This window comes from Salipiger abyssi (assembly GCF_001975705.1).
Classification (GTDB): Bacteria; Pseudomonadota; Alphaproteobacteria; order Rhodobacterales; family Rhodobacteraceae; genus Salipiger; species Salipiger abyssi.
The window spans coordinates 57,672-172,190 of sequence record NZ_CP015091.1 but is presented as its reverse complement, the minus strand read 5'-3'; the positions used below and the strand labels follow the sequence as shown (position 1 = coordinate 172,190).

Genomic DNA, 114,519 nt, shown 5'->3' with positions numbered 1-114,519 from the left:
GCCGTAGGCAAAGCCCTGCGGGTCGAAGAACACGACCTCGCCAGCCGCGAAATGCGCCACATAAAGGTTGCCGTCGGCATCCACAGTCAGCCCGTCCGGGCCGATCCCGCCCTCCATGCGCGCGAAGATAAAGGGCGTGTCGAAGGGGTTTTGCGTGGTCTTCGACGGCAGCGAAATCACCCGGTTCTCGGCGAACTCGGCCACATAGACCCGCTGGCCGTCCGCCGAGACGGCGATCCCGTTGGGATAGGCCACGCCCTCGTGAAAGAGCTCGGGCTGCGCTCCCTCCTCCGGCCCGACGAAATAGACCCGCCCGACCTTGTTCAGCGCGTCCGAGCCGTAGGGTTCGGTGAAATAGATCCCGCCATCCCCGGCAATCGTCAGGTCGTTGAGCCCGCGGAACTGCGCCACCCCGAAGGACGGGTGCAGGCTGCTGCGCGCGCCCGTCGCCAGATCGACGCTTTGCAGCCCGGCCATGCGGTCCGCCACGATCATCCGTCCATCCGCTGCGATCTTGGCGCCGTTCGGTGCCCCGGCCGCATCGCCAACGGTCACACAAGCGCCGTCCTCGACCTTCAGAACCTCGCCCTTGAAATAGGCCAGCATCCACAGCGTGCCGTCCGCGTCGAAGTTGATGCCTTCGATGAAACCGTCGCATTGCGCGTAGCGCTCCCACTGGCAGCTATCGCCGGCGCAGATCTCGCTCAGATCGTGGCGCACCTCGGGCGCCGGCTGCTGCGCCAGAGCGCCGATCGGTGCAAGGCAGGCGGCCAGCGCCGCCGCCAGTATGTTGAAAGTCCGCATGTGATCTCCTCCCATCGCCGGTGGCTAGCCGCCCCCGGCTGTTATGTCCCCGGCCCCTCCTCCGGGGCCTCAGCCGGCGTGCAGGCGCAGCGGCAGAACGTGGAACCCGTTGGCCTGATTGTTGATGTTGCGCTTGATCTCGCCGGTGATCTCGATCCGCTTCACCCGTTTCGCCAGGGCGGTGAACAGCGAGGCGAACTCGATCCGTGCCAGCCCCTGCCCCAGGCAGGAATGCACCCCGTGACCAAAGGACATATGGCCCAGCACCTTCTTGCGGCGGATGTCGAAGCGGTCGGGATCCTGCCACTGGCGCGGGTCGCGCCCGACGCCGCCGAGGAAGGTGGCGAACTTGTCGCCCGGCTTTAGCGGCACCCCGGCCAGCTCGGTCTCTGCCGCCACCCCGCGCCCGAGGAAGCGCGAGGGTGGCTCCATGCGGATGACCTCTTCAAAGGCATTGCGGGCGAGCTTCGGTTCTTCGCGCAGCAGATCCCACTGATCGGGATTTTCCGCAAAGAGCTTCAGCCCGCTGGTGATCGACAGCACCGTCGTGTCGAACCCGCCCGAGAACACCGCCCGGACCAGAAGTTGCGCCGATTGCTCCGACACCTCGCCGCTGTCGCCCAGCCGGTAGATCTCTTCGGCCAGACCGTCGCGGGTGACGGACTCGCGCTGGCACTGGCGGTTGAACCACTCCAGAACGTCGCCGCTGCGCGCCTTGCAGGCCTTGTAGAGATCGTTCACCGGCACCGTCGAGTTGAAGGCCAGATCGCCAAAGAGCAGCAGCTGCTTGCGATCCATCTCCTTCATCCCGAGAATGTCGGGAAAGACCTGGAGGATATAGCCCGAGGCGACATCGTCGAACCCGTCCACCGCGCCGGTCTCGACCAGCCGGTCGGCATGGTCGGCGGCGCTCTGTTCAAAGAACGCCCGGTAGTTGTTGAGCGCGACCGGGGTGAAGAACTTCATCACCGGGTTGCGATGCGCGGAATGGTCCGGCGGATCTTCCTGCACCATGATATTGGGGATGTGCTCGCGCTCGCCGAAAGCCTTGACCGTGGAGGTAAAGCTCTGCCAGTCGCGCAGCGCCTTCTGCGCGAACTCGTGGCGGCAGGTGGCGTAGACCCCGTAGGGCTTCAGCCAGACCAGCGGCGCCATTTCGCGGATCTCGGCGAAGACAGTGGGGCCAGCGGCAATGCTCTCGACCGAGAACGGGTCGAAATCCAGTGCGGGTATGTCGGTTGTCGTCATATCGGTCTCTCCTCTCCCTGTGCTTCTCGGGCGGGCGTCATGCCGCCGCGGCTTTTGCGTCTTCCAGGATCATCGCGCTGGCCTTCTCGCCGATCATGATCGTGGGGGCGTTGGTGTTGCCCGAAGTGATCACCGGCATGATCGAGGCATCCACCACGCGCAGCCCCGCGACGCCGTGCACGCGCAACCGCTCGTCGACCACGGCCATGGCGTCCCGGCCCATCCGGCAGCTGCCGACCCAGTGCAGCATCGAGCTGCCACCCTGCGCCCGCACATAGGCCAGTAGTTCTTCGTCGCTGGCCCGCTCCGGTCCCGGCTCGGTCTCGGCAAGGACGTAGCCCTTCAGCGCTGGCGCCGCCGCGATCTCGCGGATGCGGCGCAGGATGGCGATGACAGTGCGCCGGTCGATCTCGGCATCGAGGTAGTTCGGGTAGATCTTCGGCGCCGCCCGGCTATCGGCGGAGGCAAGCTCCAGATGGCCGCGCGATTGCGGCACGAGCTGGCAGCTTGAAATCGTCACCGCGTGGTCGCGGCCGATCTCGACCGCGCCGTCCTTGTTGAAGGCCCAGCTCATCGGGCGGAAGTTGATCTGCGCGTCCGGGCGTGCGGCATCCGGCAGCACGCGGGTCAGCGCCACCGCCTGCGAGGCGCCCATGGTGGGAAAGCCCTGGCGCAGCGTCAGGTATTTGACCCCTTCCCAGAGCGCGCTGATCCCGCGCAGCCGTGTGTTGATCGAGCCGGCACGCGTGGCCCTGTAGGTGCTGTGGAGATAGACATGATCCTGAAGGTTCTGCCCGACGCCGGGCAGATCGCAGAGCACCTCGATCCCCATCTCCGCCAGATGCGCACCGGGTCCGATGCCTGAGCGCATGAGAATCTGCGGCGAATTGATCGCCCCCGCCGAGAGGATCACCTCACCGGCCTGCGCCGTCCGGCTCTCGCCCCCGACGCTGTAGCGCACGCCGGTGGCGCGGCCCTCCTCGACAATCACAGCCTCCACATGCGCGCGGGTCGCCACGGAAAGGTTCGCACGCCGTTTTACCGGGTCGAGAAACGCGGTGGCGGTGGAGTGCCGCCGCCCGTCGCGGATCGAGAATTGCAGGAAGGAGGCGCCTTCGCCCTCCGGGTTGTTGATGTCCTCGGCGCGCGGGATGCCGAGACCGACACAGGCCTCGACGAAGGCGGCGGAGGATTTGTATTTCACCCTCGGGTCGGTGACATATTGCTCGCCGCCCTGTCCGCGATAGGCCGGGTCGCCGCCGGGGCGCGTCTCGACCGACATGAAATGCGGCAGCACGTCGTCCCAGCCCCAGCCGGTATTGCCGAGCTGGCGCCAGTGGTCGTAATCGTGCCGGTTGCCGCGCAGATAGGCCATGCCGTTGATCGCGCTCGACCCGCCAAGCGCCTTGCCGCGCGGCACAAACACCGCCCGCCCGTCGAGATTGGGTTCCGGCTCGGAATAGTAATTCCAGTTGAGCCGGTGCGGACGGGCGAGCTTGGAAATCCCCGCCGGCATCCGCGCCCAGAGCCCGCGCGGCTTTTCCCCCGCTTCCAACAGCAGCACCTTGTGCCTTGGGTCGCGGGACAGGCGGTTGGCCAGCACACAGCCCGCCGAGCCCGCACCGATGATGATGAAGTCGAACATCCGCCCGGCCCGGCTCACAGACGCACGATGGTGGTCTTGGTCTGGGTGTAATGGTGCAGCGCCTCCAGACCCTTTTCCCGGCCATAGCCGCTTTTCTTGAACCCGCCGAACGGGGTCTCGACGCCACCCGCCGGGTATTCGTTGACATAGATCTGCCCCGCCTCGATCCGTGCCGAGACCCGGTGCGCCCGCGACAGATCGCCGGTCCAGAGCCCGGCGGCGAGCCCGTATTCGGTGTCGTTGGCAATCGCGACGGCCTCGTCCTCGTCGCGAAACGGGATCAGCACGAGTACGGGGCCGAAGATCTCTTCGCGGGCGATGCGCATGTCGCTGCGCACATCCTTGTAGATCGTCGGCGCCACATACCAGCCGCCTTCGGTCTCGGGCATCTCGCCGCCGATCAGCGCGGTGGCGCCCTCTTCGCGCGCCACATCGTAATAGCGCCCGACCTGCTCGTATTGCGCTCTGGTCGTCATCGGCCCGAGGCCGAATTCCACACCGTCGCTCACGGGCACCTTCTGCACGGCGGCGGTGAGCCGCTCGGCAAACTCGTCAAAGATCGACTCATGTACCAGCGCCCGCGTCCCGGCAAGGCAGACCTGCCCGCTATTGATGGTGAAAGCCATGATCGCGCCCATCACCGCCTTGTCGAGATCCGCGTCCTCAAAGACGATATTGGGCGATTTTCCCCCAAGTTCGAGCGTCAGCGGCAGGATGCGGTCGCCCGCCAGCTTGCCGATCTCGCGCCCGGCACGGACCGAGCCGGTAAAGGCCACCTTGCGCACCAGCGGGTGCAGCACCAGCGGCTCGCCCGTCTCCTTGCCGGTGCCCGTCACCACGTTGAACACGCCTGCCGGAAGCCCCGAGGTCTCTACCGCCATCTCGGCCAGCCGCAGCAGCGAGACGGAGGTGAATTCCGACGGCTTGACCACCACCGTGTTGCCCGCCGCGATCGCCGGGGCGATGGCGCGCCCGGCCTGGTTTATCGGCGCGTTCCACGGCAGGATCACCCCGATCACGCCGAACGGATCGCGCGTCGTGTAGCAGTGGTAATTCGGCCCGAGGTCGATCTGCTCGCCATGAATGGCGGTGCTCAGCCCGCCGTAATATTCGAAATACTGGGCGCAAAGCTCGACCTCGATAGCCGCCACCTTGAGCGGTTTGCCGGTCTCGTCGGCCTCCTGCGCGGCGAAATCGGCGGCATTGGCGCGAATGTCGCGCGCGATGGCCAGCAGCAGGCGGCCGCGCTCGATCTGCTTCAGCGCATTCCAGGGCGCAATGGCAGCGTGGGCGGAGTTTACCGCCACGTCGACATCCGCCGCCGTGCCGCGCGCGATCTCATCGCCGGGCGCGCCGGTCATGGGTTTGTATTCCTGCAAATAGCCGCCCGCCTCCGGTGCTGCGAAACGGCCTTGAATGAAGTGGTCCCATTGCTTGGTCATGTCATCTCTCTTGGTAAAACAGTGTTTGCGCGCCCGGTCAGCCGATCAGGATCTTGCCGCCTCGGGTAAGCTCGGTGCCGTCGACCGAGATGCAGGGCTGCCTGATCACGCCCTCGATCCGCAGCTTCGATTTGCAGGTGCCGCCAAGCGCGATGGTGTCGCCGAGGCCGATATGCGAGGTGGCGTACATCTTCTTGTCGGTGCGCATGGAGCCCATGGGCGTCACCTTCGGATTCAGCCCGATGGAGATCTCGGCGGGGCAGTTAAAGCTGTTGGCATCGCCGTGCTCGCGCAACAGCTTGCGCCAGATCTCGGCCTCCTCGCCGCCCTCGATGGCGGTGGCCATGCCGTTCTCGACCGTGACCCGGATCGGGGTCTTGATCGCGCCGACATTGTGGGCGGTCAGATCGAAGACGATGACGCCCTGCCCCGTGCCCTCCACCGGGCAGACATGGCACTCGCCGTCGGGGAAGGCACAGCCGCCGCCGCCGCTTTCATGCATCACCAGCGGAATCCCCGAGATCGAGCGCCCCGGCCGCCCGTCGATCCGCGCGAGAAGGTCGGTGCCATTGGGGCAGGTCACCCGAACCTCGGAGCCTTCGGTAAAGATCTTGGCGAGCTTCTGCCCCAGCTTGTCGATCTCGAAGTAGTCGGCGCCCGCCGGCCCGTCCGGGTCGAGCATCCGCGCCGTCAGCTCTTCCATCAGGATGAACCGGCGGCCCTCTTCGAGCAGCGCATCGGTGATCGGCGCATGGGCCATGGCGGTACTGGTGAGGTAGACCACCAGGTCGTTCGACGCATCCATCGCCCCACTGCGCACCGCACTTTCGGGATCGGTGGAATGCGTGGCGCGCGGCTGCATCAGCGCCACGGTCGGCTGCATCTCCAGCGCCAGCGCCGCGTCGTGCAGGCCGCGCCAGACCGGCTCCTCCATCGCCGTATCGGTGATGATGTAGATGCGGTCGCCCGCCTTGGCGTTCAGGCGCAAAGGCGTCTTCAGCACCTCCACAAGATCACTGCGCTCGGCCATAATCTGTCCCCCATATTATTCCGTTTATCGGAATCATATTTCGTTAAATGGAAGTTATTGAGTCGATTTTCCGATTGCAAGCCTGCGCGGCGGCGGGAGCTCAAATTTCATAAATCCATTTAAAATCATTGGATTGCCTCTATTTTAGTCAGCGAACAAACCGCCCTCCGTCGCTCTGGAGCGTTTTCAGCACGGCGGCTGCAAAGGGCCGGTTTCCGGCACGTATCGGTCGTAAGAACAGCGCGGGCTGAAGGCGCCTGTCCAACCGCCCGCGCGAACCCTCAGAACCCTGTCTGGTCGTAGATTTCGGTCTTGATCATCGCGGCCAGCGTCTCGGCATCCACGTCTTCGGGGATCATCTCCGCCCATTTCGCGAGGTTTTCGCGATAGGTTTCGATCATCGGGCCGATATCGGTCAGACCGAACTCTTCAAAGCTGCGCTGAATGTCTTCCGGCTCCTCCGCGACGAAGGCGTCGAAAAGCGCTTCGAATTCCGGGCCGGGATCGACCTCGGACACCCCGTGCTCCACCGCGTATTGCCGCGCCTGCACGGCGGCGTCCCGGTGATAGACCGCAAGACCCGCCGACAGCTCGATGGCGTTGTCGACAAACACCGCCTGCGTCTCGGCGTCCATCTCGTCCCAGACCTCGCGGCTCATGGTCAGGAAATTCGGGATCGGCGCGCCGCCGAAGCTGTGCGTCGCGATGACCGACGACACCATGTCCTGCAACTGAAATGCCGGGAACCAGCTGTCCATGACCATGATGCAGTCGATGGCCCCCCGTTGCAGCGACGGCATCATCTCGTTGAACGACAGGCTGACCGGCGTCATGCCGAAATGCCGGGCGGCGGATTGCTGGGAGCGCAGCACCGTCATCAGGCGCAGCCCCTTGAGATCCTCCGTGGTCTCGACCTCGGGCGCGCAGACCATGTAAAGCGGCTGCGTGACGATGCCCGCCAGCGACATCACGCCGTTCTCCGCCAGCTCTTCGGTGCATTGCGGACAGTCGGCGAGATAGGTCTCGGCCATCGCGGCGGTCGCCACCACCGGGTCCGGCGAAAAGATCTGCATCTCGGACATCACCGCCGCATAGGGCATATCGCCCAGCACCGCGGTTGCCTGCACATGGCCCGCGTCAATCGCGCCGTCCTTGATGCCCGACAGAACCTCGGCGGGGCCGAACATCTGCCCGGCATAGAACATGCGGCCGGAATAGGCGCCGCCGGTGTCCTGCTCGATCCGTTCCCAGAAGGGCACCAGGCCCTCACTGTTGACCGGCTCCCCCGCCGGAAGGAAGGAATTATAGGTCAGCTCGCGCGCCTGCGCCGGGGCGGCGAGGCTCCCGACCGCAAACGCGACGGCCATGGACGTCATCATTGTCTTCATCTCTCTCTCCCTGTTTTACGTCTTTGTTTGTCGAAAATTGCCTGTCACCGGACGAGAAAGGTCACGATGCCGGGAAAGGCGATCAGCAGGCCCACGACGATCAGCTCGCAGACCAGGAACCAGAGCGTGCCCCGGAAGACGGTGGTAATGGCGACATCCGGCACCATGGCGCGGACGGAAAACACGTTGAGGCCGATGGGCGGGGTGATCAGCCCGATCTCGATGAACTTCACCACGAGGATACCGAACCAGATGAGGTCGATCCCCACCGCCTTGAACATCGGCAGAAGCACCGGCAGCGTCAGCAGCACCATGCCGAGCGGGTCGATCAGACAGCCGAGCACCAGATAAAGCGCCGCCGTCATCAGCACGAGCCCGACCGGCCCCAGCGCCATGCCCGACATCAGATCGGCGAGAAACAGCGGCACGCCGGAATAGGTCATCAGCCGGGTCATCAGAACCGCGCCGATGGCGATAAAGAACACCGAGGCCGTCGCATGCACCGACTGGCGCAGGCTCTCGCGCAGCACCAGCCAGGTCAGACGCCGGTTCACCGCCGCGATGCCCATCGAGGCGACGACGCCGATGGCGCCGGCCTCGGTCGCGGTGGCAAGGCCCGTGTAGATCGACCCGACCACTGCCAGCACCAGCATCATCAGCGGCCATGTGGCAAGAAGCACCCGGAAGCGGTCGCCCGAGACGTCCTCTTTCGGCGGGCGCGGCGCCAGTGCCGGGTTCAGCGTGCAGCGCAGCACGATCATCGCCGCATAGATCACCGCTGTCAGCAGCGCCGGCACGATCCCCGCGATGAAGAGTTTCGGGATGCTCTGCTCGGCGAAGATACCGAAGATCACCAGCAGGATCGACGGCGGCAGCAGCGCCCCCAGCGTGCCCGAGGCGGCCACCACACCGGTCGTCAGACTGATGTCATACTTGTACTTGCGCATCTCCGGGATCGCGATCCGCCCCATGGCGATGGTCGTCGCAAGGCTGTTGCCCGAGGCCGCCGAAAACCCGGCGCAGGCGAAATTCGTCGCCACCGCCAGCCCGCCCGGCAGTCGCGCCAGCCAGATCCGCGCCGCCTCGAACAGCGCCTGGGTCATCCCCGCCGAATAGGCAATCGCCCCCATGAAGAGGAAGAGCGGGATTGCCGAGAGCTCCCAGCTCGCGACGAATTCGAAAGGCGCGGTTTTCAGGATCGACACCATCGGGCGCAGGCCCACGGTGAGATAGATCCCGATCAACGAGGTGCCGCCGATGGCCAGACCGATGGGAAAGCGCAGCACGATGAGGACAAGCGACATCCCGAGCGCGCCGAAACCGATCATCAGATCGCTCATGCCGCCTCTCCGTCATGGCCCGGCCGGGCGGTATCCGCACCGGTCCCTAGGAGGAGGCCGAGACAGGCCAGCAGGTAATGCACGGCGGTCAGCGCGGCGGCGGCGGCCAGAGCCCAGCGGCCCGGCCAGACCGGCATGAACCCGTTCGCCGAGCGCGCCACCTCCGCAGAGATCGTGCGGTCATAGGCGACCTCGGTGCCGTAGACGGCAAGCCCGGTGAAGAATGCGCACATGGCAAGGCAAGCCAGCGTCTCAAGCACGCGGTCGGCGCGCGCCGTCAGCCGGGCAGAGATCAGATCCGCGCGGATGTGCCCCCCCAGCGCATCGAGATGCGGCAGCGCCGCAAAGGCGAGGACGGGCATGTAGTAATAAGCGGTGGTTTCCAGCGTGCCGGACAGATCGCGGCCCAGAACGCTGCGTGCGGCCACGGAGAGGAACACATGCACCGACATGGCGAGCAGCGCCAGCATCGCAAGCCAGTAGAGCCCGGCGGACAGCCGGTCGAACCCGGCTTTCACGGTCGACAACACGGCCATCTCAGCCCCATCCGGGGCAGTCACGCCCCGCCTGCGTAATGGAACCGCCCCATGCGGTCGACAGTGCGGGCGCAAAGCGCTGCCCCGCATGTCCCAGACATCTCTGAAACATGTTCCTCCTCCCTGTAGTGTTCTAACGGCGCCGCCCTCCTTCGCGGCGCCGTCTGCCCTGCGCCTATGTGGCGGCGGAGAGCACCATGTCGGACAAGCGCTGGAAGCGCTCGATATTGCGGCTTTCCTCGATCACCTTTGCGGTCAGGCAGACGAAGGTGATCTGGCGTTCCGGGTCGATCCAGAAGAGCGTCGAACCCGCGCCGAAGTTTCCGTAGGTCCTGGGCGAGGACAGCGTGCCGAACTGCGTGACCCGCAGCCCCGCGCCGCCAAGCGCAAAGCCAAGCCCCATATTGCCCGGTGGGGTCTCCCACCCGCGCGCATGCGCGAGATGGTGATACAGGTCGTTGATCGCGTCGCCGGTCTGCAATGTCACAGCCTTGTCGATCACGGCGGGCGACAGGATGCGCTGGCCCTCCCGCGTCCCGCCGAGGCGCAGCATTTCGGCAAAGCGGAACACGTCGCCTGTGGTGGTCAGCGCGCCGACCCAAGGCAGCTCCGCGTCGGGATGCTCCATCGTGTCTGCCAGGTCCAGCGTGTCCTTGTCGGTGATCCAGCTCGCTTCGGGCATGGCCGAGACAACCGGCACGATCCGCCCCTGATGCGCGGGGATGACGCCCAGCCCGGAAGAGCCCATACCGAGCGGTTCGAAGATCTCTTTTGCCATGATCTCGCGCAGCGACAGGCCCTCGCCATGCACCCGGCGCACGATCTCGGCCATCAGCACATGGTTCAGCGTCGGCGAATAGGCAAAGGCCTCGCCCGGCGTGCCGACAACATCCATCTGGCAGACAGCATCGACCACGGCGGCGAAATCGTGCAGCTTGTCATAACCCAGCGGCGAGGGGGTCGAGGGCAGCCCGGCGCGATGCGTCAGCAGATGCCCGACATTGATGATGTCCTTTTTCGCGGCGCGGAACTTGTCGCGCCCGTAGAATTCCGGGATCACATCGACCACCCTGGTTGTCAGCGCGATCTGGCCCCGGTCGATGGCCTGCAAGACCAGCGCGTTGGTAAAGGCCTTGGTCAGCGAATAGACCTTGAACACGTCGCCCGCATCCGCCGCGCGCCCCGCCGCGCGGTCGGCGAAACCAATGGCCTTGTCGAAGGCCAGCTCGCCATGGCGCGCGATCCGGACCACCGCGCCGTCATAAAGCTCCGCGTCGATATCCTGCCGGATGGCGTCCTCGAACCGGCGCAGAGCCGCCGCGTCAAACCCTTCGGTCATCGTCCCCTCCCTCGTCTGTCTTTTCCAGCCGCCCCAGGCGGTCACATGTGAAGCCCGCCATTGGGCGAAATCGTCTGCCCGGTGTAAAAGCCCGAGCGGTCCTCGTCGGAGAGGAACAGCACCGTCTGGGCCAGCTCCTCTGGCTGCGCCAGCCTGCGGATGGGCTGCATGCTGACGAGGAAATCCACGAATTCCGGCGGCTGCTGATGCATCAGCGGCGTATCGACACCGCCGGGCGCGATGGCGTTGACACGGATGTCGAAAGCGGCCAGCTCCGCCGCCGCCGCGCGGGTCATGCCCAGCACCCCGGCCTTGGAGGCAGGGTAGTAGAGCGGCATCACCACACCCGATAGCGCCGCCGCGCTGGAGATGTTCACGATGGCCCCGCCGCCGCTCGCCTTCATATGCGGCACGGCGGCACGAATGCAGTAGAACTGGCTGAACAGGTTGACCTCCAGCACCCGCTGAAAATCGGCGTCCGTGGTGGTCTCGATGAATTCATGGTTGAGCCGCCTGCCGTCTTTCACCGCCGCGAGCGTTGCAAGATTGGCGTCGATCAGTGCCTGATTGGCCTCTGCCGTGGGCGCATTGATCCCCGCGCCGTTGACCAGAATGTCCAAGCGCCCCTCGGCCCCGGCGATCTCGTCGATGGCGGCGGTCACAGCCGTGCTGTCGGCGATGTCGAGCGCGGTTCCGGCAACGGCATCGCCCGCCGCCGCAACCTCGCCCAGACGTGCATCGTCGCGGTCGAACAGATAGACGCGCGCGCCCTGCTCGGTGAACAGGTTCGCCGATGCGCGACCGATTCCGGATGCGCCGCCAGTGATGACGACGACACGGCCCTTGAGTGACATATCCCCTCCCTCGAAGCGTGCCTGACGCCTTTGCATCGTCCCGGCACGAAATTTCTGAGGATGAAAATAATCACATCAGTAGACACATGTCTAGTGACTAAGTAAGTGTATTTTGAAATGCGGCGGATTTCGTCAGAAACCCTCTGCCGCATTGCGATACCCAAGGGAGGATTCATGACCGTTCGACTCAACACAGGCCCCGACGCCCCGCTGTCCCTGACCGTGACCGACAAACGCATCGTCGCGCGGGACATCGTGGAGCTGACATTGCGCAATGCCGATCACAGCGCCCTGCCCGACTGGCGACCCGGCGCACATATCGACCTGCTGCTCGGCGACGCGCTCGTCCGGCAGTATTCGCTGCTCGGCGATTGCACCGACCCGACGACCTGGCGCGTCGCCATTCTGCGCGAGCCCGAAAGCCGGGGCGGCTCTGTCGCGGCGCATAAGCTGGAGGTGGGCCAGCCCGTCGACGTGCGCGGCCCGCGCAATCACTTCGCGTTGTCGCCCTCCTCGCGCTATCTCTTTGTCGCCGGCGGGATCGGGATCACGCCGCTGCTCCCCATGCTGGCGGCGGCGGAAAAGGCCGGCGCGGACTGGACGCTGAGCTATGGCGGGCGCAGCGCCGAGACCATGGCCTATGGCGCCGAGCTCAAGGCGCTCTATGGCGACAGGGTCACGCTTTATCCTCAGGACGAGGCAGGGCTGCTACCGCTCGCCACGCTGCTCGGCACGCCGGACGAGGAGACGCGGATCTATTGCTGCGGCCCTGAGGCGCTGCTGAGCGCGGTCGAGGCGCAGACCGCCGCCTGGCCGAAAGGCAGCCTGCATGTGGAGCATTTCACCCCCAAACCGGTCGAGGACGATATCCCCGACCAGCCCATCGAGGTGGTGCTGGCCGCATCGGGCCTCACGCTGCATGTGCCCGCCGACCGCTCGATTCTCGACGTGGTGACCGAGGCCGGTATCGACGTGCTGACCTCCTGTCAGGAAGGCACCTGCGGCACCTGCGAAACGGTTGTGCTGGAGGGCGAGCCGCTGCACCGCGATTCGGTGCTGACCGAGAGCGAACGCGAGGCAGGAGAAACGATGATGATCTGCGTCTCCCGCGCCTGCGGCAAGAAACTGGTGCTTGATCTGTGACATCAAGGGCGCGGCCCATGCCGCCCCGCTGTCAGAACTCGTTGCGCCAGGTCACCGTCAGCGCCTCGACCAGTGCGGCACGCTCGAACGCTGCCGCGCCGGTCAGCCAGTGGAACACGATCCGGTCGAGCTGCGAGCAGAGCAGAAGGAAGCGCAATTCGGATTGCTCCGGACCGCAGCGCATCCGCGACACAAAGCGCGGCGCCGCCTCGTAAAACGATTTGATCCCGTCCAACCAGACCGCCGCCAGCTCAGGATCGTCCGAAAGCGCCTGGTTGGAGGCAATCGCAAAGTTCCGCTCGCTTTCCCAGTTCGACAGCATGTCGTCGATCCAGGCGGCCATTTCGCGATCCGACTCCGGGTCGAGCGCGTCCAGCGCGCGGAAGCGCGGCAGCACCTTGGTGGCCATAAGCTCCTGCCAGGCGGCGGCGATCACCTCGGCCTTGCTGCTGAAATGCAGATAGAAGGTCGCGCGGCTGGCCCCCGCCTCGCGCGTGATCGCCTGAATGGTGGCGTCGCGGTAGCCCTCTTTCGAAAACACCTCAAAGGCCGCATCCACCAGCTTGCGCCGGGTTTCCTGCTGCTGCTGGGCCCGGAGCGTGGGCTTCTTTCCGGTCGATGCGGTCATCTGCATCCTCTTTGGCACCTGTCGCGCGCATACTGGCGCGGGAGGCGCCCCGACCGCAAACCCAAAACCGCCCGGGCTGGGCATCGGGCAGTTTAATAGACTATTGTATAGTGACTATACTTACGTATAATTTTCTTCGGACCTGTCGTTGACAGGCCGTGCAACAGCACGAAACAGGTCAGGAGGAGGACCCAACGTGACCACCGAACAGACACTCGATCTGCCGGAGTTCAACCCGACCAGCGAGGCCGGATTCCGCGATCCCGCAGCCATCTGCATCCATGCCCGCGAAGCGCGCCCGGTGTTCTTCTACGAACCCCTTGGCGTCTGGGTCGTGACCCGGCGCGAGGACATCCTCAAGGTCGTGACCGAATGGCAGACCTTTTCGTCGGAGGCGAACAACCCGGAGGTGCCCGAAGCCTTCCGGGAACGATTCCCGCAGGATCTGATGGACAAGATGGTCACCGCCATGGACCCGCCGGAGCATACGCATGCCCGCCGCGTGCTTCAGGCGAGCTTCACCAAGCCCAAACTCGAACCACTCGCCCCGATCATCGAGGCACGGGCACATGGGATCATAGACGAGATCCTCGCCGACCCGGCGACCGACCGCACCGGCTGCGACATCATGAATTCCTACTGCCTCAACCTCACGACCAAGACGCTGATGGCGCTGATGGGGCTGCCGGATTCCGACCGTCCTCTGTTCGAGGCCATGCGCCTCCATGGCGGCATGATCCTCGCGCAGACGCGCGAGACCTTCCCCGAACCGCAGCGCAGCGAGCTGTGGGAGGCCTACGTTTCCGAGAACGAGTATTTCCGCAATATGGTGGAGGAGCGCCGCGACTCCGATGCGATCGACGTGATCTCCACCTGCGCCTCGGCCCGCCGGCCGGACGGCACCCCTGCCCTGTCGGCGGAGCGCATCGCCCAACACATGGCCGAGATTGCCTTTGCCGGCACGGATTCGACGGCGCAGGCGATGGCGAACGCGGTCATGTTCCTCTCGTCCAAGCCCGATTACGTCAAGGAGGCGCTGGCCGATCCGTCGTTCTGGAGCAGGGTCTTCGAAGAGACCGTCCGCCGCCGCCCCTCGGCCCCCTTCACCGGTCGGATCACCACCAAGGAAGTGACACTGAGCGGTGTGACCATTCCCGAAGGCGCGCCGATCTGGGTCGCGCTCGCCAGCGCCAATACCGATCCGTCCTACCATAGCTGCCCGATGGAGTTCGACATCCACCGCGAGAACCCGACCGACCATCTGGCTTTCACCACCGGCCGCCACACCTGTCTGGGCTCACCGCTCGCGCGCGTTCAGGGGCCCATCGGCATCAAGGCACTCTACGAGCGTCTGCCCGAACTGAAAATGGTTGCGGATCAGCCGCTGGCTTTCGCCGATATCGCGCTACTGCCCATCCGGCAGAAATTCTTCGTGCAATGGTCGCAGCCGGAATAATTCCACGTATCGTAGAGGCCTCCTTCGCCAAATTCGGGGCAAGGAGGCCATGATACACAGAGCCGGTCACGAAAGCCGACGCGGGGGCGTCTGACCCGTGACATGATCCCCGAAAACGCCTTGGTTTCTGGAGATCAGGGGATCCGCAACTATGTCGGGTCGGCAGAAGACGCTCTCTTCTTCATCCGTCCGGAGAGGAAGCCGCCGAGACCGTCCGGGAGGAAGATCACGGACCCGATGACGATCAGCCCCAGCGCGACCAGCCGGTAGCTGTCGAAACTGCGAAGCACTTCATTGCCGATGACGACGACACAGACACCGAGCAACGCGCCGGGAAACCGTCCCATGCCCCCGATGGCGAGCATCACCATGGCCATCAGGAAGAACTCCGTCCCGAGGATGCGCGGCGTCACCACGGCGGTGTAATGCGCATAGAACGCGCCGGCAAAGGCGGTGATGGCAGCCGAGATCGCAAAGGCGGCGATCTGATACCGGCGCCCGTTCACGCCGAGCGCCTCGGAAAAGGCCGGCGCGTCGCGCATCGCCAGAAGCGCCAGGCCGAACCTGCTGCGCAGTACGACGAAATAGATCAGGTAGATGCAGATCACGGCGACGATCAGGGCCATGAGGAACCAGGCCTGTTTGTCGATCGCATAGAACGTCTGCCCGAACAGCGAGATCGGCGGCAGGCCCAGAATACCCGTGCTGCCCCCCGTCCCGAGACCCCGTGTCTGTTGCAGGATCGACGGCAGCGCGAGATGCACCGCAAAGGTGAAGAGGGCCACGTATTCGCCCTTGAGGCGGGCGCTCGGAATGGCGATCAGTGCGCCGAAAAGCCCGCCGATCCCCGCGGCGAGCGGGATTGCGGCGAGTGCGGGCAGCCCGCCCGACACCGACAGCATCGCGCTGCCATAGGCACCGACGGCGAAAAACACGAGCTGAGCGTAGTTGAAGACACCGGCATAGCCGATCAGAAGATCCCACCCCGCGATGACCGCGCTCCATATGCAGATCAGGATCAGGATATGGAACACGTAGTTTTCGCCGATCACGAGCCCTGCAGCGAGAAACGCCATCGCGCAGCCGAGAAACGCCAGGCTGTCGCGGAGATAGTGGGCGCCCGTGAACCGCGAGCTCAGGCCGGCGGGTCTGGACCGGCTGTCTTGTATCGGTTTTGTCATCTCAGTTCTCCCATACCCCCAAGAGGCCCTTCGGCCGTGTCATCAGGACGATCATCAGCACGATGAGCCAGGCCGGCATCGCCCAGCCCGGCCCCACGGAGGCAACGACGATGGCCTCCAGAAACGCCAGGATGAACGCCGCGAGCATGGCGCCCCGCGTGCTTCCCAGCCCGCCGAAGACGACGATCACGAAGGCTTTCAGAAAAGGCGACCAGCCGCCGGTCGGCGAAATCTGAAAGACCGGCGCCAGCAGAATGCCCGCCGCCCCGGTCAGCACGACCGACAGGCCGAGGGCCAGACCGAAGACACGGTTCACATTGATCCCGACCTGCGCCGCCGCCTGAAGATCCTGCGACACCGCCTGAACGGATTTCCCCGCCCGCGTGCGCGCCAGGAACAGCTCCAGCAGCACCACGAGCAGGACCGAGATGCCGACAAGGGCAATCTTGTAGAGCGAGACCGTCGTCCCGCCGATGGAGACGCCGCCCTCGATAAAGGCGGGAATGGTCTTGGTTTTCGGCCCGAAGAGGAGCTGCAACCCGTTCTCGATCACGAAGGCCAGCCCGAGCGTGACCATGATTGCGTTGACCTGCCAGTTCGTATGGCGCCGGAGCGGGCGGATGATGCCCGCCTCAAGGGCCACGCCGATACAGAAGAGCAGCGGCAGGGACGCGGCGAATGCGAGGCCAAAGGACAGGCCCGGGCCGCCATACATCAGGAACCACGCGATATAGCCGCCAAGGGTGTAAAGCGCACCATGGGCGAAATTGAGAATGCGGGACGTGCCATAGACGAGCGACAGCCCCATCGCGATCACGCAGTAGACAGCACCCTGTGTCGTACCGCTGATCAGGATTTCGACGATGTTCATCACTGCAACTCCCCGAATGCCGAAAGATCGCCCTGGGCAATCACACCCTCTTCGATCACGTAGCTCCGGCTTATATGTCCGGTCAGCAGCGCCGCGTTCTGCTCGACCAGCAGGATGGTCATCCCGGCCCTGTTCAGGTCGTGGATCGTTTCCATCATCTGCGCCGTCAGGTTCGGCGCGAGCCCGAGAGACGGCTCGTCGATGACCAGAAGATGCGGCTTCGACATGAGCCCGCGCCCCAGCGCAACCATCTGCGCCTCGCCGCCGCTGAGATGGCGGCAAAGCTGATGCCGGCGCTCCTCCAGACGCGGATAAAGCGCAAAGACCTGATCCAGCGTCTTTTCGCGGCATTTCCAAGCGCGGGTGTTGAACGCGCCGAGCATGAGGTTGTCGAGCACCGTCATGTCGCGGAAAAGCCGCCGGTCTTCGGCGACGTAGACAAGACCGCGCTGCACCAGCTCCGTCGATGCAAGCCGGGTGATGTCGGACCCCTCATAGCGGACAGTCCCGCTCTGGATTGGCAGCAGGCCGCACAGGGCTTTCAGCAGGGTGCTCTTGCCATGGCCATTGGCGCCGAGGACGGCGACCATTTCGCCCTTTTCGACCTTCAGCGAAACGTCGTGCAGCACATGAAAGTCGCCATAGCTGACATTGATCCTGTCAACTTCAAGCATCGTGTTTCTTCCCGAGGTAGATTTCGACAACATGGTCGTCGTTGAGCACGACGGAGGGCCGGTCGAGGCAGACGAACTTGCCGAAATTGATGATCAGAATACGGTCGGCGATCTCGGCAAGCGCGCGGGTCTTGTGTTCGACCATGACGACGGTGACACCGAATGCCTGCCGGCAGCGGTCGATCATCCGCACGAAGCGCTTGATCTCGTCCGCGTTCAGACCGCCAAGCGGCTCATCCATGAAAACGATCCGCGGACCCGTCGCGAGGGCGGCGCCAAGCATGATCGCCTTGCGCGTCAGCAGATCCACCGTCCCGGCATCGGCGCCGAGCACATCGCCCAGCCCGGCGATCTCGACAATGGCGTCGAAATCATGCCTGTGGCTGCCGCCGAAACTCCGGCCCACCAGCAGGTTCTCGGCCACGGTCAGCGACGAAATGACCGTCGGAATCTGAAAGGTCATCGCGATGCCCCTGGAGCATCTCGAATGGCGCGGCAGGGCGGTGATGTCCTGCCCGTCGAGCAGCACGCTCCCGGATGTCGGGCAGAGCCCGCCGGTACAGACATTGAGCAGCGTGCTCTTGCCCGCGCCGTTCGGTCCCGCGACGCCGAGCACTTCGCCCGCGTCGATATCGAAAGACAGATCGGACAGGGCCTGGAAGGACCCGAACCGCATTCCGACCGCTTTCAGCGACATGATATGATTTGACGTCATTTGATCCCCTCCGGCAGACATCGACGCGCGGGCGCCGGCCCGTCAGATGCGGGCCGGCGCCACGAAACACGTCACTCCGCGGCGGTTACCGGCGCAACGACCTCGTCGCCGATGACAACCGGTACGCGTTTGCCATCCTGGATCTGGAACAGCTGGGCCGGCTGGGTCTCGGCGCTGGAGTCGATGAAGTTGCGGTCGTTGAAGGCATAGGTGCCGGCGATCCCGTCGAAATCGAGCGCTCCGATCTGCTCTGCAACAGCCGCGAAATCGCGGTCGTCGCCAACGGCTTCGACAGCGGCGGCCCAAAGATGGACCATATCGTAAACCGCAGCGGCGAGGCTGACCGGAGGTTCCGCATTATAGGCGTCCATCCACTCCTGTTCGAAAGCCGCGCCCGCCTCGTCGGTGCCGTGTGCGTTCAGGGTGAAGGTAAAGACCCCCTCCGCCTGCCCCTGGGCAATCGCGTCATCGACACCGGGGGTCGCACCGATATAGCCGATATTGAGCGCCGCGCCCGGAACCGGATCCAGCGCGAGCTGCGACATGAAGGTCGTGGCAACCGACGGGTCGAGCGCCTCGAAATGGATCAGGCCGGGCTTGGCGTCGTTCAGCTTGCCGATGACATTGGTCCACTCGACCGTATCGTAGGGCACTTCCTGTTCATAAACGACGGTCCATCCCGCCGCTTCCGCCGCCTCTGCCATGCCCTTGGCGACATTGATGTCCCATTCGTAATCGCCATGCACGAGCGCGAGGGTTTCGGAGGGGAAGTCGTAGCCGCTCGCAAGCATCTGCTCGAAGACGATGCGCCCGTAATTCACGTCGATATCCGAGGCGTTGAAAATGGCGCCGCAATTCATCCGCTCGGCAAGATCGACCACGCTGCTGACGGCATCGTTGTGGATGTAGGGGATGCCATAGGGGCAGAATGCCGGGATATCCGGCCCCATGCCGCCATAGCCGTTGATGAGCACGCTCACCTCGTCGCGTTCGATCAGATTGGCGGCAGCGGCGGTGAGCTTGTCGGGCGTCAGGTCGCCGATATCGAAGGTGACGACCTCGACCTGCCTGCCCAGCACACCGCCCTCGGCATTCAGATCAGCGGCGGCCAGATCGACCGCCTCTTGCATGGTCTGACCATCGGCGGCGAAATATCCCGTCAAGGGGATGGGGGCGCCGATCTTGATCGTCTCCTGCGCGGCGGCCATCTGAGACATCGCACCGGCGGCGAGCATCGCGCCTGCAAAATAAGTGAGTTTCATGTCGTTTTCCCTGTTGTTTGTGTTTCTGTAAGGCGGACCGGAACCTGCCCGGTCCGCCGGTCCGGGCCTCAGCCCCAGCGCACGCCGTCGCAGGCCGAGGTCAGGATTTCCGCGCCTTCATCGGTCACCAGCACGTCTTCTTCATAGTTGGCAGCGCCAACCCCGAGCTTCGACACCAGCGCCTCGACCGCGATCGTCATGTTCGGCTGAATCACGGTCTGCTCGTCCTCGACGATCCACGGCCCGTCGATCCCGAGGCCGATGGCATGGCCGAAACACGGGAATTGCTGGCTGAAATTGTTGGTCTCGTCCGCCGTGCTTTTGTGGTTGGCAAAGCCGTTGGCATCGAGCCACGCGGTGCCGCGCGTGTAGAGATCGCAGAACCGGGTTTTGCCCGGTTCGATCCCGGCGATGATGTGATGGATCAGCGCGCAGCTGCCTTCGAGCAGCTCTTTCTGCCCGCCATCGGGCTTGCCACCGACAACGGTGGAGCGGGCGAAATCGGTATAATAGCCGAAGACCGGCCCCCAGAGGTCGACATGGACGAGATCACCGGGCTCCAGCGCGCGCTGCACGTTCCAGTGCGGCACGCCTGAGCTGCCCATGTAGTGGATCGCGTTCGGCCCGCTGGCAATGGCGATGTCCTGTTGCGTACCGCCATTGGCCGCCAGCACCGCAAGCCCCGCGCCCACCGCGTCGCCTTCAGTATTGCCCTCGACCAGCGCCGCCATGGTGGCATCCATCCATTTTTTCCCAACGCTGGCGGAGTGCCGCAGCATGGCGATCTCGGACGGGCTCTTGATCAGCCGCAGATGTTCGAGAATATGATCGGCGCTTTCGAACGCGACGGGGCGTCCGGCGGCGGCTTCCAGGCGCTGATGCGCGCTGACCAGATAGGACATCATGCCCACCATCCCGATCCGGCGGTCCAGCAGCCCCATATCGGCCAGAGCCTTGCCGGTGCCCGCAGCCAGATCGAGAGCAAAGCGGACATCGGTCACCTTGATGCGGTCTTCCGGATCGTCGAGATAATCGGTCAGAAGCACCGGCGCGCCGTCCACCGGCAGGATCAGGGCCGCATGGCCCCGGCTGCTCCAGGTTTTCCGGTCGGGCACGCAGGGGAACAGCGACACGAAATTCGTCAGGTAGAAAAGATCGCCATAGGCCTCGACCGAATTGCCGCTGCGCGACCAGATCACCAGCGCGTCGAGACCCGCCTCCTTCGCCATCTGACGGGCGCGCTCGCGCCGGGTTTCGAACTCGGCATCGGGAATATTGGGCAGAGTCACATCTGTCTCCTTTCAGAACATGGGAAGGGGAAGCGGGGGAAAGATCCGTTCGACGGCGCCGGCCAGGGCCAGGGTGCGCTCGTCCTCATAGGCCGGACCGACGATCTGGAGACCGACCGGCAGATCTCCGGACTGCCGCACCGGCATGGATATGGCGGGATGTGCCGACAACATGTTGAAGGGGTGCGTCATGTCGAAGGCATGAAAGCGACCATCTGGCAGATCGTCTTCGAAATCCGCATCGGTCTTGTCTGCGTCGGGGGCGAGGCGCGCCAGCGTGGGACAGAGGAAGGCATCGCAGTGTTCGAAGATACCGGCCATGTCCGCTGCCATGGCCTTCCGCAGACGGTCCGCCTGCATCAGATCCCGCGCCCTGACCGCCTGCCCCTGCGCGAGACAGCGCCGAAGCGGCGCGCCCATCCGGGAGGTGTCTTCGAACTCTTCGGCCATCGCGCAGAGCAGCGCGTTCCAATGCGTGGCCCAGAGATCGTAGACCGCGCGCGTCCAGGGCAGGCGCACTTCGCGGATATCGGCGCCATGCGCGCGCAGGCGGTCCAGAACGGTGTGAAACGTCTCCGAGACCTCCGGAGAGACATCGCAATAGCCAAGATCGACCGACGCGGCGATCCGCAGCCCGCGCAGAGATCCCGGCGCGGCCTCGGTGATACGGAACGGTCGCTTCTGGCTCAGCAGATCCGCCGGAGCGTGCCCGGCGGTCACCGCCATAAAGCTGACGGCATCCTGCACGGAGCCCGCGAGCGGACCGAAATGCGAGATCGTATCGCAAGGCGTGGGAAGAATATCCATCGGGATCCGCCCGAGGCTCGGCTTGAAACCCGCCACCCCACAGGCGGCGGCGGGAATGCGCACGGAGCCCCCCATGTCGGAGCCTTCGGCCAGTGGCACCACACCCGCGGCCACCGCAACGGCGCTGCCACCGGACGACCCGCCGGAGGTCCGCCGACCGTCCCAGGGGTTTCGCGTGACGCCGTAACGCTCTGTCGCGGTAAAGCTGGAAAACGCCAGCTCGGCGGTCGTGGTCCGGGCCAGAACGATGGCGCCGGCCCGCTTCAGGCGAGACACGATCACCGCCTCGCCCGGCGCACCATTTCGCGCCCGCGCCCATGTGCCATATGTCGGGGGATGCCCGGCGATGGGCGTCATATCCTTGATGCAGACTGGGACGCCTTCCAGCGCGCGCATGGGCTTTCCGCCGGCCAGAGCCTCGTCCGCCCGCCGCGCACTTTGCAGCGCCTCCTCCGCAAAGATGCGCGTGAAGGCATTGCAGTGCTTTTGGACCTCTTCAGCCCGCGCCAGCGCATCCTCTACAATCTCCGCAACAGAGCGCTCCCGTTTCAGGAGGGTTTGCTGAATCGTGTGAACGGTATGACGGTGCATTCGGTCCCCGGTTGCGATGCGCTTTGACGCAATCAAGCAAACCCCAGGACGGCGCACATGTGTATGGTGACAACCGTCACCATCGCCGCGGACGGATGATCGGGCATATGCCGGAGGGAGAGAACAGGGCAAGCATGCAAGAGGATGACGACACCGGCATGAAAGACAAACTGGCGATCGACTTTCTCGTGTCGCTCGGCACGGTAATCGCGCGCAGCGGCCAGGATATGTTCTACCCCTCTCTGGCCCGGGAACTGGCCAGTTTCTTCAATACTGACAGATACCTGGTCATTCGCTACGCGATGCACGCAAAGCCGGAATTCCTGTCCAACCATGCCATGGAAGAGGCTGCCGTCTCGCAATATCTGGACCAGTATTACCGGATCGACCCGCTGCTCCGGCGGGTGCGGGAAGGCCGCGTGAACCCCGTCCTGACCTTCGATGAGCTGCGCCGGGGCAGCGCTGATACGTTCTTTTACGACGCCATGTTCCGCACCGCGAACATACGCGACGAGCTGATTTTCATGCTGCCGATCGTCAACGGAGTCTTTGTCGCGATCTGCATTGATCTTTCCTCGCGCACCTTTTCCGAACAGGACATCTTTCGCGCCAAGCTCATCTTCGACACGATCAACATGGTGCATCAGCAACATGTCCGTCTCAGCTTCGTCAATTATGGCGCAACGGATCTGAAGAACTCCGAGATCTCCATGCTGGTGCAGGACCGCAGGGGCCGGGAGATCTTCAGGAACGATTCCTGGAACAGCGCGATCTCTCCGGACATCCGTCATGAGATCGACGCCCTTCTGGGCACGGGCAAATCCGGCGAAGCCGGGATCGGCACGGAATTCATCCTGAAATGGTCGGAACTTTCGGAGACCAACCCGGTCGCGCCGGAAGGAAAGGTTCTGACGGTCGAGCAGAAATCGCCGGGCTATACAGCGCTCGAAGCCGCCGATCTGGTGGACCAGCTTCAGGTGAAATATCAGCTCACCTCGCGGGAACGGCAGATCGTCTCCATGATGGTTCAGGGAGAGCCGAATTCACGCATCGCCGACGCGCTGGAGATCAGTGCCGGAACCGTGCGAAACCACAAGCATCGCCTGTATTACAAGCTCGATATCACCACAGAGCGTGAACTCTTCATCCTGCTCCTGGAGCTTGCCCAGACCTGACCGGCCGGCATGCGCCCGTGTTCAGAAGGTCGGCGGGGTGCAGGCGCTGACCAGCACGCATTTCTCGGGCCCCACCTGGCGAAAGCGATGCGGCGCGCGGCTGTCGAAGTAATAGGCATCTCCCGGCCCGAGGATCTTGCGGTCTTCGCCCACGGTGATCTCGACCCGGCCGGACAGCACAATGCCGCCCTCCTCGCCCTCGTGGCCATACATCACCCGACCGGTATCGGCGCCAAGCTCGTAGGTCTCGTAAAGGATCATCAGCTGACGCCCGAAGAGGCTCGCCCCGACCTGTTTCAGCGACACCTTGCCCTTGCCGATTTCGGTCAGCTCCCCGGCGGCGTAAAAGCTGGTTTTCTCGCGCTCCGGCTCGAAGGCAAAGAACTCCGACAGGCTGATCGGCACGCCATCTAGAATACGCCGCAACGCGCCGACGGACGGGTTCATCTTTCCCGCCTCGATCAGCGAAATCGTCGAGTTGGGCACGCCGGTCTTTTTGGCAAGTGCCCGCTGCGACAGTCCGGCCCGGTCACGCACCGCCCGCAGGCGCAGACCCAACTCGCGTTCCTCGGGCGCGTTGTTAGTATCGTTCATGATAGATCAACATTTCTGTTTCACCATATATAATTCAGTGACTTACATGATTAAAGAAACAGACTTTCGCCAAAAATTCAACGCCATATCCTGCCGCCCACCACAATCGACGGGGCCCTGCCCCCGCTCCAGCCAGGATACGGAACAATGCTGAATGCCGAAATCTCCGCCCGCCGCGACGCCGCCATCTCTCGGGGTGTCGGCATGCAGACGCAGGTCTATGTCGAACGTGCCTCCGGGTCGGAAGTCTGGGACGTCGAGGGCAAGCGCTATATCGACTTTGCCGCCGGGATCGCCGTGGTGAACACCGGCCATTGCCACCCTAAGGCGATGGAGGCGGTGCGCCGCCAATCCGAGGCCTTCACCCATACCTGCCATCAGGTCCTGCCTTACGAGAACTACATCCGGCTGGCCGAACGGCTGAACGACAAGGTGCCCGGCGATTTCGAGAAAAAGACCGTCTTTGTCACCACCGGGGCCGAGGCGGTAGAAAACGCCATCAAGGTCGCCCGCGCCGCCACCGGTCGCAACGCCATCATCGCCTTTGGCGGCGGCTTCCATGGCCGGACCTTCATGGGGATGAGCCTGACGGGCAAGGTCGCCCCCTATAAGAAGGGCTTCGGCGCGATGATGCCCGATGTCTTCCATGTGCCCTTCCCGGTCGAGCTGCATGGCACCTCCACGGTCGATGCGCTGGCGGGGATCGAAAAGCTGTTCAAGGCCGATCTCGACCCCGACCGCGTGGCCGCGATCATCCTTGAGCCGGTGCAGGGCGAGGGTGGCTTCTATCCCGCGCCCGCCGAATTGATGCGCGCCCTGCGCGACTTGTGCGACACCCATGGCATCCTGTTGATCGCGGATGAGGTGCAGACGGGTTTCGCGCGCACCGGTCACCTGTTCGCGATGGAGGGCTATGACGTCGCCGCCGACATCACGACCATGGCCAAAGGTCTGGCCGGGGGCCTGCCGCTTGCCGCGCTCACCGGCCGGGCCGAGATCATGGACGCCGCGGCCCCCGGCGGGCTGGGGGGCACCTATGGCGGCAACCCCCTGGGCATCGCCGCCGCCCATGCGGTGCTGGACGTGATCGAGGAAGAAAACCTCTGCAATCGCGCCAATATCCTTGGATCGCGTCTGAAACAGCGGCTCAACGAAATCCGGTCGCGAGTGCCGGAAATTGTCGATGTGCGCGGCCCCGGTTTCATGGTCGCGGCAGAGTTCAACACCGCCGATGGCAGCGCGCCGAACCCCGAAATGACCAATGCCATTCGCGCTGAAGCGCTCAGACGCGGGCTCGTTCTGCTGACCTGCGGGGTCCACGGCAACGTGATCCGTTTCCTCGCGCCGCTGACCATCCCCGAGGACGTCTTTGCCGAAGCGCTCGACATTCTGGAGGCGTCGATCGACGCTGTGAAAGGGGCCTGAGATGAAAGACCTGATGAATCTGACCCTGAAAGACCCCAGCCTTCTGGAAACCCGCGCCTATGTGAACGGCGCATGGATCGAGGGCGAGGCGCGCTTTGACGTGTTTGATCCCGCGACCGGGAAGCTTGTTGCCTCGGTTGCAGATCTGGATGTGGCTGCAACGGCGCGGGCGGTGGAGGCGGCGCATGCCGCCGGCCCCGGCTGGGCTGCGATGACCGGCAAGGAGCGCGCGGCGATCCTGCGTCGCTGGCACGATCTGATGTTTGAGAACGCGGACGATCTGGCCACGATCCTGACCGCCGAGATGGGCAAGCCCTGGGCGGAGGCGCGTGGAGAGATCCTATATGGCGCCTCCTTTATCGAATGGTTCGCGGAAGAGGCCAAGCGCATCTATGGCGACGTGATCCCCGGCCATCAGCGCGACACCCGGATCATGGTTCTGAAACAGCCCGTGGGTGTCGTCGGCTCCATCACCCCGTGGAATTTCCCCAACGCGATGATCGCGCGCAAGGTCGGCCCTGCTTTGGCCGCCGGCTGCACCTTTGTCGCCCGCCCGGCGGAACTGACGCCGCTATCGGCGCTGTCCATGGCGGTTCTTGCCGAGCGCGCAGGCCTGCCCGCGGGTGTGTTCAACGTCATCCCGTCGACCGATGCCTCGGGCGTCGGCAAAGAGCTTTGCGCAAACACCAAAGTGCGGAAGATCACCTTCACCGGCTCCACCCGCGTGGGCAAAATCCTGATGGAGCAGGCGGCGGGCACGATCAAGAAGATGTCGCTCGAACTCGGCGGCAATGCGCCCTTCATCGTCTTCGACGACGCCGATGTCGATGCAGCGGTCGAGGGCGCCATGATCGCCAAGTTCCGCAATAATGGTCAAACCTGCGTCTGCGCCAACCGGATCTACGTGCAATCCGGCATCTACGACGCCTTTGCCGAAAAGCTGAAGGATGCTGTCCGGCAATTGCATGTCGGCAATGGCTTTGAAGAGGGTGTGACCACCGGCCCGCTGATCAACGAGGCCGCCGTCGCCAAGGTCGAGGCGCATATCGCCGACGCGGTCGGCAAGGGGGCCACGGTCAGCACCGGGGGCGCCCGATCGAACGCCGGCGGTGCCTTCTTTGCGCCGACCGTGCTGACGGGCGTGACCCGCGATATGCTGGTCTGCCGTGAGGAAACCTTTGGCCCGCTGGCGGCCCTCGTCCGGTTCGAAACAGAGGCCGAGGTGATCGACATGGCCAATGACAGCGAATTCGGCCTGGCCGCGTATTTCTACGCCAACGATCTCTCCCGCGTCTGGCGGGTCGCCGAGGCGTTGGAAAGTGGCATGGTCGGCGTGAACACCGGCCTGATCTCGACCGAGGTCGCGCCGTTCGGCGGGATCAAGCAATCGGGCCTCGGGCGCGAGGGATCGAAATACGGCATCGAGGATTTCCTCGAACTGAAGAACGTCTGCTTCGGCGGGATCACATGATCCCGCCACGCATACCGGGAACAGTCCTGACCGGCCTCGGCCAGTATCCGAGCCCGGCATGACCGGGCGGTCTGCCGCACCCTACACCGGGACGCGCATGTCCTTCATGTTCCAGGAACTCATCGGCAGGGACCGGATCTGAGACCGCATCCAGCTATGGCCCTTGTCCAGCTGCTGGCGGCGATGCCAGATCAGCAGAATATCCAGAGGCGCCGTCTCGAACGGCAGCCTGGCCCGCACCAGGCGGGCTTTGGAGCGGACCGGGGCGACGGCCGGCTCCGGCACAGTGGCCAGAAGTGTGGTGCCGGGAAGGATCTCTGACAGCACCGATGTATGCGGCAGTGTCAGGACGATCCGGCGTTGGCCGTCGCAATCCCGCAGAGCCAGATCCACCGGATGCTGATTCAACGGCGTGGCGCGGGGCAGGACATTCACATGCCGCTGCGCGAGATAGAGGTCGAACGGAATGACTTCGCCTTCGGCTACGCCAATCGCTTCGGCATAATCGGCACAAAGCAGCACGGAATAGCTGCAACTGGCGATATGTTCCCGCATGTGCCGATCGGAGATCTCAAGCCGCCCGATGGCGAAATCCGCATAGCCGTATTCGAGCAGGCTCTCGCACTCGTCGAGCGGCGCTTCCAATACCTTGATATCAATATACGGCGCCGACGTCTCGAGCACTTTCATCATCGCGGCGACATAGGTCTCCTCGCCCACATCGGTACACAGCATGGTGAAGGTCCGCTCGGTCTCCAACGGATCGAAGGGCATCCCCTGCCGGATCGAGGTCGAGATTTCCTTGAGCCCCTGTTGAACGGAGCCGGCAATCGACTGGGCCAGCAGGGTGGGCTCCATACCCTGGCGCGTACGGACGAAAAGCTGATCGCCAAGCGCCTGCCGCAGCCGGCTCAATGCGTTGGACACGGTCGGTTGCGTCATGCCGAGCCTGTCCGCAGCTGCGGAAACGCTCTGCTCCTGATATATCGCATCGAATATTTTCAGTAGGTTAAGGTCCAGATTGTTCCAGCTGGTCACGCCGCCCTCCCTGTATTCATGAAGAGCATAAAACCACCCCTGTATATCAATTTGCAAACGATATGTTTTTCGTCAAAATCAAAATCAGGAGGAACAGCCAGACCGGCTGAATGGAGGAAAAGGGAGGATCCCACCCGCTTGTTCGGGAGGCTCTTTCGCAGCGCATCGCAGTGCTGAACACACAACGTGCCGTGTTCAGACGATGAGGTTTATTTCATCGACGTTTCCGGAATCCACTATTCGGAGCGCCAGTATTACTATGCGCCGAGCGAAACATATGCAAGTGGACGAGATGTCTCTTGCCGCAAAACAGCCGATACGATTTCCGGAAAAGCGTGGCGTCGATCCTTCCTCAGCCCTCCCAGGAGGATGAAATAAATGACCCACGGATTCGCATGCGCAATTTTGCGCAGCGCTATTGCTGACTCTGCCTGTCTTCGGGTGATGCCGCTGGCGGAATGCGCATGATGATCGTCACCGAAAGCCAAACCGTGTCGCCCGTCGTCGGCCAGCCCTATGTGCGCGTCTGCGTGGCGGAGAACGGCGATTCCATTTTCGTCGATGAAGAATTCGCGCTCACCACCGTGCAGATGTGGGAGGGCCGCGTCGACGGTAAATCCGAGCCCCTCGGCGATGTCGAAGTGACCCTGCGCCGGGTCTTCGAGGACAGCTCCACCGGCTATCTGCACCCGGCGCCGGCGCGGCAGTTCATCGTCGTGCTCGCCAGCGTGGTCGAGGTCGAGGTCAGCGACGGGACAAAGCGCCGCTTCGGGGCGGGCTCGATCATCCTGATGGACGATGCCGGCGGCAACGGGCACATCTCCCGCTGGGTGGGCGATGCCGAGCCGCTCGCCCTCGTCCTCAGGTTCGCGCAGCAATGACAGGAGATCTGAGACCGATGACAGAAATCGAGAACGTCCTTATCGTCGGCTCCGGCGGCAACGCAATCGCCGTCGCGGCGCGGCTCGCCGAGGCGGGCATCACCGATTACCGGGTCATCACCGCGCATGGCGATTACGGCGGCGCGTGGTGGGTCAACCGCTACCCCGGATGCGGCGTGGACACGCCGGCGCTGGACTATCAGCTCGAATGCGCGCTCGGCACGCCCTGGACCCGGGAATTCCCGATGCAACCGGAAATCCTCGCTTATTTCCAGAAGGTTGCCCGTGATCTCGGGATGTATGAGCGGACCGAATTCGAGGTCGAAATGACGTCGTGCCGCTGGGACGAGGCGCGCGCGGCCTGGGAGGTCGAGACGACGCGCGGGCCCCGCCGGGCGCGGCATCTGATCCTGGCGACCGGCTTTCTCGACGATGCGGTCAGCAATGTCATTCCCGGCTATGACAGCTTTCGCGGGCGCTATTTCCACTCGCAGCACTGGCCCTCGGGCTATACCGGCGAGGGCGACCGGATCGCTGTCATCGGCAGCGGATCGTCCGGCCTTCAGATCGTGCCGGCGATGCAGAGGGCCGGCGCCGAGGTCGTGGTCTTTCAGCGCACGCCGAACTGGATCCTGCCGCAGAACCAGAAAGTCTTCACCGAGGAAGAGCGCGCGTTCATCGCGACGAATATCGACCATATCCGCAAGAAGCGGAGGGAGAACGAGGAGTGGCGCCGGGCCGGCTATCGCGCGGATCTCGAACTCGACCCCGATGCCGATCGGGAGGCCATGTTTGCAGAGATCGAGGCGCAGGCCCTCGCCTTTCTGGAGCAGGAGGTCCCCGACCCCGAGCTGCGCAAGCTGCTGACTCCGGATTACAATTTCGGCTGCAAGCGACCGGGCATGAGCGACGACTGGTTCCGCGCCCTGCAACAGCCCAATGTGGAGCTGGTGCCCGAGGCCGCCAGCGCGATCACCGAGGACGGCGTGGTCTCGCGCAGCGGGCGGGCCTTCGAGGTGGACACGATCGTGATGGCCACGGGCTTCCGCTGGGGGACCAGCATTCTCGACCGTGTGCAGCGCCGCGACGGGCTCAGCGTGGCCGAGGCGCAGGGCGGGCATCCGCGGGCCTACAAGGGCATTCAGGTCAGCATGTGCCCCAACCTGTTCCTGGTCGGCGGCGGCCCCAACGGGCGTGCCAAATCGCTGGGCGGCCTGCGCACCGGCGAGATCGCCAGCCACTACATCGTCACCGCCATCGCGCATATGGAGCACGCGGGTGTTGCCGCGCTGGAGGTGCTGGAGGAGGCGGAAACCGAGTGGAAGCAGCGCGCCGATACGATCAATGCGCGCGGGGCCTACAGCTCGGGCCAATGCACGAACTATCTCACGGACGATTTCGGCAACAACATGGCCGACTGGCCGGGCGACGATCTCGACCAGATCGCGCAGCACACGGTCTTTGTCGCCGAACATTATCGCGAGCCGTCATCGGCGCCGGTTTCGAAGACACGCGGCGAGGAGGAGACGCCGCAGCTTTCGGCTGCCATGCGGTGAGGGGGGTCGTGCAATCTGCACGGAATCAAGGAGGAGGAGAACAACATGTCATCAGAGAAGAACCAGGATATTTTCTATAAAATATCCATAAATTTGCTGCCATTCTTTTTCATGGGGCAGCTGATCATGAATATCGACAGATCCGGTATTTCCTATGCCGCTCTTCCGATGCGCGATTCCATCGGCCTGACTCCGGAAGCATTCGGTCTGGCGGCTGGCATTTTCTTTGTCGGATATGCGCTCATCGAAATACCGAGCAATCTTCTTCTGGAAAAAATCGGTGCGACGCGATGGGTGTCCGGGTTGATCGTCTGCTGGGGTCTCACCACCGGCTGCCTGGCTTTTGTTACCGATTCAACCAGCCTTATATTATTGCGTTTCCTTATGGGTGTTTTCGAAGGCGGATATACGCCGGCGATGCTTTATCTCATTACACTGTGGGTGCCGCAGGCGCGTCGGGGCCGGGCCTATTCGCTTTTCCTGCTTTCGGTGCCTCTCGCCGGTCTTGTCGGCGGGCCGATTTCCGGGTTCCTGCTCGGGATCGAATATGGCGGCTTCGAGGGATGGCAATGGCTGTTCATCGTCGAGGGCGTTGTCACCGTGTGCTTCGGTGTCTACTGGGCGATGGGCGTTCCCAATGCTCCGCAACAGGCGAAATGGCTGACAGAGCACCAGAAGACGGCGCTGTTGGAGGAGCTGGAGCTCGAACGCCGCGCGCAGAACTCGCGTGAACACGGCACGAGCAGCCTGCTCCAGGCGCTCAAAACGCCGCCGGTCTGGATCTACAGCCTTGGCCTCTTCGCCATGGGCATGGGGATGCTCGGCATCCTGATGTGGCTGCCGCAGCTCATTCAGCACGGGTTCCCGTCGCTGACCTCGCTCGAAAACGGCATCCTGGCCGGTGTGCCCTTCGCCTTTGCGATGTGTACGCTCTACATTCTGGGCTGGACCCAGGACAAGACGGGCGACCGGCGCTGGCACCTCGCCACGCTCGGCCTGACCTCGGGCGCCGCCCTGCTGCTGAGCCTGCTGAGCCCGTCTTCGGTCGTGGCCTATGCCGCTCTGTGTATCGCCGTCTCCTGTTCGTTCACCTTCGCGGCGCTCTGGTGGCCGTCGCCTACCAGCGTGCTGAGCGCGACAGCTGCCGCCGGTGGTCTCGCGCTGATCAACGGCGTGGGCAACCTGGGCGGTTTCGTCGGGCCCTATGTCGCCGGGCTCTTCTTCGAAGGCGGGGAAGACGGCTTCATGCGGACGACAGCTTTTTTCGGGATCGTGATGATGATCGCGGGGATGTGGCCGATCATCTTCAGCAAGCTGTTTCCCAGTGCGCGGGAGCTTGAGGCCAGAAAGGCAAATCTCGAGGGCGATACGGTTCTTGAGGACGATGTCGACATGGGGCTGCAAGTGCCTGGCCGAAACTAGCTGGCCGAAGCTCGATTGGCCTGTGTGTGTCAGTAAGAGGCACGACAGGCCAGTTGCGTGGATCAGCCCGAGAGCCGGACGGACCCTCTCCTGTTCGGCTCGGGCGATGCGCCGGTCTCGGCCCCTTTGGGGGCCGAGACACGTTTTTTGCTATAGCGGTTGCCAGATGTTGAAACACCGAGCCGCAGCGGCGTTCCCACAGACCGCGTGTCAGCCGCGCAGAGCCGCGACATGCGTGTCGAAAGACGGCGTATTCATCAACGCCTTGCAGCGGGCAAAGCGCGTGGTTGCGTAGTCCCAGAAATCCTCGGCGGTGTTGCCGTCGGCGAACTGGATCAGGCCCCAGAGCGTCCAGAGCAGATCGCACATCGCCTTGTAGACAACGACCCGGCCCATCTCGGCGGCTGTCGGACTGCGCCCGAAATAGGCCTCCAGCATCTCCCGGTCCATCGCGTCGGTGAAGTGGCCCTCGACGCTGAGATCGCCCAGATCCCAGAGCGGATCGTTCATGCCGCCATATTCGAAATCGACGATCCACATCTTTTCACCGTCATCGAGAAAATTCTCGCAGAGCGGATCGCAATGGCAGGGCGCAAGCTCGGCCGGGTTGGCATCCAGCGCCTCGCGGATCGGCCCGGCAGAGGCGACCACGTCGTGATAGCCCTCGGGCAGTTGCACGTTGCCCTTTTTGCCCAGCACCGCGAGATATTCCTCGATCATCGCGAACAGCTCGAACCGGCCGGCAAAGACCTCGCCCGAGCCGTGGAGCTGGCGCAGCGCGGCACCGGCGCGGGCGGGGCTGCCGGCGATGCTGGCGAAATTCTCCGGCGTCATCGTGACGATGTTCTCGACGCAATCCATCACCAGCAGCCCCTCTTCGGGCGCACTGTAAAGGATCTGCGGCGACACGCCCGCACGCGCCGCCGCCTGGGCATTGGCGAGCTCGGCGGCACGGTCGATATATTCCTCGGTCCCGGCGCCCGGCACGCGCACGACGACCGGCGTCATCCCTTCGGCATCGACGCGAAAGACCAGATTGGTCAGCCCGCCCTGACGGGTGATGGTCAGCGCGCTCTCGGGCAGATCGGCATAGCCCGGCGTCTGCGCCAGGGCTTTGAGGATGATGGTTTTGTGGTTTTCCGGCATTGTTCGCCTCCCTGTGGCGTTCTTTTTTGTGTGGCCGAACCGGGCAGGCCGGTTCGGCAGGCCTTGCGATCGCGTTTACGCCTTGAGGCGTTTGTTTTCCGGATCGTAAAGCGGGCCGTCGACGCGGGTGACGGCATGTGTGTCGCCGAAAACGACGCATTCGAAGGCGGTCTCCTTGGCAAGCGCCTTGGGAAGGTACCCCATCAGGATGGTTTTCCCGACCGAATAACCGCGCCCGGCGGAGGTGGCGAGCGACACCGTCTCGCCGTTCAGCAGGATCGGCTCGCCGCCCGACACCGGCAGCTGCGCATCTGTTACGAAGGTGCAGAGCATCTGTTCAGGGCCTTCGGTCTTCTGCTTTTCCAGCACCGCGCGGCCCATGAAATCGCCCTTGGCCTTCAGATGCACACGAAAGCCCAGACCGGCCTCGATGGGCGTGTAATCCGGCGTCAGATCGCCCGACCAGTAGATATAGCCCTTCTCCAGCCGCAGGCTCTCGATGGCGCGGTAGCCGACATTGCGGATGTCATGCGCCTGCCCCGCCTCCCAGAGCGTGTCATAGACATGGCGGGCGAATTCCGTGGGCACATGCAGCTCCCAGCCGAGCTCGCCCACATAGCCGATGCGCGCGGCCCGGACGACCGCCATGCCGACGACGATCTCCTGCGCGGTGGCAAAGGGGAAGGCCTCGTTCGACAGATCGTTTTCCGACACGCTTTGCAGCACCTCGCGCGCCTTTGGCCCGACGATATTGATCACCGCGCGGCCCGAGGTCAGCTCGATCAGATGCACCGAACCGTCATCGGGCATGTGGCGGCGGATCCAGTCGCTGTCATGCACGCCAAAGCCCGAGCCGGTGACGAGATAGAAGCTCTGCTCGCCGGTGCGGGTGATGGTGATATCCGCCTCGGTGCCGCCGGTCTCGTTGCAGAACTGCGCATAGATCACCGCGCCCACGGGCTTGTCCATGTTGCAGGCGGCCAGCCGTTGCAGCAGGTCGAGCGCGCCGGGGCCGATCAGCTCGAATTTCGAGAAAGAGGTCTGGTCGATCAGCGCCACGCCCTCGCGCACCGCGCGGTGCTCTTCGGCGACGTATTTCTTGTAACCGGGATCGATAAAGGCGAGCTGGTCTTTCTGCTCGACGCCTTCCGGAGCGAACCAGAGCGGGCGCTCCCAGCCGTTCTTGGAGCCGAAGATCGCGCCCATTTCATCGAGCCGGTCATGCAGCGGCGACAGGCGCAGATTGCGGGCGGTCTGATATTCCTGGCCCGGATAGCGCTGTTTGTAGTGGTATTCGTAATGCTCCACCGCGCGCGGATACATAAAGCGCCTGGTGCCGTGATGCGGCGAGAAGCGGCGCACATCCAGCGGCCAGAGATCGAGGCTCGGGCGGCCTTCGAGGATCCATTCGGCGATCATCTCGCCGGCCCCGCCGCCGGCGGCGATACCGTAGAGGAAACCTGTCGCCATCATCAGGTTGTCGAAGCCCGGCTGCCAGCCCAGCACGAAATCGCCATCCGCCGAATAAGGGATCGGCCCGTTGATGACCGAGCGGATGCCCACCTCGTTGATCACCGGCGTGACCTCGGCGGCAAGCTCGGCCAGCGGGCCGAAGCGGTCGAGATTGTCGGGCAAGAGCTGGCGCACGAATTCTCCGGGAATGCCGTCGTCGCCAAAGGGCAGCGTGCCCTCCTCGTAGCCGCCGATCACCAGCCGCCCGCCGGCATCGGGTTTGTAATAGACCAGCCGTTCCGGATCGCGCAGCGTCGGCAGGGTCTTGACGCTGTCGGTATCGGGCAGCGGCTCGGTCACGATATACTGGTGCTCGACGGCGCAGGCCGGCACATGCAGCCCCAGCTTGGCGCCGATCTCGCGACTCCACATGCCGGCGGCGACGGTCACCGTCTCGGCGGTCCAGGTGCCCTCGGAGGTTTCGACCCCGGTCACCCGGCCGTTCTCGACGATGAAATCCAGCACCTTCACGCCCTGGCGGATCTGCGCGCCGTTTCGGCGGGCGCCAGCGGCGATGGCCTGGCAGAGGCTGGCCGGGTCCACATGCCCGTCGGACGGGATGAAGGCCGCGCCTTCGAGCCCCTCGGCATTGATATAAGGGAAGAGATCCTTGGCCTCGTCGGGCGTGATGATATGCATCTCCAGATCGAAGCTCTGCGCCATGGTGGCGAGCCGCTTGGCCTCCAGCAGCCGGTCCTTGGTGGCCGCGAGCCGCAGGCTGCCGACTTTCTTCCAGTCAAAGGCCATGCCGGTCTCTGCCTCGAGCCGGTCGTAGAGCTCGACGGATTTCTTCAGCATCCGCGTGGTGTTGCGGCTGGAGCGGAGCTGACCGACGAGACCGGCGGCATGCCAGGTCGCCCCCTCGGTGATCGCGGCCTTTTCGAGAACCACGACATCCTTCTCGCCGGCGCGGGCGAGGTGATAGGCGACCGAACAGCCGATAATGCCGCCGCCGATGATGAGGTGTTTCGTCGCGTGTTGGGACATGTGTTGCAACTCCTGTTGGATTTGTTGGAATTTCAACCCAATATCGACGACAAGTAAACATAAATGTTGATTTATGTTTTTATTGGCCGTTGAACCTGCCCGCTGACGCCTTAGAATGAAGCAAAATCAACATAGAAACGCGCGGAATGTCGAAATACGAGAAAGAAATCCTCGACACGGTTGCGCTGCATGGCACCGTCTCGGTCATGGCGCTGGCCGATCAGCTGAAGGTCACCGACCAGACGATCCGGCGAATCGTCAAGCCGATGGTGGAGCGTGGCGAGATCCGCAAGGTGCATGGCGCCATCGTCGCGGTGAACGAATCCAATGACCCGCCGCTGACGAAACGGCTGGTGGCCAACCGACAGGAAAAGGCGATCATCGCCCGCACCGTCGCCGAGGTCGTACCGAATGGCGCGACGCTGGCCATCGACACCGGCTCGACATCGAGCTTCGTGGCGCAGGCGCTGAGTCAGCATCGGGATCTGACGGTGGTGACGAATTCAGCGCATATCGCCGCGGTTTTGGCGCTGAGCGAGGGCAATCAGGTCTATATGGCCGGCACCCAGCTGCGCAGCCATGACGGCGCGGCCTTCGACCAGTCAGCCTTTGAGGTCGTGTCGCGCTTTACCGTCGACATGACGATCCTCAGCGCGTCGCTGGTGCATCCCGAGCTGGGCTTTCTCGCCAACGACCAGCACGAGGTGGACATGGCAATTGCCATGTCGCGCATCGCCGACCGCCGCATCATGGCGGTCGATCACAGCAAGTGGATGGCCCGCAAGGCCAACGCGCCGCTGCGCATGCCGGTGATGCGGCCCGACGACATCCTGGTGACGGATCGCGCCCCGGATGCCGCCTATGACGATCTGCTGGCCGATCTGGACCTGCGCCTGCCGCGCCACTGATCCCTAGGCCCCCTCCGACGGCGCATCGGGACCGCCGCCATCGACCAGCACATAGCCGACATTGCGCACCGTCTTCAGCGTCTGCGGCGAGGCCGGGTCGGGCTCGATCTTCTGCCGCAGCCGGAAAATCAGCACATCGACGCTCCGGTCGAACACCTCGTCGCCGCTGACCCGGCTGAGGTCGATCAGCTCGTTGCGCGACAGCGGCGTGTTCATGTTCCGGCTGAGCGCGCATAGCAGGTTGAACTCGTGGTTCGAGAGGTTGACGGTCGTGCCCAGCGGGCTGATCAGACGCCGCCCGATGACCTTCAGTGTCCAGCCGCTGAAAGTATAGGACTCAGAGGCAAGGGGCGCCGGGTCGGGCGCGGCCTCCGCCACCGGGCCGCTGCGGCGCAACACCGCGCGCACCCGCGCCAGCAACTCGCGCGGGCTGAAGGGCTTGGTGACGTAATCGTCGGCCCCTAGTTCGAGCCCGACGATCCGGTCGGCTTCCTCGCTGGCGCCGGTCAGCATGATCACCGGTGTCTGCATGCTGCGCCGCAGCTCCTGAAGAAAGACCAGCCCGCTTTCGCTGGGCAGCTTGAGATCCAGCAGCACAAGATCGGCCGAACCCCTGCGCAGACGCGCCTCGGCGGAACGGCAGGTGGCAAAGGCCTCGGCCTGAAAGCCCTGATCCTCAAGGTAATCGGTCAGCAGACCCCGGATGCCGGGATCGTCGTCGATGATGAGGATCGTCTTGAGGTCAGGGGACATCGCGTGATTTTCCAGCTGCGCCGGCGTTATCTTACAGCGCTCCGCGTGACGCAACTGCACTGCGCTCACGACCGCAACCGCGTCCGCTGCGGATCGTAGAAGGGAAACGGCACGACATGTGCGCGGAGCCGTTTCTGGTGATGGTCGAGCTGGCCGATCTCCACCGCCCTGCCCTCCTCCGCATAGTCCCGGTCGAGCCGGCAGAGCGCGACGGTCTTTTTCAGCAACGGCGAGCGCACACAGCTGGTCACCACGCCGATCTCCGCCCGCCCGACAAAGATCGGATCGCCATGCTGCGCCGTCTCATTGCCGGCCAGTTCCAGGCCGGCGAGGCGGAAGCGGCCCTGCTCCTTGCGTTTCACCAGCGCGTCGCGTCCGACAAAGGCGTCCGTCTTGGACTTCAGCGGCACGGTAAAGCCGATGCCCGCCTCGAACGGATCTGTGGTGCCGTCGAACTCCGCATGCGCCATGACCAGCCCCGCCTCGACGCGCAGCATCTCCATCGCCTCAAGCCCGCAGGGCAGAATGCCGACCCCCGCACCCGCTTCGGCAACCGCGTCCCAGACGGCGGGCGCGTCGCCGCTGTGGCAAAAGATCTCGTATCCCAGTTCACCGGTATAGCCGGTGCGCGAGACCACCACGGGAATGCCGCCGAAGCCACCCAGCCGCGCCACCGAAAAGCGGAAACATCCCAGCTCGGCCAGCGGCGTTTCGTCGTCGCGGGTCCAGACGATCTCTTCGAGGATACGGCGGCTCTCCGGTCCCTGCACCGAAAGGTTGGCAAGCGCCTCCGTCGAGGGCCGCACCCAGGCCTTGAACCCGTTCTCCTCGGCCAGCCTGCGCAGCCAGACGCCGCAATAGGCGTCGGCGCAGACCCAGCGGAACAGATCGTCGCCCATCCGGAACAGCGTGCCGTCGTCGATCATGCCACCGGTCTCGTGGCACATGGCGGAATAGACCACCTCGCCCACAGACATGCGCCGCACATTGCGTGTGAGCGCCAGGATCATCAACGCCTCGGCATCGGGACCGGTCACCTCGAATTTGTGCAGCGAGGACAGATCCATCATCACCGCCTTTTCCCGGCAGGCATGATATTCCGCCACCGCGCCGTGGTTGCGATAGGTGGCGGGCAACCAGACCTCGCCGGCCTCGACATAGTGCGCGGTCAGAGCGGAGGTCTTTTCATGGAACGGCGTTTGCCGTGTCAGGCTGGGCTTGGCTTCGGGAGTCATTCGTACCGCCACGGATCTGGAGAAGAGGTTTTTCGCGCCGTAGGTGCGCACATGAATGTCGGTCGGGTTCCACCCGTTCGCCGGGTCGAGATCGTTCGGACAGGAGGTCGTCAGGCAGACGCAATCGGTCAGCGCCCGCAGCAGCACGTAATCGCCGGGCCGCGACCAGGCCTCGTCGAAGGACAGCGCATTGTCGTGCTCGGCGCGGGAGTTGAAGAAGAAGTTCACCGCCTCCCAGCCCGCGCGCGGTGCCACGCCATAAGGCGTCAGCCGTGCGTTGATATTGTCGGTGCAGTTGACGTGCCCGGGATAGCCGAGCTCTTCGTAGAACCGCGCGAAACAGGCCAGCCCGAAGGTGTCGTGCCGCCCGACGGTATCGCGGATCACCTCGAACATCGGCTCCTGCGCGACGTTGAAGAACCGCGAATGCAGCCCCGGTGCCGGATAGGCCGCCCCCATCAGAGAGCGCGTCGTGGTGTGGTGGATCTCCAGCTCGCGCCCGGCATCGAGCCCGCGCAGTGTCAGGGCCTGAAAATCGGAGCATTGCCGCCCCGACACGTCGATGATCTGGATATAGTCACCCGCCCGCACTTCGTAGGAAACCGCCGTCGAATGCGGGACATGGATCTCCTGCAACGGGTCCGCCAGCGGCTCGGGCAACGCCATGAGCGGCGACGCGGCGGGGTCTGCGCGCCGCGTCAGCAGCTCCACCCGCGACGGCGCGTGGGCGCCGCAAAGCGACATCGCGGGCGCCGGGGCCGCGATCAGGCAGAGCCCGTCCTCGACGGCGGCAAAGCCCGCGACAGCGCCGGGGGCGGGGTCGTCGTCGAACACGCGGCGCACCTGTCGCCCGGCGGGATCGAGCTGCATGCGCCGGGCCATTCCGCGCAGCGCCGCAAGGGCCGCGCCGTCGAAACGCTCTGAGCCCTGCCCGCTGTCGAAAACCGCCATGCGCGGCTCGCCGGAAAGCGGTTCGAGCCCGGCGGGATCGGCTCGGCCCGCCGCTGTCACAAACAGAAGCTCGCAGGGCTGGCCGCCTTCAATCGCCACCAGATGCAGGTGATCGCCGGCCCTGAGGGAGACGACCGCCAGCGCGCGCGAGACGATCTCGTCGCGCTCGATGCCCTGCTGCCAGAGCGAAATGCCCGGCTCGACGAGGTGATGCCAGCGGCTGGTCTGGGTGTCGTAAATGCTCATGATATTGCTCCTTGCGTTGGGCCCTCAGCCGGTCAGGCCGAGCGCGGCGCTGCGGCGGCGGCTCATGCTGCGCAGGATACGGTCGGCGATGATGCCCAGGCAGGCGATGCACAGCCCCGCGATCAGGCCCCGCCCGGTATCGCCGTCGGAAAGCGCGCGGGAAATCTGCTGTCCCAGATCCTTGGTGCCGACCAGCGCCGCGATGGCGACCATGAACAGCCCCATCAGGATGGTCTGGTTCAGCCCCAGCATGATTTCGGGCAGCGCCAGCGGCAGCTCGACCTTCCACAGCCGCTGCGTCCGGGAACAGCCGATGGCCTCCGCGGCCTCCTTGGTCTGGGGCGAGACACGGCGCAGGCCGAGATTGGTGTAGCGGATCATCGGCACCGTGGCATAGGCGATGACCGCGGTGATCGCCGCCACATCGCCGACCTTGAACAGCATCACCACCGGGATCAGGTAGACGAAGGACGGAAAGGTCTGAAGCGTGTCGCAGACCAGCAGGATGGCGCGCGACCCGGCATCGCTGCGCGAGGCCAGCAGACCGAGCGGGAACCCGATGGCAATGCTGGCGATCACCGCCATGCCGATCATGTAGAGCGTGGTCATGGTCTCGACCCAGAAGCCGGTCACCAGCGGAAAGGCGGCGAGCAGCGCGACGGTCAGCGCCAGCCCGGCGCCCCCGACCCGGTAACCGAGCGCCGCCGTCAGCGCGATCACCACCGGCCAGGGCAACCATTGCAGCGTGTCGCGCACCGGGATGAACAGATAGACCAGCAGCACGGTCTTCAGCGCCCGCAGCTCCTCGTACCAGGCATCGGAGATACGGATCACAAGCGCATCCCAGAACGCAGCCGTGCTGACCGCCTGTTCCGGCGGAAAGCTGCGAAGCCCGTCGAACAGCCAGGCAGCCGCGAGGCTGACAGCCAGCATGCCGGCGCCGATCATGAGCAGTCGCCGCCGGCGGACGGTCTCGCCACGGCGGAACGGATCGTAGCGCGACGCGGCGAGGCTCAGCCGGTCGAGCGCCACCGCCAGCACGACAATGGCGGCACCCAGCTCGAGCGCAGCGCCGAGCCGCAGCGAATTGAGCGCGATGAGCAGGTTATGCCCGAGCCCGGCGGCGCCGATCAGCGAGGCGATCACCACCATGGCCAGGGTCTGCATGATGACCTGATTCACCCCGAGCAGCAGTGTCGGGGCCGCTGCCGGAAAGCGGATCTTGGCCAGCATCTGCCAGCGCGTGCAACCAGCAATGGCGCCGGCCTCGATCAGCTCGGAGGGCACCGAGCGCAGCCCGATCAGCGTGCAGCGGATCATCGGCGGCGCGGCAAAGATCACCGTGGCGATCAGCGCCGGCACCTGTCCAAAGCCGAACAGCACGACGATCGGGGCGAGATAGGCAAAATGCGGCGTGCTCTGCATCACGTCGAGCACCGGGGTCAGCCCCCGCTCCAGCCGCCGCGAGGCGAACAGAACCAGCCCGGCGGCAGTGCCGGCGAGGACCGAGAGCGGCACGATCACCAGCACCAGCGCCAGCGTATGCATCGCCGGCTCCCACATGCCGAAACCGGCAAGGAACGCGCAACTGCCGGCGAGCAGCGCGCCCAGACGGGGCCCGCCCAGAAGGACGCCGGCCAGCGCAAAGGCACCCAGCACGGTGATCCAGGGCAGCGGCAGGAGCCAGCCGCCCTCACCGGCGTCGCCGACAAGCAGCGCCTCGGTCAGATCAAGTGGCTGTTGCAGCAACCAGGAAAGGGCGCGCGTCGCCTCGCGAAAGGTGAAGAGGCCGAAATCCGCCTCGTAGCCGAGCCACTCGAAGAACCGGGTGATCTTTGCCGCAAGCGGCAGTTCCCAGGCGGCGGGATAGTCCCGCGCCCAGTCCACGCTGTTGAGAAACAGCGCCGCCGCGACCGTGGCCAGCAGCAGCCCCGCGCAGGCGGCGGCCCTGCGGCCGGAGGCAGAGAGACCCGTCGCACCACGGGCGGAGATGGGGTCGGTCGTACTTTCGCTGCTCATGATGTCCGCCCCCCAAAAACGGCCGACACCAGATGCCGGCGCGTGAGAATACCCGCAGGAAGGTCCGCCGCGTCGAGCACCAGCCGGTCCTCGCCGTCAAGCAGCATGTCGGGCGCGATGTCCGAGAGCTTCTGGTGATCGTAGACACGGCGCGGCGGCAGACGCTCCGGCAGCGCGGTATCGGCGATGGCGCCGGCGGACAGCACGCTATCCTTGGGCGTATCCGCCCCGAACCGGGCAACATACCCGTCGGCGGGGCGCAGCACGATGTTTTCCGGCGTATCGAGCTGGATGATCCGCCCGTCCTTCATGATCGCGATCCGGTCCGCCACGCGCAGCGCTTCGGAAAAGTCGTGGGTAATGAAGATGATCGTCTTGTGAAGCTGTTTTTGCAGCTTGAGAAACTCGTCCTGAAGATCCCGCCGGATCAGCGGATCGAGCGCCGAGAACGGTTCGTCGAGAAACCAGATTTCGGGATCGGTGGTCAGCGACCGCGCGATGCCCACGCGCTGTTTCTGGCCGCCCGACAGCTCGCGCGGATAGAACGCCTCCTTGCCGTCGAGCCCGACAATCGACAGGTAGCGCCGCGCGATCGCCCGGCGGGCCTCCTTGTCGACCCCCTTCACCTCGAGCGGGAAGGCAACGTTGTCGAGGGCAGTTCGGTGCGGCAGCAGGCCGAAATGCTGGAACACCATGCCAAGCTTGTCGCGGCGCAGCCGGAGATGCTCGACCCGGCTCAGCTTCAGCAGGTCGCGGTTTTCGAATTCCATGCGCCCGGCCGTGGGCTCGATGAGCCGCGTCAGGCAGCGGATAAGTGTGGATTTTCCCGAGCCGCTCAGCCCCATGATGACGAGAATCTCGCCTTCATGCACATCGAAGGAGACATCGCGCACCGCGCCGACATGATGCGAGGCGGCGAAATCGGCCTCGGCGGGGCGGTGGTCGTGGCGTTCGAGAAAGGCATGCGGCCGGGGGCCGAAGACCTTCCAAAGGCCCCGGCAGGAAAGCTTGACTGGCATGTTCATTGTGGTGGTCGCCCGAATGAGAGTTCCGGTTTGGGCGGGCACAAAGGCGCCCGCCCGGCGCGCGGGCCCGACAGGTCAGTCGAGCCAGGCGTTCCAGACGTTCTCGTTCTCGGCGATCCATTTCTCCGCCGCGCCCTCGGGTGTGAGCCCGTCGACATCGACCATCGCCGCGGCCTCGGCGATATGGGCGTTGGTGAAATTGATCTTCTCGACGATCTCGAAGGCCCCCGGCCATGTCTCTTCCATGCCGGCCCAGACGCCCTTTTTCAGCCAGCCGGCGCTGGGATTGCCGCAATCATGGGTCTTGTCGGGATTGATGCCCCAGGAAGGATCGCTCTCGCAGGCGGGGTCGTAGGCGGGAAACTCGATGAACTTGCCGTCATAGCGCGCCTCGACCCAGTTCGGCGTCCAGTTGAACAGCACGATGGGCTCTTCGCGGCGATAGGCGGCATCGAGCTCGGCCCAGAGCGTCGAGGCCTGGCCGGCATTGACCACCTCGAACGCCAGCCCAAGCGCCTCGATGCGCTCCGGATCGGGCTTTTCCCAGTCCACCGGTCCGCCCAGATAGCGGCCCTTGGGCGCCGTCTCCGGCGTCGCAAAAAGCGCGCTACAGGCGGTCAGGGCCTCATAGTCCGGCAGGCCCGGGCAGCTTTCCTCCATATAGCTCGGATACCACCAGTCCTCGCGGGTGACCGCATCGTGGTTGCCGGCATCCACCATCCGCCCGGCATCGAGCTGGCGCTGGAACGAAGTGCGGTGCGTGCCTTCCCAGACCTCGATCTGAAGATGCATGTCACCATTGCCGATGGCGACGAATTGCAGCTGGTTGTCGGCGGGGCGGTATTCGACACTGTAGCCGCCCTTTTCCAGCAGCATGCCCGAGATCCGCGACAGCACGAGCTGGCTGGTCCAGTTGTTCTCGACAATCTTGATCGGTTCGTCGGACTGGGCCAGCACGGGCAGCGGCGCGGCGCCGGCCATAAGACAGATCAGGGCGGGGGTCAGGATAGGGGATCTACGCATGTGTCACTCTCTGTTGGATGTCTGATTTGGCGGCCATTCTGGTGTCGTGTGACCGTTCCATGCAGCTTGGCGGAGGGCAGGGGCCGGCTTCTATTGAAATCGGGTTTCGAAATATTTCAGGTGAAATCTCTGCGCTGTGCCCCATTGGCCCGGATGCCGAAAGCAGGCTAGCTTTACCGTCATGCCGCCCGGCCGGATCCCTCCGGTCGCAAACCGCCAACCGCCGGAGGACCGCAGGGAATGCCGGGCCGTCACACAGCATCAGGCCTCCGGATCGCGGCATGGGCCGCGCTTTTGACCATGGTTGTGGCCGGCGCGACGCCCCCTGCCCGCGCGGCGGACATCATCCGCGTCGCCTCGAACGAGTGGTGCCCCTACAATTGCGGCCCGGCTGACGACCGCCCCGGCTATATGGTCGATGTGCTGACCGAGGCCTTCGCCGCGGTCGGCCACCGCATCGCCTACGAGACACGGCCCCGCAACCGCGCGCTGCGCGAGGCGCGCATGGGCTTTCTCGATGCGGTCGTGGGCGCGGTGCCGCGCGGCGTCGAACGCTATGTGATCCCGCAGACGCCGCTCGCCACGGTGCAACCGGTGCTCGCCCTCCGCGCCCAGAGCCGCTATCGCTACGACGGGCCCGCGTCGCTCGCGCCGCTGCTGGTGGGCGCCGTGAAGGGCTACAATTACACCGCCGAAATCGACGCTTATCTGGCCAATGCCGCCGATGACATGACCCGCACCGATCTGGTCTTTCAGCACGACGCCGAAACCCTCGGGCTGCGCAAGCTCACCATCGGGCGCATCGACGCCTTTCTGGGATACGAGGCGGTGCTGGCCTATCTGGCGGAACGGCTGGCGCTGTCCGACCGGCTGCGGCTTGTCCCGGTGGGCGAGCCCACACATCTCTATATCGCCTTCTCCCCTGCCTCCGCCGACTCGCCCCGCTATGCCGCGCTTTTCGACGAAGGCATGCGCATTCTCGCCGAGAGCGGGCGCCTTGCGGCGCTGCGCGCCAAATACGGCCTCTCCGAAGAGGACCGCCCGTGAGCCGCGCGACGCGGCTGCCCGGGGTACTGACGGGCCGGGGATCGCTGCAATGGTCACTGATCCTCGTCCTCGTGCTCGGGCTGGTGGTGCCGATCTCGTTGCTCGCCTTCCACACCCACAAGGAGCGCAAGACCGCGCTGCTGACCGAGTTGCGGCAGCATCTGGCGGAGGTGACGGAGGTGCTCGCCTCGGGCCTCGTCGCGCCGACCTGGAACCTCGACGCCGAGGCCGCGCGCCCGCTGCTCGATGCGGTGATGAGCGACGAGCGCGTCGTGGACATCACCGTCTATACCGAGCTGATCCCGCGCTTTCTCCAGGCCAGCCGGCCCGAGCGGCGCAGCAGCGTCGGGCGCCCGCTCCTGATGCAGCGCGCGATCTATCGCGGCGACGAAAAGATCGCCTTTGTCGTAGTGGAAATGTCGACCGCCCGCATGGAAGAGGCGCTGCGGCTGGAAGAGGCGCAGATCCTGCGCACCGCCGTGGGGCAGTTCGGTGTCAGCATGCTGATGATCCTGTTCTTCCTTCAGCTCAAGATCGTCCGGCCGCTGCGATCTCTGGCGCTCAGCGCGCAATCCGTCGCCGCCGGCGTGCTCGACACCCGTGTCGACACCTCGGGCTGGGGAGAGGTCGGCCGGCTTGGCGAATCCTTCGACTCCATGCGCCGGGCGCTCCAGGCGAATTTCCGGCAGACCCGCGCCCAGCAAAAGGAGTTGCAGGAAAGCGAGGCGCTGAAACGCGCGGTGATCGACAGCACGCTGGACGGGCTGGTCACGGTCGCGGCGGATGGCAGGATCGTCGATTTCAATCCCGCCGCCGAAAAGATCTTTCGCATGAAGCGCGACGCGGTGGTCGGCAAACCCTTTGCCGAGGTCGTCTGGCTGCCCGAGGACTCCCTGCCCGACCGCGGCGGCCTGCCGCCGGACACTCACAGCCACCCCTCGACGATTTTCAACCCGCGCAAGGAGATCTCGCTCGCCTCGCCCGAGCGCGCGCATTTTCCGGCGGAAATGACCGTTTCCGAGGTGCTGCTGCCGCAGGAACGGTTCTTTGTCATCCAGCTGCGCGACCTGTCGCGACGCAAGGCCATCGAGCGCGACAAGACACGGCTCGAAGAGCAGCTCGCCCAGTCCCAGAAGATGGAGGCGCTGGGAACCATGGCCAGCGGCATCGCCCATGACGTCAACAACATCCTCGGCGTCGCCGTGGGCGCGGCGGAAATTGCCACCGACCTGACCCCGGAGGATGGTGCGGCGCGGAAATATCTTGCCCGGGTGCTCGAGGCCGGCGCGCGCGGGCGGGCGCTGGTGGAACAGATCCTGAGCTTTGCCAGCCCGTCGAGCAAGCACCGCACCGCTCTCTCGGCGGTCGGACATATCCGCGGCTGCGTGCGTGCGTTCAGCGAAAGTGCGCCGCCGGAGGTGTCGATCCGCTTCGCTTCGGATGTCGAGGATGCGGTGATCTATGCCGATCCCGTCCAGATCAGCCAGGTGCTCGACAATATCCTGCTGAACGCGCTCGACGCGATGCCTGAAGGCGGGCGGATCGAGGTTACATTGCTGCGTGAACACCGCCCGGATTCCGATGGCGGAGACGTCCTGTCTCTGTCGATCTCGGACACCGGCACCGGCATGGACGAGGCGACCTGCCGGCGCATTTTCGACGGGTTTTTCACCACCAAGGGCACCGGGCACGGTCTGGGCCTGACGCTGGCGCACGGGATCGTCGCCAGCCATGGCGGCAGCCTCTCGGTGAGCAGCGCGCCGGGCGAGGGCAGCCGCTTCACCATCTGCCTGCCGATACACGAGGGCGCCGCGGATGGCACAGCGGCGCCGGCAGGCGCGCGGCAGCAGCCGCGCGCGGCACGGTTCGAACGCGCCATGGTGGTGGATGACGAAGACCAACTTGCCGAAACCACGGAACTCGCGCTGCGCGAACTCTTTGCCGAGGTCGAGCGCTTTTCCGACCCCGCCGAGGCGCTGAGCGCCTTTCGCGTGCGCGGTCGGGATGCCTATGACCTGATCGTCACCGATTACGCCATGCCCGGCATGACCGGCGTCGATCTGGCGCGGGCGCTTCGGCAGGACCGCCCGCAGCTTCCCATTCTGCTCTATAGCGGGATCCTGAAAGATGCCGTCGCCGAAGAGGCGCGCCGTATTGGACTCGACGCCGTGCTTACCAAGCCGTTCTTCCGGCAGGAGCTTCTCGATACCGTGCTGCGGGTGATGACGGCACGCGCGGCCTGAGCGAGAACCCCGGCAAGGCGCGCGCCAGGCCATGTCCGCTCAGCCGCGCGGCTCCGCCAGCGCGGCGCGGGCGAAGGTCAGCAGCTCTTCCGGGCGCTCCGCCAGGTAGTCGGCCCCCTCCAGCATGCTTCGATCCTGCCAGCCCCAGAGCACCCCGACAGAGCGCAACCCGGCCTGCCGTGCCGCGTCGATATCGCTCTTGGCGTCGCCGATCATCAGCACCGCCTGCGGCATGCTTCGCAGCGCCGCCGCCTTGCCCGGGTGGCGGTCGCCGCCCAGCACGTCGCGAAAATGGCCGTCGAGCCCGTGACGCGACAGAAACCACCGGACAAAGACCGTCCGGCTTGAGCTGAGCACGCAAAGCGGCGCCAGCGCGGCGAGCGTCTCGAGGCACGCCGGCATTTCGGGAAACGGCGCCGCCACGCTCTCCTGCTCCAGAGACAGCGCGGCCATACGCTTGTCGAACCGGGCGGCATCGAGCCCGAGATCGGCGCCAAGCTGAAGAAAGGTCAGCGGGCAGAGCCGGGCGAAAGGTGTCATCCCGCGCGGCAGCACGAGGCCCTGTTCAGCCGCCGCCTGACGGCACAACCTGTCCCAGAAACCCAGCGTGTCGGCGATCACCCCATCGAAATCCAGACAGATCATGACGCCCCTCCCGTCAACATTCCGGCAGGTTCACCGCGATCCCGCCGGTCGAGGTTTCCTTGTACTTGTCGCTCATGTCCCGACCGGTGTCGCGCATCACCCGGATGCAGTTGTCGAGCGGCCTGAAATGCGTACCGTCCGCGCGCAGCGCGAGCGCCGCGGCAGAGACGGCCTTGATCGCGCCCATGGCGTTGCGCTCGATACAGGGCACCTGCACCAGCCCGGCGGCGGGATCGCAGGTCATGCCCAAATGGTGTTCAAGCGCGATCTCGGCGGCGTTCTCGATCTGCTCGTTGCTGCCGCCCAGCACAGCGCAGAGACCGGCAGCGGCCATGGCCGAGGCGGATCCGACTTCGCCCTGACAACCGACCTCGGCGCCGGAAATAGAGGCATTGTGCTTGATCAGCCCGCCGATGGCCCCCGCTGTCAAAAGAAAGATCCTGCGTTTCTCGGCGCTGGCCTCGTCACAATGATCGGCCCAGTAGCGCAGCACCGCCGGCACGGTGCCCGCCGCGCCATTGGTCGGCGCCGTGACAACCCGCCCGCCGGCGGCGTTTTCCTCGTTCACCGCCATCGCGTAGGCGGAGAGCCATTCATTGGCGACATGCGGCAGCTGACGGTTGGAGAAGCGCTGTTCGGTCAAGCTCTGATAGAGCGCCCGCGCCCGGCGACGCACCCGGAGCCCGCCGGGCAGTTCGCCCTCCCGCGCAAAACCACGGTCGATGCAGGCGTCCATCGCCTGCCAGATCGTGTCGATCTCCGCGTCGATCCGCGCCCGCCGCAGCGCCTCCTCGTTGGCACGCGCCATCTGCGCGATGCTCAGGCCCGAGCGTGCGCCGAGGCGCAGCAGCTCGGCGGCACTGGTGAAGGCATAGGGCAGCGGGTCTTGCGAGGCGGCGGCGGGCGGCGCGGCAAGCTCCGCATCGGTCTGCACGAACCCGCCGCCCACCGAATAATAGGTCTGGCGGTGACAGGCCCGCCCCGCCGCGTCGAAGGCCTCGAAAATCATGCCGTTGGCATGCCCGGGCAGCGGCGGGCCGTAGTCAAAGACCAGATCCCGCGCGGGATCGAAAGCCAGCGGCGGCAGCGCGTCGGGCGTTAGCCGACAGCCCCGGTGCAGCGCCGCGAGCATGGCCTCCGCCGCGTCGGGATCGAGCGTTTCGGGACGTGCGCCCAGCAGCCCAAGCATCACCGCCCGGTCGCTGTGATGGCCCTTGCCGGTGAAGGCCAGCGAGCCGTGAAGCGAGACACGCAGCGCCGCCGGGGCGCCGGCCCCTGGGATCGGCTCCGCGCCACCGCGCAGATCGTCCAGAAACCGCCCTGCGGCCACCATCGGCCCCATCGTGTGCGACGACGAGGGGCCGATACCGTGCTTAAAGATCTCAAAGACCGAAACGACCATCGCTCAGCGGTAGATCGGGAACGCGTCGCAGAGCGACCGCACCTGCCCGCGCACCTGTGCCTCGATCTCGCTGTCGCCCTCGGGCCGGGCGGCAAGCGCGTCGATCACCGACAGGATCATCCGCGCGATGCTGCGGAATTCCGCGTTGCCAAAGCCGCGCGTGGTGCCCGCAGAGCTGCCGAGACGAATGCCCGAGGTGACAAAGGGCTTTTCCGGATCGAAGGGAATGGCGTTCTTGTTGCAGGTGAGGCCCGCGCGCTCCAGCGCGATCTCGGCCACCTTGCCGGTCACGCCCTTGGGCCGCAGATCGACCAGCACCATGTGGCTGTCCGTGCCGCCCGAGACGATGCCGAGACCACCGGCGCGCAGCTCCTCGGCCATGGCCTGCGCATTGATCACGACCTGACGGGCATACTCACCGAATTCCGGCGTCAGGGCCTCGCCGAAAGCCACCGCCTTGGCGGCGATCACATGCATCAGCGGGCCGCCCTGGTTGCCCGGAAAGACAGCCGAGTTCAGCTTTTTCGCCAGCGCCTCGTCATTGGTCAGAATGATCCCGCCGCGCGGACCGCGCAGCGTCTTGTGGGTGGTCGAGGTAACCACATGGGCGTGCGGCATCGGATCGGGATAGACCCCCGCCGCGACAAGCCCCGCGTAATGCGCCATGTCGACCATCAGGTAGGCGCCGACCTCGTCCGCGATCTTGCGGAAGCCTTCGAAGTCGATCTTGCGCGGATAGGCCGAGGCGCCCGCGACGATCAGCTTGGGCTTGGTCTCCAGCGCCTTTTCACGCACCTTTTCCATGTCGATCAGGTGGCTGTCGGCATCGACCTCGTAGGAGACCACGTCGAACCATTTGCCCGACATGGTGACCGGCGAGCCGTGGGTGAGGTGGCCGCCATGGGCGAGGTTCAGGCCCATGATGCGGTCGCCCGGTTGCAGCAGCGCCAGGAACACCGCCTGGTTGGCCTGCGCGCCGGAATGCGGCTGCACGTTGGCAAAGCCCGCGCCGAAGAGCTTTTTCACCCGGTCGAGCGCCACCGTCTCGGCCACGTCGACATGCTCGCAGCCGCCGTAATAACGCTTGCCCGGATAGCCTTCGGCATATTTGTTGGTCAGCACAGACCCCTGTGCCAGAAGCACGTCGCGCGAGACGATATTCTCGGATGCGATCAGTTCGATCTGGTTCTGCTGGCGGTCGAGCTCGGCCTCGATCGCAGCAGCGATCTCGGGGTCGGAAATCGGGGCGCTCTTGCTCAGGTCAAGCATGTCGTCTCCTTGGGAAAAGGTCAGCCGGGCCCTGCCCCGGGCCGCGTGTCGCGGGCCCGGGGGGGACTGGCGGGGGAAGGAAAGCCGGGCCAGGCCCGTGTCAGTCGAAACAGGCCTCGATCAGGGGCCGGGTGTTTTCCTCGGTCATCTCGATCGGGTTGCCACCGGTCGAGGGATCCTTGAGCGCGCCGCGCAGGATGGCGTCGATATCGGGAGTGTCGATGCCGAGGCCACTCAGGCTGGAGGGAATGCCCAGATCCGCGATCATCTCGGTCACCGCCTCGCGGAAGCCCTCGAACCCGCCGTCAATGCCCAGATAGCGCGCTGCCATGGCGATCCGGTCCTCGATGGCCGGACGGTTGAAATCGAGCACGCGGGCCATGACGGCGGCGTTGGTCGTGCCGTGATGGGTGTGGTAAATCGCGCCCACCGGGTGGCTGATGGCATGGATCGCGCCCAGACCCTTCTGAAAGGCCGTCGCCCCCATCATCGCCGCCGACATCATATGCGCCCGCGCCTCCAGATCGGCGCCATCCGCATAAGCGCGCGGCAGGTTCTCCTTCACCAGCCGCATGCCCTCCAGCGCGATGCCCTGGCTCATCGGGTGGTAATGCGGCGAGCAATAGGCCTCCAGACAATGGGCAAACGCATCCATGCCGGTGCCGGCGGTGATCGGCTGCGGCATGCCCACGGTCAGCTCGGGATCGGCGATGACCACCGAGGGCAGCACCTTGGGGTGGAAGATGATCTTTTTCTCGTGGGTCTCGGAATTGGTCAGCACCGAGGCACGCCCGACCTCCGAGCCGGTGCCGGCGGTGGTCGGTACGCAGATATTGGGATGGATCGCATCGGCATCGGCGCGGGTCCACCAGTCGCCGATATCCTCGAAATCCCAGACCGGGCGGGTCTGGCCCGCCATGAAGGCGACCATCTTGCCCAGATCGAGCCCGGAGCCGCCGCCAAAGGCGATCACCCCGTCATGGCCGCCCTCGCGGAACATCCGGACGCCTTCGGCAAGGTTGCTCTCGTTCGGGTTCGGATCGACCTCGGAAAAGAGCGCGCGGCCAAGGCCCGCCCCCTCCAGCACGTCGAGCGCCCCCGCGGTGATCGGCAGCGGCGCGAGGCCCTTGTCGGTGACGAGCAGCGGGCGCGAGATGCCGGCGGCTTTGCAGGCCTCGGCCAGCTCCTTGATGCGCCCGGCACCGAAGCGGATGGCCGTGGGATAGGACCAGTTTGCAGTCGGGGTCATGGCTCAGACTTTCTTTTTCAGGTGATAGGATTTCGGACGGGTCAGCGCCTGATAGGCCAGCGGCGACAGGCCGGCGCCGCGCCCGGTATCCTTGCAGCCGCTCCAGCACAGCGCCGGGTCGAGATAATCGCAGCGGTTCATGAAAACCGTGCCGGTTTGCAGCCGCCGACCGATGGCCTCCGCCGCCTCGGCATCGGTCGTCCAGATCGAGGCGGTGAGCCCGAAGCGGCTGTCATTCATCAGCCGCACGGCCTCGTCATCGTCGCTGACCGGCATGATGCCGACCACCGGGCCGAAGCTTTCCTCGCGCATGACCTCCATCTCGTGGGTCACACCGGTGAGGATCTGCGGCGTCAGATAGGCGCCGCCGTCATCCGCCTCCATGGTGTCGATATGCGCCACCGCACCCGCCGCGACGGCGGCGTCGATCTGCGCGCGCACGCCCCTTGCAAAGCGCACATGCGCCATCGGGCCCATGGTGGTCTCTGCCTCGCGCGGATCGCCCAGTTTCGAGCCCCGTACCAGCGCCACCGCCTTCTCGACAAAGGCGTCGTAGAGGCTTTCGTGCACATAGATCCGCTCGATCCCGCAGCAGCACTGCCCGGAATTGAACATCGCCCCGTCCATCACCCCGTCAACGGCGGCGTCGAGATCGGCATCGGCGCGGATATAGGCCGGATCCTTGCCGCCCAGCTCGGTCGCAACCCCTATGAAGGTTCCGGCGGCGGCGCGTTCCATCGCCTGCCCGCCCCCGACGGAGCCGGTGAAATTCACGAAATCCACCTCGCGCCCCGAGATCAGCGCGCCGGTCGCTTCGTGATCGAGAAAGACGTTCTGGAACACCGCCTCCGGCACGCCGGCGGCGTGGAAGGCCTCGGCCAGATGCTCGCCCACCAGCAGCGTCTGCTCGGAATGTTTCAGCATCACGCTGTTGCCGGCGACCAGCGCCGGCGCTACCGCATTGATCGCCGTCATATAGGGGTAGTTCCACGGCGCGATGATCAGCACGAGCCCCAGCGGCTCGCGTTCGATCTTGCGCAGGATGCCGGGGCCGTCCTCGACCACCAGCGGCGCCAGCGCCTCCTCGGCGATGTCGCACATGTAGCTCGCGCGCTCCTCGAACCCGCCGAATTCGCCGCCATAGCGCACCGGCCGGCCCATTTGCAGCGCCAGCTCGCGCGTCATGCGGTCGGTCTGTTCGCCGATGATGGCCACGGCGCGGCGCACCAGCGCGATCCGCTCCGCCATCGGGCGCGCCGCCCACTCCGCCTGCGCGGCGCGGCCCGCCCGGGCGGCGTCCTCCGCATCGGCTTGCGAGAGGGTCGGGCGGGTGGCCACGACGCTGCCGTCGATGGGCGATATGCAAGTCAGGTCTGTCACGTCAGCACCTTTCGAATCCACGAGAGATTTCCCAATCCGTCACCGCCGCGTCGAACGCTTCCTGCTCGACCTCGGCGGCGCGGGCGTAATGATCGACGACCCCGTCGCCGAAAGCCGCGCGCAGCATGGCCGAGCCGCGCAGCGTCTCGGTGGCCTCGCGCAGGGTGGTCGGCACGTTCGCCGCGCCGTCATTGGCATAGATGTCGCCCGAGATCGGATCGGGCAGCGCCAGCTCTTCCTCGATCCCGGCGAGACCGGCGGCCAGCATCGCCGCCTGCGCCAGATAGGGGTTCATGTCCGAGCCGCCGATCCGGCACTCGATGCGCACGCCCTTCGTCCCCGCCCCGCACATGCGGAACCCGGCGGTGCGGTTGTCGACCGACCAGACCGCCTTGGTCGGCGCGAACGTCCCCTTGCGGAAGCGCTTGTAGCTGTTGACGTAAGGCGCCAGGAACACGGTGTAATCGGGGGCGTATTTCAGCAGCCCGGCCACGAAATGATCCATCAGCGCGGATTTCCCCATCGGCCGGGCGGGATCGTGAAAGGCGTTCTCCCCGTCGCGGAACAGCGAGCAATGCACATGGCTGGCCGAGCCCACCTTGTCCGCGTGCCATTTCGGCAGGAAGCTGGCAGTCAGCCCCTGCGCGGCGGCGATATCCTTGGCCGCGTGCTTGGCGATGGTGTGGTAATCGGCGCAGCTCAGCGCATCCTGATAGCGCAGGTTCAGCTCCTCCTGCCCGGTCTCCGCCTCGCCCTTGGAGCATTCCACCTCGATCCCGGCGGCGTAGAGCATGTTGCGCAGCGGGCGCATCACCACCTCGTCGCGTGTGCTGAGCTGGATCGCGTAATCCTGGTTGTGCTCCACATGCGGGCGCAGATTGCGGAACCCCGCCTCGCGGTTCTCCCGCGCGGTGCCCTCGAAGAGGAAAAATTCCAGCTCGGTCGCCATCATCGGCGCGAGCCCCCTCTCCGCCAGCCTTGCGATCTGGCCCTTCAGCATCTGCCGGGGCGCGTGGGCCACTGGCGCATGCGCCTCGTGATCCTCCAGGTCGCAGAGCACCATGGCCGTGCCCTCAAGCCAGGGCAGCGGGCGGATCGTGCTCGCATCGGGCCGCATGGTGTAATCGCCATAGCCGGATTCCCAGGACGTGGCGCGATAGCCCTCGGGCGTGGCCATCTCGAGATCGGTCGCCAGCAGGTAGTTGCAGCAATGGGTCTCGGCATGGGCATGGTCGAGAAAGTTCTGCACATGAAAGCGCTTGCCCATGAGCCGCCCCTGCATGTCCACCAGACAGACAAGCACAGTGTCGATCTCACCGGTGCTCGCCTTCTGCCTCAGGTCTTCGAGTTTGTCGTCAGGCATCGTTGCCTCCTCCGTTCATGGCGGGCAGGGCAAGGGCAATGCGCCGGGCAAGGAAGCGCCCGGCCTGCAATTGCGCGGCCTCGCTCGCGATCAGGTCGTTGCGTATCTCCAGCATGACATTGGGCCAGTCCCGCGCAATCCCGTGCTCGACAAGCGTGTGCGTCACCCCATCCTCGGGGCCGTAGGGCGCGTTGCGGGTGGCGCGCCAGGGCGCGGCGCCGGGCCAGTCCGACAGCAAGGCGTCGGCAAGCCGGCTGTCGCGGTCGTGCAGGATGCCGATTTCGCAGTCGCGCGGCACGCCCTGATACACGGGCGTGAAGCTGTGAACCGTCACCAGCACCCCCTGCCCCCGCGCCTGCATGAGCGCGGCCAGTGCCTTGCGGAAGGGCGTATAGACCGCCGCCGCGCGCTCGGCCCTGTCGGCTTCAGAGAGCGCCCTGTTGCCGGGAATCTCGTACAACTCGGAGCGTTCCGGAAAGGCGCTCGGTGCCTCTGGCGGGCGGTTGCAATCGTAGATCAGGCGCGACACGGAGCCTGCCACCAGATCGGCATTGAGCTCCGCCGCCATCGCCCGCGCCACGCCAAGCGCGCCGGGATCCCAGGCGATATGCGCACGCCGTGCGTCCTCGCCCAAACCCAGCGTGCCAAAGACCTCGGGGAAATGGTTCGACGCATGTTCACAGACCACGACCACATTCGCCGATGGCCGGGTCTCGTCTCGCGCCTCGATCAGGGGCAGGAACACGATGGGACTCCTCGCTGTGGCACCGCGCAGTCCGGATGTGGCATCCGATGGCGGATTCGTTGTTTTTTGTTGATATATTGAGTCTATTTCCCACATAAATCAACCTAAATGTCGAGATTTTCGGTCATGTGGACAGGTTTCTCAACGCCACCGCAGACATGATCCAACATCGCGCACTTACCCGGACCTCGCGCCTGCATCTTCATCTTTCCGCAAATACTCAAACCCGGCGCCGCAGGCGCCGCCTCTAGCCCATCCGCTCGGAGGCGTAGGAACCGGGCGAGGCCGGGAACACCACCGTCTTGTTGCCGTTCAGGAAAACGCGGCGGTGGATATGCGCGTGGATTGCGCGGGCCAGCACCTGCGCCTCCACATCGCGGCCCAGAGAGACATAGTCGGACGGGCTTTGCGCATGGGTCACCCGCACCGTGTCCTGCTCGATGATCGGGCCTTCATCCAGATCGGCGGTCACGTAATGCGAGGTCGCGCCGATCAGCTTCACGCCGCGCTCAAACGCCTGCTTGTAGGGGTTCGCGCCCTTGAAAGACGGCAGGAAGGAGTGGTGGATATTGATGATCCGCCCCGACATCTTCTGGCACATCTCGTCGCTGAGGATCTGCATGTAGCGCGCAAGCACCACCAGCTCGGCGCCGGTTTCCTCGACCACCTCCATGATGCGGCGCTCGGCCTGCGGTTTGTTCTCCTTGGTGACCTTGATGCAGTGGAAGGGGATGTCGTGGTTCACCACCACCTTCTGATAGTCCATGTGGTTCGAGATCACCGCCACGATCTCCACTGGCAGCGCCCCGATGCGGCAGCGATAGAGCAGGTCGTTCAGGCAGTGGCCAAAGCGCGAGACCATGACGATGACCTTCATCCGCTCGGTCTCCGAGAAGAAATGATAGGTCATGCCAAAACGCTTGGCGATCTCGCCGAAGGTCTCGGTCAGACCATCCGGAGAAACCGCGACATCCTCTTCGGGCGAAAAGCTGATCCGCATGAAGAAATTGCCGGTTTCGGCATCGTCGAACTGCGCACTGTCGGTGATATGGCACCCCTGCTCGGCAAGAAAGCCCGAGATCCCGGCGACGATGCCGCGGGTGGATTTGCAGGTGACGGTAAGGGCGTATTTGCTCATGCTTCGGTCCTTGCTTCGGTATGGGCTGATGATCGGCGGGCTCAGGCGCCAGGTGCCGGGGTCAGATCCGGATCCGGCAGGCCGGCCTGCCGGCAACTCGCGATCAGTGTATTGGCCAGCAGGCAGGCAATGGTCATCGGTCCGACGCCGCCGGGCACCGGCGTGATCGCCCCGGCCACCGCCGCCGCCTCGTCAAAGGCGACATCGCCGATGAGCCGCGCCGTACCATCCGGCCGAACGACCCGGTTGATGCCGACGTCGATCACCGTGGCGCCGGGCCTGATCCAGTCGCCCCGGACAAGCTCGGGACGACCGACGGCGGCGACGAGGATATCCGCCTGGCGGCAGAGCATCGGAAGATCCCGGCTGCGGCTGTGCACCACGGTCACCGTACAGTTTTCCGCCAGCAGCAGCTGCGCCATGGGCTTGCCGACGATGTTGGAGCGACCCAGCACCACCGCGTGCAGCCCGGAAAGATCCGCGTGCCGCTCGCGCAGCAGCATCATGCAGCCCAGCGGTGTGCAGGGCACCAGCCCGGGCTGCCCCGTCGCCAGCCGCCCGGCATTCACCACATGAAAGCCGTCGACATCCTTGGCGGGGTCGATGGCGGCCAGCACCCGCATCGGGTCGATATGCGCGGGCAACGGCAGCTGCACGAGGACGCCGTGCACGGCGGGGTCGGTATTGAGGCGCGCAATGAGCTCCAGCAGCGCCGCCTCGCCCGTGTCTTCGGGCAGCTCGTGGGCAAAGGACTGCATGCCCGCCTCCGCCGTGCGGCGGCGTTTGCTACGGACATAGACCTGGCTTGCGGGGTCGCTGCCGACCAGCACCACCGCAAGCCCGGGGCGCAGACCCTGCGTTGCCCCGAGCCCGGCGGTGCGGGCCGCGACGGTCTCCTGCAACCGCGCGGCCAGCGCCTTGCCATCGATACGCTGGGCCGTCATCTCAGCCCAGCTTTCCTGTCAGCTCGGGCACCGCGTCGAACAGATCCGCCACGAGGCCGTAGTCGGCCACCTGGAAGATCGGCGCCTCCTCGTCCTTGTTGATCGCGACGATGATCTTGGAGTCCTTCATCCCCGCGAGGTGCTGGATCGCGCCCGAGATGCCGCAGGCGATATAGAGATCCGGCGCCACCACCTTGCCGGTCTGACCGACCTGCCAGTCGTTCGGCGCGAAGCCGCTGTCGACCGCCGCGCGCGACGCACCAACGGCAGCGCCCAGCTTGTCCGCCAGCGCGGTGATCAGCGTAAAGCTGTCCTCGGAGCCCACGCCACGACCGCCGGACACGACGATGCCGGCAGAGGTCAGTTCCGGGCGGTCGCTCTCGGCCACCTTGTCCTCGATCCATTCCGACAGCGCCGGATCCGGCGCCGCCGCCACATCCTCGAGCGGGGCCGCGCCACCGCCCGCCGCCGCGTCGAAATTCGCGGTTCGGAAGGTGATGATCTTGGTGCTGTCCGAGGAACGAACCGTCTGCGTGGCATTGCCCGCATAGACCGGTCGCTCGAACGTGTCGGCATCGACGACGGCGGTCACATCGGTCAGCACCATCACATCCAGCAGCGCCGCGACGCGCGGCAGGATGTTCTTGGCATCGGTGGTGGCCGGCGCCACGATATGGCTGTAGCCCGGCGCCAGCGACACGATCAGCGCCGCCACGGGCTCTGCCAGGCGATGGCCGTAAAGCGCATCTTCGGCAACCAGGACCTTGGTCACACCGGCAATCCCGGCGGCCTCTTCCGCCGCCGCGCGGGCCGAGGCCCCGGCGGCCAGTACGGTGACCTCGCCCAGACCTTGCGCGGCGCTGACCGCCTTGGCGGTCGCATCGGTGGCCAGCACCCCATCGGTGAGTTCGGCAATCAGAAGAACGGACATCACACAGCTCCTGCGTCCTTGAGTTTCGCCAAGAGCTCGTCGACCGAGCTCACGATGATCCCGCCGGCGCGTTCCGCCGGTTCGCCGGTGCTGACGATTTCCAGCCGCGGCGCCACGTCGACGCCGAGATCGGCGGCGGTCTTTTCGTCGAGCGGCTTTTTCTTCGCCTTCATGATATTGGGCAGCGAAGCATAGCGCGGCTCGTTCAGCCGCAGATCGGTCGAGATGACCGTCGGCATGGCCACCCGGACGGTCTGAAGCCCGCCATCGACCTCGCGGGTCACCACGGCCTTGCCGTCCTCGACATCCACCTTGTTGGCATACATCGCCTGCGACCAGCCGAGCAGCGCCGAGAGCATCTGGCCGGTGGCGCCCAGGTCGTTGTCGATGGCCTGCTTGCCGCAGAGCACCAGCCCGGGCTGCTCTTCCTCGACGATCTTCGCCAGGACCTTGGCCACCGCCAGCGGCTCGATATCGGTATGCACATCCTCGGCAGCCGTCACCAGAACCGCCCGGTCGGCGCCCATGGCCAGCGCCGTGCGCAGCACCTCCTGCGCTTGTTTCACACCGATGGAGACGACGATCACCTCGGAGGCCTTGCCGGCCTCCTTCAGGCGGATCGCCTCTTCCACCGCGATCTCGTCGAACGGATTCATCGACATCTTGACGTTCGCCAGATCGACACCGCTGCCGTCCGGCTTGACGCGGACCTTCACATTGTAGTCGATCACACGTTTTACGGGCACGAGTACCTTCATAGCCTGCCTCCTTGAGCAGTCTTGCAGTCAGTTCAGGGATTTCGGGAGGAGCCCCGCGCCGGTTCGGACACCGCGCGGGGCAAGGGGATCAGGTCAGCATTTGACCCGTTCCATCTTGGGATCGAAGAGCGGCGCCAGATGCACCTTGCAGGGCACCCGCTTGGTCGCGACCTCGAGCTCGTATTCGCCCGACAGCACATAGTCGGCATCAATGGGCGTGTCGGAGCGGACATAGCCGTAGCCGATCCACTGGTTCAGCGTGTAGCCGAACCCGGCGGAGGCGAGATAGCCGACCCGCTCGCCATTACGGAAGATCGTCGAGCGACCGCAGATGATCGTGTCGGGGTCGTCGGTGGTAAAGGTGGCGAGCATCTTGCTTACCCCGCCGTCCTTCTGCGCCTGCACCGCCTCGCGCCCCTTGAAGGGGATATTCTTGCGCAGCTTGCAGGCCCAGCCGAGCCCGGCTTCCATCGGTGTGTAATCCGGGCCGATTTCGCCCGACCAGGCGCGATAGCCCTTCTCCAGCCGCAGGCTCTCGATCGAGCGGTAGCCCGCGTCGATCAACCCATGCGCGGCGCCCGCCTGTTTCAGCGCGGCATAGACCGTGGTGGCATATTCCACCGGCAGGTGCAGCTCCCAGCCCAGCTCGCCCACATAGGTGACGCGCAGCGCGTTGACCGGGCAGCCGGCGATGCCGATGGTCTTGGCAGTGCCGAATTTGAAGCCCTCGTTCGACACGTCGTCGCGGGTGACCGCCGAGAGGATGTCGCGGGCACGCGGCCCCATCAGCGACAGCACCGCATAGGCCGAGGTCACATCCACGAGCTGCGCGTTGCAATCGGCGGGGATGTTCCGGGCGATCCAGTCGAAATCATGGGTCGCATAGCCGGTGCCGGTGACGATGTAATATTCGTCCTGCCTGGTGCGCACGCAGGTCAGGTCGCATTCGATCCCGCCCCGGTCGTTCAGCATCTGGGTGTAGATCAGCCCGCCCACCGGTTTGGCCACGTCATTGGCGGCGATCCAGCTCAGCGCCTTTTCCGCGTCCGGCCCCTTGAGGATGAACTTGGCAAAGGAGGTCTGGTCGTAAAGCACCGCCGCCTCGCGCGCCGCCTTGTGCTCGCGGCCCACGGCGTCGAACCAGTTGGGCTTGCCATAGGTGTAGATGTCCCGTGCCTCCTCACCCGCCGACAGATCCGCGTACCAGTTGGGCCGTTCCCAGCCGAGCTTTTCGCCGAAACAGGCGCCGTTGGCCTTCAGCGTGTCGTAGAGCGGCGACTTGCGGCAGGGCCGGCCCGAGCTGTGCTCTTCGGAGGGCCAGGCCATGGTGTAATGCTTGGCATAGGCCTCCAGCGTGCGGGTGCGCACCCAGTCGGTATCGAAATGCGGCCGGCCGAAACGGCGGATATCCACCGGCCAGAGATCGAAGGGCGGCTCGCCATTGGCCACCCATTCCGCCAGCGCCATGCCGGCGCCACCGCCGGCGGCGATGCCGTAAGCGTTGAAGCCCGCGCCGACGAAGAAGTTCTTCAGCTCCGGCGCCTCGCCAAGGATGAAATTGCCGTCGGGCGTAAAGCTCTCGGGGCCGTTCACCAGCTCCTTGATCCCGGCGCTTTCGAGCGCGGGAACGCGGCCCAGCGACAGCTCCATGAGCTGCTCGAAATGGTCGAAATTCGAGCTCAGCAGCGTGTAGTGAAAGCCCTTGGGGATGCCGTCCATCGCCCAGGGGATCGGGTTGGCCTCGTAGCCGCCCATCACCAGCCCGCCGACCTCTTCCTTGTAATAGGTCAGCCGGTCGGGATCGCGCAGGGTGGGCAGATCGCCGGTCACGCCGTCGATGCGCTCGGTCACCATGTACTGGTGTTCCACCGGCACCAGCGGCACGTTCACCCCCACGGTCTTGGCGAAATCGCGGGTCCACTGTCCGCCGCAGACGATGACCTTTTCGCAGGCGATATAGCCCTTCTCGGTCTTCACCCCCTTGATCACCCCGTCCTGGAGGTCGATCTCCAGCACCTTGGTGTCCTCGTAGATCTTCGCCCCAGACATGCGCGCGCCCTTGGCCAGCGCCTGGGTGATGTCGGAGGGGTTGGCCTGCCCGTCGGTCGGCAGATAGGCCGCGCCCACCACGTCGTCGGTGGTCATCAGCGGCCAGAGCTCCTTGGCCTCGGAGGGCGTCAGCAGCTGCATGTCGAGCCCGAAGGACCGCGCGGTGGTGGCCTGACGCTTGACCTCGGTCCAACGCTCCTCGTTACAGGCCAGCCGTAGACCGCCATTCATCTTCCAGCCGGTGCCGAGCCCGGTTTCCTCTTCGAGCGTGCGGTAAAGCTTCACCGACTCGCCCAGAAGCTGGGTGATATTGGCGTTCGAGCGCAGCTGCCCCACCAGCCCGGCGGCGTGAAAGGTGGTGCCCGAGGTCAGTTTCTTGCGTTCGAGCAGGACCACCTCGGTCCAGCCCAGTTTGGCCAGATGGTAGGCTGTCGAGCAGCCCACGATGCCGCCGCCGATGATCACGGCTTTGGCGCTGGTCGGAAAGTCGGTCATAAGATCCTCACAAACGTTCGAAGTCTTTGAGCGCGGCGGCGAGCCGGGCCCGGTTTTCCGCCGTATAGGCGGCGTAGTCGAAGTCGATTTCCGAGTGGAGCTCGGACACCATGCTCCACATCGTCTCGCGCAGCAGCGAGCCGCATTTCATTGCCGCATAGGCGCGCCAGAGCGTATCGTCGGCGGGTTTGCCGTAGTAGTCGGCGAGCAGCCCGCGCTCCTGCGCCGCGTCGAGCCCGGCATTGGAGGCAAGCCCCGCGAGATCGAAGAGCGGCGAATTCAGCCCGCCGTAGTCCCAGTCGATCAGCCACATCCGGTCGCCCGCATCGAGCAGGTTGGCGGGCAGTAGGTCGTTGTGGCCCAGCACCACCTCCACCGGCCCGACCGCCGCCTCAAGCGCCTCGGCGATTTCGAGGAATTCCGGCAGCGACGGCACATGCGGCGAGCCCGCATCGCGCAGGGTGGCGGCGTAATCGCGCACCACATGAAAGACCCAGAACATCAGCACCGGACCGCGTAGCTGCCGTGTCCCCTCGCGGTGCAGCCGCTTGAGCAGCGGCAGGACGCGGGCAAGCGTGTCGGGGTCGCGGATATCCGCTTCGGTCAGCGCCCGGCCCGGCACGAAATCCATGGCGAGGATGCCCGGTTCCGCATGCACGATGGCGGGTGACAGGCCGACCGCATGCGCGGCGCGGTGACAGGCGAGCTCGTTGAAGCGCATCACCTGATGCACGGGGATGTCCCCGCCGACCCGCACCACGTAATCGCGGCCGGCATCACTCAGGCGGATATTGTGATTGGTGATCCCGCCGCTGAGCGCCTGGGCGTTCTGCGGATCGCGCCAGATCGGCAAGCTCAGCGCGCGGTGAATGGCCTCGTCCAGCGTCATTGCTCGATCCCCAGCTTGCGGCGCATCTGCCGCGCCGAGGCGGCGAGGATGCGGTCGGCGGTAATGGCGATAAAGGCCACAGCGAGACCGACGACGATCCCCTGCCCGGTATCGGCCTTGGTCAGTGCGATATAGACATCCTGACCCAGATCGCGGGTGCCGACCAGCGCGGTGATCACCAGCATCGACAGCGCCAGCATGATCGTCTGGTTCAGCCCCAGCAGCAGCTCGGGCACGATCATCGGCAGCTTGATCCGCCGCATGAGCTGCGCAGGCGTACAGCCCGAGACGATGCCCGCCTCGATCACCTGCGGGTCGATGGAGCGGATGCCATGCGCGGCGTAGCGGACGGCGGGGGCGAGCGCATAGGCGACGATGGCGATCATCGCCGAGAAATCGCCGACCCGGAACAGCATGACCACGGGGATGAGGTAGACAAAGCTCGGCAGGGTTTGCAGCGTGTCGACAAAGGCGCCGATCACCCGGTTCGACCCGGCGCTTCCGGCGGCCCAGATCCCCAGCGGGATGCCGATGACGGAGGCGATCACCACCGAGACACCGCAGAGATAGACCGTCATCATCGCCGGCGTCCAGAGACCGGCCAGAACGATCAGCCCAACCAGGCAAAAGACCAGCGCGGCGAGTCTCCAGCCCCCGGCGCGCAGCCCGATCAGCGTCGCGGCAAAGAGGCCCCAGACCCAGGGGATGCCGGTGAAGAAGCCGCGCACCGGCAGCATGAACCATTGCAGGATCATGGTCTTGATCGCGTCGAGCGTGTCGAAATAGGTGACGTTGATATATTCCATCGCCCGCGTCCAGAAGGCGCCGGTGCTGATCTCGGCGGCGGCCGGGTAGTTCTGGATCCAGGGCAGCACCATGCCCGCGAGGAAGGTCGCCAGCGCGACCGCCGCCGCCGAGAGCGCCCAGCGATGCCGCCGCAGCCAGCCGCCCTGCGCCTGACGCGCGGTCTGCTCGACGGTGCGGGTGGCGTATTCCTGGCTCAGCCGGTCGAGCGCGATGGCCAGCACGACGATGGCAATACCCGCCTCGATGCCGCCGCCGATATCGAGCCGGCGCAGCGCGGTCAGCACGTCATAGCCAAGCCCTCCGGCGCCGATCATCGAGGCGATGATCACCATGTTCAGCGTCAGCATGATCACCTGATTGACCCCAACCATGATGGTGGGCTTGGCCGAGGGGACCATGACCTTCCACATCTGCTGGCCGGGGGTGCAGCCGACCATGCGCCCGAGCTCGGCCAGCTCTTCGGGCACGCCGCGCAGGGCGACGATGGTGACGCGGATCATCGGCGGCATGGCATAGATGATCGTCGCGACCAGCGCTGAAACCGGGCCGAAGCCGAACATGAAGAGGATCGGCACCAGATAGGCAAAGACCGGCACGGTCTGCATCAGGTCGAGCACCGGGCGCAGCATCAGGTCGACCCAGCGCAGCCGGTAGGCGAGGATGCCCAGCAGCAGCCCGCCGCCCGCCGCCAGCGGCACCGCGATCAGCACCGAGGACAGCGTGACCATGGCGCTTTCCCACTGGCCGAACACCGCGAGATAGCCGAAACAGCCGCCCATCAGCGCGGCGAGCGCCCAGCTCTTGGTGTAGTGGCCAAGTGCGACGACCGCATAGACCACCGCGACCCAGGAGAGCGGAGGCAGGATCTGCACCGCCTGCTGGCCCTGACCAAAGACCAGCCCGCGCACGAAGAGATCGAGCACCAGATCGTAGGGCGCCTCGATCATCGCTGCGAGGCCGCGGGTGATCTCGCGGAATTGCAGTCCGAGGATGCGCGCATCCTCCAGCAGCCAGGTCATGAAGGCAGAAATCCGGCCCTCGAAATCCGGCTGCCAGGCGCTCGGAAAGCGGATGATCCAGCGCGCATCCAGCGCCTTGTAGAGATCGAAGGCGTAGTGCGAGATGAGCGCGGTGGAGAGGAACAGCGCCGCCCAGAACAGCCACGGCTTGCGCAGCAGCGCGGTAAGGCCGTTGGCCTGCCCGGCGGGGGCGGCAAGATCAGTTTCGGCTTGGCTCATGCCCCGCCCCTCCGGCCGACCAGCACGTCGATGACCTCGCGCCGTCCGATATGGCCCACGGTGACGCCATTGGAGTCGCGCAGGTTGAACACACCGTCCGCGCGTTCGATCTGGTCGGCGACAGTCTCGATCCGGGCGTTTGCGGGCAATTCGCCGACAACGCCGCTCTCGGCGGCGCCCGCGCGCATGACCGAGCCCAAAGTCAACACCTTGGCGCGCGGCACATAGCGGGTGAATTCGGCGACGTAATCGTTGGCGGGGTTCTGCACCAGCTCTTCGGGCGTGGCGATCTGCACGATCTCGCCGTCATGCATGACGGCAATGCGGTCGGCCAGCCGGATCGCCTCGTCGAAATCGTGGGTGATGAAGACGATGGTCTTTTTCAGCATTGCCTGAAGCCGCATGAACTCGTCCTGCATCTCGCGGCGGATCAGCGGGTCGAGCGCCGAGAACGGCTCATCGAGGAACCACAGGTCGGGCTCGACCGCGAGCGAGCGCGCGATGCCGACGCGCTGCTGCTGCCCGCCGGAAAGCTGGCCGGGATAGCGGTTTTCGCGCCCCTTCAGCCCGACGAGTTCGATCACCTCGCGGGCGCGCTGTTCGCGGGTCTGGCGGTCGATGCCCTGCACCTCCAGCGGAAAGGCGGCGTTCTGGAGGACGGTCAGATGCGGCAGAAGCGCGAAATGCTGGAACACCATGCCCATGCGCTTGCGGCGGATCTCGATCAGCTGCTTGTCGGATTTGCCGAGGATTTCCTCGCCGTCAAAGATCAGTTGCCCGCCGGTGGGCTGGATCAGCCGCGACAGGCAGCGCACCAGCGTCGACTTGCCGGAGCCGGAAAGCCCCATGATCACAAAGATCTCGCCCTTTGCGATCTTGACGTTGGCGTTGCGCACCGCACCCACCATGTGCTGGGCCTGGAAATCCGCCGTTGTCGGCGCCCCGCCATGGGCTTTCAGGAACTCGTCGGGCGCGTGGCCGTAGATCTTCCATAGGTCGATGCATTCGAGCAGGATCGAACTGTGTGTCATGTGTCAGGTCTCCCGGCGGCGTCCGGCGGGCCGGACGCGGGCAGTGACAGTCGCCTCAAGAGACCCGCGCCGCCTTGAGCCGGCGCGGGCAAGTTGGGCCGGCCGAAGCCGGCAGGGAGAGTTCAGTCCGCGATCCAGGCCGACCACACGTCCTTGTGGGCGTCGAGCCATTCCTGCGCGACGGCATCGACGTCCTGGCCGTCGAGATCGACCTTGCCGACCATTTCGCCCATCGCGGCATTGTCGAGCGTGAAGGCCTCGATAGCGGCGGCGGCACCGGGCCATTTCTCGGCGACGCCGGACCAGCCGACCTTCCAGATATTGCCGGTGGGCTTGCCGCAATCATAGGCCATGTCGGGATTGATGCCCCAGGAGGGATCTTCGTAGCAGGCCGGCTCGTAATCGGGGAAATCGACGAATTCGCCCTCGTATTTCGCCGGTGCCCAATGCGGCGAATAGAGCCACAGCACGATGGGCGCCTGACGCTGATAGGCCGATTCAAGCTCGGCAAAGAGCGCCGCATCGGTGCCCGCATGCACGACCTCGAAATCCATGCCAAGCGACTCGATGCGCTCTTCGTCAAAGCCGCCCCAGGTCACCGGCCCGCCGAGATAACGCCCGAACGGCGCGGTCTCTGCCGTGGCGAATTCCTGCGCGCAATCGTTCAGCGCCTGCCAGTCGGGCAGGCCCGGGCAGATGTCTTTCATGTAGGCGGGGAACCACCATTCCTCGATGGCATCCATGCCGGTGGGGCCGAAGGAGACCACGTTGCCGGTGGCAAAGGCTTCGTCCATCGCCTCGCGCCCGGTGGTTTCCCAGATCTCCATCGCCACATGCAGGTCGCCGGTCTTCAGCCCGGCGAACTGCGCGATGTAGTCGGCCTGAACGTATTCGACATTGTAGCCCGCTTCCTCGAGCACCTTGCCCATGATCGTGGTGGTGAGAAGCTGGCCGCTCCAGTCGTGCAGCGTCAGCTTGATCGGATCGGTGCTTTCCACCTCTGCAAAGGCGGCGCTTCCGGCTGTGAGGGCCAGCGCGCCGACCCCGATCGCTCCAATAATGTTCATAGTACCTCTCCTGTCGTCTGTCTGATCTTGTCAGGGGGCCGGTTGCTCCGGCTTCCATGGTTCGAAAATCATCAGGTTTCAGACATAAATCAACATCTTTTTCGATTTATACCATTTTTTTCCTGTATTAATGTTGAAAAATGTGGCTTTTTTCTCGTGTCACGCATCGAAACGCGCTTGCGGCAGCAGGAAACAACACGCATGGACCACCGAACCAATACGACCGCCGCCGCACGGGGGCATGAGATTCTGGAGATTCTCCGCCTCTCCGGCGGCAACAGCCGGATCCAGACACTCGCCGAGACGCTCGGGGTCACCGAGGAGACCATCCGGCGCAACGTTAAGAAGATGTCGGATGACGGGCTGGTGCATAAGGTGCACGGCGCGGTGCATCTGGCCGAGACCAAGACCGAGCTCAGCTTTTCCGCCCGCATGTCCGAGGCGCCCGACGCGAAACGCCGGATCGCGGCGCATGTGGCCAGGCGGGTGCCCGACGGTGCCTCGCTCTTTCTCGATATCGGCTCGACCACCGCCTATATCGCGCAGGCCTTGCAGGGGCATTCGGATCTGTTCATCGTGACCAACTCGGTCGCCGTGGCGCATGCGCTGGCGGCGCGCAACGGCAACCGCGTCTTCATGCCGGGCGGCGAACTGCGCGGCCATGACGGTGGTATCTTCGGCGTGGACGCGCTGGATTTCGTCGAACGCTTCCAGACCGATTTCGCCATCCTCTCCGCCGCCGCCATCGACGCACAGAAAGGCATTCTGATCTTCGATCTGGAGGAAGCCAAATTCTCGCGCGCCATCATGGACCGTGCCACCACACGTATTCTCGCCGCCGACAGCACCAAGTTCGGCCGCCGCGCGCCGATATCGCTCGCCGATCCGCATCTGCTCGATCTGCTGATCACCGACGCGCCACCGCCGGACGATCTCGCCGCAGCGCTTGCGGCGCTCGATATCGAGGTCAAACTGGCCTCGGCCCGCCCCCAGACAACCGGAGCCCCCCAATGACTGATCTGACCACCGCCTTGCAGGCCGCGCTCGACATCACGGGCGCGGCGGCCCGCATCTCTGCCGGGGCCTTTGCCAGCCCGCCGCCCGCCGACCTGAAGGAAGACGAAAGCCCGGTCACCCGCGCGGATCGCGACACGGAACTCAGCATCCGCGATGCACTGTCGGAAAAATTTCCCGAAGACGGGATCTTTGGCGAGGAGTTCGGCACCGCGGGGCTCGACCGCGCGCGCATCTGGGTGGTCGACCCGATCGACGGCACCAAGAGTTTCATCACCGGCGTGCCGCTCTTCGGTATGCTGCTGGCACTAGTCGAGGACGGGCTGCCGCAGCTCGGCATCATCCGCCTGCCCGCGCTCGGCACGGTCTATACCGGCCTGCGCGGCAAGGGCGCGGAAAAGGACGGCGCACCGATCGCCGTCTCGGGCTGCACCGCGCTGGCCGAGGCGACGCTCTTTGTGAACGAAGGCGAAAAGATCCATGCGGCGGACCCGGCGCTCTTTGGGCGGCTCTGCCGTGCCGGCAAGCTGCGCCGCATGAGCTATGACTGTCAGCCGCACGCACTGGTGGCCGAGGGGCGCATCGACGCCGTGGTCGATTACGATCTCAAACCCTACGACTACCTGCCGGTTGCGGCGGTGGTGGAGGCCGCCGGCGGAATCATGACGGACTGGGACGGCAAGCCGCTCGATTTCGACTCCGACGGGCGCGTGGTCACCGCCGCCACACCGGAACTGCACGCGGAGCTGCTGGATCTGGTCAGGGGCTGAGCCCCTGTTTCAGGCCTTGTAGGCGGCCATGAACACCCGCACCGCCTCGCGCGCGACGCGGTCGATTTCCGCGTCGTCCGGCGCGTCCGGACGGCGCCCGAAGAGCCGCGCGCGCCAGGTGTTCGTCGTCGACAGCTCGACGAACTGCGACGCCGCGAGCGCCGGATCGGGCACCGCGAGGTTGCCCGCCTCCGTCTCTTCGCGCAGGAAGGTTTCGAGCCGGTTCAGGAACTGCCGCGCGCCGGCTTCGTAAAAGCGGATGCCGAGCTCCGGCATGCGCTCGACCACGCTCACCACGATGCGCTGCGCGCGGATCACATCGTCGGAGCTGAGCTGCGCGGCAAGGCCGGTGGCATAGGCAAGCAACCGCTCCTCGATACTGCCGGCCTCGGCGAGCCGCCCGACGATCCCGTCAAACAGCGCCTGCCGCTTGCTTTCGACCAGCGCAACAAAGAGATCTGCCTTGTTTTCGAAATAGACATAGAGCGTGCCCTTCGAGACCCCCGCCGCCTTGCAGATGCTGTTCATCGAGGCCGCGTCGAACCCCTGATCAACAAACACACGCCAAGCGCCCTCCAGAATCTGGCGGCGCTTTTCGGGGTCCTGGCCGGCGGCGTGGCGGCGCTTGTGCGCGTCGGCCTCTGCCCCGTCGCTGAGTGTCTGCGGTGTCATGGGAGACAATATAATCGAACCAACCGGTTCGATGAAGCCTTGATTTTGTACGGAGACCCTCCTAACTGGTATCGAACCGACCGGTTCGATCCGTACCTCCTTGTTCCGAAGGCCCGCCCATGTCCCGCCAAGACCGCATCGACGCTGCAAACACCGAAACCCAAGCGCAGGCTGAGCCGCCGAAAAAGCGCGGCGGTCGGGCGCGGGTGCTGGGCGGGATCGCGCTGCTGGCGCTGCTGGCGGGGGGCTATGCGGGCTATGGCTGGTGGACCAATGGGCGGTTCATGGTCGGCACCGACGACGCCTATGTGCAGGCCGACCTGTCGCTGGTTTCCTCCAAGCTTCAGGGCTATGTCGCCGAGATCCCGGTGCAGGCCAACCAGCATGTGAGCAAGGGCGACGTGCTGGTGACCATCGAGGACGGCGATTACCGCATCGCGCTGGAACAGGCGCAGGCCAAACTGCCGACGCTCGACCGCACGCTGGCGCGGATCGAGGCGCAGATCACCGCCGCCAAGGCCAGCGTCACCCAGGCCGAGGCAGAGCTTTCCGGCGCCGAGGCGCGGCTGCATACGGCCGAGACCACCCAGGCGCGGATCAAGGGGCTGGCCGCGCGCAAGGTCGCCTCACAGGCCGATCTCGACGACGCCAACGGCGCGCTGCAAACCGCGCGGGCCAACCGCGCCGCCGCCCTCGCCTCCATCGAACGGGCCAAGGCGGAGATCGCCGTATTGCAGGCCGAGCGCGCCGAGACCGAGTCGAGCCGTCGCGAGCTTCAGCTCGACATCGACCAGGCGCAACGCGATCTCGATCACACGGTTCTGCGCGCGCCCTTCGACGGCATCGTCGCCAATATCGCCATCGAGGCGGGCGAGCTGGTCAATGTCGGCGCCCGGCTGGCCGCCGTCGTCCCCGACCGGGGGCTCTATGTCGAGGCGAATTTCAAGGAAACCCAGCTCGACGGCATCGTGCCGGGCGAGACCGCGACGCTTAGCATCGACGCGATGGAGGGCAACGCGATCGAGGGCCGGGTCGTCTCGGTCGCGCCGGCCACCGGCTCGGTCTTCTCGCTGCTGCCGGCGGACAACGCCACCGGCAATTTCACCAAGATCGTGCAGCGCGTGCCGGTGCGCATCGAGCTGCCGGCAGAAACCGAGGGACTGCGCGCCGGGCTGTCGGTAGTGGTCGAGATCGACCGCCGCACCGCCCCCGCCGGCACCCATGTGGCGCAGGCGCTGAAATGAGCGCCGCCGCCGCAGACCAGCCCGAGGAGCCACAGATCACGCCGCGCCGGGTCGCGGCGTTTCTCGTCATGGTCTTTGGCATGTTCATGGCGATCCTCGATATCCAGATCGTCTCCGCCTCGCTGCCCGAGATCCAGGCCGGGCTCGGCGCCTCTGCCGACGAGATCAGCTGGGTGCAGACCTCCTATCTCATCGCCGAGGTGGTGATGATCCCGCTTTCGGGGCTGCTCGGGCGGATGATGTCGACGCGCTATCTCTTCGCGGCCTCGGCGGCGGGATTCACCGCCGCCTCCTTCATGTGCGCCACTTCCGGCTCGATCAACGAGATGATCCTGTGGCGCGCGGTGCAGGGCTTTCTCGGCGGCGGCATGATCCCTTCGGTCTTTGCCGCGGCCTTCACCATCTTCCCCGCCTCCAAGCGCAGCGTCGTCTCGCCGATGATCGGCCTTGTCGCCACGCTCGCCCCCACCGTCGGCCCCACGGTCGGCGGCTATCTCAGCCACGCCATGAGCTGGCACTGGCTGTTCCTCGTCAACGTGCCCGCCGGCATCGGCGTGACCATCGGCGTGCTGGCACTGGTGGATTTCGACAAGCCGGACTGGAGCCTCTTCGACAGTTTCGACTGGATCGGCCTCGGCGCGCTGGCCTGCTTCCTCGGCGCGATGGAATTCGTGCTCGAAGAGGGCCCGGGCAATGACTGGTTTCAGGACGAGATCGTTGCGGCGCTCTTTGTCGTCATGGTGGTCGGCGGGATGGTGACCTTCTGGCGCGCCTTCACGCGGAAAAACCCGGTGGTGGATTTCTCGGCCTTCGGCAATGTGAATTTTGCCGTGGGCTCGGTCTTCAGCTTCGTCATGGGGATCGGGCTTTACGGGATGACCTATCTCTACCCGCTCTACCTGTCCTCGATCCGCGATTACGACAGCCTGATGATCGGCAAGACGGTCTTCGTCTCCGGCCTCGCGATGTTCTTCAGCGCGCCGCTGGCCGGGTTTCTTTCCTCCAAGATCGACCTGCGGGTGATGCTGCTGGCCGGCTTCGTGGGCTTTGCCACCTCGTCCTGGATGCTGACCGGAATGACCGCCGAGTGGGATTTCCAGGAACTGCTCGTGCCGCAGATCCTGCGCGGCCTGTCGCTGATGATCTGCATGGTGCCGATCAACAACCTCGCGCTCGGCACGCTGCCGCCGGACAAGATGAAGAGCGCCTCGGGGCTCTATAACCTGATGCGAAATCTCGGCGGTGCGGTGGGGCTGGCGGTGATCAACACGCTGCTGACCGACCGCGGCGCGCTGCACCGCGCGCGGCTGGGCGAGGCGCTGAGCTGGTCCAACCATGAGGCGCTGCGTCAGCTCGACATGCTGGGCGCGAATTTGCAGGCGCAGGGGATCGACGGCGAAAAGGGCGCTCTGGCGCAGCTTGTCGGGCGCGTGGCGCAACAGGCGACGGTGATGTCCTTCATCGACGTGTTCACGCTGATCACGGTGCTGTTCGCCGGGCTCGCGGCGCTTGCACTGGCGATGAAACCGCCGCGCCCCGGCGGCGGTGGCGCGGCGCATTGACGGCCCGCGCGGCATGGGCGCCGCGCGGACTCTAGGATCGTTGCAGGTTTAGCCCATACGCTCCGAGGCGTATTCGCCGGGGCTCGCGGGGAAGACCACGGTCTTGTCACCGCTCTGGAACACCCGGCGGTGGATATGCGCATGGATGGCGCGGGCCAGCACCTGGCTTTCCACGTCACGACCGAGCGAGACGTAATCCTCCGAGCTTTGCGCATGGGTCACGCGCACCGTGTCCTGCTCGATGATCGGACCTTCGTCGAGATCGGCGGTCACGTAATGCGAGGTCGCGCCGATGAGTTTCACGCCGCGCTCGAAGGCCTGCTTGTAGGGGTTCGCACCCTTGAAGCTCGGCAGGAAGGAGTGGTGGATGTTGATGATCCGCCCCGACATTTCCTTGCACATCTCGTCGCTGAGGATCTGCATGTAGCGCGCCAGCACGATCAGGTCGGCGCCGGTCTCGCGCACGATGCGCATCTGCTCGGCTTCGGCCTCGGGCTTGTTGGCTTTGGTGACCTTGATGCAGTGGAACGGCAGATCGTGGTTCACCACCACTTTCTGATAATCCATATGGTTCGAGATCACCGCCACGATGTCGATCGGCAGCGCACCGATGCGCCAGCGGTAGAGCAGGTCGTTCAGGCAGTGGCCGAACCGGCTCACCATGATGATGACCTTCATCTTCTCCGACGGGTCGTGGAATTCGTAATCCATGTCGAAGCTCGCGGCGGTGGCGGCGAAGCCGTCGCGCAGCGCCTCGCGGCTGCGGCCCTGCTCCGAAACAAAGCTGAGACGCATGAAAAAGCGGTCATTGGCGATGTCGGAGAATTGCGAGCTGTCGTGGATGTTGCAGCCCTGCTCCGCCAGATAAGCGGAGATCGCCGCCACGATGCCCGGGCGCACCGGGCAGGAGACGGTCAGGATGATCTTGGTCATGTCTGTTGGACCTTTCTTGAACTCAGCATTCCGGCAGGTTGACGGCAATCCCGCCGGTCGAGGTTTCCTTGTATTTCTCGCTCATGTCCTGCCCGGTCTGGAGCATCACGCGGATGCAGTTGTCGAGCGGCATGAAATGCTCGCCATCGCCACGCAGCGACAGCGCGGCGGCGGAGACGGCCTTGATCGCGCCGAGCGCGTTGCGCTCGATGCAGGGCACCTGGACCAGCCCGGCGGCGGGGTCGCAGGTCATGCCCAGATGGTGTTCGAGCGCGATCTCGGCGGCGTTCTCGATCTGCTTGTTCGATCCGCCCAGCACCGCGCAGAGCCCGGCGGCGGCCATGGCGGCGGCGCTGCCGACCTCGGCCTGACAGCCGGCTTCGGCGCCCGAGATCGAGGCGTTGTGCTTGATCAGCCCGCCGATGGCAGAGGCGGTGAGCAGCAGGTCGCGGCAGCCCTGGCGCGTCGCGCCGACGCAATGGTCGCGGTAATAGCGGATCACAGCCGGCACCACACCCGCAGCGCCGTTGGTGGGCGAGGTCACCACGCGGCCCCCGGCGGCGTTCTCCTCGTTCACCGCCATGGCATAGACGCTCATCCAGTCATTGGCCTGATGCGGCTGGGCGAGATTCATGCCCTTTTCCGCCTGAAGCTGGTCGTGGATCGCCTTGGCGCGGCGGCGCACCTTGAGCCCGCCGGGCAGGATGCCCTCCTGCTCCAGTCCGCGCGCGACGCATTCGTCCATCGTGTCGAGAATACGGTCGATCTTGTCGTCGAGCGCGGCGCCGTGCAGCACGCGCTCGTTGGCGCGCTTCATCTGCGCGACGCTCAGGCCGGATGTCTCGCCCATCTCCAGCATCTCGGCGGCGGTGCCGAACGGATAGGGAAAGCGCTGCGCGGCCTTTTCGTCGTGCAGGCTGTGCTGGTCGTCGGCTTTCTGCGCCGCGAGCTCCGCCTCGGTGAGGACAAAGCCGCCGCCCACCGAATAATAGGTCTGCTGGTAATAGGTGTTGCCGGCCTCGTCATAGGCCTTCAGCACCATCCCATTGGCATGGCCCGGCAGCGGCGGCCCGAAATCGAAGACCAGATCCGCCTCGGTGTCGAAGACCAGCGGCGCCAGCCCCTCGGGATGCACCATGCCCTCGGCCCGCACCTGCGCCTCGAGTTCTTCGGCGCGGTCGGGATCGAGCGTCTCGGGCAGCAGCCCGCAAAAGCCAAGGATCACCGCCCGGTCGGTGGCGTGGCCCTTGCCCGTCCAGGCCAGCGAGCCGTGAAGGCTCGCCGCCAGCCGGTGCAGATTGCCCGCACCGGGGATCTTCTCGGCCCCACCGCGCAGATCCTCAAGGAACCGCGCGGCGGCCACCATCGGCCCCATCGTATGCGACGACGAGGGGCCGATGCCGATCTTGAAGACATCGAAGACCGAGAGGAACATGGCTCAGCCTTCGACGCTGTAGATGGGGAAGCTGTCGCAGAGCGCGCGGACTTCCTCGCGCACGGCGGCTTCGACCTCTGCGTCGCCCTCGGGGTTCAGCGACAGCGCGTCGATGACCTTGAGGATCAGGCTGCCGATCAGCTCGAACTCGGCCTCCTTGAAGCCGCGCGTGGTGCCCGCCGAGGTGCCCAGGCGGATGCCCGAGGTGACGAAGGGTTTCTGCGGATCGTTGGGGATCGAGTTCTTGTTGCAGGTCAGGCCCGCGCGCTCCAGCGCGATCTCGGCGACCTTGCCGGTGACGCCCTTGGGTTGCAGGTCGACCAGCACCATGTGGCAGTCGGTGCCGCCCGAAACGATGCCCAGACCGCCCACCTGCAGCACATCGGCCAGCGCCCGGGCGTTCTCGATGACCTGCGCGCCGTACTCGGTGAAGGAGGGTTGCAGCGCCTCGCCAAAGGCCACGGCCTTGGCTGCGATCACATGCATCAGCGGTCCGCCCTGGTTGCCCGGGAAGACAGCCGAGTTCAGCTTTTTCGCCAGCGCCTCGTCATTGGTCAGGATCACCCCGCCGCGCGGGCCGCGCAGCGTCTTGTGGGTGGTCGAGGTCACCACATGGGCATGCGGCACCGGGTTCGGGTAATGCCCGCCGGCAATGAGACCGGCATAATGGGCCATGTCCACCATCAGGTAGGCGCCGACCTCGTCCGCGATCTTGCGGAAGCCTTCGAAGTCGATCTTGCGCGGATAGGCCGAGGCGCCCGCGACGATCAGCTTGGGCTTGGTCTCCAGCGCCTTTTCACGCACCTTTTCCATGTCGATCAGGTGGCTGTCGGCATCGACCTCGTAGGAAACGACGTCGAACCACTTGCCCGACATGGTGACCGGCGAGCCGTGGGTGAGGTGGCCGCCATGGGCGAGGTTCAGGCCCATGATGCGGTCGCCCGGTTGCAGCAGCGCCAGGAACACCGCCTGGTTGGCCTGCGCGCCGGAATGCGGCTGCACGTTGGCAAAGCCCGCGCCGAAGAGCTGCTTGAGCCGTTCGATGGCCACGGTCTCGACCTTGTCGACGAATTCGCAGCCGCCGTAATAGCGCTTGCCCGGGTAGCCTTCGGCATATTTGTTGGTGAGCACAGAGCCCTGCGCCGCCATGACATCGGCGGAGACGATGTTTTCAGAGGCGATCAGCTCGATCTGGCTCTGCTGGCGGTCGAGCTCCTCGGCCACGGCAGAGGCGATCTCGGCATCACCGATACGGGTCTTGGGAAGATGGTCGAACATGGATGCGATCCTGAGAAAAGGTCAGTGGGACTGTGCCGCGAGTTCGCGGCAGCCGGTGTCGAGCAGCGCCAGGACATGCGGTGCAAAGCTTTGCCACACATCCATGCGGAAACGGTCCTCGGCATCGCGCCAGAGCACGACGGTCACCCCGTCGAACACCGTGCGGCGGCCCTGGCCGGGCAGGATCGTCTCGATGTCGCGCGGGCAGCCCAGCGTCAGCAGCTCTGCGGCCTGCGCGCCTTCGATCTCGAAAGTGACCTCACGGCCAGAGATGTCAACCAGGCTATGAGGATGTGCCTCGTAGATCTCGGCAAAGGCCGCCTCGATCTGGGCCGCGCGCGGCACCGGCGTGGTCAGCGTCCATTCGTCGGGGCCGAGCCGGAGGATCTCCGTCCCGTCCACCGAGGCGCGCTGACCGATGGAGAGCGGCAGCCCCACCCCGAGCGCCGCACCGAAGGGCGCCAGATCGCCACGGGCACGCAGCGACAGGCGGCCGATGGCGGGGGCCTTGCTGATCCGGGCGGCGCTGGTCTCGACCAGCGCGCCGGAGGTGAAGGAGGATACAGGTGCGTTCATGACAGGCTCCTCAGATCTTCAGACGGGCGTTTTCGGGATCGACGAAGATCGTCGAGGTGATCTTGGCGGCGATGGTGCGGTCGGGCATCGGGATATAGACGGTCTCGCCCAGTTTCTCGTGCCCGCCCTCGACCAGCGCGAGCGCGATGGGGCGCCCGGTGGTGCCGGTATCGTAGGACGAGGTCACATGCCCCACCATGGTCATCGGAACCGGCTGCTTGGGATCGAAGACGATCTGCGCACCCTCTTCCAGTTTGCTCTGGTCCTCGGTCAGGAGACCGACGAGCTGCTTGCGGTCCTTGGCCTGAAGATCGGGCCGCGCGAGGCCGCGCATGCCGACGAAATCGGGCTTCTTCTTGCCCACGGCCCAGCCCATGCCGGCGTCATAGGGCGTCACCGTGCCGTCAGTGTCCTGACCGACGATGATATAGCCCTTCTCGGCCCGCAGAACGTGCATCGTCTCGGTGCCGTAGGCGGTGATGCCGTATTGCTGGCCCGCCTCCCACAGGGTTTCCCAGAGCTGGCGACCCATGGGCGCCGGGACGTTGACCTCGAAGCCGATCTCGCCGGTAAAGCTCACCCGGAAGAGCCGGGCGGGCATGCCCGCCACGGTGCATTCCACGCAGGACATGTGCGGGAAGGTCTCTTCGGTCAGCTCCACACCCTCGACCAGCGGCGCCAGAAGCTTGGCGGCGTTGGGGCCGTTCAGGGCGATGGTCGACCATTGCTCGGTGGTCGAGGTCAGCCAGACGTTGAGATCGGGCCATTCGGTCTGGAGGTAATCCTCCATCATGTTCATGACCCGTGCCGCGCCGCCGGTGGTGGTGGTGACGTGGAACTTGTCCTGACCCAGACGACCGATCACGCCGTCGTCGCGGATATAGCCGTCATCGCCCAGCAGCAGGCCGTAGCGGCAGCGGCCCACGCCCAGCTTGGTCCAGGGGTTGGTGTACATGCGGTTCATGAACTCGACCGCGTCGGGACCGACCACCTCGATCTTGCCCAGCGTGGAGGCGTCGAAGATGCCCACCGACTTGCGGGTCGCGGCACATTCGCGCGCCACGGCGGCATCCATGTCCTCGCCCGTTTTCGGGAAGTACCACGCCCGGCGCCACTGGCTGACCGGCTCGAACACCGCGCCGTTCTCTTCGGCCCAAGGGTCGATCTGGGTCTTACGGGTGACCTCGAAGTGATCACCCCGGTGATAGCCCGCGAAGGCCCCGAAGGAGGTCGGCGTGTAGGGCGGCCGGAAGGTGGTGAGACCCACCTGCGGCTGCTTCTTGCCAAGCGCGTCGGCGGCGATGTTCAGACCGTTGATGTTGGACATCTTGCCCTGATCGGTCGCCATGCCGTTGGTGGTGTAGCGCTTGACGTGCTCGATGGAGCGCATGCCCTCGCGCACGGCGAGACGCAGGTCCTTGGCGGTCACGTCGTTCTGATAGTCGACAAAGGCCTTGGCCTTGCCGGGGCTGCGGTCGGTCGGCAGTTCCTTCATCGACACGCCGGTGCCGGTGCGGTCAGCCGCCACCGAATAGGCCACCTGCGCCGGGGTCTTGCCCAGCAGTTCGGCGACTTCCCGGCCCTTCTCGGCGCCGTCCTTCAGCACCGCCTCGACGCCCCAGAGACCGCGGCTCGCGCCGGCGATCAGGCAGTCCTCGGGGGTGTCCTTCGGCAGGAAGGTGGTGCGGTCGTCGTCCCAGGCGAGCGAGCCCTTGGTGTGCGAGAAGAGATGCAGCGAGGGCGTCCAGCCGCCCGACATCAGCACCGCGTCGCAGCGGATCTCTTCGCCCGCGCCGACGCTGCCGCCGCTGACCGGGTTCACCCGCAGCGAGGAAACGCGCAGGCGGCCGGAGGTGGCGGTGGCGGTGTGCGACAGCTTCACGGTGATGCCGCGTGCGCGGGCCTCCGACAGAAGCGCCTCATGCACGCCTTCGCGCAGATCCACGATGGCCTGCACCTGCGCGCCGGCATCCTGAAGATCGAAGGCCGCGAACCAGGCGGAATCGTGCGAGGTGACAATCACCGGACGCTTGCCGACCAGAACGCCATAGCGGTTCAGGAAGGTCTGCGCCGAGCCCGCCAGCATCACACCGGGGCGGTCGTTGCCGTGGAACACCAGCGGCTTTTCCAGTGCGCCCTGCGCCAGCACGACCTGACGGGCACGCACCCGCCACATCCGCTCGCGCGGGGTGTCTTCGGGCAGCTCGGGCAGGTGATCGGTCAGCTTCTCGACCATGCCGATCATGTTCTGGTGGTAGTAGCCGATGGCGGTGGTGCGGGTCATGATCTTGACCCCCGCCGCCTTCAGAGCCTCGAGCTCGGCGGCCAGCCAGTCCCATGCCGGGCGGCCGTCGATCTGCGCCTGCGGCTCGGACAGCAGCGTGCCGCCGGCCTCGGCGTTCTCGTCCACCAGCACGACCTTGAGCCCGTCCACCGCAGCGGCACGCGCAGCGGCGATGCCGGTGGGGCCGGCGCCGACGATCAGCACATCGCAGTGCAGATAGCGCGAGGCGTAGTGATCCGGATCCTCCTCGGTGGGGCTCACGCCCAGACCGGCAGCGGCGCGGATGAACGGCTCATAGACCTTGTGCCAGAAGTTCTTCGGCCACATGAAGGTCTTGTAGTAGAAGCCCGCCGAGAACAGCATGTAGGCCGCATCGTTCACCGCGCCCACGTCGAACTTGAGGCTCGGGTACTTGTTCTGCGAATTGGTCTCGAGACCGTTCCAGATCTCCTGCACGGTGGCGCGAGTGTTGGGCTCGAACCGGCCCGGGCCGCGGCGGGTGCCGATTAGCGCGTTGGGCTCTTCGCTGCCAGCGGCGACGGCGCCGCGCGGACGGTGGTATTTGAACGACCGGCCCATCAGGTGCACGCCATTGGCCAGCAGCGCCGAGGCGACCGTGTCGCCCTGCGCGCCGGTGAAGCTTTTGCCGTCAAAGGTGAAGGTCACGGGGCGCGAAGTGTCGACGCGGCCCCGGCCGGAAACGCGGTACTGGCTCATTTCTGGCGCTCCGTCAGGCTGGAGAGATCGGGACGCGGGGCGTCCGCCTCATAGGTGGTCAGGAACTTGTCGGACACGGTGTCGCGCACGGCATTGAAGAAGCGCCCGCAGCCGTGGAAATGCCGCCAGCGTTCGTAATGCGGGCCCTTCACATTGGTGCGGATGAACAGGAATTCCTCCCACTGTTCATCGCTCTGGCCCGAGGGCTGCTCGGGGCGGACGACATGCGCCTCGCCGGCATAGGTGAACTCGGCCTCGGGCAGGGTTTCGTTGCAATAGGGGCAATGGATCAGAAGCATCTCTGGAAACCTCGTCTCAGTGGGCCACGGCCGCCGCGGCGGCTTCGTCGATCAGACGGCCGGTGCGGAAGCGTTCCATGGTGAAGGGCGCGTTGATCGGGTGCGGCTCGTCCTTGGCGATGGTCCAGGCAAAGGTATGCGCCGCGCCCGGGGTCGCCTTGAAGCCGCCGGTGCCCCAGCCGCAGTTGACGTAGAGCCCCGAGACCGGGGTCTTGGAGATGATCGCCGAGCGGTCCGGAGTGACGTCGACGATGCCGCCCCATTTGCGCAGCATGCGCATGCGGTTGAAGATCGGGAACACCTCGGAGATCGCCGCCACGGTGTGCTCGATCAGCGGCAGGCCGCCGCGCTGGCTGTAGCTGGTGTACTGGTCGGTGCCCGAGCCGATCACCAGCTCGCCCTTGTCGGACTGGCTGCAATAGGCGTGCACCGCGTTCGACATCACCACGCAGGGGAAGATCGGCTTGACCGGCTCGCTCACCAACGCCTGGAGCGGATAGCTTTCCAGCGGCAGGCGCACGCCGGCGGTGTCCATCACCACCGAGGTGTGGCCGGCGGCGGAGACCGCGACCTTCTTGGCCTTGATGAAGCCCTTGCCGGTCTCGACACCCGCGACAGAGCCGTCGGCATTGCGGCGGATCGCCGTCACCGGGCAGTTCTGGATGATGTCGACGCCGCGCATTGCCGCGCCGCGAGCATAGCCCCAGGCCACCGCATCGTGGCGCGCGGTGCCGGCCCGCTCCTGAAGCGCGCCGCCCATCACCGGGTAGCGGGCGTTCGGCGAGATATTGACCGGCGGGCAGTACTCCTTGCACTCCTCCGGCGTCAGCCAGCGGTTGTCCACACCGTTCAGGCGGTTGGCGTGGATGTGGCGTTTGAAGCTCTGCACGTCATGCACGTTATGCGCGAGCATCAGGCAGCCGCGGCGCGAATACATGACGTTATAGTTCAGCTCCTGGCTGAGGCCTTCCCACAGATCGACCGCGTGGTCGAAGAGCCGCGCGCTCTCGTCATAGAGATAGTTCGAGCGGATGATCGTGGTGTTCCGACCGGTGTTGCCGCCGCCGAGCCAGCCCTTGTCGATCACCGCGATATTGGTGATGCCATGCTGCGTGGCCAGGTAATAGGCCGCACCCAGCCCGTGGCCACCGGCGCCGACGATGATCACATCGTACTCGGCCTTGGGCTGGCTGTCGGGCCATTGCTCGGTCCAGTTTTTATGCCCCGAAAGGGCGTTCTTGAGAAGGTTGAAGGCGTTGAAACGCGTCATGATGGCACCCCGGGCTGGGAAGGTATTCGGAATTGCGTAGCGATCCGCGCGGCGCGATGCGTGAAGCTTTGCGACAGGTTGGGTGGAGATATGCGCCACGGCATTCCGCCACGTTTTTTCCGCAGCGCCCCGGCGCCTCACGCCGCGCCGTTCCGGCCCGGAAGATGCCGCCTGAAAGAGCGAATCGCGGCCCTGAACACAAAGCCCGAGTCGCACCCTGCCCCTGGCGCGAACCCGGTTAGGTTGAGCACCCTCGCCGCCGGATGGGCCTGAACGGCGGCGGTTTCGTCGCGATGCTACCGCACGCCTGTCGCACCCGTTCTGCCGCGTGGTTACGCTTCCCTGAATAACCCGGTGATCGACATTTTGCCTGTCTCCGGTCCGGGTTCAGGTCAGCGCAAAAAAGCAAAAGGCGAGCGTGGGAATCGCCCGGCACTCCCGGTCACAGCCTGCCGATGCAGGCGGGAGAGCCGGCCAGCGCCCCACATCCCGCTCGCTCCCGCGTCAAGACGGGACGGCGATTCCGGACCTTCACCCCGGCAGGCATTGCCAGCACAGGAGGACGACACTTGACGCAAATTTCCGACACGGACGGCTCCGAGGCCGAAACGCCGCCCGACGGGCTCATCCAGACCGACTACACCATCGGCCGAGACAATATCGAGGGCTCGGTCGGGCCGTTCGGCTTTGACGTGCACAACCCGGTCTTCGCGATCTCGGCCTTTGCCGTCGTCGCCTTCGTGATCTTCACGCTCGCGCTGCCCGCGCAGGCGGATGCGCTGTTCAGCGCGATGTTCTCGGAGGTCACCAAGGGATTCGACTGGTTCTTCATCGGCGCCGCAGACGTCTTCGTGCTGCTCTGCCTAGTGCTGGTGATCAGCCCCTATGGCAAGATCCGCCTCGGCGGGCGCGACGCCACCCCTGATTTCAGCTATGTGAGCTGGTTCTCCATGCTCTTCGCCGCCGGCATGGGCATCGGCCTGATGTTCTACGGCGTGTCCGAACCGCTGAGCCATTTCTCTTCCTCGATGGGCGGCACCGCCACCGGCGCGGACGGGCTGCGCAGCGACTGGGCGCCGCTCGGTGCAGCGGGCGGCAATGCGGACGAGGCGGTGCGCCTCGGCATGGCCGCCTCGATCTTCCACTGGGCGCTGCACCCCTGGGCGATCTACGCCATCCTGGCGCTGAGCCTCGCGCTCTTCAGCTACAACAAGGGGCTACCGCTCACCATCCGTTCGGCCTTTTACCCGATCTTCGGCGAGCGCGTCTGGGGCTGGCCGGGCCATGTCATCGACATCCTCGCGGTCTTCGCCACGCTGTTCGGGCTGGCGACCTCGCTGGGCCTCGGCGCGGCGCAGGCGAATTCCGGGCTGCACAAGCTGTTCGGCGTGCCGATCAACAGCACCGCGCAGATCGTGCTGATCATCGCCATCACCGCCATTGCGCTGTTCTCGGTGATCCGCGGGCTGGAAGCCGGGGTCAAGCTGCTCTCCGAGATCAACATGGGCCTGGCCTTCCTGCTCCTGGTCTTTGTGCTGCTGGCCGGGCCGAGCCTGCTTCTGCTCACCGGGATCGGCGATTATCTTCTGGCCTATCTCGAATACCTGCCGGCCCTGTCGAACCCGGTCGGGCGCGAGGACGTGAACTTCATGCAGGGCTGGACGAGCTTCTACTGGGCCTGGTGGATTTCCTGGTCGCCCTTCGTCGGCATGTTCATCGCGCGGGTCTCGCGCGGGCGCACCGTGCGCGAGTTCCTCATCAGCGTGCTGCTCATCCCGTCGCTGGTCTGCGTGATCTGGATGTCGGTCTTTGGCGGCGCGGCGATCAGCCAGGTGCTGCGCGACGGCTATACCGCCGTGCAGGACTCCGAGCTGCCGCTCCAGCTCTTCGCGATGCTCGACGCGATGCCGCTGACCGCGATCACCTCCTTTGTCGGGATCGTTCTGGTGATCGTGTTCTTCGTCACCTCGTCGGATTCGGGCTCGCTGGTGATCGACACCATCACCTCCGGCGGCAAGGTCGATGCACCGGTGCCGCAGCGGGTGTTCTGGTGCCTGTTCGAGGGCGTGGTCGCAATCGTCCTGCTGCTCTCGGCGGGCGGGCTGAAATCGCTGCAATCCATGGTGATCTCGACGGGCCTGCCCTTCACCGTGGTACTGCTGGTGATGTGCGTCGCGATCTGGCGCGGGCTGGCCAGCGAACCGCGCTGAGTCTCGAACCATGCTGAACAACCGCCGCGGGGCCTTGGCCTCGCGGCGGTTTGCGTTTCAGGCGAGCGCCGTGTCGCGCTGCTGGCGCAGTGCCAGCGGCGTGCAGCCAAAGCGGCGGCGGAACATCCGGCTGAGATGCGAGGAATCGCAAAAGCCGCAATCCACCGCCACCTGCGCGATGGATTTCTCACTGCTCTCCAGCAGGTGATGCGCCAGCGACAGGCGGATGCTGAGAAACGCCGCCTGCGGCGAGGTGTCGAGCGCCACGCGGAAATGCCGTTCGAGCTGGCGCTTGCTGTGCCCGATGCGCCGCGCCACCTCGGTCACCGAAAGCGGCGTGTCGATATTCTGCTGCATCAGCAAGAGCGCGCGCAGCACGATCGGGTCGCGGGTCTTGAAATCCATGGTGATGCCGGGCTGCGGTTTCTCCGCCTGCAAGGCATCGTCGATGATCATGATATGCAGGCTTTTGCTGGCCTGCGCCCGGCCCACATGCTTGTCGACCAGATAGGCCGCCAGATGCGCCGAGCTGGCGCCGCCGGAACAGGTCAGCCGGTCGCCATCGACCACAAAGATCTGGTCGGCCACCGGATTCAGACCTTCGAACTGTTCGAGGAAATCGGCGTGGTGGAACCAGCTCACACAGCAGCGGTAACCGTCGAGCAGCCCCGCCTGGTGCAGCATGAAAGCGCCGGTGCAGATGCCCACCAGCGGCATGCCCGCTTCTGCCGCCTGATGCAGGAAGCGCACATAGGCGGCGCTGAGCCCGGGCATCTCGTCCATCAGCCCGCCGACCACGACGATATAGTCGAATCGCGTCGGATCCCCCAGCCGCTCCTTGGGCTGCACGGTGATGCCGCAGCTCGACGAGACCGCATCCATCGTGTCCGAGAGCACCGTCCAGTTGCACAGGATGGGGCGCGAGCGGTCGCCCTCGTCGGCGGCAAGCCTCAGAACATCCACGAAATTCGCGAAGGCACAGAGGGTGAATCGCTTGGCCAGGATAAAGCCCACATTCAGCCGCGCGCCCTCGGGACGCGCACGCAGGGCGTGGCTCGCGGCGTTGCGGGGGGCCGGTCTTGGCAGCTCGGATCGTGTCTCCATCGGGTCGCTCCACCGGTCGGGGGAATTTTCTGATCCGGTGTCGTAGCCATAATCCCGGGTTGACGCAATCGTCCTGTTTTTTCGAGGCGCTTCATCGCAATAGTTCCGATCACGAATCCGGGTGACTGCCTGTCTGTGAGGCATGGCAGCGCCCAATCAAGCAAAGCGGGCGCGTCCCCGCATCGAAAACGGAACGGCAGACACAGCAGATTGCACGTCGCACCCGTTCTACCGAACACAACCGGCCCGGCAGCAAAGCCCGGGCGCATCTGTCCCGGCGCGCCCGGGGCTCTGACAGAGAGGAACTGGCATGAAAGTCCTGGTGCCTGTGAAACGGGTCGTCGATTACAACGTCAAAATCCGCGTCAGCGCGGATGGCAGCGGTGTCGATCTGGCCAACGTCAAGATGTCGATGAACCCGTTCGACGAGATCGCCGTCGAGCAGGCGGTGCGCCTGAAGGAAGCCGGTACCGCCTCCGAGGTCGTCGTGGTCTCCATCGGCCCCGCGCAGGCGCAAGACGTGCTGCGCACCGCGCTGGCCATGGGCGCCGACCGCGCCATCCTGATCACCACCGAGGGCACCACCGAGCCGCTCACCGTCGCAAAGCTCCTCAAGGGCGTGGTCGCCGAGGAAGAGCCGGGCCTGGTGATCCTGGGCAAGCAGGCCATCGACGACGATTGCAACCAGACCGGTCAGATGCTTTCGGCGCTGCTGGGCTGGTCGCAGGCGACCTTTGCCTCCGAGATCGAGCTGTCGGGCGATATGGCCAAGGTGACCCGCGAGGTCGACGGCGGCCTTCAGGCGATCGAGGTCACCCTGCCCGCCATCGTCACCGCCGACCTGCGCCTCAACGAGCCGCGCTATGCCTCACTGCCCAACATCATGAAGGCGAAGAAAAAGCCGCTCGACACCAAGACGCCCGAGGATTTCGGCGTCGATGTTGCGCGCCGCCTGAACGTGCTGCGCGTCGAGGAGCCCGCGGGCCGTCAGGCCGGTGTGAAGGTCGGCTCGGTGGCCGAACTGCTCGACAAGCTGAAAAACGAAGCTGGCGTCATCTGACCGGACGGGGACCAAAGACCATGGCTATTCTTCTCTTTGCAGACCACGACAACGCGGCGCTTTCCGAAGCCACCGCAAAGACCCTGACCGCCGCCACCCAGATCGGTGGCGATGTCGATATCCTGATCGCCGGCAAGGGCGCCGCCGCCGTCGCCGATGAGGCCGCCAAGCTCGCCGGCGTGCGTTCGGTGCTGCTGGCCGAGGGCGACGCGCTGGAGCAGCGTCTGGCCGAGCCCACCGCCGCGCTGATCGTGGCGCTGGCTGGCGATTACGACACCATCCTCGCGCCGGCGACCACCACCGGCAAGAACGTGCTGCCGCGCGTCGCCGCCCTGCTCGACGTGATGCAGATCTCGGAAGTGATCGAGGTTGTCTCCGCCGACACGTTCAAGCGCCCGATCTACGCCGGCAACGCCATCGAGGTGGTGCAGAGCAGCGAGGCGAAAAAGGTGCTCACCGTGCGCACCGCCGGGTTTGCTGCCGCTGCCGCCGATGCAAGCGCCCCGGTCAAGACCGTCGAGGCGGGCAGCGAGGGCGCCGAGCTGTCGCGTTTCGTCGAGAACATCCTCTCGATCAGCGACCGTCCCGAGCTGAGCTCGGCCAAGATCATCGTCTCCGGCGGGCGCGCGCTCGGCTCGGAAGAGAAGTTCCAGGCGGTGCTCAACCCCGTTGCCGACAAGCTCGGCGCCGCTGTCGGCGCGTCGCGCGCGGCGGTCGATGCGGGCTATGCGCCGAACGACTTCCAGGTCGGCCAGACCGGCAAGGTGGTGGCACCGGATCTCTATGTCGCCTGCGGCATCTCGGGCGCGATCCAGCACCTGGCGGGGATGAAGGACTCCAAGATCATCGTCGCGATCAACACCGATGAAGAGGCGCCGATCTTCCAGGTCGCCGATTACGGTCTGGTGGGCGATCTCTTCGACGTATTGCCGCAACTCGAAAGCCAGCTCTGACGCCAGCCACGGGGAAGGGAGACCGCCCATGACCGCGCATATCATCGACGGAAAGGCCTATGCCGCCGGGCTCGGCGACAAGATCGCCGAAAGCGTCGCCGCCTTCACCACCGAGACCGGGCGCGCGCCCGGCCTTGCGGTGGTGCTGGTGGGCAGCGATCCGGCGAGCGAGGTCTATGTCCGCAGCAAGGGCCGCATGGCCCGCAAGCTGGGCATGGAAAGCTTCGAGCATGTGCTGCCCGAGGATACCACGCAGGCGGCGCTGCTGGCGCTGGTGGCAGAGCTCAATGCCGATGACAGCGTCGACGGCATCCTCGTGCAGCTCCCCCTGCCCCGGCATCTCGACAGCCTTGCCGTGGTCGAGGCCATCGACCCGGCCAAGGACGTCGACGGGCTGCACCCGGTCAACGCGGGCTACCTCGCCTCCGGGCTGCCGGGCCTGACCTCCTGCACGCCGCTCGGCTGCCTGATGCTGCTGCGGGATTCGCTGGGCGACCTTTCGGGGCTCGACGCCATCGTCGTGGGCCGCTCGATCCTCGTCGGCAAACCCATGGCACAGCTGCTGCTGGCCGAGAACTGCACAGTGACGCTGGCGCATTCGCGCACCCGCGATCTGGCGGAGAAGGTCGGCAAGGCCGATATCGTCGTGGCCGCCGTGGGCTCTGCCGAGATGATCCAGGGCGACTGGATCAAGCCGGGCGCCACGGTCATCGACGTGGGCACCAGCCGGGTGATCCGCGACGGCGAGAAACGCCTCGTCGGCGATGTCGATTTCGCCGGCGCCGCGCAAAAGGCCCGCGCCATCACGCCGGTGCCCGGCGGCGTTGGACCGATGACCATCATGAGCCTGATGCACAACACCATGCTCGCCGCCTATCGCCGCGCCGGGCTGCCCGCGCCGCAACTCTGGTAACCTTCTCCCCGCCGCGCGTGAAACGGTCGTTTTTCGCGCGGTGAATGCCGGTTGGGCCGCAGTGCCGCGCCGGTTCATACTTACTCTGCCCGCAAACCTCTCGAACAAGTGGAATCACCCATGTCTTCGTTTCCTGAACGTGCAAACGTCGTCATCGTCGGTCTCGGCGGCATCGTCGGCGCATCGGTCGCGCATCACCTGATCGAGCGCGGCTGGGACAATATCGTCGGCATCGACAAATCGGCTATCCCCACCGATATCGGCTCCACCGGCCACGCGTCGGATTTCTGCTATGTCACCGCGCATGACCAGCTGACCACCTGGACCTCGAATTACTCGGTCGATTTCTACGAAAAGCTTGGCCATTACAGCCGTATCGGCGGCATCGAAGTTGCCCGCGTCGGCGATGACGGGCGCCTGGAAGAGCTCAAGCGCCGCTGCGATTCCGGCCGCGCCTTCGGCACCCGCGTCAAGATGATCTCCGCCGCCGAGGCGAAAGAGAAATTCCCGCTGCTCGAGGAAGACCAGATCCAGGGCGCCATGTGGGATCCGGATGCCGGTCTCGTCGTGCCGCGCTCGCAGACCGTCGCGGGCAAGCTGGTGGATGCCGGCGAAAAGGCCGGCAAGCTGCGCGCCTTCGCAAACACCCCGGCGCTGGAGCTGATCCAGGAGAATGGCCGCGTTGTCGGCGTGAAGACCCATCGCGGCACCATCATGGCCGATCACGTCATCGTCTGCGCCGGCCTCTGGGGCCGCCTGATCGCCGACATGGTGGGCGAAGACCTGCCCGTCATGCCGGTTGACCACCCGCTGACCTTCTTCGGCCCCTATGACGAGTTCGCCGGCACCGGCCTCGAAATCGGCCGTCCGCTGCTGCGCGATCAGGGCAACTCCGCCTATCTGCGCGACACCGGCGACCCCTCGACCACCGAGGGCGGGCAGATCGAATGGGGCTATTACTACGAGAACGAGCCGCGCATGGTGCATCCGCGCGACATTCTCGAAAAGGGCCAGGCACGCCTTGGGCCGTCCATGCGCGACCTCGAACTCGAAGACGTGATTGAGCCGCTCGAAAAGGCGATGGAGCTGACCCCGATCCTCGCCGAGCTGGGCTTCAACGAGAGCCACTCGTTCAACGGTCTGCTGCAAACCACCACCGACGGCGGCCCCTCGATGGGGGAAAGCCGCAAGGTGCGGGGCCTGTGGTATGCGGTCGCGATCTGGGTCAAGGACGCGCCGGGCATGGCCAAGCTGCTGGTCGACTGGATGACCGACGGGCGCACCCATATCGACCATCACGGCATCGACTACTCGCGCTTCCAAGATTACCAGCTCACCGAAGACTTCATCTGGGGCCGCTGCGAAGAGACCGCCAAGAAGATCTACAATCCGCCGGTTCACCCGCGCGAGCCCTTCGCCAATGCGCGCGGCATCCGTCGCTCGCCCTTCTACGAGCGCGAGGTCGAGCTGGGCGGCTATTTCATGGAACTCGGCGGCTGGGAGCGGGCGCATGGCTACGCGGCCAACGAGCACCTGCTGGAGAAATACGCCGATCAGGTTCCGGTGCGCGAGAACGAATGGGACAACCGCCATTTCTGGCGCGTGTCCAACGCCGAGCAGCTTGAGATGAGCGCCGATTGCGGCATCATCAACCTGTCGCATTTCCATATGACCGACATCTCGGGCCCGGATCACGTTGCGCTGATGGAGTATCTCTGCGCCGCGAAAATCGGCGGCGACAACAATATCGGCAAGGGCATCTACACCCATATGCTCGATGACGAGGGCAATGTCCGCGCCGACTTCACCGTGTTCCGCATGGAAGACCGCTGCCGTCTGGTGAATGGCGCCGATGCCGGCCCGCGCGACCAGATGTACATGAAACGGATGGCGCAGGACAAAGGCTTCGACGTCACCATCGTGGATGTGACCGAAGACTTCACCACCATCGGCATCTGGGGGCCGAACGCCCGCGAGAACCTCAAGAAGGTGGTCGCCAATCCGGACATGCTGGAGAAGGAAAACTTCCCCTTCGCGGCGATCAAGACCATCGAGATCGCGGGCAAGAAAGTCTCGGCCTTCCGGATCTCCTATGTCGGCGAACAGGGCTGGGAGCTTCATATGGCCTATGAGGACGGCCTGGCCGTCTGGGATGCGCTGCGTGATGCCGGCGTGATGGCGGTGGGTGTCGAGACCTACGCCAACTCGCGGCGGCTGGAGAAATCCCTGCGCCTGCAAAACGCCGACCTGCAAACGGAGTACAACCTCTACGAGGCCGATCTGGCGCGTCCGAAAGTCAAGGAAGCGGAGTTCCGGGGCAAGGAGAAGCACCTGGAATACCGTGCCCGCGAACACCAGCCGGCGATGCTCTGCACGCTGGTGATGACCGACAACACCGACAGCAAGGGCGTTGCCCGCTACCCGGTGAACACCATGCCGGTGATGGATCCCGAGACCGGCGAGGTGCTGGTCGACGAGCTGGGCCGCCGCTCTTACACCAGCTCGCAGGCCTTCGGTCCGACGGTCGGCAAGAACATCATGCTGGCCTATCTGCCCTGGGATTACTGCCAGGTCGGACGCACGCTGAACGTCACCTATTTCGACGAGACCTACCCGGTCGAGGTCGCCGGGGTGGGCTATGCGCCGCTCTACGACCCGGAGAACCTCAAGCCGCGCAGCTGAGGCCGGATCGGTATAGATATACTCAAGCGACTCCGGCGGTTTTCCGCCGGAGTTTTTTGTTGTGCGGAGCGGTGGGCAGATTGCCCACCCAACGTGGTTCGTAAGATCGGGAAGGCAGTACGAGCCGCGCAAGCGCCTGCCCACGGTCCGGCGCGGGCGCGCCTCTCGGCGTTTGCTTGCAAACGCCTGCCGGCAACACATCGCTTTGCGATGTGTGAGAGGCGCCCTGCGGCCTTGTCCCGCGTCGGGGCAATGCACAATCGTAGGGTGGGCAATCTGCCCACCGCCCCCGACGCACACACTCCCGCTAAAGCGGCGTCTCCTGCTCCGCCAGCCAGTCCGCGAAGAGCCGCGCATTGGCTGAGGCGCGGCCATGGATGCGCAGGTAGAACGGGTGCGGCGACTCCATCGCCTCGGGCACCAGCTGCACCAGCCGCCCGCTGTCGAGATAGCCGCCCAGCAGCCCCTCCCAGCCCAGCACCGCGCCGACATGGTCCTCGGCGGCCTTCAGCGAGATCAGGTAATTGTTGAGGAAGAACCCCGGCCCCTGCGGCGCGGTCCGGCCCAGGGTCGAGAACCATTCCGGCCATTCCGTCCAAGCGTTCACACCCGATTGCGTATGGATCAGCGGCACGTCCAGCAGATCCGAGATATCGCGAATGCCGTAGCTTTCGGCGAACTGCTCTGTCCCCAGTGCCAGGATGCGGTCGCGGAACAGCACCCGGGTTTCATCATCCTCCAACGCCGGATCGCCGTAATGGATGCTCAGATCGACGCCCCGCGCCCGGCTGTAATCCTCGATCATCTGCGAAATCGCCACACCCGGATGCGCCTTCCAGAAGGCCGCGAGCCGGGGCGTCAGCCAGAGCCCGCTCATCGCCGTTGTGGCGGCGATCGACACGCCGCTGCGGTCGTGGCGGCTGCGGATGCGGGCGACGCTTTCCGAAATCCCCTCGAAGCCGCGTTGCAGCGACACGAACAGCAGCGCCCCCGCCTCGGTCAGCTCCACCCCCCGATAATGGCGGTTGAAAAGCGGCTGGCCCAGCTCTTCCTCCAGCGCCTTGATTCGATGGCTGACCGCCGCCGGGGTCACGTTCATCTCCGCCGCCGCCATCTTGAAGCTTAAATTTCGGGCAGCGGCTTCGAAACAGGCAAGATCGCCAAGAGATGGCAAATCATAGGGTTTCGGCATCTTCGGTCGCTTTCAGGCAAGGTATGTCGCGAATGGAACAAATCGCGAGAGAGTTTAGTCAGACTAAACCCAGATGAGATTTTTGCCAATTGTCAACGAGTCTGTGGAATGTCTCTTTGCCGGAAATTCCCCCTCTCCCGCGACAGGAGTTCCGATATGGCAAGCCAGACCGCCCCGCTCTCCGACCTGCTCGTCCAGCACCGCCCCGGCCATGCGCTCCAGCAGCCCTTCTACACCACGCCCGAAATCTTCGAGGCCGATCTCGAAACGATCTTCTACCGCGAATGGCTCTATGCCTTCCCGGCCTGCATGCTCGACAAGACCGGCGCCTATCAGCGCCTGAAGATCGGCGCTTATGACGTCATCGCCATCCGCGACGGCAAGGGCGAGATCCGCGCCTTCCACAACACCTGCCGCCACCGCGGCTCGGTGATCTGCTCGGCCTCCCAGGGCCGCGTCGCCAAGCTCACCTGCCCCTATCACCAGTGGACTTACGATCTGGACGGCAAGCTCATCTGGGCGCGCGACATGGGTGCCGATTTCGACCCGTCCCAGCACGGGCTGAAGCCGGTGCACTGCCGCACCGTCGCCGGGCTGGTCTATATCTGCCTCGCCGCAGACGCCCCCGATTTCGACGCTTTCGCCGGCACCGTCGCCCCCTATCTGGGCGTGCACGACCTGTCCAATGCCAAGGTCGCGCATCAGTCGACGATCATCGAAAAGGGCAACTGGAAACTGGTCTGGGAGAACAACCGCGAGTGCTATCACTGCGCCGGCAACCACCCCGACCTCTGCCGCACCTATCCCGAGGATCCGACGATCACCGGCGTCAGCGCCGATGGCACCTTCCCCGAAAAGGTCGAGACCCACTTCAACCGTCTTGAGGGTGCCGGTGCGCCGTCGCGCTTCCGCATGGGCGAGGACGGCCAGTTCCGCGTGGCGCGCATGCCGCTGCTCGACGGTGCCGAGAGCTATACGGTGAACGGCAAGATCGCCGTGCAGAAGCGTCTGGGCCAGGTGCCCTTCCTCGACGCCGGCACGCTGCTGATGTTCCACTATCCGACCACATGGAACCACTTCCTCACCGATCACTCGATCACCTTCCGCGTGACCCCGATCGGCCCGCAGGAAACCGAGGTGCAGACCACCTGGCTGGTCAACAAGGATGCGGTCGAGGGCGTGGATTACGATCTCGAGAACCTCACCCGCGTCTGGACCCACACCAATGACGAGGACCGCCGCGTCGTCGAGGACAACCAGCAGGGCATCAACTCGCCGGTCTACGAACCCGGCCCGTACTCGACCACCCATGAGGACGGCGTCGCCCAGTTCGTGAGCTGGTATCTCGACCGCATGCGCGCCGCGCACACCCCTTCCACCCTCGCAGCGGAGTAAAGCGATATGGCCAAGACCCAGGCAACCGCCGCCGGAGCATGGACCGACGAAGAGGTGCTGGAATGCGTCTCGATTCTTCCGGAATCGCCGAACGTGGTCACGGTCTGCTTTCAGGCTCCGTCGGGCCGGCCCTTCGTCTTTCAGGCCGGGCAGTTCATTACGCTTGAACTGCCCGTGCCCGGCGGGCCGCTCTACCGGACCTTCACGATCTCCTCGTCGCCGACGCGCCCGAAATCGCTGACAATCACGATGAAGGCGCAGTCGACCTCCATCGGCGTGCGCTGGATCATCGACAACCTGCGCCCGGGCATGACGCTGAAGGCGACCGGCCCCGCCGGTCGGTTCACCTCGGCGGAGTACCCGGCGCAGAAGTACCTGTTCATCTCCGCCGGCTCGGGCATCACCCCGATGATGTCGATGACGACCGAGATCTACGATCTCGGCCGCCACCGCGACGTCGTCTTCGTGAACTGCGCGCGCCGTCCGTCGGAAATCATCTTCAAGCGCCGGCTCGAACATATGGCCACGCGGGTCGAAGGGCTCGACCTGAAATGGGTCGTACAGGAGCCGGACCCGTATTCGCCCTGGACGGGCTATCAGGGCACATTCAACCAGCTGATGCTGGGCCTGATGGCGCCCGACTATCTGGAGCGCGAAGTGTTCTGCTGCGGCCCCGAGGGCTTCATGCAGTCGGTGCGCGAGGCACTGGCGGGCCTCGGCTTCGACATGGATCATTACCACCAGGAGAGCTTCCACGCGCCGGGGACCCCCGGGCCGGAACTCATCGAAGTGGAGCTGCCGGACGACGATCTGCCCGAAGACGACGTCATGGCCGAGATCGTCTTCGACATCTCGGGCGTCACGCAATCCTGCCCCGAGACAGAGACCGTGCTCGCCGTCGCGCGCAATGCCGGGATCGCGATTGCCTCCGGCTGTACCTTCGGCGTCTGCGGCACCTGCAAAACCAAGAAGCTCTCGGGCGAAGTCCACATGGTGCATAACGGCGGCATCACCGACGAAGAGATCGAAGAGGGCTATATCCTCGCCTGCTGCTCGAACCCGCGCGGCAAGGTCACGCTCGACCTCTGAGACTCATGGCGCGGCGCGGTCACTCCGCGCTGCGCATCAGCACGCCGACCGCGGGCAGATCGTCTCCCGGCTCGAACCGGCCCTGTGCCTTGCGGTATTCCGCCGGCGTCACGCCGCGCTCGGCCTTCATCGCCCGCGACAGGTGCGGCCCGTCACAAAAGCCGCAGGCCAGCGCAATATTGGTGACCGAGGCATCGGTGGTGCGCAGCCGTTGCAGCGCCCGCTCCAGCCGCAGATCGAGATAGGCCTTGAGCGGCGTCTGCCGCAGATCCGCGAGAAAGCGCCGCTCCAGCGTGCGCCGCCCGACCCCCAGCTCGCGCGCCAGATCCTCCACGGTCTTCGGCACCTCCAGGTTCTGCTGCATGCGCAGCAGAGCGCGGCGCACCAGCTCGTCCTTGGCGCGGCGCGCCAGCGTCAGGCCGGGCTGGGCCTTTTCGCCGCCCATGGCATCGTCGATCATCATGATATTGAGGCTCTTGATCGCCGCCGACTGCCCCACATGCCGCTGCACGAGGAAGGCGGCGAGATGCGCCGCGCCATGGCCGCCGGAGCAGGTCAGCCGGTCGCGGTCGACCACAAAGATCTGGTCGGAGATCGGCGTTTCGGCCTCGAACTGGTCGAGGAAATCCTGATGGTGGAACCAGCTCACGCAGCAGCGATAGCCCTTGAGCAGCCCCATGCGTTGCAGGATGAAGACGCCGGTGCAGAGCCCCACCAGCGGCACGCCCGCCTCGGCCTGACGCCGCAGAAAGCCCTGCGCGGCGCCGTTCAGCGCGGCGCTGTCGCCAATGAGCCCGCCGACCACGACGATGTAATCGTAGCGCGCCGCCTGCCGCAGCCGCGTGTCGGGCTGCACCCGCACGCCGCAGCTCGACCGCACCGCCTCGAGCGTGTCCGACAGCACCACCCAGTCGCAGAGGATCGGGCGGGAATGATCGGCCTCGTCAGCGGCCAGCCGCAGTACATCGACGAAATTGGCAAAGGCCGAAAGCGTGAAGCGGTCGGCCAGCAGAAACGCCACGCGCAGGCGCTTTGCGGGGGGAGAGGACGGGGCGGGCATGGCGGCATCCTTCAGGCGAGGTGTCGCAAATATACACGAACATCGCCGCCGGATTCCATCGCGCCGCGACCTCTGATGGCCCCGGCGCGACGGATCACGCGCCGTAGAGCAGGTTCGGCAGCCAGAGCGCGAGCTGCGGGAAGGCCACCAGAATGACCACCGCCAGACCGAAGAGCAGGAAGAACGGCACCGAGGCGCGCGCCACCCGCCCCAGCGGCCAGTTGGTCAGCCCCTGCAACACGAAGAGGTTGATCCCGACCGGCGGCGTCAGCAGCCCGATCTCGACCATCAGCACCAGAAAGACGCCAAACCAGACCGGATCGTAGCCCGCCGCCGTCACCAGCGGCAGCGTCATCGGCAGGGTCATGACGATGATCGCCACCCCGTCCACAAAGATCCCCAGCAGCAGGTAGAACAGCGCCAGCAGCATGATCAGCGCAAGCGGGTCGAGGTTCATCGCGCCGATGGCCGCGCCCAGCTCCTGCGGCAGGTGCAGATAGCCCAGCGTCGTGGAGAGCAGCGACGCAGAGATCAGGATGATGCAGACCATGGTGCTGGTCTTGACCGTGCCGAGCAGACTGGCGCGGACCAGCTCCCAGTTGAGCTCGCCCAGCAGGATCAGCACCACGAAAGCCGCCAGAACGCCCACCGCCGCCGCCTCCGAGGGCGTGGCGATGCCGGAATAGATCGCGCCCAGCACGATTCCCATCAGCGCCACCACCGGCAGCAGATCCAGCGCGGCGCGGGCATAATCGCGGAGCGCAAAATTCTGGTGCCCGGCGGGGGCCACGCTGGGGCGGATCAGCGCCATCAGCATGATGAAGGCGGAATAGAGCCCCGAGACCACCAGCCCCGGCAGCACCCCCGCCGCGAACAGACGGCTGACCGAGACCTCGGCGAGAATGCCGTAGATGATCATCGCAATCGAGGGTGGCAGCAGCAGCCCGAGGCTGCCCGCGCCGGCCAGCGAGCCAACGGCAAGGCGTTCGTCATAGCCCCGCGTCACCAGCTCTTTCGAGGTGATCTTGCCCACCGTCGCGGTGGTCGCCGCCGACGAGCCGCTGACAGCGGCAAAAAGCGTGCAGCCGAGCACATTGGTGTGCAACAGCCGTCCGGGAATGCGGTCGACAAAGGGGGCGAGCCCCTTGAACAGCCGCGCCGAGACCGTGGAGCGGAAGATGAGTTCCGCCACCCATATGAACAGCGGCACGGCGGCCAGCTCCCAGGTGGAGGCGCTGCGATAGGTGATCGAACCGGCGATGGAAAAGACGCGGGTGAGCGGCATGCCGACGAGGAAATGCAGCCCGGCGAAGGAGACGAGCAACAGCCCGGCAAAGATCCACACGCCGCTGCCCAGCGTCACCACCAGCATCGCGATCAGCGCCAGTCCGGCGAAAAGCGGGTCCATGAATTCCCTTTCTGCCTGTCTCTACAGGTCGTTCTGAAGCGGATCGTCATTGCCCGGCGGGACCGGCCCCGGCAGGTCGAAGATCTGGCGCAGGATCCAGGCAAAGACCTGAAGGCTGAAGATCGCGAGCCCCGCGGCACAAACCGCCTCGGGGATCCAGAGCGGAATCTCGGCGATCGAGCTGGAGGTGCGGCCACGCTCGAAACTGCGCATCGCGGTCTTGGCGATCACCCAGGAGATCTGCGAGGTCACCGCCAGCGTGGCGACGCCGCAGAGCGTCTCCAGCGCACGGCGGGTGCGGCCCGAGAGCCGGTCGACCAGCAGCCCGACCCGCACCAGCGCGGAATGTTCGAACGCATAGCCCAGCGACAGGAAGGTGGCGCCCGCGATGGCGTAGCCGACCATCTCGTCGAGCACAAAGGTCGAGCGGTCGATCATCCGCAGCCCGATTTCGAGCAGGATATGCAGCACCATGAAGACGACCAGCGCTGCCGCCACCACGGCGGCGGCCTGCGACAGGGCAAAGACGCCGCGCTGAAAGAGCATCGCCGGCCCGGTCCGGCCGGCGATGTCTTGGGTGTCGGAGACGCCGCTCATTCCGCGCGCATTTCCTCGAAGGCGGCGAGGATCGAGTCGGCATCGTCGCCCATCTTCTCTTTCCACTCCTCAAGCGCCGGCTCGGCGGCCTCGGTCAGCGCGGCGATATAGGCCGGGTCGACACCGGTCACGACGGTCATGCCGTGGCTTTCCATCTCGGCATAGTTCTGCGCCACGCGGTCTTCGAGCAGCCCCCAGCCAAAATCCTCGGCGGCAGCGGCGGCCTCGGTGACCCAGGCTTTCTGCTCGTCGGTGAGCGCGTCATAGACATCGCGGTTCACATGCACGAATTGCAGCGGCATCGCATAGTTCACCTCGGTGAAATGCGACTGCTGCTCCCAGAGCTGCGAGGCCGAGCCGCCATCGGCGGAGGTCAGCACCGCGTCGATGGCACCGGTGGAGAGCTGCGGAACGGTGTCGGCCCAGCTCAGCTGCACCGGGGTGGCGGCGGTGTTGCCGAAGGTGATGGTGCCATTGGCGTCGTAGGTGCGCAGCTTCACGCCGTCGAGCGCCTCCATCGAGTCGAGCGGCTTGTTGCCCCAGAGCCCGCTCGGCGGCCAGGGTGTGGCGAAGAGCAGCACCTGATTGTCGTCGGCCAGAACCGCCTCGTAATAGGGTTTGGCGATCTCGTAGAGCTGGCGCTCTTCCTCGGGGGTGGTGACCAGGAAGGGGATCGAGGAGAGGATGAACACCGGGTCGATGCCCGACCATGGCGTCGCAAAGGAGGAGGCGAGATCGAGCGCGCCGTCGCCCACCGCGTCGTACTGGTCGATGGATTTGTACCCCAGCGCCGCGCCGTGATGCGCGGTCACCACCATGTCGCCGCCGGAGACCTCTTGCAGCGCCTCGATGAAGGTGTCGGCGGATTGCGCGTGCACCGAGTTCGGCGGGTATTCGTTGGCCAGATCCCATGTGACCGATTGCGCCCATGCGGGCAGCGCGGCGGCGGCAAGCACCCCGGCGAGGAGCGGTGTGGTCAGTGTCTTGAGCATGTTCTGATTTCCCTGTTGCTATGGTTGTCTTTGATGAGGGCCGGGTCGCCCCGGCCCGGGTTTATCCGCGCCGCTGCGCGGGATAGTTCCGGTCGAGGAATTCGGGGCTGTATTTGCCGGAAAGCGCATCCTCGGCCACCGCCTCGGGTGTGCGGTCGGCGGCGGGGCCGTAACCGCCGGAGCCCGGCGTTTCGACCACAATGGCCTGATCGCGGTTCAGCGGCACGGCGGAGGGTTTGTTGGCAAGCTTGCGGCTCTCGCCCGCGCCTTCCAGCAGGAACTGCCCGGGCCGCCCCTCGCCGCCGCCGAAGATGCCCCAGGGCGCGTTGGAAAACCGCTCGCCGGCGCCGTTGAAAGTGCAGTCGTGATCCACCGGCGCGATCACCCGGCGCAGGCCCGCGCCGCCACGATAGCGCCCTGCCCCGCCGGAATCCTCGACAAAGCCGTAGCTGACCACGCGCAGCGGATATTCGGTCTCGATGGCCTCGATGGGCAGGTTGGAGGTGTTGGTGATATGCACCTGCACCCCGTCCTTGCCGTCGCGGTCGCTGCGCCCGCCGGCGCCGCCGCCCAGCGTTTCGAGATAGAGATAGGGCTTGCCGTTGCGCGGGTCGATGCCGGAGAAGACGGCGGTGGTGTTGGCGCCGTTGGCCGCCCCCACGGCGGCATCGGGCAGCGCCGGCGCCAGCGCGCCGATGATCACATCCACCAGCCGCTGCGAGGTGTTGAGCCGCTGCGCCACCGGCGCGGGCGCGATGCAGTCGACAATGCTGCCCGGCTCGGTCAGCAGCTCGCAGCATTCCAGAATGCCCTCGTTATTGGCGATCTCCGGATCAAGCAGCGTGCGCAGCGCATAGGCCACCGCCGCCTTCGACGCGTTGCGGGTGAGGTTGATATTGCCCTTCACCTGCGGCGCCGAGCCGCGCAGATCGAACACCGCGCGGTCGCCGTTCACGGTGATTTCCAGCTTCAGCGGAATGTCCGAGGTGCCCACCCCGTCATCGTCCATCACGTCCTCGAAGCGATAGACCCCGTCGGGCAGCTCGGCAATGGCGGCGCGCATGCGGTCATGGGTGCGGGAGAGCAGCGAGTCCCAGACCTGCTCGATGAGCGCGGCACCGTAACGCTCGGCGATCTCGCCGACGCGGCGCAGGCCAAGACGACAGGCGGCGATCTGGGCGAAATGGTCGCCGCGGCGCTCTTCGGGAATGCGGGCATTGAGCAGCAGCAGTTCGAGAATGTCCTGTTGCAGCTCGCCCTCGCGGAAGAGCCGCACCAGCGGGATGCGCAGCCCTTCCTGATAGATCTCGGACATGCCGCCCGCCATGGAACCGGGGACCATGCCGCCGATATCGGCGTGGTGGGCGATGTTGCAGACAAAGCCCAGCAGCCGGCCCTCGACAAAGATCGGCGCGGCATAGTTGATATCGGGCAGGTGCGTGCCGCCCGCCGCGTGCGGATCGTTGGCGACAAAGATATCGCCCTCGCGTATGTCCTCGGGCGCATAGCGCGTCAGCACCGCCTGCATCAGCCCGGTCATCGAGGCAAGGTGAATGGGCAGCGACAGGTCGGCCTGCACGATCAGCCGCCCCTTGCGGTCGCAGATCGCGGTCGAATGGTCGTGGCGTTCCTTGATATTGGTGGAATAGGCGCTTTTCATCAGCGCGATGAAGGTCTCGTCCACCACCGAGCGGAAGGCCGAGGAGACGATCTCGACGGTGATCGGATCGGGCCCGGCGTCATTCGCGGCGGCGGGGGCGGTGAGGGTGTCGTGAAGGGTCACAGGTCGGTCTCTCCGCGGGTGATGAGAATGTTGAGCGCCTCGTCGACGCGTGCGTGATCGCCGGGGAACAGCAGCAGTGTGGAGTCGAACTGGTCGATCACGGCGGGGCCTGTCAGCTCCGCCCCGGCGGCGAGTTCGGCACGGTCGTAGACCGGCGTGTCGAGCGCGCGCGGACCGGTAAACCAGACCGGGCGTGTGGCCTTGGGCTGCGGGTCGCGCGAGGCGGTCGCGCTTTGCGGCGGGCTGCCGATCTGCGGACGCGCGCCCTGAGGAGTCATCCGCAGCGCCATGATCTCCACCGGATCCTCGGGGTTGAAGAAACCGTAGGCCTGGGCATGCGCCTCGAAGAAGGCCTGTTTCAGCGCATCGAGATCGGTGACGCTGTTGCCGCCCACCGGGATCTGAAGTTCGTAATTCTGGCTGGTGTAGCGCATGTCAGCGACCAGCTTGGTGCTGCGCTCCGCCTCCGGAATGGCCTCTGCCTCGAACCAGGTCTCGGCTTCGGCACGCATCTCGTCGGCCAGCCGCGACAGGATCGTCCCGGCAGCCTCGGTCAACGCGATGCGCTGCGAGCGCACGAGGCTTTCCGAGCGCCCGGCGACCAGCAGCCCCTCGGCGCAGAGGATGCCCGGCAGCAGCGGCACGAGGATCTGCCTGATCCCCAGCGCACGGGCGCAGGCCTCCGCATGCAGCGGACCGGCGCCGCCAAAGGGCATCAGCGCGAAATCGCGCGGATCGTGGCCGCGCTCGACCGAGATGGCACGGATCGCGCGCACCATATTGGCGGCCATCACATCGAGAATGCCACGCGCGGCGGTCTCGACCGCGACGCCCAGACGCTCGGCCACCTTGCCCACCACGCGGAACGAGGCCTCCACATCGAGCGACATGTCGCCGCCAAGCAACCCGCTGGTCGAGAGCCGCCCGAGCACCACATTGGCATCGGTCACCGTGGCCTGATCGCCGCCGCGCCCATAGCAGGCGGGGCCGGGCCGCGCACCGGCGCTGGCGGGGCCGACCTTCATCAGCCCGTCGCGGTCGAACCAGGCGAGCGAACCGCCACCGGCGCCCACCGTATTGATATCGACCATCGGCATGCGCACCGGGAATTCGGCCACATCACGGTCGAAGGCGAGCCCGATCGTCCGGTCGCGGATCAGCGCCACATCCGCGCTGGTGCCGCCCACGTCGAAGGTGATGACATTGCCGATGCCCGATTGCATCGCGGTATGGATCGCGCCGTTCGCCCCCGCCGCCGGGCCGGACATGGCGGTACGGATCGGGAATTCCCGCGCGGTCTCCACCGACATCAGCCCGCCACTCGACTGGTTCACGCCTAGGCTGGAGACCGGCGAGCGCGCCGCCACCTCACGCTCCAGCGTGCGCATGTACTCGGCGAAGGCCGGTTGCAGATAGGCATTGAGCAGCGTCGTGGAGGAGCGTTCGTATTCGCGGAATTCCGGCATCACATCCGAGGAGGCCGAGACCGCCACATCCGGCAACGCTTCCATGATGCGCGCCTTCACCGCCTGCTCATGCGACGGGTTGAGATAGGCGAAGAGGAAGGCGATGGCGACCGCCTCGACCTTTTCGGCGCGCAGATCTTCGATCACCGCATCGACGCTGGCCATGTCCAGCGGCTCGACCACGGCGCCGTCGGCGCCGACGCGCTCGGTCACCTCGAAACGCAAGTGGCGCGGGGCGAGCGGCGGCGGGAAATCCGCCTTGAGGTCATACATCTTTGGGCGGATCTGGCGGCCGATCTCGACCAGATCGCGGAAGTTGCGGGTGGTCACCATGGCCACCTTGGCGCCGGTGCGCTGGATCAGCGCATTGGTCGCAACGGTGGTGCCGTGGCCGATGGCGCGCACGTCCCTGAGGTCGAACCCCGCCTTCTCCGCCAGCGCGTCGAGCCCCGCGATGATCGCCTCCGCCGGGTTGGCGGGCGTGCTCGACACCTTGTTCAGCGCGATGCGCCCGCTGGCGCTTTCGATGGCGCAGAGATCGGTGAACGTGCCTCCGACATCCACGCCTATCGTCCAGGTTTCGGCCATATTTGAATCCTCTTCGTATTTCATTAAAATACACAGTGTATAATGAAGGTGAGTCAACAGTTTTCTTCGGGCGGGATTATTTCTTGGAAATCGCGCATGCGCAGATGTATACGCGCGCTTGCAAATCATGCAGCGGAGACAGGGACATGGCGAAAAAACCAGCAGCGTCGAAACCGGCCTCCGAACGTGGGGCCGAACATGTCTACCGCATGCTGCGGCAGGCGATTCTGCGCATGGAGCTGCGGCCCGGATCGGATCTGGACGAGCTCGAGATCTCGGCCCGTTACGAGGTGTCGCGCACGCCCGTGCGCGAGGCGCTGATCCGCCTGACCGCCGAGGGGCTGGTGCAGGCGGTGCGCGGGCGCGGCTCGCGCGTCGCGGCGATGAACCTCTTTGATCTGCGGGATTTTTTCGAGTCGCTCGACCTGCTCCAGCGGGCCCAGACAACCCTGGCCGCGCTGCGCCGAAGCGACGAGGAGCTGCGCGGGATCGAGGCCGCCGAGCGCGGTTTCGAGCAGGCGGCGGCGGGCCGCGATGTGGATGCGCTCAACGAGATGAATTTCCGCTTTCACCTGGCGATCAGCGAGGCGGCGCATTCACGGCATCTGCATCACGGTTATGAGCGCGCGCTGATCGAGGGCATGCGCGTGGGTCATGTGAGCTTCATCGAACATGACGGCACGCAGGCGCGGTTGCGGGAGCATCTCGACCGCACGATTGCCGATCACCGCGAGATGGTGGCCTTCATCCGCGATCAGGATACGGAGGGCGCCGAACGCGTCGCCGCCCGCCATGTGGAGCTGTTCCGCAACCGCATCGTGACGACGGTGCTGTCGCCGGATGCCACCCGCAAGATGCAGATCCTGAGCTGAGGCGTCTCGGGACATCCTGACCGCAAACGCCATGAGCGCCGGGGTCTCCCCCCGGCGCAGCAGATCACCAGACGCGGTCGAGCAGCGACAGCCAGTTCTCGCCCATCACGCGGCGGATCTTGGTCTCCGACCAGCCCACCCGTTCCATCGCCGCCGTGAGGTTCGGGAAATCGGCGATCGAGCCCAGCCCGTCGGGGAATTCCACCTCCCAGATCTCGGTGAGCTGGCGGGCATACCCCTTGTCGCGGTTGAGATATTCGAAGAATTTCGACCCGTAACCCATGGTGAAATCGGTGCCGAAGCCGACGCGCTCCTCGCCCACGAGATTCACGATATAGTCGATGGCGGCGACGTAATCGTCCACCGTCGCGCCATTGCCGGCGGCGAGGAAGGGCGGGAACATGGTCACGCCGACAAAGCCGTCCTGCTCGGCGATGAAGCGAAGCTGCTCGTCGCTCTTGTTGCGCGGATGCGCCTTGAGGCCAGCGGGCAGGCAGTGGGAATAGGCGACCGGCTTTTTCGATGCCCGGATCACGTCCTCGGAGGTCTTCGGCCCCACATGGCTGAGATCGCAGAGAATGCCGACGCGGTTCATCTCGGCCACCACCTCATGGCCGAAATCCGACAGCCCGCTATCGGTGCTCTCATAGCAGCCCGAGCCCACGAGGTTCTGGGTGTTGTAGGTCATCTGCACGATGCCCACCCCCTGCTCCTTGAAAAGCTCGATGAATTCCAGCCGGTCCTCGAAGGCAGTGGTGTTCTGAAAGCCCAGCACGATGCCGGTCTTGCCCTCGGCCTTGGCGCGGCGGATATCCGCCACGGTCTTCGCCTTCACGATCAGATCGGCATGCTCGCGGAACTGGGTGTTCCAGGCGCCGATGGCCGACATCGTGTCGCGGAAATTCTCCCAGACCGAGCAGGTGCAGTTGGCGGCGGTCAGCCCGCCCTGCGCCATGGCCTCGAAGACCGGGCGCCCCCAGTCCGAGATAATCAGCCCGTCAAAGACGATCAGGTCGTCATGCAGCGTGGTCATTTGGGTCTTCCTTCGTCAGAGATAGATTTCGCGCACGATGGCGTCGTGATCGCCCGCCATGGCGCGGACATCGCCGCCATCCACCACCTCGCCGTCGCGCAGGACGATGAAGCGGTCGGCGGCGCGGAAGGCGAGGTTGAGGTTCTGCTCGACCATGAGCATGGTCACCCCGTCCTCCTTCAGCGTGTCGATGATGCGGGCGATCTCTTCGCAGAATTGCGGCGAGAGGCCGCCCGAGGGCTCGTCGAGGAGCAGCAGCCGCGGCCGCGACATCAGCGCCCGGCCGATGGCGACCATCTGCTGTTCGCCGCCCGACAGCGTGCGCGTGGCCTGCTTGCGGCGCTCGGCGAGGCGCGGAAAGCGGTCATAGACCAGCCCCAGCGTCTGGCTCAGCTCCTTGCCGCCCCGGCGCATGGCGCCGAGCCGCAGATTGTCCTCGACGGTGAGGTCGGGAAAGAGGTCGCGCGCCTGGCTCACCTGGGCGATGCCATGGGCAAAGATCTTGTGCGGCGACAGGCCCGCCGTCTCGATCCCGTCGAAGAGCACCGAGCCGGAGCTCGGTTTGACAAAGCCGCAGACGGCGTTGAGCGAGGTCGATTTGCCCGACCCGTTGGCCCCCAGAAGCGTCAGGCATTCGCCCGGCAGCACATCATAGGTAGCACCGCGCAGGATCGGCTTTTTGCCATAACCCACATGCAGGTCGCGGATTTTCAGAAGCGGTTCAGGAGTGTCCAAGGTAAGCCTCCAGCACGGCGCGGTCTTCGCGGATTTCCTCTGGCGTTCCTTCGGCGATGCGCGCGCCCGCCGCCATCACGAGGATGCGGTCGGCGGCGGCCATCACCAGTTCCACCGCGTGTTCGATGAGCAGGATGCCGACACCCTTTTCCCCCGCGAGCCGGTGGATGATCTCCATCATCTGGGCGCGGGCGACAGGCGAGAGCCCCACGGCGGGCTCGTCGAGCAGCAACACCGGCGGGTCGGAGGCCACGGTGCGGACGATCTCGACAATCCGTTGCTGGCCGCCGGACAGATCCCCTGCCCGGGTGTCGGCCATGTGATCCATCGACATGAGCTTGAGCAGCTCACGGGCGCGGTGGATGTTGCCCGCCTCGGATTTCAGCGCCTTGGAGCGGCCCAGCAGGATGTCGAGGAACGAGCCCTCGGTCTGTGCGTGTAGCCCGGTCAGCACGTTTTCCAGCACCGTCAGCGCCGGGAACAGCCCGCCATTCTGGAAGGTGCGGCGCACCCCCTGTTCGGCGATCTCGTGCGGGGTCAGCTTTGTCAGTTCGCGCCCCTTCAGATGCACGCTGCCCGAGGTCGGCGTGACATAGCCCGAGATCGCGTTGAACAGAGTGGATTTCCCCGCCCCGTTCGGCCCGATCACCGCGCGCACCGCGCCCTCTTCGAGCGTGAAGGAGACGTCGTCCAGCGCGGTCAGACCGGAGAAGCGGACGCTCAACCCTTGGACGTTCAGAAGCTCGGTCATGACTCCTCCCGGTAGTAACGTTCGACGAAGATCGGCGAGAGACGGCGCAGCAGGCTGGCGAGCCCCATGGGCATGGTGACCAGCACGGCGGCGACGATCAGCCCGAAGAACAGCTCTTCCATGCCCGGAAAGGCGCGGAGATATTCCGGCAGCGCGGTAAGCAGCACGGCGCCCAGCACCGCCCCCAGAACCGAGCCGAGCCCGCCCACCAGCACCATCGCGAAGGAGGCGATGAGGTGCAGCATGCCAAAGCTTTCGGGAAAGACATGGCCCACATGCCGGGCAAAGAGCGCACCGGCGCAGCCCACCACAAAGCCCGACCAGATGAAGCTGACGAGGATCACCCGCGCCGTCGGGATTGCCAGCGACGCGGTGGCGATCTCGTTCTCGCGCACCGCCATCACGGCGCGGCCAAAGCGCGAGCGCATCAGGTTCAGCGTCGCCTTCACCAGCAGCACGGTCACGCCGAGGAAGATGTAGAATTTCAGCGTGTCGTCGCTGAGCGAGATGCCGAACATCGCCTCGCGCGGCAGCGGCAGACCGTCTGTGCCGCCGGTGAGCGGCTTGCTGTGCAGATAGGCCCACCGCATCAGCTCGCCAAAGGCCAGGGTGATGATCGCGAGATAGTAGGAACGGATGCCGCGAAGCGCCGCGGAGGAGGCGAGAAAGCCCCCCAGCGCACCAAGCGCGCCCGCCAGTGGGATCGTTGCAATCCAGGGCAGGCCGAGCTTGGCCGAGAGGATCGCCGAGGCATAGGCGCCGATCCCGAAAAACGCGGTATTGGCAAAGGCGAGCTGGCCGAGATTGCCGATCACCAGCGTGAACCCAAGCGTCACCAGAACCGAGATCAGCATCCCGTTCACGATGAACTGCGTATAGGCGTTGGTGGCCAGCGGCAGGAACAGCAGCAGCACGGGCACGGCCCAGAAAGCCCAAGTGCGGAGCTGACGTTGGCGGGGGGAAGGCATGGTCGTGCTCATGATCTTACACCTTCACCACGGCCTTGCGGCCAAAGAGCCCCTGCGGGCGGATGAAGAGCACCAGCACGATGACCACATAGGCGGTGATCTCGATCAGCGCGCTGTCGAGGTAAGCGCCGGCATATTGCTCGGCCAGACCCAGCAGGATGCCGCCCAGCACCGCGCCCCCCAGCGAGCCGAAGCCGCCCAGGGTCATCGCGGCAAAGCCCTTGATGAGAAAACTGGCGCCAAGATCGGGATGCAGCAGCGAGACCGGCGCCACGAGGATGCCGCCAAGCGCGCCGAGCGCCGCGCCGATGCCCCAGCTGAAATCGTTGAACCGCTCGACATTGAGGCCGATGAGCCGCGCGCCGCGCGGGCTCTGATAGACCGCCTGCACCATCTTGCCGAGATCGGTCAGCGCCAACAGGCCGAAGAACAGGATGAGCAGCACCAGCACCGTGCCGATGATGAAGACCGCGTCGCCGGTGATGACAAGATCGCCGAGAAAGATCGGCTCCATGTCGAAGACCGGCGGCATCGGCAGCACTTCGCGGCCCCAGACCATGCGCGCGATGCCGCGCAGCACATAGCCCGCCGAGATGCACATGAGCGCCAGCCCGATATGCGGCCCGCCCCTTATCGGGCGGATGAGCCCCTTGCTGAAGAGCACGCCCAGCACGAACATGGCGATCATCGCCAGCGCCGCCGCCGGAAGGAAGGCGATGCCCGCCAGCACCACCAGCACGTAGGAGAGGAAGGCGCCCGCCATGACGAAATCGCCATGGCCGAAATTCACCACCGTGGTCGAGCGGTAGACCACCGTGAGCGATAGCGCGATCAGGGCATAGATGGCCCCTTGGGCGAGTCCGCCCAATGTCAGCTGCATCAGCATCGGTATTGCTCCTGGAAAAGGCCGGGCACGGACACGCCGCGCCCGGCAGTCGGGGAGGTTAAGCTTAGTAGGGCTGGCCCCAGGCTTTCAGGACGGTCGGTTCGCCGTCGACAAAGCCCGCCACGGCAGAGCCCTTGACGCCCTGGTGATCCTCGGGCGTCCAGGTGATCGGATCCGACAGGATGCCGGTGTCGAAATCGCGCACCTCTTCCAGCGCCGCGATCAGCTTCGAACGGGTGAGATCCGGACCCACCGCTTCGAGGGCCGAGACAAGCGCCTCGGCGGACCCGATGGAGACGAAGGAGAAGGTCGAGAGCTCTTCGTCGGGGTAGTATTTGTGGATCATCTCGCCCCAGGGTTTCATCTTCTCGCCGTCGAGATTGTCCACATAGGAGTGGATCACGTGGTAATTCTTGACGGTGTCGAAATCGCCGGTGCGCTTGAGCGTGTTCTCGAGGTCGGTGCCGGCGGTGCCCATCACGGGGATGTCACCCATGCCGTATTTCTTCAGATCGCGCAGGAAGATGGCGGTTTCCGCCTCATAAAGCGCCGCGATGATGAAATCGGGCTTGTTCTGGCGCAGTTTCAGCACCTGCGCGGTGGCATCGGTCTGGCCGCGCTCCATGGTCAGCTCGGCTGTGGGCTCGACCCCCTGCTCTTTCAGATAATCGCGCGCCGGGTTGGAATAGCTGTGCGCCCAGTCGTTGGAATGCTCGATGATCGCGACATTCTCGGTGCCCGGCTTGGAGAGCACAAAGGCCGCCATGGCGCGCCCGTTGGCGCTGCCGGTGGGCACGCCGTGAAAGATGTTCCCCGCCAGCGGATCCGAGATCGAGTCGCTCACCGCGTGGGCGACGATCCAGGGCAGGCCCGCCTCTTCGATGGTGGGCCGCAGCGCCAGCGCCACGCCCGAGCAGGAATTGCCCTGAAGCATGAAGACCTCGTCCTGCGAGATCAATTTCTTGGCGGCGGCGAGGCCCTTGGCGCTGTCGCAGGCGGTGTCTTCCTGCACGGCAACCAGCTTGCGGCCATGCACCCCGCCCTCTTCGTTGACCTTGTCGTAATAGGCCATCATCCCGATCAGCGCCTTGCTGTAGGACGACGCGTTGCCGGAAAACGGCCCCATCACACCGATGGTGATGGCGTCGTCGGTGAGGCCTTGGGTTTCCCATTCGGCGTCCTGCGCCAGCGCCGGCGCCGCCGCAAAGGCGGCCACGGCCATGAGAGAGGTGAGCTTATTCATCGTTGTCTCCTGTTGAACGTTTCTGGTTGGATGCGGCTTGTCACCGCTTGTGATTGGGGCGAGGCCCGATTTAAAAACCGGTTGTCTTGTTTGTTTTATTGTGCACAAAATACCGGGTACGTATTGCGCTCAGGCGGTGCCTGTCGCGGGCTTCACATGGCTTGCCAGCATGACCTTGAGCGCCATGAGCATCTCGCGGAAATAGCCCTCGTCGCGGCGCAGCACCGCCTGCACGGCCATGCCGCGAAATACGTTCAGCGCCAGGTTCAGCGCCACGCGCGGAGTGATGGCATCCGGGCTGACCGCAACGAAGGTCTGCGACCAGATCGCCTCCAGCCGCTCGTGCAAATCGAGGATCAGCGGCGCGAGCTGCTCGCGCAGCTCCGTATCGCCGCGCGCGGCGACGATGATCTCCAGCGAGGAATAGAACCAGTCGCCCTTGAGCACCTCGTCCCAAACGGCCTCGAAGAACGTATCGTAGTCGAGCGCCCCGCTCCGCATATCGGCGGCCAGCGCCTCCAGCCCGGCGGCGAAATTGGCGAACATCTCTTCGGTGGCGGCGACGATCAGCGCCATCTTGCTGGGGTAGTGATGCGTCTGCGCCCCGCGCGACACGCCCGCCCGCTTGGCAATGCCGGCGGTGCTGGTATTGGCATAGCCCACATCCATCAGCATCTGCACCGTCGCCGCCAGCAGAAGCCTGCGGGTTTCGGTGCTGCGCTGATCCTGGGTGCGTCGTGTCGATACGGTCATTTCGCCCTCATTTAAAAACAGGCTGGTTTGTTTTTATAATCCGGTCAAGCGTCCCGACCCGCATAGACAGTGCGAAAACCTGTAGGACGGGTGTTTTCGCACAAAAAATCAGCAGAACCGCACCCCTGCCCCGCGTAAAAATGGGCATTTGGTACGAAAAACGCCGGGCTCAACAGAGCCCGGCGTCGATTCGGGAGCGGAAATCGCTCGGTCGGATCAGCCGAAATCGTGCTTCGACAGCGGCAGGCTGCGGATGCGCTGGCCGGTCAGCACCGCCACCGCGTTGACGATGGCCGGGCCGACCGCCGGCAGGCCGGGCTCGCCGATGCCGCCCATCTTGGCGCCGCTCTCGACGATCTCCACATGCACCTGCGGCATCTGGTCGGGGCGCAGGAACGGGTAGTAGTCGAAATTCCGCGCCGTGGGTTCGCCGTTCTCATAGACCAGCTCTTCCATCAGCGTCTGCGACACACCCAGCGCCACCGCCGATTGCACCTGCGCCTCGATGGTGGCCGGGTTGACGATCTGGCCGGGGTCGATGGCGACCCAGACCTGATGCACCGCCACCTCGCCGCCGTCTATGGAGACCTCGGCGATCACCGCCACCTCGGAGCCGAAGGGCGAGGCCATGGCGACGCCGCGTGCCCGCTGGCTGCCGTCCTCAGACTCGAAGACGCCGGGCTTCCAGCCGCCCGACAGTGTGCCCACGGTCTCCAGCAGCGTGCGGTGACGCTCGGAGTCCGAGAGCAGCCCGCGCCGCATCTCGAACGGGTCGAGCCCGGCGGCGGCGGCCATCTCGTCGAGAAAGCTTTCATACATGAAGTCATGCATCGAATGCCCCACGGCGCGCCAATAGCCGATCACCGCCGGGTTCGGCACATAGATCTGGCCGATATGCCGGTTGGCAATGGCATAGGTCTTGCCGGAAATCCCCTCGGTCGCCGAGGGATCCTGCCCGGCAGGCGCCTTGTACCAGCGCCCGGTCGGGCCCTCGCCCACCACCTCGACGCTGAGCGCGGTGGGGCCTTCGGCGCTCACCGCACCCCGGAACCGGGCAAAGCCCATGGGGCGCACCGCGTCGCGCAGGAATTCCTCCTCGCGGGTCCACTGCACCTTGACCGGACGGCCCACCGCCTTGGCCAGCATGATCGCCTGCGGATAGGGGTTGGCGGTCTCGTAGAGGAAATGCCGCCCGAAGAACCCGCCGAGGATCTGCGAATGAATGCGGATATTCTCTGCCGCGACCCCGGCGATCTCCGCCGCGGCGCCCTGGAACATCTCCGGCGCCTGATTGGGCAGCCACAGATCCAGCGTGCCGTCGTCGTTGAACCGCGCGATGGTCGAGGGCGGCTCGAGCTGGCCATGCACCAGGAACGGCGCGTCATACTCGGCCTCGAGCACGGTCTCGGCACCCGCGAGCGTGCCTGCGGCGTCGCCCTGGGCCTCGATCTCGATCACCTCGCCATCGGCATTTGCCAGCGTGTCGCGGAAGCCCTGCGAGGAGAAATCCTCGGGCATCGGCCAGCTCGCCTCGCCCGGCCCCCATTCGACCTCTGCCGCCTCGACCGCCTTGCGTGCCTGCCAGAACTTGTCGGCCACGACCGCCACGGCGCCCGGCAGCAGATGCACCGAATGCACCCCGCGCATGCCCTCGATCTCGGCCCGGTTGGTCACCGATACCGGCGCCAGCCCGAGGCGCGGCGCGTGCTGCACGGCGGCCAGCAGCATGCCCTCGACCGACGCGTCGATGGCGTAATTGGCCCGGCCGGTGGATTTGTCATGCACGTCGTAGCGCGGCAGCGGCTGGCGGATCCAGCGGAAGGTCGACGGGTCGCGCAGCGGCACGTCCGCCGGCACCGGCAGGTCCATCGCCGCGCCTGCCAGCTCGCCATAGCCGAGGCTCTCGCCGCTCTCCGGGTTCACCACCTTGCCGGGCTCGGTGGTCAGATCCGCGGCATCGACGCCCCATTGCTGCGCCGCCGCCTCGATCAGCATGGCGCGCGCGGTGGCGCCGAGCTGGCGCATCAGCGGATAGCTCGAGCGCACCGACGAGCTGCCGCCGGTGAAGCGGAAACCGCCCATGATGTCGAAGGGCGCGCCGGGGGGCGCGCTCTCCACGGTGAAGAGCTCGGGGTGAAGATCCAGCTCCTCGCCGACGATCTGCGGCAGGGCGGAAAAGATCCCCTGCCCGCCCTCGATGAACGGGCTGCGGAACAGCGCGGTGCCGTCAGCGCGCAGCTCAAGGAAGGCCGGCACGGCGGGCGGTTCGGCCTCACCTGCGGCCTCTTGCGCGCGGCTGCGGCGCGCGGGCAGCGCGGTGGCCAGCACCAGCGCGCCGGTGCCCGTCAGGAAGCCGCGGCGCGAGACGTTGACCGGCTGGCGGGTGAGTTTCTGCATGATCCCCATGGCTCAGCCCTCCGCTGCGCCGCGCACGGCAGCGCGGATCTTGTTGTAGGTGCCGCAGCGGCACAGGTTGATCATCGCGCCCTCGATATCGTCGTCGCTGGGCTGCCGCGTCTCGGTCAGCAGCGCGGCGGCGGTCAGCACCTGGCCCGACTGGCAATAACCGCATTGCGGCACCTGGTTCTCGACCCAGGCCTCGACCACGCGCTTGCCCACTTCGGTCTCGCGCACCGCTTCGATGGTGCTGATCTCGGTGCCGGTGACGCTGTCGGCGGGGGTCACGCAGGAGCGTGTCGGGATGCCGTCGACCAGCACGGTGCAGGCGCCGCATTGCGCGACGCCACAGCCGTATTTCGTGCCGGTGAGGCCCAGTTCCTCGCGGATCACCCAGAGAAGCGGGGTGTCGGCGTCCACATCGACGTCGCGCGTCGTGCCATTGACTGTTAGCTGCATCGGAGGCTCCCTTGCCTGTCGGTGTTGCGTTTGCTCTCCCCGCCCGACCGCAGCCGTGCGGGAGCCGTTCAAAGAACGTCTCGTTAGGTCTTAAAAATGTGTCTGCCGCGCACGAAAACTATCCCGGGAGGCCGATAGGTTGGATGAGCTGACCTCATCAATCGCGGCAGTCCGCCCGGACGCCCTGGGATGTGGCCTGCGCGTTTCGCACCGGCGGCGCGGGTCCGGATCCGGGACACCGCTCTCCCGATAGCGCCATCATACGTGTCAGACTGTCGCAGTCAACGCCGGCAGGGTCGTAGCCCCCCGGGCGCAAAGAGGCCCGGCGCGATGCCGGGCCCCCGATCGCGGTGTCGGATTACCAGGGCTGGTTTGCCGGCCCGACGGTGAACTCGTTCACCGTGGTGTCTTCGGGCAGGTCCAGCGCAAAGGCCACGACGCGGGCGATCCGGTCGGGCGAGATGCCGAAGGCGTCATAGACCTCCTGCATGCCGCTGCCGGCCTGTTTGTCGGTGATCGTGTCCAGCAGCTCGGTGTTGATCGCCGCCGGATAGAGCGTCGCCGTGCGGATATTGGTGCCTTCCATCGCCGATTCCATGCGCAGCACTTCCATGAAGTCGCGCACGAACCACTTGGTGCCGCCATAGACCGCCGTGCCGGCATAGGCTTTGAGCCCCGCCACCGACGAGACCGCCAGGATGTGACCCGACTTCTGCTCGGTGAAGGTCGGCATCACGGCGGCGACACCGTTCAGCACGCCGTTGATGTTCACGTCGACCATCTGCTTCCATTCGTCGGTCTTCAGTGCCGAGACGGCGCTGACCGGCATGATCCCCGCGTTCAGAAAGATCGCGTCGACGCGGCCAAAGCTGTCCTTGGCCAGCTTGACGATGGCGTCGTTGTCTTCGGTCTTGGTCACGTCGATGGCCTGATAGACCGCCTCGCCGCCCGCCGCCTTGATGTCGTCGGCGATCTGCTTGAGCTTTTCCTCGCGCCGCGCACCGAGCACGACCTTGGCGCCCTTGCTGGCGATTTCCTTGGCGGTGGCCTCGCCGATCCCCGAGGAAGCGCCGGTGATGATAACGACTTTGTCTTTGATCATGACAGATCTCCTATTCTTTGCCTCTGTGCCAGGCGCCGGTCCTGCCATGCCTCTCGGCATCGGCCGGCCCTCGGCTCGACTACATCAATCCCACAGATCATCGCGCATACGGTAGAATGATGCGCCGCATTTCTTGCCTGATCCTCCGAGGCCTGAAAATTTCTGACGACGGCACGGCAGCGCTTCGCTATGCTGCATGCAGCAACCGCAAGGAGCGACCGCATGTCAGAGCAGATCCGTATCGAGACGCCGAATGCCGGCATCCGTGCCCGGCAGGCAGAGCTTGCCGCGATCATCGACCCGTGGACGGTGGGCAAGGAGGACTACGCCACCGCTTTGCCAAACCTAGGTCTGTTCCGGCGCGAAACCACCTCCGAGCCGCATGCCTGCATGATCGAGCCCAGCATCATCATCGTCTGCCAGGGCGTGAAGCAGATGCATATCGGCGCGCGCGGCCTGACCTATAACAGCGAGCGGTTCCTTGTCGCCTCGCTCGACCTTCCCGGCGACAGCCGTGTGCTGGAGGCGAGCCCAGACCGCCCCTGTCTCGGCCTGGTGCTGCGGCTCGACCTGCGGCTGATCGCCGAGCTCAGCACGCAGGTCAGATCCGCCCCGGCGCAGCAGCACAGCATGGAGCCGAGCGCCGCCATCGGCCAGCTGACGCCCGAGCTGCTTGCGCCCTTCGCCCGGCTCGTGGCGCTGCTCGACGAGCCCGAGGCGATCCCGGTGCTGGCGCCGCTGATCGAGCGGGAAATCCACTACCGGCTGTTGCAAAGCGATCAGGCGCCACGGCTGCTGCGCATGGTTTCGGTCGGCAGCCAGAGCCACCGCATCGCCCGCGCCATCGGCTGGCTGAAAACGCATTACGCCGAGCCGCTGAAGGTCGAGGAGCTCGCCGCGCAGATCCATATGAGCCCGTCGAGCCTGCATCATCATTTCCGCCAGCTCACCGCCATGAGCCCGCTGCAATATCAGAAGCGGCTGCGGCTCAACGAAGCGCGGCGGCTGATGCTGACCGATGATTTCGACGCGGCGGGCGCGGCCTTCAATGTCGGCTATGAGAGCCCGTCGCAGTTCAGCCGCGAATACAGCCGGCTGTTCGGCGCCCCACCACGCCGAGATATCGAGCGCATTCGCGACCGCGCCACCGCGCCGCAGGCGCTGGCCTAAAAGCCCCGGAAGCTGGCGAAATCCTCATGCGTCAGCCGCTGGGTCCGCACATCGTTGACCGGGTGCGAGCGGTCGGGATGACCAAGCGCGATGCCGCAGACGACCATCTCCTCCTCCGGCAGCTCCAGATGCGCGTGGGCGATATCGGCAACCTCGGCAATCGCGCCGATGCCACAGGCGCCAAGCCCCCTGCCCTCGGCGGCAAGAAAGAAGCTTTGCAGCACCATGCCGAGATCCATGAAACAGCCCGCGCCCATGCGCCGGTCGATGGTCACGACGAGGCCGACCGGCGCATCGAAAAAGCGGTAGTTGCGGGCGAATTGCGCGCGCCTTGCGGCCACGTCGCGGCGCGCGATCCCCAGCGCGGAATAAAGCGCATATCCCGCCGCCCGCTGCCGCGCCTTGTATTCGGCGGGCATGGGCGCGGGGAAGTAGCTGTATTCGCTGACCGGAGGCCGCCCGCTCGTGGCAGCGCGCTCCAGCGCGTCGGCGAGCGCGGCCAGCGGCTCTCCGGCCAGGACATGGAACCGCCCCGGCTGGAGATTGGCGCCTGACGGCGCGGTACGGGCGAGATCGAGCAGCTCGGCCACCTCCTCGCGCGGCACCGGATCGGGCCGGAAGGCCCGAACCGAACGCCGTGCACGCAGGACTGCGTCGAGCGCCCCGCCGCTCATGAGCGCGACAGCACGCTCGCCGGACGCGCCCGCGCCAGCGCCGAGGTCAGCATGCCGGCGATCACCGCCTTGATGGCGTCGCCCGGCAGGAAGGGCGTGGCAAGCAGCGTCGCTTCGGCCAGCGTCTTGTCGAGGGTGACCGCCATGCCGACGATGCCGCAGATATACATAAAGAAGATACCGCCGATGGCCGCGCCCGCCGTCGCGGTCACAACAAGCGGCAGGCTGCGGGTTTTCTCAACGATGAGCCCGGCGACAAAGGCGGAGACCGGGAAGCCGACAAGGAAGCCCACGGTCGGCGAGGCAAACACCCCGAGACCGCCACGTCCGCCGGCCAGCAGCGGCAGCCCCAGCGCCACGAGCAGCAGGAAGAGCAGCACGGCAAGCGCGCCCCGGCGGGCACCCAGAACGGTGCCGCACATCATCACGCCGAGGCTCTGCGCGGTGATCGGCACCCCGAAACCAAGGGTGATCGCCGGGATCAGCCCGAGCACCGCGATCAGCGCGGCGAACAGCGCGATCATCACAACATTGCGTTCCATCGTGGTCGTCTCCTTATTGACGTCGGGACAGGGTTTCCCGGCAGTATCAGCCCCCGCCGGGATTTGCATCTATTGATCGGCCCCCGGC

The 114,519-nt window shown here is 65.5% G+C and carries 96 protein-coding genes (2 of these 96 running past the window's edge); 24 read left to right on the top strand and 72 right to left on the bottom strand.

The genetic code is table 11. The features are described from left to right. The 10 genes from Ga0080574_RS02295 to Ga0080574_RS02250 form a co-directional block, all read right to left on the bottom strand. Window positions 1-804, bottom strand: the 5' portion of a protein-coding gene (locus Ga0080574_RS02295) for an SMP-30/gluconolactonase/LRE family protein (RefSeq protein ID WP_076694913.1). It extends 138 nt beyond the left edge of the window; 804 of the gene's 942 nt are visible here — the first part of the coding sequence; its start codon is at window positions 802-804; its stop codon lies beyond the left edge, outside the window. A 69-nt stretch (window positions 805-873) separates the two neighbouring features. After that, window positions 874-2,052 (bottom strand): cytochrome P450, encoded by a 1,179-nt coding sequence (locus Ga0080574_RS02290; RefSeq protein WP_076694911.1) that lies wholly within the window; start codon window positions 2,050-2,052, stop codon window positions 874-876. 37 nt (window positions 2,053-2,089) lie between these two features. Next, the gene (locus Ga0080574_RS02285; protein WP_076694909.1) at window positions 2,090-3,697 is read right to left on the bottom strand and encodes a GMC family oxidoreductase; all 1,608 of its coding nucleotides are present in this window, start codon (window positions 3,695-3,697) and stop codon (window positions 2,090-2,092) included. Window positions 3,698-3,711: 14 nt separating this feature from the next. Then, window positions 3,712-5,139, bottom strand: coding sequence for an aldehyde dehydrogenase family protein (locus Ga0080574_RS02280; protein ID WP_076694907.1), 1,428 nt, complete (start codon window positions 5,137-5,139; stop codon window positions 3,712-3,714). A gap of 37 nt (window positions 5,140-5,176) precedes the next feature. Further along, a complete protein-coding gene (locus Ga0080574_RS02275) occupies window positions 5,177-6,169 on the bottom strand; it encodes an aminopeptidase (RefSeq protein WP_076694905.1) in 993 nt (330 codons plus the stop codon). A gap of 281 nt (window positions 6,170-6,450) precedes the next feature. Then, a complete protein-coding gene (dctP, locus tag Ga0080574_RS02270) occupies window positions 6,451-7,557 on the bottom strand; it encodes a TRAP transporter substrate-binding protein DctP (RefSeq protein WP_076694903.1) in 1,107 nt (368 codons plus the stop codon). Window positions 7,558-7,601: 44 nt separating this feature from the next. Continuing rightward, on the bottom strand, window positions 7,602-8,897 hold the full coding sequence (locus tag Ga0080574_RS02265) for a TRAP transporter large permease (protein WP_076694901.1): 1,296 nt from the start codon (window positions 8,895-8,897) through the stop codon (window positions 7,602-7,604). Further along, the gene (locus tag Ga0080574_RS02260) at window positions 8,894-9,433 is read right to left on the bottom strand and encodes a TRAP transporter small permease (RefSeq protein WP_076694899.1); all 540 of its coding nucleotides are present in this window, start codon (window positions 9,431-9,433) and stop codon (window positions 8,894-8,896) included. Before Ga0080574_RS02260 ends, Ga0080574_RS02265 begins: the two co-directional genes overlap by 4 nt. Window positions 9,434-9,608: 175 nt before the next feature. Continuing rightward, entirely contained in the window at window positions 9,609-10,772 is a 1,164-nt protein-coding gene (locus Ga0080574_RS02255; protein WP_076694897.1) for a serine hydrolase domain-containing protein, read from the bottom strand. A 41-nt stretch (window positions 10,773-10,813) separates the two neighbouring features. Next, window positions 10,814-11,626, bottom strand: coding sequence for an SDR family NAD(P)-dependent oxidoreductase (locus tag Ga0080574_RS02250; RefSeq protein ID WP_076694895.1), 813 nt, complete (start codon window positions 11,624-11,626; stop codon window positions 10,814-10,816). A gap of 174 nt (window positions 11,627-11,800) precedes the next feature. On the opposite strand from Ga0080574_RS02250, the gene Ga0080574_RS02245 reads away from it, so the two are divergent. After that, window positions 11,801-12,769, top strand: coding sequence for a PDR/VanB family oxidoreductase (locus Ga0080574_RS02245; RefSeq protein WP_076694894.1), 969 nt, complete (start codon window positions 11,801-11,803; stop codon window positions 12,767-12,769). A gap of 31 nt (window positions 12,770-12,800) precedes the next feature. Here the strand turns inward: Ga0080574_RS02245 and Ga0080574_RS02240 are convergent, their stop codons facing one another. Beyond that, window positions 12,801-13,397: a TetR/AcrR family transcriptional regulator gene (locus Ga0080574_RS02240; protein ID WP_076694892.1), complete on the bottom strand. Its 597-nt coding sequence runs from the start codon at window positions 13,395-13,397 to the stop codon at window positions 12,801-12,803. 196 nt (window positions 13,398-13,593) lie between these two features. Here Ga0080574_RS02240 and Ga0080574_RS02235 point away from each other — a divergent pair, with 196 nt between their 5' ends. Then, window positions 13,594-14,853 carry a cytochrome P450 gene (locus tag Ga0080574_RS02235; RefSeq protein ID WP_076694890.1) on the top strand — a complete coding sequence of 420 codons (1,260 nt, stop codon included), beginning with the start codon at window positions 13,594-13,596 and terminating at the stop codon, window positions 14,851-14,853. 149 nt (window positions 14,854-15,002) lie between these two features. Here the strand turns inward: Ga0080574_RS02235 and Ga0080574_RS02230 are convergent, their stop codons facing one another. The 7 genes from Ga0080574_RS02230 to Ga0080574_RS02200 all read right to left on the bottom strand — a co-directional run bounded on the left by Ga0080574_RS02230 (window position 15,003) and on the right by Ga0080574_RS02200 (window position 22,243). After that, the gene (locus Ga0080574_RS02230) at window positions 15,003-16,034 is read right to left on the bottom strand and encodes a branched-chain amino acid ABC transporter permease (RefSeq protein ID WP_076694888.1); all 1,032 of its coding nucleotides are present in this window, start codon (window positions 16,032-16,034) and stop codon (window positions 15,003-15,005) included. Window position 16,035: 1 nt separating this feature from the next. Next, a complete protein-coding gene (locus tag Ga0080574_RS02225; protein ID WP_076694886.1) occupies window positions 16,036-16,905 on the bottom strand; it encodes a branched-chain amino acid ABC transporter permease in 870 nt (289 codons plus the stop codon). Further along, the gene (locus tag Ga0080574_RS02220; protein WP_076694884.1) at window positions 16,905-17,579 is read right to left on the bottom strand and encodes an ABC transporter ATP-binding protein; all 675 of its coding nucleotides are present in this window, start codon (window positions 17,577-17,579) and stop codon (window positions 16,905-16,907) included. Before Ga0080574_RS02220 ends, Ga0080574_RS02225 begins: the two co-directional genes overlap by 1 nt. Next, on the bottom strand, window positions 17,572-18,294 hold the full coding sequence (locus Ga0080574_RS02215) for an ABC transporter ATP-binding protein (RefSeq protein ID WP_076694882.1): 723 nt from the start codon (window positions 18,292-18,294) through the stop codon (window positions 17,572-17,574). The genes Ga0080574_RS02220 and Ga0080574_RS02215 overlap by 8 nt, the downstream gene beginning before the upstream one ends. Before the next feature lie 71 nt (window positions 18,295-18,365). Next, window positions 18,366-19,556 carry an ABC transporter substrate-binding protein gene (locus Ga0080574_RS02210; RefSeq protein WP_076694879.1) on the bottom strand — a complete coding sequence of 397 codons (1,191 nt, stop codon included), beginning with the start codon at window positions 19,554-19,556 and terminating at the stop codon, window positions 18,366-18,368. 68 nt (window positions 19,557-19,624) lie between these two features. Beyond that, the gene (locus Ga0080574_RS02205; protein ID WP_076694876.1) at window positions 19,625-20,845 is read right to left on the bottom strand and encodes a M24 family metallopeptidase; all 1,221 of its coding nucleotides are present in this window, start codon (window positions 20,843-20,845) and stop codon (window positions 19,625-19,627) included. A gap of 12 nt (window positions 20,846-20,857) precedes the next feature. Then, window positions 20,858-22,243: an amidase gene (locus Ga0080574_RS02200; protein WP_076694874.1), complete on the bottom strand. Its 1,386-nt coding sequence runs from the start codon at window positions 22,241-22,243 to the stop codon at window positions 20,858-20,860. 158 nt (window positions 22,244-22,401) lie between these two features. On the opposite strand from Ga0080574_RS02200, the gene Ga0080574_RS02195 reads away from it, so the two are divergent. Then, complete coding sequence (locus tag Ga0080574_RS02195; protein ID WP_198039716.1) at window positions 22,402-23,418, top strand: LuxR C-terminal-related transcriptional regulator; 1,017 nt, start codon at window positions 22,402-22,404, stop codon at window positions 23,416-23,418. A 21-nt stretch (window positions 23,419-23,439) separates the two neighbouring features. Here Ga0080574_RS02195 and Ga0080574_RS02190 read toward each other — a convergent pair whose 3' ends face one another. Next, the gene (locus Ga0080574_RS02190) at window positions 23,440-24,012 is read right to left on the bottom strand and encodes a cupin domain-containing protein (RefSeq protein ID WP_076694868.1); all 573 of its coding nucleotides are present in this window, start codon (window positions 24,010-24,012) and stop codon (window positions 23,440-23,442) included. A 147-nt stretch (window positions 24,013-24,159) separates the two neighbouring features. Between Ga0080574_RS02190 and Ga0080574_RS02185 the strand changes: the two genes are divergently transcribed. Together Ga0080574_RS02185 and Ga0080574_RS02180 are read left to right on the top strand one after the other, a co-directional pair. Further along, complete coding sequence (locus tag Ga0080574_RS02185; RefSeq protein WP_076694865.1) at window positions 24,160-25,437, top strand: 4-aminobutyrate--2-oxoglutarate transaminase; 1,278 nt, start codon at window positions 24,160-24,162, stop codon at window positions 25,435-25,437. A 1-nt stretch (window position 25,438) separates the two neighbouring features. Further along, window positions 25,439-26,908 carry an NAD-dependent succinate-semialdehyde dehydrogenase gene (locus Ga0080574_RS02180; RefSeq protein WP_076694862.1) on the top strand — a complete coding sequence of 490 codons (1,470 nt, stop codon included), beginning with the start codon at window positions 25,439-25,441 and terminating at the stop codon, window positions 26,906-26,908. 81 nt (window positions 26,909-26,989) lie between these two features. On the opposite strand, the gene Ga0080574_RS02175 is transcribed toward Ga0080574_RS02180, so the two are convergent. After that, window positions 26,990-27,946, bottom strand: a complete 957-nt coding sequence (locus Ga0080574_RS02175) for a LysR family transcriptional regulator (RefSeq protein ID WP_076694859.1) — start codon at window positions 27,944-27,946, stop codon at window positions 26,990-26,992. A gap of 464 nt (window positions 27,947-28,410) precedes the next feature. On the opposite strand from Ga0080574_RS02175, the gene Ga0080574_RS02170 reads away from it, so the two are divergent. From Ga0080574_RS02170 to Ga0080574_RS02160, 3 genes are read left to right on the top strand one after another with little or no spacing between them, the layout of a single operon-like run. Next, window positions 28,411-28,827: a cupin domain-containing protein gene (locus tag Ga0080574_RS02170; protein ID WP_076694856.1), complete on the top strand. Its 417-nt coding sequence runs from the start codon at window positions 28,411-28,413 to the stop codon at window positions 28,825-28,827. 17 nt (window positions 28,828-28,844) lie between these two features. After that, window positions 28,845-30,383, top strand: coding sequence for a flavin-containing monooxygenase (locus tag Ga0080574_RS02165; RefSeq protein WP_076694854.1), 1,539 nt, complete (start codon window positions 28,845-28,847; stop codon window positions 30,381-30,383). Window positions 30,384-30,428: 45 nt separating this feature from the next. Beyond that, on the top strand, window positions 30,429-31,805 hold the full coding sequence (locus tag Ga0080574_RS02160; protein WP_076694852.1) for an MFS transporter: 1,377 nt from the start codon (window positions 30,429-30,431) through the stop codon (window positions 31,803-31,805). 210 nt (window positions 31,806-32,015) lie between these two features. On the opposite strand, the gene Ga0080574_RS02155 is transcribed toward Ga0080574_RS02160, so the two are convergent. Both Ga0080574_RS02155 and Ga0080574_RS02150 read right to left on the bottom strand, forming a co-directional pair. Next, entirely contained in the window at window positions 32,016-32,951 is a 936-nt protein-coding gene (locus Ga0080574_RS02155) for a choline/ethanolamine kinase family protein (protein WP_076694850.1), read from the bottom strand. Between the two features lie 75 nt (window positions 32,952-33,026). Beyond that, window positions 33,027-35,450, bottom strand: coding sequence for a GcvT family protein (locus Ga0080574_RS02150; RefSeq protein WP_076694848.1), 2,424 nt, complete (start codon window positions 35,448-35,450; stop codon window positions 33,027-33,029). Between the two features lie 146 nt (window positions 35,451-35,596). Between Ga0080574_RS02150 and Ga0080574_RS02145 the strand changes: the two genes are divergently transcribed. Further along, window positions 35,597-36,358 carry a DeoR/GlpR family DNA-binding transcription regulator gene (locus Ga0080574_RS02145; protein ID WP_076694845.1) on the top strand — a complete coding sequence of 254 codons (762 nt, stop codon included), beginning with the start codon at window positions 35,597-35,599 and terminating at the stop codon, window positions 36,356-36,358. Between the two features lie 3 nt (window positions 36,359-36,361). On the opposite strand, the gene Ga0080574_RS02140 is transcribed toward Ga0080574_RS02145, so the two are convergent. The 5 genes from Ga0080574_RS02140 to Ga0080574_RS02120 all read right to left on the bottom strand — a co-directional run bounded on the left by Ga0080574_RS02140 (window position 36,362) and on the right by Ga0080574_RS02120 (window position 43,610). Next, window positions 36,362-37,111 carry a response regulator gene (locus tag Ga0080574_RS02140; protein ID WP_076694842.1) on the bottom strand — a complete coding sequence of 250 codons (750 nt, stop codon included), beginning with the start codon at window positions 37,109-37,111 and terminating at the stop codon, window positions 36,362-36,364. Window positions 37,112-37,176: 65 nt separating this feature from the next. Next, window positions 37,177-39,543 carry a DUF1989 domain-containing protein gene (locus Ga0080574_RS02135; protein ID WP_076694840.1) on the bottom strand — a complete coding sequence of 789 codons (2,367 nt, stop codon included), beginning with the start codon at window positions 39,541-39,543 and terminating at the stop codon, window positions 37,177-37,179. Between the two features lie 24 nt (window positions 39,544-39,567). Beyond that, complete coding sequence (locus tag Ga0080574_RS02130; protein WP_083716726.1) at window positions 39,568-41,562, bottom strand: ABC transporter permease; 1,995 nt, start codon at window positions 41,560-41,562, stop codon at window positions 39,568-39,570. Continuing rightward, window positions 41,559-42,587 (bottom strand): quaternary amine ABC transporter ATP-binding protein, encoded by a 1,029-nt coding sequence (locus tag Ga0080574_RS02125; RefSeq protein ID WP_076694839.1) that lies wholly within the window; start codon window positions 42,585-42,587, stop codon window positions 41,559-41,561. Before Ga0080574_RS02125 ends, Ga0080574_RS02130 begins: the two co-directional genes overlap by 4 nt. Window positions 42,588-42,662: 75 nt before the next feature. Then, window positions 42,663-43,610 (bottom strand): ABC transporter substrate-binding protein, encoded by a 948-nt coding sequence (locus Ga0080574_RS02120; protein WP_076694838.1) that lies wholly within the window; start codon window positions 43,608-43,610, stop codon window positions 42,663-42,665. Between the two features lie 294 nt (window positions 43,611-43,904). Here Ga0080574_RS02120 and Ga0080574_RS02115 point away from each other — a divergent pair, with 294 nt between their 5' ends. Both Ga0080574_RS02115 and Ga0080574_RS02110 read left to right on the top strand, forming a co-directional pair. Beyond that, complete coding sequence (locus Ga0080574_RS02115; RefSeq protein ID WP_198039715.1) at window positions 43,905-44,657, top strand: substrate-binding periplasmic protein; 753 nt, start codon at window positions 43,905-43,907, stop codon at window positions 44,655-44,657. Further along, window positions 44,654-46,900 carry a hybrid sensor histidine kinase/response regulator gene (locus Ga0080574_RS02110; RefSeq protein ID WP_076694834.1) on the top strand — a complete coding sequence of 749 codons (2,247 nt, stop codon included), beginning with the start codon at window positions 44,654-44,656 and terminating at the stop codon, window positions 46,898-46,900. The genes Ga0080574_RS02115 and Ga0080574_RS02110 overlap by 4 nt, the downstream gene beginning before the upstream one ends. A 39-nt stretch (window positions 46,901-46,939) precedes the next feature. Here Ga0080574_RS02110 and Ga0080574_RS02105 read toward each other — a convergent pair whose 3' ends face one another. The 16 genes from Ga0080574_RS02105 to Ga0080574_RS02030 form a co-directional block, all read right to left on the bottom strand. Continuing rightward, a complete protein-coding gene (locus Ga0080574_RS02105; RefSeq protein ID WP_076694831.1) occupies window positions 46,940-47,545 on the bottom strand; it encodes an HAD family hydrolase in 606 nt (201 codons plus the stop codon). A 13-nt stretch (window positions 47,546-47,558) separates the two neighbouring features. Further along, window positions 47,559-48,947: an L-serine ammonia-lyase gene (locus Ga0080574_RS02100; protein ID WP_076694829.1), complete on the bottom strand. Its 1,389-nt coding sequence runs from the start codon at window positions 48,945-48,947 to the stop codon at window positions 47,559-47,561. Between the two features lie 3 nt (window positions 48,948-48,950). After that, the gene (gene glyA, locus Ga0080574_RS02095; RefSeq protein WP_076694827.1) at window positions 48,951-50,216 is read right to left on the bottom strand and encodes a serine hydroxymethyltransferase; all 1,266 of its coding nucleotides are present in this window, start codon (window positions 50,214-50,216) and stop codon (window positions 48,951-48,953) included. A gap of 100 nt (window positions 50,217-50,316) precedes the next feature. Further along, window positions 50,317-51,465 (bottom strand): iron-containing alcohol dehydrogenase, encoded by a 1,149-nt coding sequence (locus Ga0080574_RS02090; RefSeq protein ID WP_076694825.1) that lies wholly within the window; start codon window positions 51,463-51,465, stop codon window positions 50,317-50,319. Between the two features lie 3 nt (window positions 51,466-51,468). After that, complete coding sequence (locus Ga0080574_RS02085; RefSeq protein ID WP_076694823.1) at window positions 51,469-52,845, bottom strand: aldehyde dehydrogenase family protein; 1,377 nt, start codon at window positions 52,843-52,845, stop codon at window positions 51,469-51,471. A 1-nt stretch (window position 52,846) separates the two neighbouring features. Next, on the bottom strand, window positions 52,847-54,208 hold the full coding sequence (locus tag Ga0080574_RS02080; protein WP_076694821.1) for a glutamine synthetase family protein: 1,362 nt from the start codon (window positions 54,206-54,208) through the stop codon (window positions 52,847-52,849). Beyond that, complete coding sequence (locus Ga0080574_RS02075) at window positions 54,201-54,953, bottom strand: N-formylglutamate amidohydrolase (RefSeq protein ID WP_237219243.1); 753 nt, start codon at window positions 54,951-54,953, stop codon at window positions 54,201-54,203. The genes Ga0080574_RS02080 and Ga0080574_RS02075 overlap by 8 nt, the downstream gene beginning before the upstream one ends. A gap of 247 nt (window positions 54,954-55,200) precedes the next feature. Next, window positions 55,201-56,091 (bottom strand): formyltetrahydrofolate deformylase, encoded by an 891-nt coding sequence (gene purU / locus Ga0080574_RS02070; RefSeq protein WP_076694820.1) that lies wholly within the window; start codon window positions 56,089-56,091, stop codon window positions 55,201-55,203. A gap of 41 nt (window positions 56,092-56,132) precedes the next feature. Next, window positions 56,133-57,035 carry a bifunctional methylenetetrahydrofolate dehydrogenase/methenyltetrahydrofolate cyclohydrolase FolD gene (gene folD, locus Ga0080574_RS02065; protein ID WP_076694818.1) on the bottom strand — a complete coding sequence of 301 codons (903 nt, stop codon included), beginning with the start codon at window positions 57,033-57,035 and terminating at the stop codon, window positions 56,133-56,135. Between the two features lies 1 nt (window position 57,036). Further along, window positions 57,037-57,966, bottom strand: coding sequence for an electron transfer flavoprotein subunit alpha/FixB family protein (locus tag Ga0080574_RS02060; protein ID WP_076694816.1), 930 nt, complete (start codon window positions 57,964-57,966; stop codon window positions 57,037-57,039). After that, a complete protein-coding gene (locus tag Ga0080574_RS02055; protein ID WP_076694812.1) occupies window positions 57,966-58,724 on the bottom strand; it encodes an electron transfer flavoprotein subunit beta/FixA family protein in 759 nt (252 codons plus the stop codon). The genes Ga0080574_RS02060 and Ga0080574_RS02055 overlap by 1 nt, the downstream gene beginning before the upstream one ends. Window positions 58,725-58,817: 93 nt before the next feature. Further along, on the bottom strand, window positions 58,818-61,268 hold the full coding sequence (locus tag Ga0080574_RS02050) for a GcvT family protein (protein ID WP_076694809.1): 2,451 nt from the start codon (window positions 61,266-61,268) through the stop codon (window positions 58,818-58,820). Between the two features lie 7 nt (window positions 61,269-61,275). Next, window positions 61,276-62,157 carry a phosphotransferase gene (locus Ga0080574_RS02045; protein WP_076694806.1) on the bottom strand — a complete coding sequence of 294 codons (882 nt, stop codon included), beginning with the start codon at window positions 62,155-62,157 and terminating at the stop codon, window positions 61,276-61,278. Then, complete coding sequence (locus Ga0080574_RS02040; RefSeq protein ID WP_076694802.1) at window positions 62,154-64,202, bottom strand: ABC transporter permease; 2,049 nt, start codon at window positions 64,200-64,202, stop codon at window positions 62,154-62,156. Before Ga0080574_RS02040 ends, Ga0080574_RS02045 begins: the two co-directional genes overlap by 4 nt. Continuing rightward, a complete protein-coding gene (locus Ga0080574_RS02035) occupies window positions 64,199-65,233 on the bottom strand; it encodes a quaternary amine ABC transporter ATP-binding protein (RefSeq protein WP_076694799.1) in 1,035 nt (344 codons plus the stop codon). The genes Ga0080574_RS02040 and Ga0080574_RS02035 overlap by 4 nt, the downstream gene beginning before the upstream one ends. 122 nt (window positions 65,234-65,355) lie before the next feature. Next, a complete protein-coding gene (locus Ga0080574_RS02030; RefSeq protein WP_076694797.1) occupies window positions 65,356-66,300 on the bottom strand; it encodes an ABC transporter substrate-binding protein in 945 nt (314 codons plus the stop codon). Between the two features lie 201 nt (window positions 66,301-66,501). On the opposite strand from Ga0080574_RS02030, the gene Ga0080574_RS02025 reads away from it, so the two are divergent. Continuing rightward, window positions 66,502-67,314, top strand: a complete 813-nt coding sequence (locus tag Ga0080574_RS02025; protein ID WP_076694795.1) for a DeoR/GlpR family DNA-binding transcription regulator — start codon at window positions 66,502-66,504, stop codon at window positions 67,312-67,314. Beyond that, window positions 67,311-68,084: an inositol monophosphatase family protein gene (locus tag Ga0080574_RS02020; protein ID WP_076694793.1), complete on the top strand. Its 774-nt coding sequence runs from the start codon at window positions 67,311-67,313 to the stop codon at window positions 68,082-68,084. The genes Ga0080574_RS02025 and Ga0080574_RS02020 overlap by 4 nt, the downstream gene beginning before the upstream one ends. A 9-nt stretch (window positions 68,085-68,093) precedes the next feature. Here the strand turns inward: Ga0080574_RS02020 and Ga0080574_RS02015 are convergent, their stop codons facing one another. Next, window positions 68,094-68,756: a TetR/AcrR family transcriptional regulator gene (locus Ga0080574_RS02015; protein ID WP_076694791.1), complete on the bottom strand. Its 663-nt coding sequence runs from the start codon at window positions 68,754-68,756 to the stop codon at window positions 68,094-68,096. 119 nt (window positions 68,757-68,875) lie between these two features. Here Ga0080574_RS02015 and Ga0080574_RS02010 point away from each other — a divergent pair, with 119 nt between their 5' ends. Both Ga0080574_RS02010 and Ga0080574_RS02005 read left to right on the top strand, forming a co-directional pair. Beyond that, the gene (locus Ga0080574_RS02010) at window positions 68,876-70,000 is read left to right on the top strand and encodes an HlyD family secretion protein (protein WP_076694789.1); all 1,125 of its coding nucleotides are present in this window, start codon (window positions 68,876-68,878) and stop codon (window positions 69,998-70,000) included. Then, window positions 69,997-71,562 carry a DHA2 family efflux MFS transporter permease subunit gene (locus Ga0080574_RS02005; protein WP_076694787.1) on the top strand — a complete coding sequence of 522 codons (1,566 nt, stop codon included), beginning with the start codon at window positions 69,997-69,999 and terminating at the stop codon, window positions 71,560-71,562. The genes Ga0080574_RS02010 and Ga0080574_RS02005 overlap by 4 nt, the downstream gene beginning before the upstream one ends. A gap of 48 nt (window positions 71,563-71,610) precedes the next feature. Here the strand turns inward: Ga0080574_RS02005 and purU (Ga0080574_RS02000) are convergent, their stop codons facing one another. From purU (Ga0080574_RS02000) to Ga0080574_RS01970, 7 genes are read right to left on the bottom strand one after another with little or no spacing between them, the layout of a single operon-like run. After that, entirely contained in the window at window positions 71,611-72,495 is an 885-nt protein-coding gene (purU, locus tag Ga0080574_RS02000) for a formyltetrahydrofolate deformylase (protein ID WP_076694785.1), read from the bottom strand. A gap of 22 nt (window positions 72,496-72,517) precedes the next feature. Next, on the bottom strand, window positions 72,518-73,930 hold the full coding sequence (locus tag Ga0080574_RS01995) for an L-serine ammonia-lyase (protein ID WP_076694783.1): 1,413 nt from the start codon (window positions 73,928-73,930) through the stop codon (window positions 72,518-72,520). 3 nt (window positions 73,931-73,933) lie between these two features. Continuing rightward, window positions 73,934-75,208 carry a serine hydroxymethyltransferase gene (glyA, locus tag Ga0080574_RS01990; protein WP_076694781.1) on the bottom strand — a complete coding sequence of 425 codons (1,275 nt, stop codon included), beginning with the start codon at window positions 75,206-75,208 and terminating at the stop codon, window positions 73,934-73,936. 21 nt (window positions 75,209-75,229) lie between these two features. Further along, window positions 75,230-75,784, bottom strand: coding sequence for a sarcosine oxidase subunit gamma (locus Ga0080574_RS01985; protein WP_076694779.1), 555 nt, complete (start codon window positions 75,782-75,784; stop codon window positions 75,230-75,232). Window positions 75,785-75,794: 10 nt separating this feature from the next. Beyond that, window positions 75,795-78,785: a sarcosine oxidase subunit alpha gene (locus Ga0080574_RS01980; protein ID WP_076694777.1), complete on the bottom strand. Its 2,991-nt coding sequence runs from the start codon at window positions 78,783-78,785 to the stop codon at window positions 75,795-75,797. Beyond that, window positions 78,782-79,084, bottom strand: a complete 303-nt coding sequence (locus tag Ga0080574_RS01975; protein WP_076694775.1) for a sarcosine oxidase subunit delta — start codon at window positions 79,082-79,084, stop codon at window positions 78,782-78,784. Before Ga0080574_RS01975 ends, Ga0080574_RS01980 begins: the two co-directional genes overlap by 4 nt. Before the next feature lie 16 nt (window positions 79,085-79,100). Then, entirely contained in the window at window positions 79,101-80,354 is a 1,254-nt protein-coding gene (locus tag Ga0080574_RS01970) for a sarcosine oxidase subunit beta family protein (protein ID WP_076694773.1), read from the bottom strand. A 578-nt stretch (window positions 80,355-80,932) separates the two neighbouring features. Here Ga0080574_RS01970 and Ga0080574_RS01965 point away from each other — a divergent pair. Next, window positions 80,933-82,564, top strand: coding sequence for a BCCT family transporter (locus Ga0080574_RS01965; RefSeq protein WP_418314522.1), 1,632 nt, complete (start codon window positions 80,933-80,935; stop codon window positions 82,562-82,564). Between the two features lie 57 nt (window positions 82,565-82,621). Here the strand turns inward: Ga0080574_RS01965 and Ga0080574_RS01960 are convergent, their stop codons facing one another. Next, entirely contained in the window at window positions 82,622-83,668 is a 1,047-nt protein-coding gene (locus Ga0080574_RS01960) for a GlxA family transcriptional regulator (protein WP_083716722.1), read from the bottom strand. A 310-nt stretch (window positions 83,669-83,978) separates the two neighbouring features. Here Ga0080574_RS01960 and Ga0080574_RS01955 point away from each other — a divergent pair, with 310 nt between their 5' ends. The 4 genes from Ga0080574_RS01955 (at window position 83,979) to Ga0080574_RS01940 (ending at window position 89,276) form a co-directional block, all read left to right on the top strand. Continuing rightward, window positions 83,979-84,728, top strand: a complete 750-nt coding sequence (locus Ga0080574_RS01955) for an electron transfer flavoprotein subunit beta/FixA family protein (RefSeq protein ID WP_076694769.1) — start codon at window positions 83,979-83,981, stop codon at window positions 84,726-84,728. A gap of 20 nt (window positions 84,729-84,748) precedes the next feature. After that, complete coding sequence (locus tag Ga0080574_RS01950) at window positions 84,749-85,681, top strand: electron transfer flavoprotein subunit alpha/FixB family protein (protein WP_076694767.1); 933 nt, start codon at window positions 84,749-84,751, stop codon at window positions 85,679-85,681. Window positions 85,682-85,709: 28 nt separating this feature from the next. Next, window positions 85,710-86,594 carry a bifunctional methylenetetrahydrofolate dehydrogenase/methenyltetrahydrofolate cyclohydrolase FolD gene (gene folD, locus Ga0080574_RS01945; RefSeq protein ID WP_076694765.1) on the top strand — a complete coding sequence of 295 codons (885 nt, stop codon included), beginning with the start codon at window positions 85,710-85,712 and terminating at the stop codon, window positions 86,592-86,594. A gap of 120 nt (window positions 86,595-86,714) precedes the next feature. Next, the gene (locus Ga0080574_RS01940; RefSeq protein ID WP_076694763.1) at window positions 86,715-89,276 is read left to right on the top strand and encodes a GcvT family protein; all 2,562 of its coding nucleotides are present in this window, start codon (window positions 86,715-86,717) and stop codon (window positions 89,274-89,276) included. Between the two features lie 307 nt (window positions 89,277-89,583). On the opposite strand, the gene Ga0080574_RS01935 is transcribed toward Ga0080574_RS01940, so the two are convergent. Continuing rightward, window positions 89,584-90,468: a LysR family transcriptional regulator gene (locus Ga0080574_RS01935; protein WP_076694761.1), complete on the bottom strand. Its 885-nt coding sequence runs from the start codon at window positions 90,466-90,468 to the stop codon at window positions 89,584-89,586. Between the two features lie 156 nt (window positions 90,469-90,624). Here Ga0080574_RS01935 and Ga0080574_RS01930 point away from each other — a divergent pair, with 156 nt between their 5' ends. Then, complete coding sequence (locus tag Ga0080574_RS01930; RefSeq protein WP_076694759.1) at window positions 90,625-91,863, top strand: aromatic ring-hydroxylating oxygenase subunit alpha; 1,239 nt, start codon at window positions 90,625-90,627, stop codon at window positions 91,861-91,863. Between the two features lie 6 nt (window positions 91,864-91,869). Next, entirely contained in the window at window positions 91,870-92,952 is a 1,083-nt protein-coding gene (locus Ga0080574_RS01925; protein ID WP_076694757.1) for an FAD-binding oxidoreductase, read from the top strand. 19 nt (window positions 92,953-92,971) lie between these two features. Here Ga0080574_RS01925 and Ga0080574_RS01920 read toward each other — a convergent pair whose 3' ends face one another. The 6 genes from Ga0080574_RS01920 to Ga0080574_RS01895 form a co-directional block, all read right to left on the bottom strand. Continuing rightward, window positions 92,972-94,012, bottom strand: a complete 1,041-nt coding sequence (locus tag Ga0080574_RS01920) for a GlxA family transcriptional regulator (RefSeq protein WP_076694755.1) — start codon at window positions 94,010-94,012, stop codon at window positions 92,972-92,974. 94 nt (window positions 94,013-94,106) lie between these two features. Next, on the bottom strand, window positions 94,107-95,420 hold the full coding sequence (locus Ga0080574_RS01915; RefSeq protein WP_076694753.1) for a TRAP transporter large permease: 1,314 nt from the start codon (window positions 95,418-95,420) through the stop codon (window positions 94,107-94,109). A gap of 21 nt (window positions 95,421-95,441) precedes the next feature. After that, on the bottom strand, window positions 95,442-96,017 hold the full coding sequence (locus tag Ga0080574_RS01910) for a TRAP transporter small permease subunit (protein WP_083716721.1): 576 nt from the start codon (window positions 96,015-96,017) through the stop codon (window positions 95,442-95,444). Then, a complete protein-coding gene (locus Ga0080574_RS01905; protein WP_083716720.1) occupies window positions 96,014-97,009 on the bottom strand; it encodes a TRAP transporter substrate-binding protein in 996 nt (331 codons plus the stop codon). Before Ga0080574_RS01905 ends, Ga0080574_RS01910 begins: the two co-directional genes overlap by 4 nt. A gap of 61 nt (window positions 97,010-97,070) precedes the next feature. Beyond that, entirely contained in the window at window positions 97,071-98,792 is a 1,722-nt protein-coding gene (locus tag Ga0080574_RS01900) for a hydantoinase B/oxoprolinase family protein (protein ID WP_076694751.1), read from the bottom strand. Then, window positions 98,789-100,846 (bottom strand): hydantoinase/oxoprolinase family protein, encoded by a 2,058-nt coding sequence (locus Ga0080574_RS01895; RefSeq protein ID WP_076694749.1) that lies wholly within the window; start codon window positions 100,844-100,846, stop codon window positions 98,789-98,791. Before Ga0080574_RS01895 ends, Ga0080574_RS01900 begins: the two co-directional genes overlap by 4 nt. Window positions 100,847-100,992: 146 nt before the next feature. On the opposite strand from Ga0080574_RS01895, the gene Ga0080574_RS01890 reads away from it, so the two are divergent. Next, window positions 100,993-101,718: a GntR family transcriptional regulator gene (locus Ga0080574_RS01890; RefSeq protein WP_076694746.1), complete on the top strand. Its 726-nt coding sequence runs from the start codon at window positions 100,993-100,995 to the stop codon at window positions 101,716-101,718. 64 nt (window positions 101,719-101,782) lie between these two features. Here Ga0080574_RS01890 and Ga0080574_RS01885 read toward each other — a convergent pair whose 3' ends face one another. The 10 genes from Ga0080574_RS01885 to Ga0080574_RS01840 all read right to left on the bottom strand — a co-directional run bounded on the left by Ga0080574_RS01885 (window position 101,783) and on the right by Ga0080574_RS01840 (window position 112,045). Continuing rightward, window positions 101,783-102,751: a dipeptidase gene (locus tag Ga0080574_RS01885; RefSeq protein ID WP_076694743.1), complete on the bottom strand. Its 969-nt coding sequence runs from the start codon at window positions 102,749-102,751 to the stop codon at window positions 101,783-101,785. 15 nt (window positions 102,752-102,766) lie between these two features. Further along, entirely contained in the window at window positions 102,767-103,486 is a 720-nt protein-coding gene (locus tag Ga0080574_RS01880; protein WP_076694741.1) for an ABC transporter ATP-binding protein, read from the bottom strand. Beyond that, the gene (locus Ga0080574_RS01875) at window positions 103,473-104,237 is read right to left on the bottom strand and encodes an ABC transporter ATP-binding protein (protein WP_076694739.1); all 765 of its coding nucleotides are present in this window, start codon (window positions 104,235-104,237) and stop codon (window positions 103,473-103,475) included. Before Ga0080574_RS01875 ends, Ga0080574_RS01880 begins: the two co-directional genes overlap by 14 nt. Then, window positions 104,234-105,205, bottom strand: a complete 972-nt coding sequence (locus tag Ga0080574_RS01870) for a branched-chain amino acid ABC transporter permease (protein ID WP_237219242.1) — start codon at window positions 105,203-105,205, stop codon at window positions 104,234-104,236. Before Ga0080574_RS01870 ends, Ga0080574_RS01875 begins: the two co-directional genes overlap by 4 nt. A 16-nt stretch (window positions 105,206-105,221) precedes the next feature. After that, the gene (locus Ga0080574_RS01865; protein ID WP_076694735.1) at window positions 105,222-106,091 is read right to left on the bottom strand and encodes a branched-chain amino acid ABC transporter permease; all 870 of its coding nucleotides are present in this window, start codon (window positions 106,089-106,091) and stop codon (window positions 105,222-105,224) included. Window positions 106,092-106,155: 64 nt separating this feature from the next. Next, on the bottom strand, window positions 106,156-107,334 hold the full coding sequence (locus Ga0080574_RS01860) for an ABC transporter substrate-binding protein (protein ID WP_076694732.1): 1,179 nt from the start codon (window positions 107,332-107,334) through the stop codon (window positions 106,156-106,158). Window positions 107,335-107,463: 129 nt separating this feature from the next. Further along, the gene (locus Ga0080574_RS01855) at window positions 107,464-108,087 is read right to left on the bottom strand and encodes a TetR/AcrR family transcriptional regulator (protein WP_076694729.1); all 624 of its coding nucleotides are present in this window, start codon (window positions 108,085-108,087) and stop codon (window positions 107,464-107,466) included. 216 nt (window positions 108,088-108,303) lie between these two features. After that, entirely contained in the window at window positions 108,304-110,493 is a 2,190-nt protein-coding gene (locus tag Ga0080574_RS01850; protein WP_076694726.1) for a xanthine dehydrogenase family protein molybdopterin-binding subunit, read from the bottom strand. Between the two features lie 3 nt (window positions 110,494-110,496). Beyond that, window positions 110,497-110,943 (bottom strand): (2Fe-2S)-binding protein, encoded by a 447-nt coding sequence (locus Ga0080574_RS01845; RefSeq protein ID WP_076694723.1) that lies wholly within the window; start codon window positions 110,941-110,943, stop codon window positions 110,497-110,499. A 358-nt stretch (window positions 110,944-111,301) separates the two neighbouring features. Continuing rightward, window positions 111,302-112,045, bottom strand: coding sequence for an SDR family oxidoreductase (locus tag Ga0080574_RS01840; RefSeq protein ID WP_076694721.1), 744 nt, complete (start codon window positions 112,043-112,045; stop codon window positions 111,302-111,304). A gap of 222 nt (window positions 112,046-112,267) precedes the next feature. On the opposite strand from Ga0080574_RS01840, the gene Ga0080574_RS01835 reads away from it, so the two are divergent. Beyond that, complete coding sequence (locus Ga0080574_RS01835) at window positions 112,268-113,215, top strand: AraC family transcriptional regulator (RefSeq protein ID WP_076694718.1); 948 nt, start codon at window positions 112,268-112,270, stop codon at window positions 113,213-113,215. Here Ga0080574_RS01835 and Ga0080574_RS01830 read toward each other — a convergent pair. The 3 genes from Ga0080574_RS01830 to Ga0080574_RS01820 form a co-directional block, all read right to left on the bottom strand. Continuing rightward, on the bottom strand, window positions 113,212-113,889 hold the full coding sequence (locus tag Ga0080574_RS01830; RefSeq protein ID WP_076694715.1) for a nitroreductase: 678 nt from the start codon (window positions 113,887-113,889) through the stop codon (window positions 113,212-113,214). The genes Ga0080574_RS01835 and Ga0080574_RS01830 overlap by 4 nt on opposite strands. Further along, window positions 113,886-114,431: a biotin transporter BioY gene (locus Ga0080574_RS01825; RefSeq protein ID WP_076694712.1), complete on the bottom strand. Its 546-nt coding sequence runs from the start codon at window positions 114,429-114,431 to the stop codon at window positions 113,886-113,888. Before Ga0080574_RS01825 ends, Ga0080574_RS01830 begins: the two co-directional genes overlap by 4 nt. Before the next feature lie 69 nt (window positions 114,432-114,500). Further along, window positions 114,501-114,519, bottom strand: the final stretch of a protein-coding gene (locus tag Ga0080574_RS01820; protein WP_076694709.1) for an energy-coupling factor transporter transmembrane component T family protein. 605 nt of this gene lie beyond the right edge of the window; only the last 19 of its 624 coding nucleotides appear in the window; its start codon lies off the right edge, out of view — the gene reads right to left on this strand; its stop codon occupies window positions 114,501-114,503.

What these genes read in the sequence shown, in the direction of transcription:
- Ga0080574_RS02120 (WP_076694838.1), bottom strand. Translation starts at nt 43,610, where the DNA reads ATGCGTAGATCCCCTATCCTGACCCCCGCCCTGATCTGTCTTATGGCC.
- Ga0080574_RS01940 (WP_076694763.1), top strand. Translation starts at nt 86,715, where the DNA reads ATGTCTTCGTTTCCTGAACGTGCAAACGTCGTCATCGTCGGTCTCGGC.
- Ga0080574_RS02190 (WP_076694868.1), bottom strand. Translation starts at nt 24,012, where the DNA reads ATGAACGATACTAACAACGCGCCCGAGGAACGCGAGTTGGGTCTGCGC.
- Ga0080574_RS01840 (WP_076694721.1), bottom strand. Translation starts at nt 112,045, where the DNA reads ATGATCAAAGACAAAGTCGTTATCATCACCGGCGCTTCCTCGGGGATC.
- Ga0080574_RS01935 (WP_076694761.1), bottom strand. Translation starts at nt 90,468, where the DNA reads ATGCCGAAACCCTATGATTTGCCATCTCTTGGCGATCTTGCCTGTTTC.
- Ga0080574_RS02045 (WP_076694806.1), bottom strand. Translation starts at nt 62,157, where the DNA reads ATGACGCTGGACGAGGCCATTCACCGCGCGCTGAGCTTGCCGATCTGG.
- Ga0080574_RS01870 (WP_237219242.1), bottom strand. Translation starts at nt 105,205, where the DNA reads ATGCCTTCCCCCCGCCAACGTCAGCTCCGCACTTGGGCTTTCTGGGCC.
- Ga0080574_RS02255 (WP_076694897.1), bottom strand. Translation starts at nt 10,772, where the DNA reads ATGACCGAAGGGTTTGACGCGGCGGCTCTGCGCCGGTTCGAGGACGCC.
- Ga0080574_RS01955 (WP_076694769.1), top strand. Translation starts at nt 83,979, where the DNA reads ATGAAAGTCCTGGTGCCTGTGAAACGGGTCGTCGATTACAACGTCAAA.
- Ga0080574_RS02275 (WP_076694905.1), bottom strand. Translation starts at nt 6,169, where the DNA reads ATGGCCGAGCGCAGTGATCTTGTGGAGGTGCTGAAGACGCCTTTGCGC.
- Ga0080574_RS02240 (WP_076694892.1), bottom strand. Translation starts at nt 13,397, where the DNA reads ATGACCGCATCGACCGGAAAGAAGCCCACGCTCCGGGCCCAGCAGCAG.
- Ga0080574_RS01875 (WP_076694739.1), bottom strand. Translation starts at nt 104,237, where the DNA reads ATGACCGAGCTTCTGAACGTCCAAGGGTTGAGCGTCCGCTTCTCCGGT.
- Ga0080574_RS02245 (WP_076694894.1), top strand. Translation starts at nt 11,801, where the DNA reads ATGACCGTTCGACTCAACACAGGCCCCGACGCCCCGCTGTCCCTGACC.
- Ga0080574_RS02025 (WP_076694795.1), top strand. Translation starts at nt 66,502, where the DNA reads ATGGACCACCGAACCAATACGACCGCCGCCGCACGGGGGCATGAGATT.
- glyA (WP_076694827.1), bottom strand. Translation starts at nt 50,216, where the DNA reads ATGCTTGACCTGAGCAAGAGCGCCCCGATTTCCGACCCCGAGATCGCT.
- Ga0080574_RS02080 (WP_076694821.1), bottom strand. Translation starts at nt 54,208, where the DNA reads ATGCCTGACGACAAACTCGAAGACCTGAGGCAGAAGGCGAGCACCGGT.
- Ga0080574_RS01825 (WP_076694712.1), bottom strand. Translation starts at nt 114,431, where the DNA reads ATGGAACGCAATGTTGTGATGATCGCGCTGTTCGCCGCGCTGATCGCG.
- Ga0080574_RS02060 (WP_076694816.1), bottom strand. Translation starts at nt 57,966, where the DNA reads ATGTCCGTTCTTCTGATTGCCGAACTCACCGATGGGGTGCTGGCCACC.
- Ga0080574_RS01995 (WP_076694783.1), bottom strand. Translation starts at nt 73,930, where the DNA reads ATGTTCCTCTCGGTCTTCGATGTCTTCAAGATCGGCATCGGCCCCTCG.
- folD (WP_076694818.1), bottom strand. Translation starts at nt 57,035, where the DNA reads ATGACGGCCCAGCGTATCGATGGCAAGGCGCTGGCCGCGCGGTTGCAG.
- Ga0080574_RS02210 (WP_076694879.1), bottom strand. Translation starts at nt 19,556, where the DNA reads ATGAAACTCACTTATTTTGCAGGCGCGATGCTCGCCGCCGGTGCGATG.
- purU (WP_076694785.1), bottom strand. Translation starts at nt 72,495, where the DNA reads ATGACCAAGATCATCCTGACCGTCTCCTGCCCGGTGCGCCCGGGCATC.
- Ga0080574_RS02150 (WP_076694848.1), bottom strand. Translation starts at nt 35,450, where the DNA reads ATGTCCCAACACGCGACGAAACACCTCATCATCGGCGGCGGCATTATC.
- Ga0080574_RS02050 (WP_076694809.1), bottom strand. Translation starts at nt 61,268, where the DNA reads ATGACCGACTTTCCGACCAGCGCCAAAGCCGTGATCATCGGCGGCGGC.
- Ga0080574_RS02215 (WP_076694882.1), bottom strand. Translation starts at nt 18,294, where the DNA reads ATGACGTCAAATCATATCATGTCGCTGAAAGCGGTCGGAATGCGGTTC.
- Ga0080574_RS02200 (WP_076694874.1), bottom strand. Translation starts at nt 22,243, where the DNA reads ATGCACCGTCATACCGTTCACACGATTCAGCAAACCCTCCTGAAACGG.
- Ga0080574_RS02155 (WP_076694850.1), bottom strand. Translation starts at nt 32,951, where the DNA reads ATGCCGGAAAACCACAAAACCATCATCCTCAAAGCCCTGGCGCAGACG.
- Ga0080574_RS01830 (WP_076694715.1), bottom strand. Translation starts at nt 113,889, where the DNA reads ATGAGCGGCGGGGCGCTCGACGCAGTCCTGCGTGCACGGCGTTCGGTT.
- Ga0080574_RS01855 (WP_076694729.1), bottom strand. Translation starts at nt 108,087, where the DNA reads ATGACCGTATCGACACGACGCACCCAGGATCAGCGCAGCACCGAAACC.
- Ga0080574_RS02265 (WP_076694901.1), bottom strand. Translation starts at nt 8,897, where the DNA reads ATGAGCGATCTGATGATCGGTTTCGGCGCGCTCGGGATGTCGCTTGTC.
- Ga0080574_RS02225 (WP_076694886.1), bottom strand. Translation starts at nt 16,905, where the DNA reads ATGAACATCGTCGAAATCCTGATCAGCGGTACGACACAGGGTGCTGTC.
- Ga0080574_RS02165 (WP_076694854.1), top strand. Translation starts at nt 28,845, where the DNA reads ATGACAGAAATCGAGAACGTCCTTATCGTCGGCTCCGGCGGCAACGCA.
- Ga0080574_RS01960 (WP_083716722.1), bottom strand. Translation starts at nt 83,668, where the DNA reads ATGGAGACACGATCCGAGCTGCCAAGACCGGCCCCCCGCAACGCCGCG.
- Ga0080574_RS02090 (WP_076694825.1), bottom strand. Translation starts at nt 51,465, where the DNA reads ATGACCCCGACTGCAAACTGGTCCTATCCCACGGCCATCCGCTTCGGT.
- Ga0080574_RS02020 (WP_076694793.1), top strand. Translation starts at nt 67,311, where the DNA reads ATGACTGATCTGACCACCGCCTTGCAGGCCGCGCTCGACATCACGGGC.
- Ga0080574_RS02185 (WP_076694865.1), top strand. Translation starts at nt 24,160, where the DNA reads ATGCTGAATGCCGAAATCTCCGCCCGCCGCGACGCCGCCATCTCTCGG.
- Ga0080574_RS02170 (WP_076694856.1), top strand. Translation starts at nt 28,411, where the DNA reads ATGATGATCGTCACCGAAAGCCAAACCGTGTCGCCCGTCGTCGGCCAG.
- Ga0080574_RS02230 (WP_076694888.1), bottom strand. Translation starts at nt 16,034, where the DNA reads ATGACAAAACCGATACAAGACAGCCGGTCCAGACCCGCCGGCCTGAGC.
- Ga0080574_RS02195 (WP_198039716.1), top strand. Translation starts at nt 22,402, where the DNA reads ATGAAAGACAAACTGGCGATCGACTTTCTCGTGTCGCTCGGCACGGTA.
- Ga0080574_RS02015 (WP_076694791.1), bottom strand. Translation starts at nt 68,756, where the DNA reads ATGACACCGCAGACACTCAGCGACGGGGCAGAGGCCGACGCGCACAAG.
- Ga0080574_RS01910 (WP_083716721.1), bottom strand. Translation starts at nt 96,017, where the DNA reads ATGAGCGGCGTCTCCGACACCCAAGACATCGCCGGCCGGACCGGGCCG.
- glyA (WP_076694781.1), bottom strand. Translation starts at nt 75,208, where the DNA reads ATGTTCGACCATCTTCCCAAGACCCGTATCGGTGATGCCGAGATCGCC.
- Ga0080574_RS02145 (WP_076694845.1), top strand. Translation starts at nt 35,597, where the DNA reads ATGTCGAAATACGAGAAAGAAATCCTCGACACGGTTGCGCTGCATGGC.
- Ga0080574_RS02250 (WP_076694895.1), bottom strand. Translation starts at nt 11,626, where the DNA reads ATGTCACTCAAGGGCCGTGTCGTCGTCATCACTGGCGGCGCATCCGGA.
- Ga0080574_RS02160 (WP_076694852.1), top strand. Translation starts at nt 30,429, where the DNA reads ATGTCATCAGAGAAGAACCAGGATATTTTCTATAAAATATCCATAAAT.
- Ga0080574_RS02260 (WP_076694899.1), bottom strand. Translation starts at nt 9,433, where the DNA reads ATGGCCGTGTTGTCGACCGTGAAAGCCGGGTTCGACCGGCTGTCCGCC.
- Ga0080574_RS01860 (WP_076694732.1), bottom strand. Translation starts at nt 107,334, where the DNA reads ATGAATAAGCTCACCTCTCTCATGGCCGTGGCCGCCTTTGCGGCGGCG.
- Ga0080574_RS02285 (WP_076694909.1), bottom strand. Translation starts at nt 3,697, where the DNA reads ATGTTCGACTTCATCATCATCGGTGCGGGCTCGGCGGGCTGTGTGCTG.
- Ga0080574_RS02105 (WP_076694831.1), bottom strand. Translation starts at nt 47,545, where the DNA reads ATGATCTGTCTGGATTTCGATGGGGTGATCGCCGACACGCTGGGTTTC.
- Ga0080574_RS01970 (WP_076694773.1), bottom strand. Translation starts at nt 80,354, where the DNA reads ATGACGCGTTTCAACGCCTTCAACCTTCTCAAGAACGCCCTTTCGGGG.
- Ga0080574_RS02280 (WP_076694907.1), bottom strand. Translation starts at nt 5,139, where the DNA reads ATGACCAAGCAATGGGACCACTTCATTCAAGGCCGTTTCGCAGCACCG.
- Ga0080574_RS01930 (WP_076694759.1), top strand. Translation starts at nt 90,625, where the DNA reads ATGGCAAGCCAGACCGCCCCGCTCTCCGACCTGCTCGTCCAGCACCGC.
- Ga0080574_RS01915 (WP_076694753.1), bottom strand. Translation starts at nt 95,420, where the DNA reads ATGGACCCGCTTTTCGCCGGACTGGCGCTGATCGCGATGCTGGTGGTG.
- Ga0080574_RS01835 (WP_076694718.1), top strand. Translation starts at nt 112,268, where the DNA reads ATGTCAGAGCAGATCCGTATCGAGACGCCGAATGCCGGCATCCGTGCC.
- Ga0080574_RS01865 (WP_076694735.1), bottom strand. Translation starts at nt 106,091, where the DNA reads ATGCTGATGCAGCTGACATTGGGCGGACTCGCCCAAGGGGCCATCTAT.
- Ga0080574_RS02130 (WP_083716726.1), bottom strand. Translation starts at nt 41,562, where the DNA reads ATGAGCAGCGAAAGTACGACCGACCCCATCTCCGCCCGTGGTGCGACG.
- dctP (WP_076694903.1), bottom strand. Translation starts at nt 7,557, where the DNA reads ATGAAGACAATGATGACGTCCATGGCCGTCGCGTTTGCGGTCGGGAGC.
- Ga0080574_RS02030 (WP_076694797.1), bottom strand. Translation starts at nt 66,300, where the DNA reads ATGAACATTATTGGAGCGATCGGGGTCGGCGCGCTGGCCCTCACAGCC.
- Ga0080574_RS01950 (WP_076694767.1), top strand. Translation starts at nt 84,749, where the DNA reads ATGGCTATTCTTCTCTTTGCAGACCACGACAACGCGGCGCTTTCCGAA.
- Ga0080574_RS02140 (WP_076694842.1), bottom strand. Translation starts at nt 37,111, where the DNA reads ATGTCCCCTGACCTCAAGACGATCCTCATCATCGACGACGATCCCGGC.
- Ga0080574_RS02290 (WP_076694911.1), bottom strand. Translation starts at nt 2,052, where the DNA reads ATGACGACAACCGACATACCCGCACTGGATTTCGACCCGTTCTCGGTC.
- Ga0080574_RS02040 (WP_076694802.1), bottom strand. Translation starts at nt 64,202, where the DNA reads ATGAGCCAAGCCGAAACTGATCTTGCCGCCCCCGCCGGGCAGGCCAAC.
- Ga0080574_RS01895 (WP_076694749.1), bottom strand. Translation starts at nt 100,846, where the DNA reads ATGGCCGAAACCTGGACGATAGGCGTGGATGTCGGAGGCACGTTCACC.
- Ga0080574_RS01925 (WP_076694757.1), top strand. Translation starts at nt 91,870, where the DNA reads ATGGCCAAGACCCAGGCAACCGCCGCCGGAGCATGGACCGACGAAGAG.
- Ga0080574_RS02135 (WP_076694840.1), bottom strand. Translation starts at nt 39,543, where the DNA reads ATGAGCATTTACGACACCCAGACCAGCCGCTGGCATCACCTCGTCGAG.
- Ga0080574_RS02220 (WP_076694884.1), bottom strand. Translation starts at nt 17,579, where the DNA reads ATGCTTGAAGTTGACAGGATCAATGTCAGCTATGGCGACTTTCATGTG.
- Ga0080574_RS02100 (WP_076694829.1), bottom strand. Translation starts at nt 48,947, where the DNA reads ATGGTCGTTTCGGTCTTTGAGATCTTTAAGCACGGTATCGGCCCCTCG.
- Ga0080574_RS01980 (WP_076694777.1), bottom strand. Translation starts at nt 78,785, where the DNA reads ATGAGCCAGTACCGCGTTTCCGGCCGGGGCCGCGTCGACACTTCGCGC.
- Ga0080574_RS01890 (WP_076694746.1), top strand. Translation starts at nt 100,993, where the DNA reads ATGGCGAAAAAACCAGCAGCGTCGAAACCGGCCTCCGAACGTGGGGCC.
- Ga0080574_RS01975 (WP_076694775.1), bottom strand. Translation starts at nt 79,084, where the DNA reads ATGCTTCTGATCCATTGCCCCTATTGCAACGAAACCCTGCCCGAGGCC.
- Ga0080574_RS01845 (WP_076694723.1), bottom strand. Translation starts at nt 110,943, where the DNA reads ATGCAGCTAACAGTCAATGGCACGACGCGCGACGTCGATGTGGACGCC.
- Ga0080574_RS01885 (WP_076694743.1), bottom strand. Translation starts at nt 102,751, where the DNA reads ATGACCACGCTGCATGACGACCTGATCGTCTTTGACGGGCTGATTATC.
- Ga0080574_RS01920 (WP_076694755.1), bottom strand. Translation starts at nt 94,012, where the DNA reads ATGCCCGCCCCGTCCTCTCCCCCCGCAAAGCGCCTGCGCGTGGCGTTT.
- Ga0080574_RS01850 (WP_076694726.1), bottom strand. Translation starts at nt 110,493, where the DNA reads ATGGGGATCATGCAGAAACTCACCCGCCAGCCGGTCAACGTCTCGCGC.
- Ga0080574_RS02005 (WP_076694787.1), top strand. Translation starts at nt 69,997, where the DNA reads ATGAGCGCCGCCGCCGCAGACCAGCCCGAGGAGCCACAGATCACGCCG.
- purU (WP_076694820.1), bottom strand. Translation starts at nt 56,091, where the DNA reads ATGAGCAAATACGCCCTTACCGTCACCTGCAAATCCACCCGCGGCATC.
- Ga0080574_RS02180 (WP_076694862.1), top strand. Translation starts at nt 25,439, where the DNA reads ATGAAAGACCTGATGAATCTGACCCTGAAAGACCCCAGCCTTCTGGAA.
- Ga0080574_RS02125 (WP_076694839.1), bottom strand. Translation starts at nt 42,587, where the DNA reads ATGAACATGCCAGTCAAGCTTTCCTGCCGGGGCCTTTGGAAGGTCTTC.
- Ga0080574_RS01985 (WP_076694779.1), bottom strand. Translation starts at nt 75,784, where the DNA reads ATGAACGCACCTGTATCCTCCTTCACCTCCGGCGCGCTGGTCGAGACC.
- folD (WP_076694765.1), top strand. Translation starts at nt 85,710, where the DNA reads ATGACCGCGCATATCATCGACGGAAAGGCCTATGCCGCCGGGCTCGGC.
- Ga0080574_RS02055 (WP_076694812.1), bottom strand. Translation starts at nt 58,724, where the DNA reads ATGAAGGTACTCGTGCCCGTAAAACGTGTGATCGACTACAATGTGAAG.
- Ga0080574_RS01905 (WP_083716720.1), bottom strand. Translation starts at nt 97,009, where the DNA reads ATGCTCAAGACACTGACCACACCGCTCCTCGCCGGGGTGCTTGCCGCC.
- Ga0080574_RS02010 (WP_076694789.1), top strand. Translation starts at nt 68,876, where the DNA reads ATGTCCCGCCAAGACCGCATCGACGCTGCAAACACCGAAACCCAAGCG.
- Ga0080574_RS02035 (WP_076694799.1), bottom strand. Translation starts at nt 65,233, where the DNA reads ATGACACACAGTTCGATCCTGCTCGAATGCATCGACCTATGGAAGATC.